Annotated in this window: 79 protein-coding genes, 2 tRNA genes and 17 pseudogenes (1 of these 98 running past the window's edge); 17 read left to right on the top strand and 81 right to left on the bottom strand. The window is 46.1% G+C overall.

Features of this window, described 5'->3' with window-relative positions:
* From rpsB to rplM, 3 genes are all read right to left on the bottom strand, one after another.
* A protein-coding gene (gene rpsB, locus JCM12259_RS00510; RefSeq protein WP_025065001.1) for a 30S ribosomal protein S2 crosses the window boundary here: on the bottom strand, window positions 1–498 show its 5' portion. Its footprint begins 336 nt before the window's first position; only the first 498 of its 834 coding nucleotides appear in the window; it begins with the start codon at window positions 496–498; its stop codon lies beyond the left edge, outside the window.
* 220 nt (window positions 499–718) lie between these two features.
* Window positions 719–1,105 carry a 30S ribosomal protein S9 gene (gene rpsI, locus JCM12259_RS00505; protein ID WP_025065000.1) on the bottom strand — a complete coding sequence of 129 codons (387 nt, stop codon included), beginning with the start codon at window positions 1,103–1,105 and terminating at the stop codon, window positions 719–721.
* A gap of 10 nt (window positions 1,106–1,115) precedes the next feature.
* The gene (gene rplM, locus JCM12259_RS00500; RefSeq protein WP_025064999.1) at window positions 1,116–1,577 is read right to left on the bottom strand and encodes a 50S ribosomal protein L13; all 462 of its coding nucleotides are present in this window, start codon (window positions 1,575–1,577) and stop codon (window positions 1,116–1,118) included.
* A gap of 608 nt (window positions 1,578–2,185) precedes the next feature.
* Between rplM and JCM12259_RS12990 the strand changes: the two are divergent.
* Together JCM12259_RS12990 and JCM12259_RS00485 are read left to right on the top strand one after the other, a co-directional pair.
* Window positions 2,186–4,702, top strand: a pseudogene (locus JCM12259_RS12990) (ribonucleoside-diphosphate reductase subunit alpha).
* Window positions 4,703–4,730: 28 nt separating this feature from the next.
* Window positions 4,731–5,777 carry a ribonucleotide-diphosphate reductase subunit beta gene (locus JCM12259_RS00485; RefSeq protein WP_021584108.1) on the top strand — a complete coding sequence of 349 codons (1,047 nt, stop codon included), beginning with the start codon at window positions 4,731–4,733 and terminating at the stop codon, window positions 5,775–5,777.
* Between the two features lie 2 nt (window positions 5,778–5,779).
* On the opposite strand, the gene JCM12259_RS00480 is transcribed toward JCM12259_RS00485, so the two are convergent.
* From JCM12259_RS00480 to JCM12259_RS12960, 19 genes and pseudogenes are all read right to left on the bottom strand, one after another.
* Window positions 5,780–6,643, bottom strand: coding sequence for an alpha-1,2-fucosyltransferase (locus JCM12259_RS00480; RefSeq protein WP_024991473.1), 864 nt, complete (start codon window positions 6,641–6,643; stop codon window positions 5,780–5,782).
* 4 nt (window positions 6,644–6,647) lie between these two features.
* Window positions 6,648–7,421 carry a hypothetical protein gene (locus JCM12259_RS12985; RefSeq protein WP_309546386.1) on the bottom strand — a complete coding sequence of 258 codons (774 nt, stop codon included), beginning with the start codon at window positions 7,419–7,421 and terminating at the stop codon, window positions 6,648–6,650.
* A 107-nt stretch (window positions 7,422–7,528) separates the two neighbouring features.
* The gene (locus JCM12259_RS00470) at window positions 7,529–8,584 is read right to left on the bottom strand and encodes an NAD-dependent epimerase/dehydratase family protein (protein WP_025064998.1); all 1,056 of its coding nucleotides are present in this window, start codon (window positions 8,582–8,584) and stop codon (window positions 7,529–7,531) included.
* Between the two features lies 1 nt (window position 8,585).
* Entirely contained in the window at window positions 8,586–9,305 is a 720-nt protein-coding gene (locus tag JCM12259_RS00465) for an IspD/TarI family cytidylyltransferase (RefSeq protein WP_025064997.1), read from the bottom strand.
* 19 nt (window positions 9,306–9,324) lie between these two features.
* Window positions 9,325–10,157: pseudogene (locus JCM12259_RS12980) on the bottom strand (LicD family protein).
* Between the two features lie 149 nt (window positions 10,158–10,306).
* The gene (locus JCM12259_RS00455; RefSeq protein ID WP_024991468.1) at window positions 10,307–11,854 is read right to left on the bottom strand and encodes a YifB family Mg chelatase-like AAA ATPase; all 1,548 of its coding nucleotides are present in this window, start codon (window positions 11,852–11,854) and stop codon (window positions 10,307–10,309) included.
* Window positions 11,855–11,964: 110 nt separating this feature from the next.
* On the bottom strand, window positions 11,965–12,450 hold the full coding sequence (locus JCM12259_RS17565) for a thioredoxin-like domain-containing protein (RefSeq protein WP_309546385.1): 486 nt from the start codon (window positions 12,448–12,450) through the stop codon (window positions 11,965–11,967).
* An 8-nt stretch (window positions 12,451–12,458) separates the two neighbouring features.
* Window positions 12,459–12,965 (bottom strand): DUF4369 domain-containing protein, encoded by a 507-nt coding sequence (locus JCM12259_RS17560; RefSeq protein WP_309546384.1) that lies wholly within the window; start codon window positions 12,963–12,965, stop codon window positions 12,459–12,461.
* Window positions 12,958–14,639, bottom strand: a pseudogene (locus JCM12259_RS12970) (tetratricopeptide repeat protein). Before JCM12259_RS12970 ends, JCM12259_RS17560 begins: the two are co-directional and overlap by 8 nt.
* A gap of 22 nt (window positions 14,640–14,661) precedes the next feature.
* Window positions 14,662–14,746 (bottom strand) — tRNA-Leu (locus tag JCM12259_RS00440).
* Between the two features lie 21 nt (window positions 14,747–14,767).
* Window positions 14,768–14,840 (bottom strand) — tRNA-Gly (locus tag JCM12259_RS00435).
* A gap of 353 nt (window positions 14,841–15,193) precedes the next feature.
* Window positions 15,194–15,760 carry a hypothetical protein gene (locus tag JCM12259_RS00430; protein WP_025064996.1) on the bottom strand — a complete coding sequence of 189 codons (567 nt, stop codon included), beginning with the start codon at window positions 15,758–15,760 and terminating at the stop codon, window positions 15,194–15,196.
* On the bottom strand, window positions 15,761–16,177 hold the full coding sequence (locus JCM12259_RS00425) for a hypothetical protein (RefSeq protein ID WP_025064995.1): 417 nt from the start codon (window positions 16,175–16,177) through the stop codon (window positions 15,761–15,763).
* Window positions 16,178–16,309: 132 nt separating this feature from the next.
* Window positions 16,310–16,942 carry an orotate phosphoribosyltransferase gene (gene pyrE, locus JCM12259_RS00420; protein WP_025064994.1) on the bottom strand — a complete coding sequence of 211 codons (633 nt, stop codon included), beginning with the start codon at window positions 16,940–16,942 and terminating at the stop codon, window positions 16,310–16,312.
* A gap of 367 nt (window positions 16,943–17,309) precedes the next feature.
* A complete protein-coding gene (locus JCM12259_RS00415; RefSeq protein WP_025064993.1) occupies window positions 17,310–18,029 on the bottom strand; it encodes a ComF family protein in 720 nt (239 codons plus the stop codon).
* The gene (locus tag JCM12259_RS00410) at window positions 18,022–18,489 is read right to left on the bottom strand and encodes a regulatory protein RecX (protein WP_025064992.1); all 468 of its coding nucleotides are present in this window, start codon (window positions 18,487–18,489) and stop codon (window positions 18,022–18,024) included. Before JCM12259_RS00410 ends, JCM12259_RS00415 begins: the two co-directional genes overlap by 8 nt.
* Before the next feature lie 8 nt (window positions 18,490–18,497).
* The gene (prmC, locus tag JCM12259_RS12965; RefSeq protein WP_234396496.1) at window positions 18,498–19,250 is read right to left on the bottom strand and encodes a peptide chain release factor N(5)-glutamine methyltransferase; all 753 of its coding nucleotides are present in this window, start codon (window positions 19,248–19,250) and stop codon (window positions 18,498–18,500) included.
* A 212-nt stretch (window positions 19,251–19,462) separates the two neighbouring features.
* The gene (locus JCM12259_RS00400; protein WP_025064991.1) at window positions 19,463–20,368 is read right to left on the bottom strand and encodes a ComEA family DNA-binding protein; all 906 of its coding nucleotides are present in this window, start codon (window positions 20,366–20,368) and stop codon (window positions 19,463–19,465) included.
* 250 nt (window positions 20,369–20,618) lie between these two features.
* Window positions 20,619–22,500 (bottom strand): annotated as a pseudogene (locus JCM12259_RS12960) (heavy metal translocating P-type ATPase).
* Window positions 22,501–22,796: 296 nt separating this feature from the next.
* Between JCM12259_RS12960 and lipA the strand changes: the two are divergent.
* The gene (gene lipA / locus JCM12259_RS00385) at window positions 22,797–23,699 is read left to right on the top strand and encodes a lipoyl synthase (RefSeq protein ID WP_025064990.1); all 903 of its coding nucleotides are present in this window, start codon (window positions 22,797–22,799) and stop codon (window positions 23,697–23,699) included.
* Window positions 23,700–23,739: 40 nt separating this feature from the next.
* Here the strand turns inward: lipA and serB are convergent, their stop codons facing one another.
* The 29 genes and pseudogenes from serB to glsA form a co-directional block, all read right to left on the bottom strand.
* Window positions 23,740–24,984, bottom strand: coding sequence for a phosphoserine phosphatase SerB (gene serB, locus JCM12259_RS00380; protein ID WP_025064989.1), 1,245 nt, complete (start codon window positions 24,982–24,984; stop codon window positions 23,740–23,742).
* Window positions 24,985–25,211: 227 nt separating this feature from the next.
* Window positions 25,212–26,570 (bottom strand): MMPL family transporter, encoded by a 1,359-nt coding sequence (locus tag JCM12259_RS16995; RefSeq protein ID WP_234396492.1) that lies wholly within the window; start codon window positions 26,568–26,570, stop codon window positions 25,212–25,214.
* Window positions 26,567–27,622, bottom strand: a complete 1,056-nt coding sequence (locus tag JCM12259_RS16990; RefSeq protein WP_234396491.1) for an MMPL family transporter — start codon at window positions 27,620–27,622, stop codon at window positions 26,567–26,569. Before JCM12259_RS16990 ends, JCM12259_RS16995 begins: the two co-directional genes overlap by 4 nt.
* A gap of 8 nt (window positions 27,623–27,630) precedes the next feature.
* Window positions 27,631–28,770 (bottom strand): 1-acyl-sn-glycerol-3-phosphate acyltransferase, encoded by a 1,140-nt coding sequence (locus JCM12259_RS00370; protein WP_025064988.1) that lies wholly within the window; start codon window positions 28,768–28,770, stop codon window positions 27,631–27,633.
* Window positions 28,767–30,080, bottom strand: a complete 1,314-nt coding sequence (gene flxY, locus JCM12259_RS00365; RefSeq protein WP_025064987.1) for a flexirubin biosynthesis putative acyl-CoA ligase FlxY — start codon at window positions 30,078–30,080, stop codon at window positions 28,767–28,769. Before flxY ends, JCM12259_RS00370 begins: the two co-directional genes overlap by 4 nt.
* A 134-nt stretch (window positions 30,081–30,214) precedes the next feature.
* Window positions 30,215–30,397 (bottom strand): DUF8506 family protein, encoded by a 183-nt coding sequence (locus tag JCM12259_RS12950; protein WP_036888325.1) that lies wholly within the window; start codon window positions 30,395–30,397, stop codon window positions 30,215–30,217.
* Between the two features lie 352 nt (window positions 30,398–30,749).
* Entirely contained in the window at window positions 30,750–31,622 is an 873-nt protein-coding gene (locus JCM12259_RS00355; protein WP_234396490.1) for an alpha/beta hydrolase, read from the bottom strand.
* 110 nt (window positions 31,623–31,732) lie between these two features.
* Window positions 31,733–33,222: pseudogene (locus tag JCM12259_RS12945) on the bottom strand (phytoene desaturase family protein).
* Complete coding sequence (locus JCM12259_RS00345; protein ID WP_025064984.1) at window positions 33,219–34,715, bottom strand: phytoene desaturase family protein; 1,497 nt, start codon at window positions 34,713–34,715, stop codon at window positions 33,219–33,221. Before JCM12259_RS00345 ends, JCM12259_RS12945 begins: the two are co-directional and overlap by 4 nt.
* Window positions 34,716–34,722: 7 nt before the next feature.
* A complete protein-coding gene (locus tag JCM12259_RS00340; RefSeq protein ID WP_025064983.1) occupies window positions 34,723–36,168 on the bottom strand; it encodes a glycosyltransferase in 1,446 nt (481 codons plus the stop codon).
* A complete protein-coding gene (locus tag JCM12259_RS00335; RefSeq protein ID WP_025064982.1) occupies window positions 36,161–36,532 on the bottom strand; it encodes an ApeI family dehydratase in 372 nt (123 codons plus the stop codon). The genes JCM12259_RS00340 and JCM12259_RS00335 overlap by 8 nt, the downstream gene beginning before the upstream one ends.
* Window positions 36,516–36,938, bottom strand: a complete 423-nt coding sequence (locus JCM12259_RS00330) for a hypothetical protein (protein ID WP_025064981.1) — start codon at window positions 36,936–36,938, stop codon at window positions 36,516–36,518. The genes JCM12259_RS00335 and JCM12259_RS00330 overlap by 17 nt, the downstream gene beginning before the upstream one ends.
* Window positions 36,919–37,551 (bottom strand): flexirubin biosynthesis/transport protein LolA2, encoded by a 633-nt coding sequence (gene lolA2, locus JCM12259_RS00325; RefSeq protein ID WP_025064980.1) that lies wholly within the window; start codon window positions 37,549–37,551, stop codon window positions 36,919–36,921. The genes JCM12259_RS00330 and lolA2 overlap by 20 nt, the downstream gene beginning before the upstream one ends.
* Before the next feature lie 49 nt (window positions 37,552–37,600).
* Complete coding sequence (locus JCM12259_RS00320) at window positions 37,601–37,963, bottom strand: EamA family transporter (protein WP_024992062.1); 363 nt, start codon at window positions 37,961–37,963, stop codon at window positions 37,601–37,603.
* Entirely contained in the window at window positions 37,942–38,415 is a 474-nt protein-coding gene (locus JCM12259_RS17680; RefSeq protein ID WP_234396495.1) for a beta-ketoacyl synthase chain length factor, read from the bottom strand. The genes JCM12259_RS00320 and JCM12259_RS17680 overlap by 22 nt, the downstream gene beginning before the upstream one ends.
* Before the next feature lie 294 nt (window positions 38,416–38,709).
* Window positions 38,710–39,683 (bottom strand): annotated as a pseudogene (locus tag JCM12259_RS16980) (beta-ketoacyl-[acyl-carrier-protein] synthase family protein); the annotation flags it as partial.
* Entirely contained in the window at window positions 39,680–39,937 is a 258-nt protein-coding gene (locus tag JCM12259_RS00310; protein ID WP_025064979.1) for a phosphopantetheine-binding protein, read from the bottom strand. The pseudogene JCM12259_RS16980 and the gene JCM12259_RS00310, both read right to left, overlap by 4 nt.
* Window positions 39,938–40,055: 118 nt before the next feature.
* Window positions 40,056–41,798: a beta-ketoacyl synthase N-terminal-like domain-containing protein gene (locus tag JCM12259_RS00305; RefSeq protein ID WP_025064978.1), complete on the bottom strand. Its 1,743-nt coding sequence runs from the start codon at window positions 41,796–41,798 to the stop codon at window positions 40,056–40,058.
* Window positions 41,795–42,231 (bottom strand): annotated as a pseudogene (locus JCM12259_RS12935) (acyl-CoA thioesterase). The gene JCM12259_RS00305 and the pseudogene JCM12259_RS12935 overlap by 4 nt, the downstream one beginning before the upstream one ends.
* Window positions 42,232–42,249: 18 nt before the next feature.
* Window positions 42,250–42,699 (bottom strand): hotdog family protein, encoded by a 450-nt coding sequence (locus tag JCM12259_RS00295; protein ID WP_024992066.1) that lies wholly within the window; start codon window positions 42,697–42,699, stop codon window positions 42,250–42,252.
* Window positions 42,700–42,704: 5 nt separating this feature from the next.
* A complete protein-coding gene (locus JCM12259_RS00290) occupies window positions 42,705–43,601 on the bottom strand; it encodes a lysophospholipid acyltransferase family protein (protein WP_025064977.1) in 897 nt (298 codons plus the stop codon).
* A complete protein-coding gene (locus JCM12259_RS00285; protein ID WP_021583943.1) occupies window positions 43,601–43,846 on the bottom strand; it encodes an acyl carrier protein in 246 nt (81 codons plus the stop codon). The genes JCM12259_RS00290 and JCM12259_RS00285 overlap by 1 nt, the downstream gene beginning before the upstream one ends.
* Before the next feature lie 10 nt (window positions 43,847–43,856).
* A complete protein-coding gene (locus JCM12259_RS00280; RefSeq protein ID WP_025064976.1) occupies window positions 43,857–44,951 on the bottom strand; it encodes a FlxJ family methyltransferase in 1,095 nt (364 codons plus the stop codon).
* A gap of 47 nt (window positions 44,952–44,998) precedes the next feature.
* Window positions 44,999–45,574 (bottom strand): hypothetical protein, encoded by a 576-nt coding sequence (locus JCM12259_RS00275; RefSeq protein WP_025064975.1) that lies wholly within the window; start codon window positions 45,572–45,574, stop codon window positions 44,999–45,001.
* Window positions 45,571–46,800, bottom strand: coding sequence for a beta-ketoacyl-[acyl-carrier-protein] synthase family protein (locus JCM12259_RS00270; protein ID WP_025064974.1), 1,230 nt, complete (start codon window positions 46,798–46,800; stop codon window positions 45,571–45,573). Before JCM12259_RS00270 ends, JCM12259_RS00275 begins: the two co-directional genes overlap by 4 nt.
* Before the next feature lie 2 nt (window positions 46,801–46,802).
* A complete protein-coding gene (gene flxB / locus JCM12259_RS00265) occupies window positions 46,803–47,528 on the bottom strand; it encodes a flexirubin biosynthesis SDR family reductase FlxB (RefSeq protein ID WP_025064973.1) in 726 nt (241 codons plus the stop codon).
* Window positions 47,525–49,038 (bottom strand): annotated as a pseudogene (gene flxA, locus JCM12259_RS12930) (flexirubin biosynthesis tyrosine ammonia-lyase FlxA). The gene flxB and the pseudogene flxA overlap by 4 nt, the downstream one beginning before the upstream one ends.
* 496 nt (window positions 49,039–49,534) lie before the next feature.
* Window positions 49,535–50,527, bottom strand: a complete 993-nt coding sequence (gene glsB / locus JCM12259_RS00255) for a glycine N(alpha)-acyltransferase GlsB (protein WP_025064972.1) — start codon at window positions 50,525–50,527, stop codon at window positions 49,535–49,537.
* Window position 50,528: 1 nt separating this feature from the next.
* A pseudogene (gene glsA, locus JCM12259_RS12925) lies at window positions 50,529–51,357 on the bottom strand (lyso-glycine lipid O-acyltransferase GlsA).
* Window positions 51,358–51,529: 172 nt separating this feature from the next.
* Between glsA and JCM12259_RS12920 the strand changes: the two are divergent.
* Both JCM12259_RS12920 and JCM12259_RS17555 read left to right on the top strand, forming a co-directional pair.
* Window positions 51,530–52,867, top strand: a complete 1,338-nt coding sequence (locus JCM12259_RS12920; RefSeq protein ID WP_309546383.1) for a hypothetical protein — start codon at window positions 51,530–51,532, stop codon at window positions 52,865–52,867.
* The gene (locus tag JCM12259_RS17555) at window positions 52,858–53,511 is read left to right on the top strand and encodes a hypothetical protein (RefSeq protein ID WP_309546382.1); all 654 of its coding nucleotides are present in this window, start codon (window positions 52,858–52,860) and stop codon (window positions 53,509–53,511) included. The genes JCM12259_RS12920 and JCM12259_RS17555 overlap by 10 nt, the downstream gene beginning before the upstream one ends.
* A 496-nt stretch (window positions 53,512–54,007) precedes the next feature.
* On the opposite strand, the gene JCM12259_RS15660 is transcribed toward JCM12259_RS17555, so the two are convergent.
* The 8 genes from JCM12259_RS15660 to JCM12259_RS00200 all read right to left on the bottom strand — a co-directional run bounded on the left by JCM12259_RS15660 (window position 54,008) and on the right by JCM12259_RS00200 (window position 68,652).
* Entirely contained in the window at window positions 54,008–54,631 is a 624-nt protein-coding gene (locus JCM12259_RS15660; protein ID WP_025064970.1) for a BACON domain-containing protein, read from the bottom strand.
* Window positions 54,632–55,981: a DUF4302 domain-containing protein gene (locus JCM12259_RS00230; RefSeq protein ID WP_025064969.1), complete on the bottom strand. Its 1,350-nt coding sequence runs from the start codon at window positions 55,979–55,981 to the stop codon at window positions 54,632–54,634. It abuts the gene before it with no gap.
* Window positions 55,982–56,000: 19 nt separating this feature from the next.
* Entirely contained in the window at window positions 56,001–56,906 is a 906-nt protein-coding gene (locus JCM12259_RS00225; RefSeq protein ID WP_025064968.1) for a zinc-binding metallopeptidase, read from the bottom strand.
* Window positions 56,907–56,936: 30 nt separating this feature from the next.
* Entirely contained in the window at window positions 56,937–58,532 is a 1,596-nt protein-coding gene (locus tag JCM12259_RS00220; RefSeq protein WP_025064967.1) for a RagB/SusD family nutrient uptake outer membrane protein, read from the bottom strand.
* Window positions 58,533–58,552: 20 nt separating this feature from the next.
* The gene (locus JCM12259_RS00215; RefSeq protein ID WP_025064966.1) at window positions 58,553–61,867 is read right to left on the bottom strand and encodes a SusC/RagA family TonB-linked outer membrane protein; all 3,315 of its coding nucleotides are present in this window, start codon (window positions 61,865–61,867) and stop codon (window positions 58,553–58,555) included.
* Window positions 61,868–62,220: 353 nt separating this feature from the next.
* Complete coding sequence (locus JCM12259_RS00210) at window positions 62,221–62,691, bottom strand: low molecular weight protein-tyrosine-phosphatase (protein WP_025064965.1); 471 nt, start codon at window positions 62,689–62,691, stop codon at window positions 62,221–62,223.
* A 7-nt stretch (window positions 62,692–62,698) separates the two neighbouring features.
* Complete coding sequence (locus tag JCM12259_RS00205) at window positions 62,699–66,676, bottom strand: hybrid sensor histidine kinase/response regulator transcription factor (RefSeq protein ID WP_025064964.1); 3,978 nt, start codon at window positions 66,674–66,676, stop codon at window positions 62,699–62,701.
* A 1,049-nt stretch (window positions 66,677–67,725) separates the two neighbouring features.
* Complete coding sequence (locus JCM12259_RS00200) at window positions 67,726–68,652, bottom strand: hydrogen peroxide-inducible genes activator (RefSeq protein ID WP_025064963.1); 927 nt, start codon at window positions 68,650–68,652, stop codon at window positions 67,726–67,728.
* A gap of 248 nt (window positions 68,653–68,900) precedes the next feature.
* Between JCM12259_RS00200 and JCM12259_RS12910 the strand changes: the two are divergent.
* From JCM12259_RS12910 to ahpF, 3 genes and pseudogenes are all read left to right on the top strand, one after another.
* Window positions 68,901–69,484, top strand: a pseudogene (locus JCM12259_RS12910) (superoxide dismutase).
* 165 nt (window positions 69,485–69,649) lie between these two features.
* The gene (gene ahpC, locus JCM12259_RS00185) at window positions 69,650–70,216 is read left to right on the top strand and encodes an alkyl hydroperoxide reductase subunit C (protein WP_025064962.1); all 567 of its coding nucleotides are present in this window, start codon (window positions 69,650–69,652) and stop codon (window positions 70,214–70,216) included.
* Between the two features lie 150 nt (window positions 70,217–70,366).
* A complete protein-coding gene (ahpF, locus tag JCM12259_RS00180) occupies window positions 70,367–71,932 on the top strand; it encodes an alkyl hydroperoxide reductase subunit F (RefSeq protein WP_025064961.1) in 1,566 nt (521 codons plus the stop codon).
* A 174-nt stretch (window positions 71,933–72,106) separates the two neighbouring features.
* Here the strand turns inward: ahpF and JCM12259_RS00175 are convergent, their stop codons facing one another.
* The 10 genes and pseudogenes from JCM12259_RS00175 to JCM12259_RS00130 all read right to left on the bottom strand — a co-directional run bounded on the left by JCM12259_RS00175 (window position 72,107) and on the right by JCM12259_RS00130 (window position 85,361).
* Window positions 72,107–72,454, bottom strand: a complete 348-nt coding sequence (locus tag JCM12259_RS00175) for a hypothetical protein (RefSeq protein WP_148299523.1) — start codon at window positions 72,452–72,454, stop codon at window positions 72,107–72,109.
* A gap of 168 nt (window positions 72,455–72,622) precedes the next feature.
* A complete protein-coding gene (locus JCM12259_RS16360) occupies window positions 72,623–72,808 on the bottom strand; it encodes a hypothetical protein (protein WP_148299522.1) in 186 nt (61 codons plus the stop codon).
* Between the two features lie 358 nt (window positions 72,809–73,166).
* Entirely contained in the window at window positions 73,167–73,676 is a 510-nt protein-coding gene (locus JCM12259_RS00165; RefSeq protein WP_148299521.1) for a hypothetical protein, read from the bottom strand.
* Window positions 73,669–74,031, bottom strand: a complete 363-nt coding sequence (locus JCM12259_RS00160) for a hypothetical protein (protein WP_025064957.1) — start codon at window positions 74,029–74,031, stop codon at window positions 73,669–73,671. The genes JCM12259_RS00165 and JCM12259_RS00160 overlap by 8 nt, the downstream gene beginning before the upstream one ends.
* Before the next feature lie 52 nt (window positions 74,032–74,083).
* Window positions 74,084–75,394 (bottom strand): hypothetical protein, encoded by a 1,311-nt coding sequence (locus JCM12259_RS00155; RefSeq protein ID WP_025064956.1) that lies wholly within the window; start codon window positions 75,392–75,394, stop codon window positions 74,084–74,086.
* A 333-nt stretch (window positions 75,395–75,727) separates the two neighbouring features.
* Window positions 75,728–76,959 (bottom strand): annotated as a pseudogene (locus tag JCM12259_RS12905) (glycoside hydrolase family 88 protein).
* A 5-nt stretch (window positions 76,960–76,964) separates the two neighbouring features.
* On the bottom strand, window positions 76,965–78,899 hold the full coding sequence (locus JCM12259_RS00145; RefSeq protein WP_148299520.1) for a heparinase II/III family protein: 1,935 nt from the start codon (window positions 78,897–78,899) through the stop codon (window positions 76,965–76,967).
* Between the two features lie 48 nt (window positions 78,900–78,947).
* Window positions 78,948–80,651, bottom strand: coding sequence for a RagB/SusD family nutrient uptake outer membrane protein (locus tag JCM12259_RS00140; RefSeq protein ID WP_025064954.1), 1,704 nt, complete (start codon window positions 80,649–80,651; stop codon window positions 78,948–78,950).
* 14 nt (window positions 80,652–80,665) lie between these two features.
* Complete coding sequence (locus JCM12259_RS00135) at window positions 80,666–83,842, bottom strand: SusC/RagA family TonB-linked outer membrane protein (protein ID WP_025064953.1); 3,177 nt, start codon at window positions 83,840–83,842, stop codon at window positions 80,666–80,668.
* 31 nt (window positions 83,843–83,873) lie between these two features.
* Window positions 83,874–85,361, bottom strand: coding sequence for a sulfatase family protein (locus JCM12259_RS00130; RefSeq protein WP_234396494.1), 1,488 nt, complete (start codon window positions 85,359–85,361; stop codon window positions 83,874–83,876).
* Between the two features lie 298 nt (window positions 85,362–85,659).
* Between JCM12259_RS00130 and miaB the strand changes: the two are divergent.
* Both miaB and JCM12259_RS00115 read left to right on the top strand, forming a co-directional pair.
* A pseudogene (gene miaB / locus JCM12259_RS12900) lies at window positions 85,660–86,972 on the top strand (tRNA (N6-isopentenyl adenosine(37)-C2)-methylthiotransferase MiaB).
* 55 nt (window positions 86,973–87,027) lie between these two features.
* The gene (locus JCM12259_RS00115; protein ID WP_025064951.1) at window positions 87,028–87,696 is read left to right on the top strand and encodes a lipocalin-like domain-containing protein; all 669 of its coding nucleotides are present in this window, start codon (window positions 87,028–87,030) and stop codon (window positions 87,694–87,696) included.
* 141 nt (window positions 87,697–87,837) lie between these two features.
* Here the strand turns inward: JCM12259_RS00115 and JCM12259_RS15655 are convergent, their stop codons facing one another.
* The 7 genes and pseudogenes from JCM12259_RS15655 to JCM12259_RS12885 form a co-directional block, all read right to left on the bottom strand.
* Window positions 87,838–88,857 (bottom strand): glycosyltransferase, encoded by a 1,020-nt coding sequence (locus JCM12259_RS15655; RefSeq protein WP_025064950.1) that lies wholly within the window; start codon window positions 88,855–88,857, stop codon window positions 87,838–87,840.
* Complete coding sequence (locus JCM12259_RS00105) at window positions 88,854–89,822, bottom strand: acyltransferase family protein (RefSeq protein WP_051559015.1); 969 nt, start codon at window positions 89,820–89,822, stop codon at window positions 88,854–88,856. The genes JCM12259_RS15655 and JCM12259_RS00105 overlap by 4 nt, the downstream gene beginning before the upstream one ends.
* A 15-nt stretch (window positions 89,823–89,837) precedes the next feature.
* Complete coding sequence (gene porZ / locus JCM12259_RS00100; RefSeq protein ID WP_036888297.1) at window positions 89,838–91,856, bottom strand: type IX secretion system anionic LPS delivery protein PorZ; 2,019 nt, start codon at window positions 91,854–91,856, stop codon at window positions 89,838–89,840.
* A complete protein-coding gene (locus tag JCM12259_RS00095; RefSeq protein WP_025064947.1) occupies window positions 91,835–92,461 on the bottom strand; it encodes a non-canonical purine NTP diphosphatase in 627 nt (208 codons plus the stop codon). Before JCM12259_RS00095 ends, porZ begins: the two co-directional genes overlap by 22 nt.
* A complete protein-coding gene (locus tag JCM12259_RS00090) occupies window positions 92,458–93,438 on the bottom strand; it encodes a YitT family protein (protein ID WP_025064946.1) in 981 nt (326 codons plus the stop codon). The genes JCM12259_RS00095 and JCM12259_RS00090 overlap by 4 nt, the downstream gene beginning before the upstream one ends.
* 77 nt (window positions 93,439–93,515) lie before the next feature.
* Window positions 93,516–96,397: pseudogene (gene leuS / locus JCM12259_RS12890) on the bottom strand (leucine--tRNA ligase).
* Window positions 96,398–96,960: 563 nt separating this feature from the next.
* Window positions 96,961–98,627, bottom strand: a pseudogene (locus JCM12259_RS12885) (formate--tetrahydrofolate ligase).
* Window positions 98,628–99,111: 484 nt separating this feature from the next.
* On the opposite strand from JCM12259_RS12885, the gene JCM12259_RS00070 reads away from it, so the two are divergent.
* The 3 genes from JCM12259_RS00070 to JCM12259_RS00060 are packed head-to-tail and all read left to right on the top strand — an operon-like array spanning window position 99,112 to window position 102,849.
* Window positions 99,112–100,026 carry a calycin-like domain-containing protein gene (locus JCM12259_RS00070; RefSeq protein WP_025064945.1) on the top strand — a complete coding sequence of 305 codons (915 nt, stop codon included), beginning with the start codon at window positions 99,112–99,114 and terminating at the stop codon, window positions 100,024–100,026.
* Between the two features lie 20 nt (window positions 100,027–100,046).
* On the top strand, window positions 100,047–100,706 hold the full coding sequence (locus tag JCM12259_RS00065) for an HmuY family protein (protein WP_025064944.1): 660 nt from the start codon (window positions 100,047–100,049) through the stop codon (window positions 100,704–100,706).
* A gap of 4 nt (window positions 100,707–100,710) precedes the next feature.
* The gene (locus JCM12259_RS00060) at window positions 100,711–102,849 is read left to right on the top strand and encodes a TonB-dependent receptor (protein WP_025064943.1); all 2,139 of its coding nucleotides are present in this window, start codon (window positions 100,711–100,713) and stop codon (window positions 102,847–102,849) included.
* A gap of 236 nt (window positions 102,850–103,085) precedes the next feature.
* Here the strand turns inward: JCM12259_RS00060 and JCM12259_RS12880 are convergent.
* The 4 genes and pseudogenes from JCM12259_RS12880 to ychF form a co-directional block, all read right to left on the bottom strand.
* Window positions 103,086–105,508: pseudogene (locus tag JCM12259_RS12880) on the bottom strand (glycoside hydrolase family 2 TIM barrel-domain containing protein).
* Between the two features lie 65 nt (window positions 105,509–105,573).
* On the bottom strand, window positions 105,574–106,422 hold the full coding sequence (gene lgt, locus JCM12259_RS00050) for a prolipoprotein diacylglyceryl transferase (RefSeq protein ID WP_025064942.1): 849 nt from the start codon (window positions 106,420–106,422) through the stop codon (window positions 105,574–105,576).
* 113 nt (window positions 106,423–106,535) lie between these two features.
* Window positions 106,536–106,922: a four helix bundle protein gene (locus JCM12259_RS00045; RefSeq protein ID WP_024991412.1), complete on the bottom strand. Its 387-nt coding sequence runs from the start codon at window positions 106,920–106,922 to the stop codon at window positions 106,536–106,538.
* 60 nt (window positions 106,923–106,982) lie between these two features.
* Window positions 106,983–108,082 (bottom strand): annotated as a pseudogene (gene ychF, locus JCM12259_RS12875) (redox-regulated ATPase YchF).
* Between the two features lie 208 nt (window positions 108,083–108,290).
* On the opposite strand from ychF, the gene JCM12259_RS00030 reads away from it, so the two are divergent.
* Window positions 108,291–109,223: an acyltransferase family protein gene (locus tag JCM12259_RS00030; protein ID WP_025064940.1), complete on the top strand. Its 933-nt coding sequence runs from the start codon at window positions 108,291–108,293 to the stop codon at window positions 109,221–109,223.
* Window positions 109,224–109,681: 458 nt separating this feature from the next.
* Here the strand turns inward: JCM12259_RS00030 and polA are convergent.
* Window positions 109,682–112,443: pseudogene (polA, locus tag JCM12259_RS12870) on the bottom strand (DNA polymerase I).
* 89 nt (window positions 112,444–112,532) lie between these two features.
* Here polA and JCM12259_RS00015 point away from each other — a divergent pair.
* The 3 genes from JCM12259_RS00015 to JCM12259_RS15955 form a co-directional block, all read left to right on the top strand.
* Complete coding sequence (locus JCM12259_RS00015) at window positions 112,533–113,510, top strand: polyprenyl synthetase family protein (RefSeq protein ID WP_025064938.1); 978 nt, start codon at window positions 112,533–112,535, stop codon at window positions 113,508–113,510.
* 432 nt (window positions 113,511–113,942) lie between these two features.
* Entirely contained in the window at window positions 113,943–115,172 is a 1,230-nt protein-coding gene (locus tag JCM12259_RS00010) for a site-specific integrase (protein ID WP_025064937.1), read from the top strand.
* Window positions 115,173–115,184: 12 nt separating this feature from the next.
* The coding region (locus tag JCM12259_RS15955; RefSeq protein WP_234396493.1) for an Arm DNA-binding domain-containing protein at window positions 115,185–115,343 on the top strand (159 nt) is incomplete at its 3' end.

Here is a 115,343-nt window from a genome sequence, read left to right as displayed (position 1 = left end):
TACATCAACCACGAAGAGTGCGGCGGGCAGACGGGTAAGGTCTGCAATCGAGCCGAGATTCTTCTCCAACTTGGCCCGTTGACGGTTAATCTGCAAGATTTCACGCTTTGAAAGGTTGGCGAAAGTGCCGTCATTCATCAGTTTGTCGATGTTCGTCATTTTCTTAACTGCTTTCCGAATAGTCGGGAAATTGGTGAGCATACCGCCCGGCCAACGCTCGATTACGTACGGCATATTGATGCTTGCAGCTCTCTCTGCAACCACTTCCTTAGCTTGTTTTTTAGTAGCGACGAACAGAATCTTCTTTCCTGATTTGGCGATTTGTTTCAAAGCGTCGGCTGCTTCATCGATTTTGGCAACTGTCTTGTGTAGATCGATGATATGGATACCGTTTCTTTCCATAAAGATATACGGTGCCATAGCCGGGTTCCATTTACGACTGAGGTGGCCAAAATGGCTTCCTGCCTGTAATAATTGGTCAAAATTAGTTCTTGACATTTTGTTTTCTTTCTTTTGATTGTTTACTTTCTGTTGAATTCTTTTGTTAGAACCAGCCGCCGAGTAGTACTCCGATCGAGTGTCTTGACGGTTTAGATGCTAAACGAATTGTCTGTTTTTGAGTTGAGACGTTAATGAGTTTATAGGTCGATTCACTATTTCTGACAAGATATCTGTCACAAACTTAGAAATGATAAACTTAAAAACGAATACTCTCAAATTAACGCTTGCTGAACTGGAAGCGTTTGCGTGCCTTTGGACGACCCGGTTTCTTACGCTCAACAGCACGTGAATCGCGTGTGAGGAATCCTTCGTCTTTCAGCGCTTTCTTGTCGTCGGCATTGATTTTAACCAATGCACGGGCAATGGCAAGGCGCAAAGCCTGGCTCTGTCCGGTGAAACCGCCGCCGTCAAGGTTTGCTTTGATATCGTATTTCTCGGTAACATCGAGCAGCTGCAGCGGTTGTTTAACAACAAATTGCAGGATAGCTGACGGGAAATATACCGTTAAATCTTTTTTATTGATCGTGATCTTACCGGTTCCCTCAGTGAGGTACACACGAGCAACGGAGCTCTTACGGCGACCGATAGCATTAATCATTTCCATCTTTTCCTAATTATTTATACTGGTTAATATCAATTGCCGTGGGCTTTTGAGCAGCCTTATCGTGCTCAGCTCCATTGTAAACGTACAGGTTTTTCAATATTTTGCGGCCGAGAATACCCTTCGGAAGCATTCCCTTTACGGCGTGGCGGATGATCTTTTCAGCACCATTGGGGCGCTTACGAAGCTCTGCGGGTGTGCTAAAACGCTGTCCGCCGGGATAACCGGTATAACGAGTGTAAACCTTATCTGTCTCTTTCTTGCCCGAGAAAACAACCTTCTCGGCATTGATTAAGATGACATTGTCTCCACAATCCACGTGTGGTGTGAAGCTGGGTTTGTACTTTCCGCGAAGCAATTTGGCTACTTTGGAGCACAACCGACCCACAACCTGGTCGCTGGCATCGACTACCACCCACTCCTTTTTAGCTGTTTCCTTGTTCACGGAAATAGTTTTGTAACTTAAAGTGTCCATTTCTTCTTTTCAATTTTACTACTAAAAAACATTTCATTCGTTGGCTCCGGACGATTCACTAACCGTCGCGCTCGGCCAAAAGCACGACTATTAACACGCCCGAAAGTGGGGACTCTAAGTTCATCCCCGAAATAATCGGACTGCAAAGTTACATATTTTATAAGAGAAACGCTAGTCGGGCAAAAAACGAGATGCTATAAATTACGAATTATTAACTATTTCCTCCATTTCAATCAACCATTAATCGCGCTGCAACTAACGGTTAATCAGCATGCAATTAGCGATTAGTTGCAGCGCGATTAACAGTTAGTTGAAAACTTGATAACCGATCATTAGGAATTGATCGTGAATAGCTCGGTCTGCATTTGCCTATCAGCCGAACAAGCATTTTCGCCTCTTTCAAAGGAGCGGAGACCGATATTTGCCCATGCTTGATCATTGATTGAACTGCGTGTAAAAGCGAAGCGGAATGTCATCTTGTAAAAATTACAAAATCATGACTGTCTTCCCACCAAATTCATTACCTTTGCAACAGATTTCGGTCAACAGTTGTTGGCCGCGGGTTTTGCATAGAAACGCATAACACATTATTATATATATACATCTCAATGGAAATAACCAAGCGGACGGGCGCGGTCGAATCGTACGACAAAGAGAAAATTGCTGTGGCCATCAGAAAGAGCTTTGCCGGTACGGGTAAAGCCGTCGACGACACCAAAATCTACGAAATGGTGACCACAGTCGAGGCTATCATCAATGCCGATCAGGATAAACGGAATGTAGAGAGCATTCAGGACGAAGTGGAACAATGCCTGATGGAGAACAGCTTTTATAACGAAGCCAAAAGCTACATCTTGTTCCGCGCACGCCGAACGGAGCAACGCCGGGCACTCAACGGCATTGCTGCCGAGATCGGAGACGAGCAGATCGTACCCGTATTGAAGCTATTGCCACCGACTTTCAAGGTAACGAATACAATATTTTAGCGTTACACGAGAAGTTTATCGGCTTCAACAAAGCCGGGATGAGCCACGGAGACAAACTCGCGGCACTGATTAAAGCAGCCGTGGAAATGACGACACAAGAGGCGCCTCATTGGGAGTTTATTGCTGCCCGACTGCTTTCGTTTGGACACGAAAGGGAAGTGCACGCATTTGAAAAGGCCGAAGGGATTTACGGTTTATATGAGAAGCTGCGCTATCTGACAAACGAACGGCTCTACGGGAGTTACATTCTCGATGCTTACTCGCAGGAAGAAATCGACGAAGCAGCCGCATTTCTCGTTCCCCAACGCAATCACTTGCTCAACTATTCGGGTTTAGATCTGCTCGTCAAACGGTATCTGATACGCTCATATACGCACAAACCCATTGAAACCGTACAAGAAATGTATCTCGGAATCGCCCTGCATTTGGCAATGAACGAGTCGAACAACCGGATGAAATGGGTACAGAAGTTCTACGATATGCTGAGCAGACTCGAGGTAACGATGGCTACTCCCACGCTGGCCAATGCCCGCAAACCTTTTCATCAGCTGTCGAGTTGCTTCATAGATACTGTTCCTGACAGTCTCGAAGGCATCTATCGGAGTATCGATAACTTCTCGCAAGTGAGCAAATTCGGCGGCGGAATGGGGCTGTATTTCGGTAAAGTGCGTGCCGCCGGCGGTAAAATCCGCGGTTTTAAAGGTGCGGCAGGAGGCGTAATCAGATGGATGAAGTTGGTCAATGACACTGCCGTGGCCGTCGATCAGCTTGGTATGCGACAGGGAGCCGTAGCCGTTTATCTCGATGTTTGGCACAAAGATCTGCCCGAATTTCTGCAATTGCGCACCAATAACGGCGACGATCGAATGAAAGCACACGATATTTTTCCCGCCGTCTGCTATCCCGACCTGTTTTGGAAGATGGCCGAAGAGAATCTCGATCAGCCTTGGTCGATGTTCTGCCCCAATGAAATTATGTCGGTGAAAGGTTATTGTTTAGAAGACTTTTACGGCGAAGAATGGGAGCAAAAGTACTTGGAATGTGTGGCCGATAGGCGTCTTTCACGGCGCGTAATGACCGTGAAAGACATCGTACGATTGGTTCTTCGGTCGGCCGTCGAGACCGGAACGCCGTTCACTTTCAATCGAGACATCGTGAACCGGGCCAATCCCAATGCGCATCGGGGCATCATCTACTGCTCTAATCTGTGTACGGAGATTGCACAGAATATGGCGCCTATCGAGGAGATTTCCAATGAGATACATACGAAAGAGGGCGAAACGGTAGTCGTAAAAACCGTTCGTCCGGGCGATTTTGTGGTCTGCAACTTAGCCAGTCTGTCGTTGGGTCATCTTCCGTTAGAAGATGACGAGAAATTAAAAGACTCCGTTTCGACTGTCGTCCGGGCACTCGATAATGTCATTGACCTCAACTTTTATCCCGTTCCTTATGCTCAGATTACCAACCAGCGCTATCGAAGCATCGGTCTCGGGGTAAGCGGTTATCACCACGCTTTGGCTCTTCGGGGTATCAAATGGGAGAGCGAGCAACACATATCATTCGTAGACGATGTGTTCGAACGTATCAATCGCGCCGCCATCGAGGCCAGTTCGGATCTCGCCAAAGAGAAAGGCGCCTATCAATATTTCGTCGGCAGCGACTGGCAAACAGGCCGTTATTTTGTAAAACGCGGCTACACGTCGGACGACTGGCAGCGACTGGCAGCCAAAGTCAGTCAACAGGGAATGCGAAATGCCTACCTTCTGGCCGTGGCTCCTACGAGCAGCACGAGTATTATAGCCGGAACCACAGCCGGAATAGACCCCGTTATGAAGCGATTCTTCCTTGAAGAGAAGAAAGGAGCAATGCTTCCACGCGTTGCTCCAGGACTTTCCGACCACACATACTGCTTATAAGGGCGCTTATCTCGTCGATCAACGATGGAGTATGCGTGCCGCGGGAGTCCGCCAACGGCATATCGACCAGGCACAGAGTGTCAACCTTTATATCACCAACGACTACACGATGCGCCAAGTACTTGATCTCTACCTGTCAGCGTGGCACAGCGGCGTGAAGACCGTGTATTATGTACGCAGTAAGTCATTAGAAGTGGAGGAATGCGAAAGCTGTGCTTCATAAATCGGTAATGTAAAAATGAGAATTGAAAATGAATAATCAACTGAAAAGAAATGCCCTTTTCAATCCTGAGGGCGATACGGATCTGCGGCTGCGCAGAATGATCGGAGGCAACACAACCAATCTGAACGATTTTAATAATATGCGTTACCAGTGGGCAAGCGACTGGTATCGGCAGGCGATGAACAACTTTTGGATTCCCGAAGAGATTAATCTCACGCAGGACACAAAGGATTATCCACGACTCGATAAGGCCGAACGAACTGCTTACGACAAGATTCTGAGCTTCTTGGTGTTCCTCGATTCGCTACAATCCAATAATCTCCCGACCCTGAGTGAATACATAACGGCTAACGAAGTGAACCTTTGTCTGCATATTCAAGCCTTTCAAGAGTGTGTACACAGCCAAAGTTACAGCTATATGTTAGACTCGATTTGCAGCCCGGAAGAGCGCAACGACATCCTCTATCAGTGGAAAACAGACGAGCATCTGCTGCGTCGTAACACCTTTATCGGCAACTGTTACAATGAGTTTCAGGAGCATCGAGACAAGTATTCGCTGATGAAGACTTGCATTGCAAACTTCATTCTTGAAGGGATTTACTTTTACAGCGGTTTTATGTTCTTCTATAATCTGAGCCGAAACGGCAAGATGTCGGGCTCGGCCCAGGAGATCCGGTACATCAATCGGGATGAAAACACGCATCTATGGCTATTCCGTAACATCATTCAAGAGCTGAAAAAGGAAGAGCCGGAAATGTTTACACCCGAGAAAGTGAGGGTTTATGAAGAGATGATGCGCGAAGGAGTGGCACAGGAAATAGCGTGGGGCCAATACGTAATCGGTGATGATGTGCAGGGACTCAACGGCCGGATGGTCAACGATTATATTCGATATTTAGGCAATCTGCGCTGGCACAGCCTCGGATTCGGCTATCTTTTTGAAGACAATATCAAAGAACCCGAGCATATGAAATGGGTCTCTCAATACTCAAATGCAAATATGGTGAAGACCGATTTTTTTGAAGCCAAAAGCACGGCGTATGCCAAAAGCACGGCATTGGAGGATGATTTATAAAACTATTCGATGCAGATCCAATTACGAGGATAGAAATCCCGCGTCTCAACTCCATTGAGATGATAGCGTGGGTGGACAACAATCTTTGAGGGATTGTCGTTCAACCACGCTCCCCACCAGCTGAAAGTGCTATTGGCTATGATATTATATCTGCATTGCGTCATCATCAACAAGTCACACCAAGCATCTTCACCGTGGTTCAAATCGATAATATGAAAATTGGGATCGGCGCCGAATTGCTCACGGGCATACGTCGGATCGTCTGAGAAGACGAAGTATTCGGGGCTCTCGATTTGGCTTTCCAAATAGGCGATGGCGTGCTCATAATAAGCCTCTGTGCATACACCCTGAAACTCACTGAGCCCCAGATAGTCGCCACGACGAAGGTGGAGTGACACACTCTGACAGCTTTTGATTCGGTCGATCACCGCCAACACCGCAGCGTCTTGTATCTCCGGAAACCGAAATCGACGTTTCACCGCATCGGCAACAGCTGTAAAATTCAGTTCTGAATGCCATCCCCCGCGATAGAAAACGATACCTTTTTGATGGGTGAAATGCCGCATGTCGAAGTCGCGCGAGAGCGGTTCGACAATCATTTTCACGCCTAACAATCGGAGCGTAGGCCGCAAAAGGCGTCGCAACCAACGATGATTGGAGAAATGTGCTTTATCTAATGCCCGATAAAGTAGAACCAAGACGGCATTGTGACGATATGGAATGTCGAAGAGTTTGTCTAATGAATATTGTGTCCGCGGCCCCAAAACACAATAAACTGTGTGGTTATTGCGCTGCCGTTTAGCCAAATAAAAGGCATATTGCGACATCTGATTGCCCAGTCCGTTGAAGATTAGTACGATGTCCATAGCCTTATTTTCTGAGTTGTTGAAACCGCTTTTGACACCTCACCTTATAATTATAGTGCAGCAAATGCTTCTGAATCTTACGCCAATTATACGCTACCACGAATCGGATTACATCCCATCGGCGTGGCTTTCCGTCATCATAAATTGAGCGGGGAATATCTACAAAATAGAGATCCACAACCGTATCGAAAGCCGAAAACGCGTTGTGCACACGCTCAAAGAGCCACACTTCGGAGTAGAAACGATTCTGTCGGATAACCGATGGATTGAATTCGGGCAGCTGACGAACATACGAAGAGCGTGCCCACCAGAAGCTCCCGGAGTACATTCGATAATCTTTCGGAGGCCAACGATAGCAACCATACGTGTCAAAACCATTGCAAAGAGCATTCACTGCTACGTTCCACTTAAAGAAAATAAAGTGTTCCAACATCTCGCGCCACGACCAAATCTTGTGCACGAACGACTGAAATGCACGGTCGTTGGCCGTTACCGACTGATAGGTTATGCCTTTGGAGTGAAAATAATAGACCAAACATTCCTCGCGTTTGCACAACGATTGGATGAACTCCAACGCCGGATACTCATACCGTTTGGGATCGCTTGTACACGCGATCACTTCCACCCGCTCGCCAGTAAGCATCTTTTGCAATGCAACTAAGTCTTTTTCATCCTGCGAAATACAGCTAATGAAGAGGCGATTAGTGCTCTTTAAGAGTCCGCTTTGCCGCAAACGTTCGATTTGCTGAGCCGCTAACGCCTGCCAACCAGTGTCCATCAAGATGTGATAAACGCCGTAAATGGGCGGATGCTCACGTGGAATCTGCTCCCAAGGGGTGAGATCTCGCCGCTCGAAAACACCGGAAGACGGAATCGTAAATACGTCTAAGAATCGAAATCATCACGGTCTTCTTTTAACGATTCGATCAATCGCGAGAACATCTCTCTCAGTTCATAGTGTGGTTGCCAACCGATGGATCGGATCTTAGTTGTGTCGAGTCGCAGTTTGGTTGTGGGCGAATAACCCAGTCCTTCTTGCAAATTTAGCACCACTTTCCGCGTCGGACGGAATACGCGAAGCACCTCTTCGGCCATTGCACGGATAGAGATATAGGTGCGTTCGTTGGCTATATTATACGCTTCGCCGTCTTTTCCACACAGCAAAATATACAGTATCCCGCTCACAGCATCCATCGTATAACAATAGCTTCTGCACAACTCGCCACGCGTATGCAGCACAATGTTTTCGTTGTTGATGATGCTTCGAGCGAAATGTGCAAATACCCGACCATCTGTTTGATGCACACCCGCGCCGAAAGTTTGTGCCAATCGAGTCGTTTTCACGGGTGTTTCGTATTCCGAAAAATAGGCATAGCACAAGCATTCGGCAGCTCTTTTGCCCATCGGATAGCTGCTTCGGGCATCCATCGGATTGAGATAGCCCTGCATTTGTTCATCAATTGCGCGTGAATCGTCGTCGATCGTGCCGTAAACTTCCAATGTCGAGACATAAACCAATGATTGCAAGCGATGCTGTCGGGCGTATTCGAGCACCGATTTCGTGCTGTCTACCACCGTCGTAAGCGTCTCTGCAGGGTGTTCTATAAAGTCTTTTGAAGCCGTGGGAGCAGCCAGATGAATCAGGAAATCGGCCTCTTTGCCGGGCAGGAAAGGCTCACCCGACGCGAAGTCGTGCACGATTACGCGATGAGCAGCCGTTTCTTCACCAAACATCCTATATGCTTTAGTCCGACTCCGGACCACACTCACCACCTGCAAAGCTAACGAATATTGCTCGTTCAGTGCCAAAAGACATCGCACCAGGCACGAACCCAACAGACCGGTAGCCCCTGTGATGACAATGCGTCGGCCTCGCAGATGTTCCCAAAGGGCAAAATCTGCGGCGAAACGAGCAATGTCTTCCTGTAAGATTCTATTCATATCAAAGTCCGAATATCTGTTGATCCTCGTGCACTTTCACCATAGCGCGCAACACAAAGAAGTCTGTCGGCGTGGTAATCTTGATGTTTTCCATCGGTCCGATGATGGTTTCGAGTTTGTAACCATAATGACTCATCATCGTACAAGAGTCTATAAAGTCGTGTCGCTGATCGGCAATCGCACGGCGATGAGCTGTTAGAATGTCTGCAAGACGAAAGCTTTGCGGGGCTCGGGCAATGAAAGAATCAGCACGCGAAGGAATCTCCAACAAACCGTCCGACTGCTTCACGATAAGCGATTCGGTAGCAGGTACGCACGTGATACACGTTCCACACGCCGCCACCTTATTAATATTGTCGGTGATCGTGACTTCATTGATTAGCGGACGAACGCCGTCGTGGATCAGCACCGTAGCCTCCCGGCCCTGCGCATAAGCCTCAGCTGCACACAGACCATTATAGATCGAGTCTTGCCCCGACGGTCCTCCGGGCACGATTTTAACCACTTTCGTAATCTCGAACTTGCGTAACATCTTCTCCAAAAACGGTATCCAGCTCTCGATACAGGCCACAACGATGGCATCGATAGCGGGATGATTGTCGAAGATTTCAAGTGTATAAATGATGATTGGTTTACCATTCAAGTCGAGAAACTGTTTCGGACGCGACTTCGTATGCATCCTTAAACCCGATCCTCCAGCAAAAATCACGGCGATGTTCATAGTCTTTTTCTTTTCCATTTCAATCTAAGAAGACGATATCTATTTTGTGTCGATCGCGCCGGTCACGCGGAGGCAGCTCCCAAAAATTGCCGTATGCAATGCGGCAAAGCCTTCGGGATCGGCCGGCCCTTCAAAAACGTGCCCCTCGAAAACGATGTCCCGATGCGGAATCATCATCCGTTTGGGATTCTGTTCATAAAACCACGCACCGTAAGAGTGCATATATAGCTCCGGATTTCCAAACAAACGACCTACTCGTCTGAACGCAGGAAACACGAGATAATGCAACAGATTATACCCGATCTGCGCCAGATGGGGATGCACACCGGCACAACGCAGGTTGAGATTGACTGAAAGTTTGGCTGCCAAATGCTGCAACCACGGAATCATATAACCCTCATAGGGGAAGATGTCAATATGCAGTCCGCGGTATTTTTGCGCCTCATGGGTGCGCCGGTCGCAGCTGTCAGCATTGTCGTGACTGCGGTTTTCGCTCTTCAAGTCGCGCAAACAAGCCCACTCTTTATAAAATCCGGGGTCGGTCTTATTGGTTTGCAACACATACTGCGGGTGCGGATGGGCAATCAGGTAGCGGCAGAGCTTCTTATAATCAGTATAACTTACGACGACGTCTATATCGTCATCCCACGGTATAAAACCGCCGTGGCGCAAGGCACCAAGTACATTTCCACCGTCGATTCGGCACGCCACACCAATTTGTTTGCTCACGTCCTGCAAATAAATCAGCATATCGAGCAGCCGCATTTGCGCTCTGCGGAGCACCGATCCATCAGGATTGTAGTCCCGACGGAGACTTTCCTGCGTCTCTCCTGTGTTGAATCGTTCCATCATTACCTGTCGTTCTCACATCTATTGACTACATTTCACAAGATGAAAATAGCCCTTAGACACGATTTGCAATATGCAAATATAGTGTAATTTATCAAATTATCTACCCTTATATGCCGTTTTTCATACATCCGCGAGCAATCTTTCTCCGTTTATCCTTGCCTTTCCGCCCAGTCGCCTCGGTCGAGATTGCGATAGCTGATAGCCTCGGCGAAATGCTCGGGCGTAACTTTTTCGCTACCAGCAAGGTCCGCAATAGTACGCGCTACCTTTAAAATGCGGTTGTAAGCACGGGCAGAAAGGCTGAGCTTTTCCATTGCCGTACGCAGCAATTGAACACCATCGGCATCGGGTTCGGCAAACTGATGAATCATCCTTTCAGTCATTTGGGCATTGCAGTGGATGCCATTGAATGGCTTAAAACGTACAGCCTGTACCTCGCGAGCCTTGATTACACGTTCGCGAATGGCCGCACCGGATTCTCCCGGAGCTGCCTGTGAGATGTCATTAAAAGGCACCGGCGTGATCTCTACTTGTATATCAATGCGGTCGAGCAATGGACCGCTGATCTTGTTCATATACCGTTGGATCTGTCCCGGCGTGCAAACACAATGGTGAGTGGGGTCGCCGTAATAGCCGCAAGGGCACGGATTCATACTCGCTACAAACATAAAGGAGCACGGATATTCCGCTGTGTATTTGGCACGGGATATCGTTATCTTCCGATCTTCAAGCGGTTGGCGTAATACTTCGAGCGTACTCTTGTTGAATTCGGGTAGTTCATCAGCAAAGAGTACGCCGTTATGAGCCAACGAAATCTCGCCGGGCTGCGGTGTAGCACCGCCTCCCACAAGGGCCACTTCGGATATTGTGTGGTGCGGAGAACGAAAAGGACGTTGAGAAATAAGAGACATTCCCTTACCCAATTTACCTGCAACGCTGTGGATCTGGGTCGTTTCGAGACTCTCGGCAAGTGTAAGCGGCGGAAGAATAGAAGGAAGTCGCTTAGCCATCATCGACTTTCCAGAACCCGGAGGACCGATCATAATCAGGTTATGACCGCCCGCAGCAGCCACTTCAAGGGCTCGTTTCACATTGTCTTGGCCTCGGACATCGGCGAAATCGAGGTCGAACGCATACTGATGTTCATAAAACTCTTTGCGAGTATCGATTTTTACGGGATTGAACGACCGTCGATCGGTCAGAAAATCAATAACATCGGTCATCGACTCCATACCATATACATCAAGATTGTTGACCACTGCCGCCTCGCGCACATTCTCTTTGGGCACGATCAAGCCCTTGAAATGTTCGGCGCGAGCCCGTATAGCAATAGGCAAAGCACCTTTGACGGGTTGCAACTTACCGTCGAGTCCCAACTCACCCACCATCATATACTCGCCGAGATGTGCAGATTCAAAACTCGCATTGGCCGCAAGGATGGCCACAGCAAGCGGCAAATCAAAGCTACTTCCTTCTTTCCGGAGATCTGCCGGAGCCATATTCACAGTGATATCTGCTACCGGAAAGCGGTAGCCATTGTTCTGCATAGCAGCTGCAATACGATCGCGACCTTCGCGAACAGCCTCGTCTCCTAATCCAGTAAAGTGATAAAGCACCCCTTTTACGAGACTAACTTCAATGGTAACAGTAGTTACTTCAAGCCCATTGACGGCTGCACAAAACGTTTTTACAAGCATTTAGATATATTGAGAATGAAAAATGAGGAATTGACTATGGCGTGATTGAAAATCAAAAATGATACTTTATGACTTCTTTCACCCGCCTGTTGACTTTCAATCGTCAACTGTCAATTGAGCAATTTGTCCACACGCTCTTCGAGTCCTTTGGCATCTAAGCCGCGCGCTATGATGCGACCGCGCTGCAACACGATGTTGTCGGGAACGGAGAAAAGGCCCAACTGTTTCAAAACCGGCGTTTGCAACATCTGTCCATCACAGATTGTGGGCCACGAAATAGAGTCTTGACGGAGTGCATCACGGCAATCTTTACGACTGGCATCAACGCAAATACTCACGATTTTAAGGCGTCCATGCGACTTGGTTTGCAATTTTTTCAAGGCCCGCTGAATGTCTATGCTTTCATAGCTCCATGTTGCCCACACGCTGATAACGCTTACTTGGGCTGCAAGTAATGCTTTTTTATCGATCGACTCACCGTTAATTGCATAGCCAAAAGACGTTAATCGCAAACCGTTTGATGACAGTTGAGCCAACGGCTTGATATTCAAATACATACGATTAAGCTCTCCGTTGTCTGTCTGGTGCTTCATCATCTGTTCGATCAAGCAAAAGCCCGCTTGTAATCCGGCATGGGAGCAGTGATAAAATATTTGCGAACGAGATAGACACTGACAACAGATTCGGGATGATCTTCCACGAATTGGGCTGCGCATTTGGCTATTTCGGGGGGAGATGCACTAACAATTTGCTCGCGAAACCGATTCATCAATTCGTTGTCTTTCGTCCCGTCGACGGTCAACTCTTTCAAATGCGAGGCGTCGGCTTTGATTTCCACCGACTTACCTGGCTGTGCAAAAACCGGCTGTTCGGAGAAATTCGGGAACACAAGAACTAATGTAGCTGCCTTCTCGCACGGTATCTCATAAGCAAATCGACCGCCGGTTACCTTGATGGTATCTATTCCGTCGAGGCCACCATTGGTACTATAAACGTAAAACTCACCTTGGTTGAGGTTGAGCAGACGACCTTCGATCTTGAAATGATCGCTATCGGTCCCGCAGGAAACCACCACCAAGGTGAGTAATACAAGCGAAATGAGTTTACTCATTATTCTTTACAGCGGAAAATTCGAGGTCGTTTGCCGCGTAATCGGTCAGTGAAGGATCTTTCTGAAGCGCTTCTTTGAGGTATGACTGAGCTGCATAGTTGTTGCCTTGACGTGCACTGACAATGGCATGGAGGTAACTTGTCATTGCGTCGGGATTCTTCACATTGCCCAACGTGGCCTTAGCGTGGCATAATCCTTATTGAGAAGCTGCGCCAAAACAGCACTATTGCTGTTGGAAGTACCGAAATTCTCCTGCGCCTGAGCAAAGTTTCCTTTGGCGATATTCAGATTGCCGAGAACCTCTCCGAAGCCATTCGCCTCCACAGCATTGGCCAAATAATTCTCGGCCTGCTGCACTTCGCCATGCTTCAAAGCGATCAAAGCGAGATTGGCATTAGGTTCTGCGGCCTGCGGATTCTGTCTCAAAGCCTGCTCAATGTATCTTTTAGCTGTGGCTTCATCGCCTTCGTTGAAAGCGAGAACAGCGAGATTGTTGTAAGCGCGATAATCTTTGTCATAATAAGCAACAGTCCGCTTATAGATCTCTTGCTTCTTGGCGGGACTGTCTTCGAGACTTGCGGCATAGAGCATTTCCTCTACACTCAACTTGGCGGGGTCTGAAACATATTGTGCTTTGATCTGTTCGTCACTGCGACCCACAATTTCATAATTGATAATTAGGCGCGAACGGCGCAACTCCGGCAGTATACCGTCAGCCAATTCACGAAATCCCTCACTCATGTTACGGATCTGTTGCTCGCGTTCTTGCGGATCTTTATACATCGAAAGCACGCGAAGAATCACGTCTTTATCTTGAATGCTGGAAGCCTGAACAAGTTTCTGGAAACCATCCCAGTCCTGAGCGGTATAGTGCGCATCAATAGGTGTGCTGACTTTAGTTTGCTTCAGCTGTTGCTTCACATATCCTTCAGAAACGCCTTGACGCTTATTCGCAAGCTTATCGTTGAGCTTGAAGCCACCGTCGGGTGATGCATAAGCCTGCACTTCGACGTTTTTAAGATTCAAACGCTCACGATCTGCGTTGATTTTCTTCAACATCCACACAAACTCCTGCACCGAATTGTTTTGCAACTCACTCTTGCGCAGGTTTGCCTGATTGATAAGGAACCGCACATTAGCTTCTTGTCGGCGTGCTTTGATGCGTTGGAAAGAATCGAGTGCTAAGCAACCGCCGGCATTCATCAATGTTCTGCGATAGAGTTCTGCGGTTGTGATCACGCCCGTTGCCACTTTTACGGCCGGAATATTGATCTTTTTCTTACCGATATGCGCATCGAATGTGAGATACATATCGCTCTTTTGCATATCCGAAGTGAATGGGAATGTGGTCCTCATCGTATAATGTCCGCCCATTCGATAGGATATTGTCTGGTTGTTTCCGTAGACTTTCTCACCCTGGAATGTGGCTGTTGTGCCTTTTTTCGACAGTCCTCTGCCATAGCGGAGTTCAGGAATGACGGTCACAGTGGCCTTCTTCTTCATGTATTTTTCAGGAAAACTGCCGTTGATTGTGGCAGGAATCTGACCGCCTTGCGCCTCGAGTGGATTAGGAGTTACGGTGAAGTTGTCGGCAGACAAGGCTCCCAACTTCGAACAAGAAGTGAATGCCCAAATTGAAATTACCGATAAAAAGAGAAGTGATTTCTTTTGCATAGAGTTTAGATAGTTTATGAAGTGCCGCGAGCGGGACTCGAACCCGCACAGCCATTACTGGCCAAGGATTTTAAGTCCCTCGTGTCTACCAATTCCACCATTGCGGCATCGGAAATCAATGGATGTTGAGCGGAAAACGGGACTCGAACCCGCGACCCCGACCTTGGCAAGGTCGTGCTCTACCAACTGAGCTATTTCCGCAAGCATTCAGCAATGCAAAGATAGAGCTAATTCTGTGAATGGCAAAAGTATTTAGGACAATTTAATATATGAGTGTTATTTTATCGCTCTTCGAGAGAGCAACGGGTGGAATGCGGCTAAGCGTCGGTTAACGCGCAATATATTCACCATTCATGATACATCATAGATCATTCGCCATGCGATTCATGGTTAACGGGCGTGCAACTAATGCTTAGTTGTCGTGTGCTAAACCGTTAATCAGAACGCCAAAAGATGTTGGTTGCAAACGGATCAATAAACATTTGATTTTCATGTATTTATTCATCGATACGACGTTAAGATCATATCGATGGATAAACTCAAAAAACGACTGCTCAATGCACGGCAAGCTGTCCGAAAACACCGGTTGTTTGCGCCCGATAACGCGTCAACTTCTTGCCGGCATCGCCTTTAACGACAACACCGTCGGCATTGAGATTGTATTCGCGGTGGCACACGCCGCACCGTGCCAGACCGACACTTGTCATCGTGAGCGGCTTACTTCGCACCGGAACAGCATTGGGATCAAAACAGTTGGGACACTCTTTGTCGTAAGCATAAAATTCGGCGGGGATGTCTAAATTGCTGAATCCAACGATGATTCCGTTGTTATAGCCCAGTTGGATCGGTCGTTTCAGATCCTTGGCATTGGCTATGACACTGCTTTCGAGTCCTTGATTATTCTCGAACAACAGTTGAACAGCCCCCGATTTCATGCTTTGCGCGATGAGACAAAACACGCCCGGCACATTCGGATTCATCGCGCTGGCCAGCGTTTGATCCTGATGCGTGGCGTTGTCGAACACGAAAAGGGCTACACCGGTTATGTATTCGCTATGGGCATTGCGGCAAGCCGACAAGGCTAAAAGCATCCAACCGAGCAAAAGACCGTATCTTTTCACCTATTTATATTTGATATTTTGCAGCACATCGGCAATCTTTTCGATGCCCTCTTGCAACGGTTTCTTGACCATTCCTTTGATAAACGGATTGAGATCAGCCTTGATCGTGAGTTTCATTTTGCACGAAACATCAGTCACGGGCAGCAATTGTATCCAGAAATTAAAGGGCACCGGCGACTGTTCTGTCTCAAATTTGATACATGTCGGAGCCTCGCGCTCAACGATGCAGAGCTTGATTTTCCCCACAGGTGCCACATTAATCGAAATCGAATCCTTGTCAAACGCTAAGTCTTTGACCTTATCTTCGGGAATGCGATCAGCCACTTTGCCCAAATTTTCCAGGTTACTCAGACTGTCATACACTATTTGTTGAGCGTAAGGAATCGTCCTCACGCCACTTTCAAATTTACTATCCATCCTGTTGGTAAGTTTAAAAATTAATGAGTTTTTGAGTCTGCAAGTTGATCAGTCGCTCCATTTACGATCTTCACCAATTGTCGATCACAACAGCAGAATCCTATAAACGCATCAGCTCACAAATACATTGCCTTATTCACTCCAATGCTCCGGATCCTTGCGCCACTCATGAAGCACCTCCACATCACTATCGCTAATGTAGCCGGTCTTCAACGCTTCGGCCACCACATGCTCATAGTCGGTCAGCGTGATCAACTTAACCTTCGCATCCTTAAAGGTTTTCTGGGCCACGGGTAACCCGTAAGTGTAAGCTGCCACCATGCCAATCACCTCGCAAGCATCATTCCGAATGGCCTCAACCGCCTTCAAAGAACTGCCTCCGGTGGATATAAGATCCTCGACAACCACCACTTTCATGTTCGATTTCAACTCTCCTTCAATGAGATTTTCGAGTCCATGATCTTTGGGTTTGTTGCGCACATAGACAAAGGGCAGATGCAGGGCGTCGGCCACGAGTGCCCCTTGAGCAATGGCTCCGGTGGCAACGCCCGCAATGGCTTCAACCTCGGGAAAATGTTCCAAGATAGCATGCACAAGCTCATTCTTAACATAAGTGCGCAGTTCGGGATACGAAAGCGTCTTCCGATTGTCGCAATAAAACGGCGATTTCCATCCCGAAGCCCACATAAAAGGATTGTTGGGCTGCAACTTGATGGCATTGATTCTCAATAGTCTTGCAGCAAAAGCGCTCTTTAATGTGTCCATTTCGTTACTCGATATTTAAAATTCATCGTGCAAAGTTAGTGTTATTTATTCAGAAAGAGGTGTGTTGTGTGTTGAAAATATATTCGAATGGCCGTGCAATGAAGCCTCTTTTGGCACTCAACGGAGGCTTAATTGACGGCCCAAAGAGCTTTTGTTGACTCGCAAAAGAGCATTCGTTGAAATACGAAAGTTGCTCCTTGTTCGCATGGCCTTTCAATAAGCGAAACGAAACTCATCTCATAGCTGCTGCGCACTCCATAGATATATCAAGCCTCAAATTGCTTTTATTTAGCTTTCAATCCCCCAATTTAAGGAGCGAAGGAAAATAATAAATCGGACGAAAAATTACATAAAAACGCGAGAGAAATCAATCTTTCGCTATGTTTTCAATATCAAGCTTAGCAAATCCCCATACAAGTATGCTGATCTTTGCCGCTCCCGCCTTGACCAACTGTTGTGCATAAGCAGTGATGGTGGCTCCTGTGGTGACCACATCATCAATGATCAGCACGTGACGGGCTTGCACTCGTCGAGCATCTGACAGTTCGAAAGCGTCCGCCACATTGTCCGTGCGTTGCCAACGATCCTTATTGGTCTGGCTTTCCGTAAATGTTTTGCGCCGCACAGCACGGTTTTCGATGGGGATTCCAGTCACTTCGCTAATGCCGCGCGCAAGTTCTTCACTTTGATTATAACCGCGAATCCTGTGTCGCTTGCGTGTTAACGGCACAGGCAACAACACATCGATGCCATCGAAAAAATTGCTCCTCACAAGTTCGTGAGCCATCAATCGCCCTGCCATTACGCCCCATTCGCTCTTTCCGTGATATTTAAGACCATATATAATATAGCTGGTGGGACCGCCACGATGATAAAACGTGAAAGCGAAACACCGTTCCACAGGGATCAATCCCCAAAAACAACGCGCCAATTCATTATCATACGGATCGCGATCATAACCTGTTCGCGGAAGATGAAGATTGCATTGACTGCACAATAATTCCTCTCCGATGCTGAGTCTACGCCCACACATCGCACAGGATTGTGGTGAAATGAGATTCAACAAACGGTCCCAAAAACTAATCATAATCCTCTATTTCTGCCCCATCGATGCACTGACGAATAATGTTCCACTCAAAACCGCGACTCAATGCGAACTTCATCAATTTCTGATTACGTTCATATTCATTTGCAGCTTTGATCGATTTGCGTTTCGATCGAATGAGTGGACGCAGCACATCGATATATTCCTCGTCGTCGATTTCATCTAAAATCGGGCCCGACACGGCTTTGTCAATGCGTTTTTGATAAAGAGCCTGTTCCACTTTACGTCTTCCCCAGCCGTTGAATCGAATCTTATCACGGACAAACAAACGGCAAAATCGCTCGTCATCCACATATTTTCCCTTGATGAGATACGCCATCACACGAGCCTGCACATCATCATCAACACCCCATCTACGCATCTTTTCGAGCATCTCTCCTGTGCAATGCTCCGCCTTGGCACACTCGGCAGTGAGGCGAGTCAACACTTGTTGCTCTGTCATTTCTTTGTTCATAATTGAGCTTTCATCATTCGTTGATCGTAACCGAAATGTCGATCAACTTCTATTTCACGGAATCCAAAACTGCGAATCATCGTTTTCAACGCATCAACAAACAGTGGATTGATTTCAAAATAGAGTCGACCTCCGGGTTTCAAGGCATCGGCAGCATAACAAGTAATAGCTGTATAGAAACGGAGAGGGTCGTTGTCAGGAACAAACAGTGCTTTGTGAGGTTCGAATTGGAGCACGTTGGGCCGCATATCTCGCTTCTCTCGTTCGCAGATATAGGGCGGATTGGCCACGATTATATCATATTTCTCTGTGGCAGGAATGGGATTCAACGCATCCATCTGAAACAAACGGATATCTTGTTGTAATCGTTCGGCATTGCGCCGGGCCACTTTCAACGCTGCACTTGACAAATCATAGGCATCGACCGACAATTGCGGACATCGTTTCTTCAACGTAATCGCGATGCAACCACTACCCGTACAGCAATCAAGCAATCGTCCTTCTCCATGCCATTCTTCAACAATCCACCGACAAAGGGCCTCTGTTTCGGGTCTCGGAATGAGTACATCGGGCGTCACTTCATATATATCGCCATCGAAATAAGCCTGTCCCAGTACATATTGCACTGGTTCGTTACGTTCCAATCGCAGCATCATCTGTTTCAATTTGACTCGCTCTTCCTCGTTCATTTCGTCCAATTTGCCGCACACGACATCCGTCATTGTGATTCCAAAGCCCATTTCGAGCATCAGCAACACAATCTCCTTGCTTCTCGTTCGCCGTAAATCGGTTTAAGTCGGTAGTAGAGTCGTTGGTAAGTTGAAGACATCTGAGACTTTTATCTATTGTTGATAAGAGAAATAATGACATCTGTTTACGTCGTATGCAAAGATAAACAAATCTTTTGAAAACGAGGAGTGAAAGGGCGAAAAGACGGGAATTTCCATCTAAACACCTGCATTCAAAACTCCACATAAGGCTCCAATCGTTTGAGATCAGCGGAAGAAAATTCGGGCGAAAGACGTAAATCGGCCAACGAATGAAGCCTGCCTTTCAGGCGACGGTAATCGATAATCGCACGAGCTTGATAAAAATTGAGATAGGGATGACGCTTGAGTTGATTGAGTGTCATGCTATTGAGATTGAGTTTTTGGAGTTGGTCGTCGGGAATGATGAAATATTTCAGTGCCTCTTCGGGGAAATCTTCAATCTCGGTGAGCTGTCGGATTGAGTGAAAACCACCTAAACGAGCACGATAATTCACGATTTGTCGGGCGAAATAACTGCCAATTCCGGGCACTTTCTTCAACTGAACGGTGTCGGCTTCGTTGATGGAAAGGCGCTCAGTGGGCCGCAATTTGACAGGATGTTTGATGGTGTCGCGTTCGAAAACACGGGCTGTTTTCTTTTCTTCGAACAATTCGGAGGCTGGTCGATAAGCCTCGCCGATACGGATGTAAGGTGCCAATGCTCGATATTGTCCGCGTGTGAGACCGTATAATCGAGCAAAATCCTCGGGACGACGATACACGCCTCCGCGAGCACGATACTTATAAATGGATCGCACTTGCCATGGACGGAGTCCGAGACGGAGCAACTGCATGCTGTCCGCTGTATTGGGATCGAATGGGAAAAGCGTTGTTTGAAGTGCATTTTCTTCGGCATATCGATATGTCTTTGAATAAGACACACGCGACGAGAAGGGTGTGCCTTGACGATCGAGTGAGTCTTTTCTCTCTGCCATCACATCGTTTTCGCCACCTCGGATGCCGAAAATCAACAGCGTGATGCCCACGATTGCTATGAGGACGACGATGAGCACCGAGCGATCCGACTTGGGAAGATAAAACAATTCTTTTAAAAGCATAGGCTGTTATATGATAGATCATGATAGGGATATGCACATGTCGCATGTCTTTTTCATGCTTGTCGGCATGATGCAAAGTTACAAAACTTATTCTGATTTTGATAAAACACCCCACAAAGAATTCATCATGCACAATGCGTCATGCATCATTCGTCGTGCAACTCACCGTTAATCGCACGCTAACTCACCATTAGTTACACGCTGAATAAGCATTAATCGTCGTGCGACTAACAGTGAGTTGCGGAACGCATCAACCTTTTATACGGAGCGTTCGCATCGCATTGAATACGGCTAAGACCGTCACCCCAACATCAGCAAACACCGCCATCCACATCGTTGCGATGCCGAAACCGGCCAGAATGAGCACAAGCACTTTCACTGAAATGGCAAACCACGCATTCTGCATGGCTATACTGATCGTCTTGCGAGAGATGGAAATGGTTTTGGAAACCTTCGAAGGACAATCGTCCATCAACACAACATCGGCCGCTTCGATGGCTGCATCTGAACCGAGTCCACCCATTGCCATGCCTACATCAGCACGAGCCAACACAGGAGCATCGTTTATTCCGTCGCCGACGAAGAGCAGACTGCCGCCGGATTTCTTCTCACGCATCAATCGCTCGATGTGACTCACTTTGTCGGCAGACAACAGTCCGGTCTGCACTTCATCGAGTCCGAGTCGCATCGCCACGTCTTCGCCCACCTCTTTGCGGTCACCGGTAAGCATCACAGTCTTTCGCACACCCATCGTTTTGAGTGAATCGATGGCTTCGCGGGCATCATCCTTGATTTCATCAGCAATAACAATGTGCCCCATATACGTGCCATTCACCGCTAAATGAATGATTGTGCCGACCAACTCACATGGTTGCCAGCGGGCACCAATGCTTTCCATCATCTTCGAATTGCCTAAGTACACAGTCTTTCCATTCACTTCGGCACGGATTCCATGCCCAGCAATCTCCTCAACATGCTCCACTGTGCAGCCGTCTGCTTCATTAGGATAAGCGTCCCGCAATGATTGCGCGATCGGATGTGTGGAGAATCGTTCCACGTGGGCAGCCAAATGGAGCAACTGTTGTTGGCTGATCGACTCGGGATGTATGGCGTTTACCTTGAACACTCCACGTGTGAGCGTACCCGTTTTATCGAAAACCACAGTGTCGGCCTTAGCTAATGTATCCATAAAATTGGCTCCCTTGATGAGTATTCCTTGCCGAGATGCACCACCGATTCCACCAAAGAAGGTCAGCGGGATAGATAAAACCAAAGCGCAAGGACAAGATACCACCAAGAAGGTTAACGCACGATTCAACACAAAGGGAAGTTACCTCCGAAATCACCCGACAGCATGGCGGCAATATCGCCAATGCAATTGCGATGTAAACGACAATCGGCGTATAGATTTTAGCAAATCGAGTGATGAAGTTTTCACTCTTCGACTTGTTCTCACCTGCATTTTCCACCAAGTCGATAATCTTGGAAACAGTGGACTCACCGAAGCTTTTCTCGACCCGAACCTTAATTAGTCCGCTGACATTTACGCATCCGGAGATCACCCGATCACCACTATTGACAGTGCGGGGAACGCTCTCCCCGGTGAGCGCCACGGTGTTCAAACTCGACGAACCTTCAACGATCACGCCGTCCATCGGCACTTTTTCGCCCGGACGTATCACGATAACCTCACCCACTGTGATGGTTTCGGGATTGACCGTTTTCGTCGTTCCGCCTCGCTCCACATGTGCAATATCCGGACGAATATCCATCAGTTCGGTGATCGAACGCCGACTCCTGTCCTCAGCATAGTCCTCAAACAACTCGCCCACTTGAAAGAAAAGCATCACGAAGACAGCTTCGGTAAATTCGGGTTCCATATTCGGCAAGAAGCCGATCAACATGGCACCGATCGTAGCAATACTCATAAGCAGATCTTCGTTGAACGGTTCTCGTTCCACGATTCCTTCCCAAGCCTCGTCTAAAACATCGTAACCCACGAGCAGATAAGGCACCGAATAGACTATCAGCAATTGCCACATGGACAACGCCGCAGTCTTTTCCACCACGACGGCCACAATGAGCAAGAGCGCTGAAAGGATAATCCTTATTAACTTTTTATTCTTGATCATGATTCCTATTATTGATTTAATGACACAAAGTTAGGCTTTTTCTCATGCAACTCGATTGCAAAGAAGATTTGTAATGCAGCAAAGGTGAAAAAGAGAAAAGAGAAAAAGGGCTTGTCATTAACGCTTAGTTACACATCAACTAACGCTTAGTTACAGCCTAATTAACATTTAATCGGCGTGCAACTAACAGTTAATCGCACACAGCATGATGAAACGAGAATGCTCAATCATTCATGAGGAATTCAAATTTTAATCGTATCTTTGCACGCAAACCAACATGCTTAGATGTGACAACAATGGAAAACAAGACGATAGGGAAACGGCCGACACTACGAAAACCACGCTGGCTTTACACCACGATTGAGAGTGGAGAGAAGTATGGTTTTGTAGAAGAAACATTGGAAACAAATCATCTCCACACAATATGTAGCAGTGGAAAATGTCCTAATAAAGGGCATTGCTGGAAAATGGGAACAGCCACTTTCATGATTCTTGGTGATAGATGTACGCGCGCTTGCAGGTTTTGCGCCACACAAACAGGGCATCCACTCCCCCCGGATCCTCATGAACCGGTGAAGATTGCATGCAGTATCAAAGCGATGAAGTTGCGTCATTGCGTCATCACTTCGGTCGATCGAGACGATCTTCCAGATAAAGGAGCTGCCCATTGGGCCCAAACCATTCGTGAAGTGAGACTTGCCAATCCCGACGTGATCATCGAAATACTCATCCCCGACTATCGAGGTGCGAACCTACACACCGTTCTCAACGAGCAACCCGACATCGTGGGACATAATTTAGAGACTGTAGAAAGACTCACACCGGGTGTTCGCAGCAGAGCCACTTACCGCAACAGCCTGGGTGTTTTGCAAGAGATTGCCCAACGGGGCACCATCACCAAGACCGGTATCATGGTGGGATTAGGCGAGCGTCAGGGCGAAGTTGTCACACTGTTGCGCGATGCTTATGATGTGGGTTGCCGTATGATCACCATCGGACAATATCTCCAACCGAGCGAAAAACAACTCGATGTACAAGAGTATGTGCATCCCGACATCTTCGCTTTTTATAAAAAAGAAGCATTACAGATGGGTTTCGACAATGTCGAAAGCGGTCCATTGGTGCGCTCATCTTATATGGCGGAACAGTCGTTTATCAGTATGCTGATCCACAAAAAGAAGAAAGCGCAAATCATTTGACCACGATCGGATCAAGAGATTGCGGCATTACAGTTCGGCATCAGAGCTTTCCCTGCTCACCCAAATAACTGTCTTTGAATCCCAAGAAATACAAGATGCCATCGAGTCCGATGGTGTTCAGACTTTGATCTGCATTGGCCACGACCCGCGGTTTGGCATGAAAAGCAATGCCAAGACCCGCTTCCGAGATCATCGGAAGATCGTTGGCACCATCTCCCACAGCAATGGTTTGCGCGAGATTCACTTTCTCCACCTGTGCCAAAAGCCGCAGAAGTTCGGCTTTGCGATGGCCATCGACAATCTCTCCAACATAATTTCCTGTCAGTTTTCCATCTTCATCGATTTCCAATTCATTTGCATAGACATAGTCGATACCATATCTTCGTTGCAAGAACTCGCCAAAATAAGTGAATCCTCCGCTCAAAATAGCGATCTTGTAACCGCATCTTTTGAGCACAGACATCAATCGATCAGTGCCTTCCGTGATTGGAAGATGCTCTGCAATGTCCTGCATCACACCCACATCAAGACCTTTCAACAAAGCCACTCGCTCTTTGAAACTCTCCTTGAAATCGATTTCGCCACGCATAGCACGCGCTGTGATGGCAGCCACTTGCTCTCCCACACCGGCTCGTTTGGCCAATTCGTCGATACATTCGGTCTGTATCAGCGTAGAGTCCATATCAAAACAGATGAGCCGACGCATGCGTCTATACATGTTATCTTTCTGGAATGAGAAGTCGATTCCCAATGAAGTGGACAACTTCATCAGCTCCGATTGAAATTCGGAAGGATCGTTCGGTGTGCCGCGGAGTGAAAATTCGATGCATGCCCGCATGTTTCGCTCGGGACGTTTGATACTCATTCGTCCCGTAAGTCGCAATATTGAGTCGATATTCAACCCTTGTTCAGCAATCACTTTGGTCGCGGCCGCAATTTGTTTGGCCGACAAACTGCGCCCGATAAGGGTCAGAATATATCTGTTTTTGCCCTGTTGGTTCACCCAAGTTTCATAATTATCGTCGCTGATCGGCGAAAATCCGATGTTTACCCCGAGTTCACTGGTCTTGAAAAGCAGTTCTTTCATCACATCACCCGACTGTTTGTCGTTGATCCGAATGAGTACACCGAGCGACAACGAACTGTGAATATCGGCCTGACCGAGGTCTAACACCTGTGCATCATGATGTGCAAGGATTTCCATGATCGATGCGGTGAGTCCCGGCCGATCCTGACCAGTGATATTAATCAATATCTGTTCTTCTCTGTTAGCTTTCTTTTCCATACATGTATTACTTTTATACGCGAAGTTAATGGATTTATATAAGATGCCCAAAAGATCCCCGATAATTTGCAGCTAATTCATCCTGTGTCATCAACTTAATATCGCACTTCGTTTCATCCTGCATCATAAGCTATGCTGTTAACCGTTAGTTGCACGCCGATTAAGCCTTAATCGCACGCCAACTAACGCTTCATTGCACGCCAATTGAGCGTTAGTTATAACGCTTTTCATCCTTTCCTTTTTTCACTCTTTCCCTTTTTCATCCTCTCACTCTTCCGCACATACCATCCGAAAACGATGGGAGGAAGCACGTAAGTCATAGCAACCACCGACGCCATACCCACTATCGTGATCTCGCCTAATGAATGAAGAGCCGGGTGTCGAGCCACAATCAGCGTGCCCATACCGATAAACATGACCGCAGCCGACAGCATGATGCTGCGCTTGTAAGAGGCGAGAATACGGCGATGGTGTGTGCGTTCGTAGATCAAACCTTCTGTAATGAAAATGCTGTAATCGTCGCCTTGACCGAAAATAAACGTGGCCAGGATGATATTTACAAGATTGAAACGGATTCCCAAAAGGTGCATTGTGCCGAGAATCCATAGCCACGACACAGCCATCGGCATGAAAGCGATGAGCGCATGAACGAATTTTCCAAACGAAAGCCATAAGAATACGAATACGATCAACCCACAAGCCCAACCGATATAATTGAAGTTGTCGGACAGCGAAGTGGCTATCGCATTGTTCATTGATTGCACGTCGAAAGCCCATCTTCCGTCATTGCGTTGTGAATAAGCTGTAATGATGCTATCTGAAACTGCATTCGGCACATTCATCACGCATACAGCAGTATGTCCAATGATGCGCGTACCAATACCATTGGCCGTGAGCGGTGCGAAGAAATCGATGTTTTGAGGATGGAAAGGTCTGTTTAGAAGCGTATCGAAATCAGCAAAAGCCTCTGTTGAAAAACCGTATTGAGTGGCCGTTCGAGGCAGCGTTTCATAGAGTGCAATATGGTTTCGGTGCACGAAATTATGCCATCGGTCAATCCGTCGCTGCTGTTCGCGTCGGCTGGTAACGAACGCATCGGGAGCGTCTTGCTCGCTTCGCATCAACGCCTGATCAACAGTTGCCCCATCAGAGACAACGTATAGCTGTGTTTCGCCAGGTGTTTCGTTACGCATTTTACTGAGATGGGCCAACAACTCACGCTGTTCGGGTTTGAGATAGTTGATCTTTTGCATATTCGTATCAAACGAAGTGAAAAGACTGAAATAGCCCAACACGAGTGTGATAATGATGAGCAAGCCGACGACCCATTTGTTGCGAGGATAAGTTGGGATGTATTCTGCGGTCTCGTTCGTCTCTTCCTGCAGCTGGCCGACCACTTTTTGCACTGCGTTTTGCTTGCAAAGGTGGGGCAAAAAGACCATAACGAAGAGGATTGTGCCCATTAACATCAACGCAGCAAATATGCCTAAGTCGCGCAAAGCGGTAGAATCGAGCGGTATCAAGGCGCAAAACGCTCCCACAGTAGTGATGTTTCCGATGACCAAAGGCTCGGCAATGTCTTTCAAAACGGCGCGAGGCGAAGGCTGATGGGATAGATGCGCGACAAAATGTAACGGATAATTGACAGCAATGCCGATGATAATCGAGCGATGCCGAGCACGATTACCGACACGTGTTGGTGCAAAACCGACATCCCTGCCATAGCAATGAGCCAACCGAAAGCCAACGAAACCACGATGAATAACATCTTGCGGAGACTGCGTAATGCGTAAAAGAGCAGCGAAAGGATAAGAACGGCGGCGATACTCACAGCCCAAAGACTGTCGGTTTTGATTTGCTGCGCATTCTGAACGGCGATAACGGGTGCGCCGGTCACTTGTATCTGCACACCCGGAACGGCTTTTTCGACAGCTGATGCAGCATCATTCACCCGACCGATCAACGCATTGTTTTTGCTCGTTTCGCTCGAACCGTAAGGTGAATCAATCATAACAATGGCACGTTTGCTATCGGGCGTGAAGATGAAACTGTCATTGAGCGCATAGCGAATGCTGCTATTGGCAGTTTGAAGTCGAGTTATCAAGGGTGTGAACAGTCCCAAAGGGTCGCGCTGAATGTTGTTACTTACAAGGCTACCAGCAGGAAACAGCAGTTGTTCTTGTGCTCGTTTCAGGGCCGAAGCAATGCTGTCGGGTGCCAGTTGGCGTTCCATTCGCTTATAATCGGTAGCTGTCAGGAAGAGTGGTGCATTGCGATAAACGAACGAAGCGATGCCCATCAGCTTGTCATAATCCACTTGTGATGTTGTTTTCCAATGTTCCCGGACTGTTCGTTGGCCGAATAATTCGACCGCAGGAATGATTTTTTCGGGATCGATTTGCGATGAATCGCGCAACTGGAAGACAACGAAGATGCGGTCGGCCGCATTGATTTGCTGATAAATCGACATCGATTTCTGATATGCCTCATCATTAGGCAGAAAGTCACTGATGTCTTCATTAAAACGAAGACGCAGCGTGAGCAATATCGATCCAACGACAATCGCGGCCAAAAGCACATAACAGAGCCATCGGTTTCGATGCAGATAGTCGTACAAACGCAGTACAAAGGTCGTCATCTTCCTACTTATTTGAGTGTTCGTTGGGAGATAACGGGGTTGGCATAAATGCCCAGAAAGATTTCGCGCAATGCCGAGTCAGACAGCGAATTCATTCTATCGACAAACAACGAACGCTCTTTTGCAGTGCAAAAAGCCGTTGGTCGCGATGCAATATGCATCAAATCGTAAGCCAAGTAATTGTTAGTCATCAGCCGATAATGACTGATGATACGACGATCGATGAGTTTTGCCACATGATTCACGATTTCGTGCGAAGAAAGCCCACGATAAACGAGGAGTTCATCGGCCGTCAATGGTTCGCAGACTTCAATATGCACGCGCCCTTTCGGCTGTAAAATGCCTGTCAGAATACTGTCGATGTCTTCGCCGGGACGCTTTACATACTTCGCGGTTCGCGCCTGATGGAGTTCCCGAACTTTAAGAATATCGCAGGGTTCCCATTCATAACTCACGGCCACGGGCACGATATGAAGTTCCGAAAGCGTTTGAATCTTATCGCGTCCGCCCGCCATTGAAAACATATTGATCAGTCCTTGATCGGTCGCATCAATGCCGTTCTTAGTGCGGCCGTTGCGTTGTGCGATCCAAACAGACGACTTCTTGTGCGTCAAAACATAGTGAATATATTGCGATAAATGCAGTGAACTACGATAAAATTCACGTGCATTTCCACCACGTTCCACACGAAACATCTTATTGCTTTTACCTATATCGATGAGCAATGGATGGCACATCAGATTGGCGCCGAACGTGATTTCGCAGGTCGGGAAGCCCGCGTTGACCAACGCATATTGCAAAAGCGATGCGTCGAGAACGATGTCGCGATGGTTGCTTACGAATATATAAGGCTGCGACGGAGACAAATGTTGCAAACCGTTGCAGGTAAATTGCGTTACCGAATGCTTGATTACCTGTACGTTGAAATCGTACATCACCTTGTGTTGAAACTCATCCGACGTTTTAATTTCACGCAACATCGACCGAATTTCATCCACAGGCGTGTCGGGAAAGATAAACGCTGCCAACTTCGGCAATAGTTTGCTATTGGCAATCCGGTGCATCGCTGCGGGTATTTCCGCGTCGTTATAGGGCCGGATATCATCGAAAAAGCCGGGCGAATAATGGTTTTCTGCGGTGTGTGTCATTGTTTTTTGCGTTCGTCGATGAATTTAATGGGCTTACGACTTTTGGCCGGAAAGTTGATTTTTTGCACTTCTTCGGCCGGCAATATCTCAATAATGGGGGCCACACGAATGCGTGAACGGAAGTGATCTCTCAAATCTTTGATGACGTTTTCGGTCGATTTGCCAATCGATTCAGCCTTTAATCCAACACGAATAATGACTTCGTCGGTACCGGCCGCCGACTCTCGCACGATGACCACATAGTTCTCTATGTAAGAAGTATTGTCAAGTACGTCGTTGATAGCGGGCGGATAGAGCGTGGTTCCTTTGAGTTTGATGAGGTTGTTTTTACGACCCACGAGCGGAGTAAGCCGATATGCCCACCTGCCGCACTCGCATTTGTCCACACGTTTGGCTGCAATGTCACCTGTTCTGAATCTTAACAGCGGCATTGCTTGCACGCTGAGCGTGGTCACGACGACCTCACCCGTTTCGCCATCAGCCACCGGACGGTCGTCGTTGCCAATGATTTCGACAATGATTAACTCGGGATGGACATGTCCGCCACAACCAAACGCACACTCGGAAAACGTTGCACCCATCTCAGTACTTGAATAAGTGGCGAAGAGTTGTACCTCGGGCCACTTCTCTTGAATACGTCTGCCAAGCAGATTGAGTGTGAAATCCTGTTCACGAAGTCCCTCGCCGATACCGATAATGCGCCTGATGGAGGAGTGTCGGTAATCGATTCCGTGTTCTTCTGCATATTCGATGAGCCGCAAAATAAATGAAGGCACGCACATAATGGTGTCCGGATGGATGCGCATTACGGTGTCCCATTGCAGTTCGGGAATGCCGTTGCCCACGCGAATAACGCCTACGCCCAACTTGCGTAGCCCGAGAAAGTAAGCCATTCCGGCCATAAACCGCTTGTCGAGTGTGGTCATCAGTTGCACGATATTGCCCTTTTTGAGTCCCGCACATTCAAAAGACTTGGCCTCATTGAAGGCCAATCTATCCAGGTCTTGATCCGTACAGCCGAATGTTACGGGGTCGCCCAAGGTGCCGGAAGTGGTAATATAGTCGATGATTTCATTCTTCGCGACACACAAAAAGTCGTCATTGAAGAGCTGTAAGTCGCGTTTTTCGGTGAAGGGGAGACGTGTTAAGTCTTCAAGATACCGCACCTTTGCGATGTCGATACCGTGCTGATCGAACATCCGTTGGTAGTATTTTGAATGTGTGTTGAGGTACGCCAACTGTTTATGAAGCAGCTTTTCTTGAAAGCATTTGATGGCTTCGGGCGATTGAAATTCGATGTCTTGTGACATGCTCTGTTGTTGTTGTTTTACTACATCTATATTCATTGCTTTTCAATGAAGCGTTAAACGCGCAGCATTTAATACTTAACCGTCATGCGATTAACGGTTAATTGCAATGCCGTTTTTATCTCATTGCTTTGCTATCAATTACGCAAATGTTCGGCAAGTGGATCTTTTGCCGGAATGTCTACAATCTGTCCGTTCTCATTCCTCATCACAACAGACTCGCTATGAAGGGCTTTCTCTTCCAACAGCTGCCGTTCGGCGCTCTTCAATCCTTCATCAAGTTTTTTGAGAAATGATTCTATTTCCTTATCCGCTCTCATCTCTTCCGTTTTTGATTTTCTTCTTTTTCTATTCGGTTCAACCAGCTTACGCACTCCTCCTTACAACTTTACTCCTTCCTCTTTTGCAAAAGTAATACATTGTTTTTACATTCACAAATCGGGTGAATTATTTTTATCACAACGTAACTCCCTCCTACTGATATGCGATATTGATTCTTTTTACTCCCGTGTAAAACTAAATTTACACGGGTCTAAATTTGAATTTACTCCCGTGTAAAATTGAATTTATACGGGTATAAAATTGAGTTTGCTCAACACGATAATATTTTTCACACCCGGAAAGAATGTTTTTCGTCGTGTAACTCACCGTCAGTTGGCGGGCAATGAAGCGTTAGTTGGGGGGCGATAAACGGTTAATCGCATGGCCAAAAGATATTTCTCGCAACCAGGATAGAAACAGATCTTTCCACTGCCGACATTCTGCCGTGCCGCGTTTAAGGCTTGCACCGAAGCCGTGTCCGCCTGTTTTGAAACGAATATAACGGTGAGTGACGTTGCGAATAGTGAGTGCAGAATCTAATAAAATGCTATTTGCGGGATGCACGATAGCGTCATCGGCACAATTGGCAATGAACACCGGTGGACAATCCGACGGCACATGGCGCTCTAAGGAGAGTGAGTCGCGCATTTGTCTATTGCTCTTTCCCCACTCACCGAGCAGCCCTTTGCGCGACCGTTTGTGCACGAATCGCTTGTCAGAGAGTGTAACCACAGGATAAAGAGCGGCTACAAAGTTGGGCCGTAACGACACGTTGGCGTGTATTCCGAGTAGAGTCAGGAAGTTGGTTGCGGCAAATTCGGCCGCCGCCATTGCCAGATGTCCCCCCGCCGAGAAGCCCATCACGCCCACACTGTCGGTTGCTATATTCCACGTTTGCGCCCTTTCGCGCACCAATTGGATGGCACGCTGAATGTCGCAGAGCATATCCGGATGTCTCACTCCTCTGAAAAGGAGGCGCGAATGGGTGATAAACGGAATGATGCCCACCGTCCGATAGTTCAACACAAAGGCCGCAATGCCCTGTGATTGCAACCAAAGTGCCACGTCGCTGCCCTCTGCCTGTCGGTCGAGCCAATGATAACTGCCGCCCGGACAGATGATAACCGCAGCGTGTTTACCGTTTGTTGTCGGGAGATAAGGTGTGAGCGTGACGTTTGGTGCATATTCGCACGTTCCTTCCCAAATGTGGATTTGGGCGCGCATGACGGGCGATGATAGGATCAAAACCGATAAGATAAAGGCTCTTAACATCAATTCAATAACGCGACGGATGTATGGATAATTACTGAAAATAAAAGACTCACCGGCTGATCTCACATTTTTCGGATAATCTGATTCACCCCCACGATTGCCTCGGCAGTGTTAATCGCCGAGAGAGGAACGCCGCAAATGCCGTGAAGTCCGACATTCTGGCCCGTCAATAAAAGGTTGCTTACCTTGGTGAATATCGGTACTTGCGAGCGCAGAATGTTTTCGCTGTCTTTCGCATAACCATACAACGAGCCGTGTTTGGTGCGGAAATAGTCGCGAATAGTGAGTGGTGTGGCCGTGTAAATACGTTTGATAGCGCGCCGAAAGTCGGGATAACGCAACTCCATCAGCTGGATAACATCTTCTTGTCGGGCCTTTTTCCACGCCTCGTAGTCGGTTCCTCGTCGCCCCGTCAACGTGTTTTCCCATTGTGCCACAGCCTCATACGGCATAATACTGTTGATGATCATATGCGTGGCAAACGGTCCTTGATGGGCCGAAGTGGGCGTTATGTACATCAGTCCGGCAGGCCATTGCCCCTCGATATACTCGCCGAGGCGCCAGATATGACGGTAATCGCGCTCGTAATAACACGTGTGATTGATGTAGGGAAATGCTCCTTCGTGCAGCTCAATGAATAAGTTGAAGGTGGAATAAGTATTCGGAAGGCTCTCCAAACGATTGCGATAAGCACGTGGAAAAGCGCTCTCGTCGATGATGCGAAATAGCTCCGAGGGATGAATAGCAGCTATATAGCGATCGGCCTGATATTCGTTACCGTTGCGCGTCACAACCTTTTTTACCTCTCTCTCGCATACTTCAATATGTTCTACGGATGCATTGGCAACAACACGACCACCTGCTTGCTCGATAACTGCCTGTAAAGCCAGAGCCATTTGCAGGCTCCCGCCCTCGAAACGCGATGGCCCCTCGATGTAGAGAACGTTGATCAGTGCGTGGATATAAGCAGGTGTGTGTCCCTCAATACCGCCATACATCGGATTCATATACGCCAGAAGGTCGCGCAGTTTTGGTCGGTGACATAGTGGGCAATGAACTTATCGACTGGCCAGAGAAACTGTTCGCTGTGCGAAACGATGCCTTCCGAGGTGAGTCGAAGATGAAATATGTCGATCTCATCAGTGAGTTTATAGAGCGCTTCGACATAATTGTGCAACTGTTCGCGCTGCTTAGGGAAGTAGACTGCAAGACTTTCAGCAAATGCTTGTCTACCAGATGCAATGCGATAAGTAGCGTTGTCTTCGCCGTAAGTAATCTCATCCATACACCACTCGTCCACATCGCGCAACCGAAGACGGTCGATGATGCCGAGATACGTGCAGAGTCGGTGCAGGGTTCCACCCTTTCGGAATCCTCCGAGTATGTGCATTCCGGTCTCGAACTCGATGTTTCCGCGTCTGAAAGTCTGCAAACCGCCGCCGATAACGGCATTTTTCTCCAAGACGATAACGCGCAATCCCTCTTTGGCTAACAACGCTCCGGTTGTCAGTCCGCCCAAACCGCCACCTATTATGATAATATCTGCATTCATTCTTTTATCTGTTGATAAATGGTTTCGGCCGTAAGCAGCTCGCTGCAAGTGACAATTGTGCCTACAAGTACGCCCAACATTCCGTGCGAATTGATGTTCTGCCCGGTGAGCAAAAGGTTCGGAATCTTCGTCTTATGCTGTACGTGGCAGGCCGCTCCCTTGTTAATGTCTTTGGCAACACCGTACATCGAGCCTGCTTCCGTACCTGTATAGTCGAGGTAAGTGAGTGGAGTGGATGTCCAATAAGCCGCTATCGCCGCCCTCAAACCGGGACACTGGCGATCCGCCTCATCAATAAGACGCTCGGCTTTAGCCTGTTTAAAGGCTTCGTAATCGGCTCCGCGATGTCCCACTTGGGTGCCTTTCCAACGTTCTACTTCATCGAATCGCATATAACTCAACAGTTCGCCGCACTCGGCAAAACGCGGAATCGCACCGTCGGTCACGGTCGGACACAGATGCATATACAAGAATCCACGAGGCCAATCATCGTCGGTGTATTGCTCACAAGCCCACGGCGATAGACCGCGATAGCCATAATAATTGTGATTTAAATAAGGCATTGCATCCGGTTTGAATTTCATATAGACAGTGAAAACACCCGTAGTATTAGGCAACTGACGTATACGCGCCCTGTAAGCAGGTCGTATTAGTAGCGTATTCGGCAGCATTTCAATCAATCGAGAGGGATGAACGGAGGCTAAAATGAGGTCGGCTGCATAATGGCTTTCGTCTTCTGTGACCACACCCGTAGCTTTTTCGCTATCGCAAAGAATGCGGGTGACTTTCTTTCGGGTCATCACATCGCCGCCGTAACGCCGCAAAGTGTTGGTCAACGAATGTACAATGGCATCGCTTCCGCCGGGTATTCGGAAGGCACTTTGATTGTAAAAGTCGGTAATAAAGGCGTGAGTGGCAAAGGGAGTCTTACCTTTTTCGGCAGCGTAGAGCGGCAAATTTCCCACGAGAACATTGCGAAGTATTGGGTCGGTAATGATCGAATCGACGACGTTGTCGATACTCCGTATCTGGTATTCGGTATTGATGGCAGCATTGCTGTCGGCTTGTCGCAATGAGTGCAATGATGAAGCCTGTGCTATTTCTTCAATTAAATCGTAGTATTTAACAATGTGATCGGTTTCGTGCGGGAATCTTTCGGATAATTGTTCGATGAAAGGCCCCCGACCGTTAGCCAACCGAAAGCATTCACCCGACAGTGAAATAACGTCGTAACCGTGCTTGTCGAGCCTGCTCAAAGGTATATTATCCATTTCAAGATAGTGCATCAGACGGTGCAAAGTCTGCCCTCTTTCGGCACTTCCGATGAAATGCATCCCTGTCTCGAACTTCACTCCGTCTCGCCGGAAACATTGAAGACAACCGCCGATTTGTGTTCCTTGTTCGAGAATCGTTACCTGATAGCCGTTCCGAGCGAGGATAACGCCACACGAAAGACCGCCTAATCCACTGCCAATAATAATGCAACGCTTCATTGAAACATCATTCATTTTGAGTCCATTCGATATATTTCCGACGGAAAGTCTTGGCTATTTCCATCGGGGTTGAGCCGTACTCAGAGCCGGTTATATGTATTCGGGGCTTGATTTCGACCGTAATCTCGCCGGGAGTGATGTGCTTTGCCCGTTTGTTGAGCACCACTCCGGTACCGTGAAGTACGACAGGCACAATGTCGAGAGCGAACTTTTGTGCTAAGTAAAACGCTCCTTGCGAGAACCGATGCACGTCTAAATCGGCCGAACGGGTGCCTTCTGGGAAGATCATTATCGAATAACCGCGCTCGGAAAGACGCCGAAGCAGCCGCTCGTTCGTATCGAAATCGTGTGTTACGGGTAGATATTCGGCGTAGCGAATGGCCAAACCGTAGAGCGGATTGCGCCAAACCCAACGTTTGGTCATGATGACTAAGCGAGGTGTGAGCATCATAATGCACAGCAAATCGAGGTGACTCTGGTGGTTGCTGATGATGACTGCGGGGCGGAGAAAGTCTTCTCCACTTTCGTTGAGGACGCGTGTCGTAACGCCGGGAACGTGTTTCAGCAACCAACGCGATACTTTTTGGATATACGAATGATAGCGAAGTCGCTGGTGTTCGGTTACCCGATGCGAGTTGAAGAAGATGAAAAGGGCCAGCTGAACGAACAACATCACGATGAAAAGAAGCAACAACATACCCATGGTGAGCACCGTTCGGATGAGTCGTTTGGGCCAAGCGTACACGAGAGCAATGCCGCACAGCACGGTATTCAATACAGAGATGCGGGCGAAGTCATAGTAAGATCGGAAGTGACTGACGCGCTCTGACTGTGGTGGATAATACACTTGAACGGGAATACTGCGGATGCCGACGTTGTGCCAAGCGGCAAACACCAGCAGCTCTAACTCGGCTTCGTAACGCGAAGTGATGCCATTCAGCCAGCGAAGCTGCCTGAGCGGATAAGCGCGGAAGCCTGTTTGCGTGTCGTCTAACCGTATACCGGTCTGCAAACGAAACCAAAAATTGCTGAATTTATTGGCAAATCGGCTCTCGGCATTCATATTCCGGCCTGTGGTTTCATTGAAAAGGGATGGGTCGAAACGGTTACCGACGATAAGATAGCCCGTATATCGGCGGATGGCTGCAATGAATTTGGGGATATCTGATGCGTAATGCTGTCCGTCACTGTCGATAGTAATGGCATAATCGAAGCCTTGTCGGCGTGCTTCCTCAAATCCTTTGCAGAGCGCCCTACCCTTCCCAGCATTATGCGGAAGCGTGATCACGGTGATGGGTAACGTGCAGTCGGCAAGCAGTTGAGCCGTAGCGTCGGTCGAACCATCGTCAACCACGATAATATCGGCCACATATCGGTTCACATCCCGTATCACTTTCATCAGCGTCTGAGCGTTGTTGAAAGTGGGCATTATTACACACACGCGTTCATTCATATACTATGGAGAATCTGGCAAATACTTTTTCATCGTCTGAAAGAGTGCCTTTCGCGATGTAACTAACCGTTTCTTGTCGTGCAATTTGATATGAAATAGAAAGCGAAACGACCGAAACATCGTCCGGACTCAATCGATTCAGAAACTTACAGTTCTTTATCTGTCTCAAAAGCAACGGTTTCCCGATACGTTTCTCCATCAATTCCGTCAACATTTCGATCATACATACCCCTGGCGTTATGGGTTGATTGGGGAAGTGGGCACGGTATATCACGTGCTCGCTGTTAAGTTTCAGTCGGGCTACAGCACCGCTTTCGCACTCTTCGTAAGTCTCGATACGGTAGAAATCATTCGCTAATCGCATTGTGTTCTTGTTCTAAGGGTTTGAAGATATAGTCGATCCCGTATTTCAGATTAGTGTATTCGCATGACCCGTGGGCGATGAGTTGCGGAATGATTTTCCGCAGATCGCGACGCAAAATGCGACGGATGTACCACTTATCGAGCATCGGCATTATATCGATTAGGCGTACCTTGTGTTTCCGTTCGTTGTAAATGAAATTGAAAGCTTTCACTCCGAACTCGTTGATAACGGCTCCTTTGACCATCCGATTGCTATCGATAGCCATTATACAGATGCCCGAAAGTGCTGCTTTTTTCATTCCGATCTGCACCGAAAGCTGCAAAGTGTCTTGCCGGGAAGCCGCTGTCGAGAGACTGACCAACAAGCAGATGCTCAGTAAGAGACACTTAATCAATCTTGTATTCATTGCCGTTGACAGATGCATTTTTAATTGGGTCGAGCAGTTCTATCACTGTATTGTCGCCGCCTTTCTCTATCATCTCAATGCGAATGGCCACCATCCGCTTGGTGTCGAACGTGATGAGGAGTTGTGAAAACAGCTGTTTCAGTTCCTTTTTAACCGGTGTGAGACATGCAATCCAGCTTGTTCCGCTCGTTGACATCTGCGTTTTGAAGTTCTGATGATCTGTTAAACACTTGCCGGTAACGCTACTCATCATTATGGATGTTATCTGTTTGAACACCTTGTTTTTGTTCGCGTCGATGACATCGGTACGTTTACTGTTCTTCATTAGTACCTTGTTGCCGTTCATAATGAATATATACTGATAAGGACTTGTATATTCCCAGCGCAGTTGCGAGGGCTGACTGTAACACATCCGGCCCTTGGATATCATCTTGTTTTTCAGTATTCGTAACGTCTTTGTCTGTCGGAAGGTGCATTGCAACGTCTTCATCGCCTGTGCGGCTTTATTTACTTGCTCCGTCATCTGTCGTGCCTGCGCTTCATTGACAGGTGTCTGCGCAGTTGCACTCACAGTGAGAAACTGTATGAAGACTATCAAAAGAACTTGTTTCATACTGTTTGAGTTTCTGAGTTTATCAGTTTTTAAGTTTGTGAATTATGCTTTAATAGCCTTTTTGAACAACTAATACTACTCCGATGATTATCAATCCAAGTCCGATCCAACGTGTAACGGGTACGTGTTCGTGGAATATCAGTACGGCGGCAAGCATCCCCATCACGTAGCTGAGACTAATCATCGGGTAGGCCATACTTAATGGATAGTGCTTGATAATGTACATCCAAAGGAGCGATGACACACCGAAACAAAGTCCGCAGAGGGCAAACCACACATTGGTGAACGTGCGCGCGAAAAACTGCCAAGACCAACTGAACGTGCCGATCTGCTGTAATGAGATCTTCAACGTTACTTGACCCAAGGCCAACAATGCTGATTGCAGTAAGGCTAATGGCAATAATCCCCACATAATTCACAAATTTTCGCGTCGTCAAGAACGACTGATTGGCCGTCGTTATCACCACTCAGGAAGATGCATAAGCTTGTTTCGTCTTGCTCGTCATATAGACCTACAAGTGCATTATGGCATTCTCCCAATTCGATTTGCAGTTGGGCATCGAGCAACGCACTGTGCAACGACTCCCGTCCGTGAGAAAACGTATTGTTATAACCGTGCGAATGCGTGTAGATTGCAATGAGGCTACCGATCGTATTGTGTGTAGACTGCATAAAATGAGTGGGTTTCAGCAATTCTTCTCCGCGTTCCTTGATCTCTTTCAAGAAGCAAACTGTGTCGTGAACACAACCCATCGCCGTGCCCGTAACAATGGCATCTGGACTTGATATACCCACTCTCTGCAAGGTGACAAGTGCTGTCAGTAAGGCGCGTTTCAGTAAACTGCTCAATCGACGGGCCACCATCGGCGGAATCTTAGGCATTGTTTCGGGGGCAATATCTTGATACTTTACCACCGTTTTCACGTAAACAGGGCGGCGATCGGCCATTTGAGGTATCGTTTTCGCGTGCTCATAATCGGAGAGAATGAGTGAAGTATCGTTGCCACCGAACCCGAACGAGTTGCAGAGAACGTGCTGTAAGCGTCGGTTGCGGATGGTTTTCGTCACGGGTATAATGCCGTCCGGCATCGGCGTTTGCCAATGGAGTGTAGGCGGGATGAACTTGTTCTGAATGGCCAAAAGGCAAATTACCGCTTCGATAGCCCCTGAAGCACTCGTGGTGTGACCCGTCATCGATTGGTAGACGATATGGGTGGCGTTGCGTTTGCAAATATCCGTTGCAACGCCCGACACTCGCTGGCATCGTTGTTAGGCGTTCCCGTGCCGTGAACATTGATGTAATCAATGTCCGATGGGGTCAAACTGGCCCTTTCGAGCGCCTTTGTCATAGCCCGAAAGGCTCCCTCGCCTTCATCCGATGAGGCCGTTTGATGGAATGCGTCGCACGCATTGCCCCAACCTGAGAGTACTGCCAAGGGCTTTACACCGCGTCGGTGGGCGCTCGCTTCGGTCTCCATCACGAGGAAAGCAGCGCCTTCGCCCAAGTTGAGACCGGCCCGATCGGCATCGAACGGACGACAAGGCGCCTTGTCGAGAATCATCAACGTGCGGAAGCCATTGAAGTGGAAGCGCGACAAACATTCGCTGCCGCCGACCACAACACGTTCGAATCGGCCGCTACGCAACAAGTTGGCGCCCACCAAAATGCTGTTGGCAGCTGACGAACAAGCTGTGCTGCACGTCGTAACCAAGCCCCAATCGCCGAAATAGGAGGCCATATCTTGCGTAGTCTTTCCACAGTCTCCGATGGCCGATTCGTCCTGACCGGCAACGTAACTAAGCTCTGTTAGATCCATACTTCCGACTGTCGTGCCGGAGATCAAAGCCGTAGTTGCTAAATGATTAACCGTTAATGACGCTGCGTTTAACGCTTCTTTGAGTGCCAATATACCGTTAATCGTCGTGCGACCAACAGTTAGTTGCGATGCGTTTAACCGTTGTTTGATTTCCGCATTGCTCATTTGCACTTCGCCGACAGGATATTCGCGGTGCTCGGTAGCTAAAAATCGCACGCCACGAATGCCTTCCCGACCTTCGAGTAGGGCCTGGCAAACCTCTGTCTGATTGTTGCCGATGGCTGAAACGATGCCGGCGCCGGTGATAACGATCATTGTTCGCTGTGGGTTTTTATGTAATCGGTCATCGAATTGATGGAAGTGAAGATGGCTTTTCCTTCTTTCGGGTTGTCGAGTCGTATGCCATACTCTTTCTCCATCAATACAATCAGCTCGAGTGCATCGATTGAATCGAGGCCTAAACCTTCACCGAAGAGCGGTGCTTCATCGTCGATGTCGGCAGGAGTCATCTCTTCTAACGACAGCGCTTCAATGATTTGCGCCTTTAAAGTGTCTTTTAATGTGTCCATATTTTATTTGTTTATAGTTGACGAGTGAACGAGTTGACAAGTTGACGAGAGGCTTCCGCCTTGTTAACTTGTTTACTTTGTCTACTCATTTACTTCTCCTTGCCTCCTTGTTTACTCGTTAACTTATCTCCTTATTTACTGTATATAATCCGAGCGAAGCCTCGAAATTGTCGTCATTATCATATTGAATCCACCCACCGATGATTTTATCTGTCTCGGCGTCATCGAATGTCGACGTAATGATTCGGTGGAAAAGCGTCTTGTTGAAAGCACTAAGTGCATAGTAAGCAGTCTCTCCGTGAATCTTGTGTCGAATGGCAATTTCGCCCGTTACGATGTTGGGCAGGGTGTAAACGAACACGGCCGGACTGGGGAAAAATTGCTGTTGGTCTTGTATCGTACGTTGATAGCGCTTGTCAGTAGCCAGACATCCGGTGTTGCCTACGAGTACGATAGCGCTGTTGGAGATGTCGATCGCAGGGTCGATCGTGGTGAGTAGGAGCTCAGTAGCGATGAATCCCAACTTGCTTAATCCGTCCATCTTGTGGAATTTGGGGTAATCGCCGATGTAGGTCTTATATAAATAGGTGAGACGAGTGGCTCCTTCGGGTACGTTCGGTATTGGTTTGTGGTCGCGGACGATATGGGTCGCACTGAGATAAACGGTGTGCGAGATGTGGCCTCGCATACTTTTAACCGGTTCCTGTATGCGTTTCGCCGGTCCGTTGGTCCATCTTACGGCGGCATTGCAACCTCCGAAGCCCGAGAGGAGCTTGATAAACTGGTGCTGATTGGTAGCTTCAAGGTTGTGAACGATGTTTACCGGGTGTGTCACTCCTAATTGTCGGAACCCTCGCGTAGGCAGAATGACACCCTCTTCGACGGCTTTCATTGAAAGGATCGTCTCTAAAACGCCGGCCGCTCCCAATGTATGTCCGTAGTAACCTTTCATTGCATTGACTGGAACTGATGTGAGACGGGCGCGCGAAAGGGCGATAGCTTCCATCTCATCGTTATATGGCGTGGCCGTGCCGTGCACATTGACGAAGGCGAGTTGTGCCTTGTTGCGTGGTAAGACATACTTCAACGCCCGGTAACTGCCCTCTCCTGTGCGTGAAGGACCGGATATATGGTTGGCATCATTACGAACAGCTGCGCTTTGGATGACCCAACTTTGCGGTCTCGTTCGTTTTGTTCCGCAGGCTTGCAGGACGATGGTTGCAGCGGCTTCGCCTAAGTTTAGCCCGCGCCTTTCGCTGTCGAAAGGTCGGCATTCGGCGTCGGACAGCGCCTTGAACGACTGAAATCCCGACACGATAAACTTGGAAAGGATATCGCATCCGCATATAACGGCACGATGATAATAGCCACGTTCCAAGAGTCTTTTGGCTATAACCTGAGCCGAGACACCCGAAATGCAGGCGTTGGAAACGACTACTGCGGGGACGTGAAAGCCGAAAAAGCTGTTGATTTGTTGTGCAGCCGCACAGATAGAAGCCCGTTCGCGAGGGATGTTCGACTGCTGATCGGGATCGAGGAGTTCGACATTGGCCTTGGTGGTAGATAAAATCAAGACCGTCTTTGCATTGATAACGCTGAATGAGAGACGGTCGATGGCCTCGCGAATAGACAAGATGGCGAGTTTCTCAAACCGTGTATAAGCGTCGCCGTCAGGGCTGATGGCGGCGAAACGGGCCTCAATGGCTCCGTCGTCGAACATCGAACCGACAAACGATTCTGGCAATCCCCACAGGCTGTCATATCGTTTCAAGCGTGTATCTCCACGCTTTACGTGCTCGAAATTCTCATTGGTCGTCCAGCCGAGAGGCGAAGTGATATTATCGCTAATACATTCAATCATTGTTGTTTGCTGTTATTGAATACGTCCCAACGGGTTTGCCATGCGGCGTAAAAGTCGGGACGATACCACATCAGGCGGTATTGCTTGTCCATAAACGCCTGCACGCTACGGCCTTTTGCATCAACTCGTCATCGGCTGAACTATGAATCTCGTAGTCAAAGACTATTTTTGCTGCCTCGGTAGGGCGATAAATAATATCTACGCGACACTTCATTCCGTAGCGAATAGGCCTGAGATATTGGAAAGAAAGGTCGACAAGTGGAGCGAAACAGCCGTTATCGGCGATGGTCATATACGCTAATCCGAATTTTGCTCCGAATGCTTCGCGGGCGTCTTCAAAGTAAAGCGCGTACGAACCGTGCCACACTACGTTCATCGAATCAACCTCGCTGAAACGTATTTCAAACTCTTTGGATGCTGTCAATGTTGCCATTTGCAATGCGTTTACGGGTCAGATGGTTTGTTCGGCGAGTGCAATTTTGATCTGTGTCGTGGCAATTCGCTCACCATCTACTTGTATCTCGGCCGACGCCAAGGTCATTCCCATTACGCTTTCTTCGACATCGACGGTGGTGATGAGCGTTTCACCGACACGCGGTTCGCGAGAAATCACGAGATTGCGCACGGCTCCGATGTAGCCGATCTGCACTGAATGGCGAAGAATATACTTGTTGATGAAACCCAGACGAGCGGCACATGACTGTGCGATATTCTCGATCAGGCCTGCTGCTTTGAACACACCTGCTTCGCAAAACAGATTGTCTTCCGGAACGGTGAAACTGCAAACTGTGCGCGTCTCATCGTAATGCAACAAGCGATCGATCATCACAAAGGGCGGTTGTTGCGGCAACAGCGTGTGTATGTCAATGCTCTTGAAAGGCGGAAAATGATTCGGTTGCATCTGATTCATTTATTTTTAGCATTGGGATCAGCCCAAAAGTCAAAGAAGTTAAACCACTGCGTAGGATACGCCCGCACGGTTTTCTCTACCCAAGCGGCGTATTGCTGTGCGATATTTTCGATCAATTCGCGCTTGGAGACGTCCTTTTCGGGCATCGAAAGACGATGAACGAAAACGTGATAACGACTGATAGACTCCTTCATAACAAAGATGGCGAGGGCCGGAACATTGCGTTGGGCGATTGTTGCAAACGGTCCCATCGGGAATTTGGCCGTCTGTCCGAAGAACATACACGGCACCGTGCGCTCTGACCCGTGGCATCTGTCGGCCGGCATACTTACTATTTCGCCGTCGCGCAACGCCCGATTGATGGCGAATAGATGACTCATATCTGGGCGAATGGGAATCATCCGGATGTTGGTTCGGCCGAACTGGAGCGTGCGATTGGTCATAACAGTCTCTGTTTCGCCAGCAAAGACAAGGGCATTAATCGGCTTTTGCTCGGAGACAAGGCTGTAACCGGCCATCTCGTAATTACCCGTATGGGCACTGAGCATCATAAACGAATCTGGCTGTGCGGCCAACTTGGCAAACGACTCATAATCGTCGACGTCTATCCGGAATCTTTTGCCGGCGTAAGTAGCAAACCGATCGATCATCACTTGCCCGAAACGGAAGAAGTTCTGATATGTCATTGCAAACGCACAGAATCTTCCGCAGCCGATACGATGCCTGAAAAAGTTATACGATGAACGGAATCCGCGTCCAAAAATCATATAGAACGGCACGACAACCGCTACTCCCGCGTAATAGATGCGGAGGTTAAGAAACCGGAAACAGTTGATGAGTTGCTGCTGCATCCACCTGTTGCCGTCGGTCGATCCTTGCCATTCTTGCTGCATCAGGCGTTCACTTTGCGCTCGATATAATCACAGAAGTCTTTAAGGGTGACAACTCCCGACATCTCCTCGGGCTTGATTTTGAAGCCGAAGTTGTTCTCGACGATCACCACGATGTCTACAAAATCCAAACTGTCGATGCCGAGATCGTCTTTCAGTTTGCCCTCGGGCTTGATCTTTTCTTCATCGATTTCGAGATCCTCAATCAAAAAATTACGTACCTTTTCTTCTATTTCTGCACGTGTCATAATATTTGTTTTATTTTAATGTAACATCTAATATTGTATGTCCTTGGCCCAATCCGTCGTGGACTTCGGCTACTCGGAGACCCGCATCAGCAATCAATCGGATCATATCATCGCTGTGATACATTTTCGAGTTGCCGTTGGCCATCACCGTGAAATAAACGCTTGTCATCGTGAGACACAGTGAGGCAGGTTCGAAACGCTGTCGATCCCAGAACGTTTCCATAATCAACAGATGCGTGTTGGCTGTCATTGCCTGTGCTGCACGACGCAGGATACTACTGATTTCGGCCTCGGAAAAGCAGTCGAGAAACTGACTCATCCAGATGATATCCCACTGGCCGCGGGGCAATTCGCTATCCTCATCGAGCAGATTGGTGGCAAAACCGGTGATGCGATCGGCTCCGGCACACTCTGAAACATTGTTCTTCATCATCTCGATTTGCCCGGGTAGGTCGACGATTGTCACCTGCACGTCGGTATCGAAGCCCACACAGCGCAGCGCGAAACGTCCCGTATTACCGCCGACATCCATCAAACGCTTGGGCTTTCGAGTGAAAACGATGGGCAAGGCTTCGTCGAACGAGTGATCACTGTAAAAATGATCGAAGCTGAACCAGCTCTCTTGCACTTGCTTAGGCAAATGAGACAGCCCTTCGTAAATCGTCGACCATTGGCCCAAAGTCTTCAAACCGGCAGGCTTACTCCGGCGAAGCGCCTCCTCTAAATAGAACATTCCGCGGTAGTTGACATCGTGATTGAAGTTGAGATTGACGCGTGTGGCAGGGTCGGTGAGTAAAAACCAGCCCGTCTTCGACAATGTGAAGCGGTCGGTTTCAGCGTCTACGAGAATTGTTCCTGCACTCAGTGAGGCATCCGTAAGTATCTTCACGGCGTATTCTGACAACTTCGTATGCTTCGAAATGTCGCTCACGGTGAGTCCGTCACGATTATCGCGCAGCAGATCGAGTATGCCCAACTTCACCATTAGGCGTGAAACTTGAAACACAATAGGTCCCCACGCGATGAGTTCAGCCTTCCGTTGCGCTTCACGCGCTGACAGATGCTCTCGCGTATAGGCGTCGGCGATGGGAGGAAATAGATTCATTGGTGTTGCCGTTTAGGAATAATGTCTGTTCAACCGGTATGAGTCGATTACTCGCGATTAAATACATCGTCGTTTGATTCACGTTTCACCTTCTTGGCAGAAAGGAACTTTGCGAAATCTTTTCCATTCTTTTCACCGGCATCTCCGATAAGATTCTTGAAGGTTCCGAATGTTCCTCCCTTAGGCGAATCCCATTGCACGACGGCAATTTTATGGCCGCCTTTATCAGTAAAGGTATATTCTGCCGATGCCTTTCCATTGCGATCCAATCTGCTATAATCCACAGTCAACTTATAATCGGCTTTTTTCGATGTGAATACCGGTAGGTTTTTGCGATTCGCTATCTTGTTATAGCCTTCGATGAAGCGATAAAGAAGCTCGGGTGCAAGACTGCGATTCCATTCGTCTTTGAAGTCTTTGTAGTTGCGATTACTGAATTCTCGTTGTTCTTTTTCCATAAACTCAGCATAGGGAAGTCCCTGCACGACGGCGTTCTTGTACTCGAACACGACTTGAATGGCTTTTATCTGTGTTAAGTTTTTCAGCGAACCGTCGATCAATCGTTGTGCATTAGCACAAAGCGTGGCTGTGAAAGCCAATGCTAATAATATCACCTTCTTCATATCTTTATTGTATTTTGAATAACCAAAGCGCTGTTCGTGCCGCCGAATCCGAATGAGTTGGAGAGCACGGTATGCAGTTCTGTCTCTACGGTTTGCGGTGCAATGTGTAACGGTGCGGAGTATTCGTCGGGATTTTCAAAATTGATGTTGGGTGCAACGAAGCTGTTTTGCATCATCAGAATGCTGTAAACGATCTCGCTGGCACCTGCCATCCAGCACTCGTGACCGGTCATACTCTTAGTCGAAGATATCCAAGCACGACGTCCGGAGAACAGTCTTGCAAGAGCTTTTGCCTCAAACATATCGCCCTGCGGCGTCGAAGTGGCGTGTGCGTTGATGTAATCTACATCGTCGGGTGTGATTCCTGCGTCGGTCATTGCACGTTGCATCGCCAGTACACTACCGTCGTCCGAGGGCTGAGAGATGCCCCCTCCGTTACTCGAAAAGCCGTAACCGGTTACTTCGCAGAGTATTTCGGCACCGCGTGCAACAGCGTGTTCGTAGTCTTCAAGTACCAAAGCGGCAGCTCCTCCACTCGGAATCAGCCCGTCGCGATCGCGATCGAAAGGCCGAGATGCCTTTTCTGGCTCGTCCATTCGTTTGGAGAAAGCATTCAAAGCATCGAAAGTGGCCATCGAATAGCAATTAACCTCTTGCGCGCCACCGCATAAAACCATTTCTTGCAGGCCCTGGCGGATCATCATATAACCGAGCCCAATGGAGTGACTGCCGCTTGCGCAGGCTGCACTTATGGTAAAGTTGACGCCGCGGAGATGGAAAATGGTGCTGAGATTCATCGTAACTGTCGAGTTCATCGATTGAAAAATATAACCGCTTCCGAGCAATGCCGAGTCGTGTTTGGCATCCATTATACGGGCGGCTTCAATCACCGGCGTAGACGAAGAGTCGTTGCCGAAGATACAACCGATTTCATTTTGCAGCATATAAGCATCGTCGATGCCGGCCATTCTGAATGCTTCGCGACTCGCCATAAAGGCATATTCGCCTTCTTCGGGCAGTCCTGTGCGCACGCGTCGGTTGAGAAGACCTTTTAGTTTGGGCCGTTCTACGAGGCCGGTCAGCCCCGATTGATAGCCGTATGTCAATCGGTCGCGATCCAATCCGATGCCACTGCGCCCCGCTTTGAGGCTTTCCGTTACTTCGTCGATATTCTTTCCGAGGCATCCCCATAGTCCGATGCCTGTGATCACTACTCTTTTCACCATTATCAATACATTCCTCCGTTAATGCCGATAACTTGTCCTGTGATATAAGCCGCCTCTTCTCCGGCGAGGAAAGCGACCAAAGCTGCCACTTCTTCGGGTTTACCGAAACGGCCGACAGGCACGAGTCGTTTAAGTTCCGACTCGTTCAGGTCTTTCGTCATATCGCTTTCTACAAAGCCGGGAGCTACTGCGTTGACTGTGATTTTACGCGGAGCAACCTCTTGCGCCAATGCTTTCGTTGCACCGATAAGCGCTGATTTCGAGGCCGAATAGTTCACCTGGCCAGGTAATCCTTTCAATCCCGAGAGCGACGAGATGTTGACGATGCGCCCATCACGCTTTGTCATCATCCGCTTTAATAGTCGGCGCGTGGTGTAGAAGAATCCGTTGAGCGTTGTGTCGAGCACTTTTTGCCACTCGTCATTCTGCATAAAAATCATTAAGTTATCGCGACGGATGCCTGCATTGTTCACCAATACGCCGATGAAATCATCAGGATGGGCATCTTCCCACGCATTAATGGCCTGCTCGATTTCCTCCGGTTGCGACACGTCGAAGCGTAAAAGCTCGGCTTGTCCGCCCGCTTTCTCTATCTCGGCCTTTGTTTCCGTGGCTGCCGTTTCATTCTGAACATAGTTGATTACAACGGGAATGCCAGCCTGTGACAATCGAATGGCGACGGCCCGACCGATTCCTCGGCTTCCGCCTGTTACCAAAGCATATTTCATTTTTTCAAGTATTCTATTACGTTTGCTATTTCTTCGTAGAACGGTGTGTCCTCAACAAACTTGGGACAAATATCTCTTACCTTATTATATATAGCTCTTGTAGCGGGTGCTAAATCGTCGGTAATGGCCAGACAATCCGTCGCCTGTGCCAACGCAATCATCTGAATGGCCATCACTTGATAAGCATTTTCGATCACTTCTTTGCATAATAGCGCGGTGTTCGTGCCCATACTTACGATGTCCTGATTGTCGTTGTTGTTGGGAATAGAGTGTACATAGTTGGGCATTGCCAGTGTCTGACACTCTGCCGTGGTAGAAGTGGCCGTGAATTGGCAGGCCTGCATTCCGTAGTTCAGTCCTAACTTACCGAGGTTTAAGAACGGAGCAGGATGCCGTTAATGCGGTCGTGGAAGAGATAATTTAGTTGCCGCTCGGTCGTCATAGCAAGTCTTACCACGGCAATCTTCACTTTATCCTCTTCCAACGATATGTAATCGCCGTGGAAATTGCCGCCGTGATAAACGTTGTTCGTATCGGGATCGATGACGGGATTATCACAGGCAGAGTTCAACTCTTCGTCGATGACCTGATGGGCAGCAGTCAACGTGTCGTAAACAGGGCCAAGAATCTGCGGCGTACACCGTAAAGAGTAGTACGCCTGTACCTTATCGCGGAACACTTTCTCCGTATGTCGGCCCTGCGCATACAGTTCGTGTTCGCGCTTTACGAGTCGTTTGCTGCCCTGTGCAACGGCTCTCATCCGTTCGGCCATTGCTTGCTGACCGGTGTGCCGACGACAAACGTTGAGCCGTTCGCTCATCCAGTCGTCGTAAGAAGCCGCTATTTCGTTCATCCAAACGGCTGAAATCACGCACCAATCCAATAGCTTTTCGGCATAGATTTGATTGACAATACTGATTCCGGTCATCACGCTTGTGCCGTTGACAGCCGACAAACCTTCACGGATATAAATCTGAATAGGCTTGATATCATTCTCTTTCAGCACCTCTGCCGTAGGTCTCCACGTACCCCGGTAATGCACTTTCCCCTCTCCGATCAACGTCAGTGCGATGTGGGCCAATTGTACAAGATCGCCGCTCGCACCTACACTTCCGTGGCGGGGAATGAATGGATAAATGCCCGCATTAATCATTTTGACCAGCGTTTCCACCACACTCGGGTGAATTCCGGAATGTGCTTGGACGAAAGTTCCTACTCGGGCGATCATCGATGCCTTGACATATACATCCTCAAGCGGCTCTCCTGCGCCCGTGGCGTGACTGCGAATGATGTTGTATTGCAGATCTTTCAGGTCTTGATTGTCCACTCGCCATTGTGCCATTGGCCCAAATCCGGTATTGATTCCGTAGATAATCCGATCCTCGGCAAATGTTTTCAGAAAATCGTAACAGTGCCGGATATTTTGATAAATACCATCATTGATGGTCACCTCTTCACCTTCAAAAAGGTTTCTATACACCGAATTGACAGTAAACACACGTTCTTTCATATTCTTCTGAACATCTTCCGGGGCTTGGCTTCATTGCTTTCCATGTTTCAACCAGTCTGCTATCCCCTGTTATTTTATCATCTGCAAAGGTAGAAATTAATTTTCAGAAAGCCAACATCGATAATTAACTATTGACCATTGACATTTGATAATTATTGTCAATACCCCAAGTTAAAAGAGCTGTCATCAATTGAGAATTATTGTATTGTATTTCAACCAGAAGCACATGAAATCCATACGGTTCGCCATTCCAAAAAGAACGCTCATTTCTCAACGCTCAATTCTCAATTGATTAACCGTTAATCGGCACGTAACTCATGGTTAATTGCAGTGCGATCAACCATGAATGAAAACACAGCCTCACGCTTTTGTGAAAGCGTATAACTATATTTTAGCGTGAATTCGTTGCAAAATCTTTTCTAAGCGTAGGCCTATTGGCGATCGTTTTTATTTCCCATTAAAAAGTAAGGAAATGTGTTTTGAAGACGATTTTAGCTTACGGCTTCTCTTTGAAGATCACATTGTTGGCGCCGCTGGTGATCTTCAAGGCTTCGGGATGCTCTTCGATGAAACTGTCGATGTGGCGAATGCGCTTCTCTTCCAATATCTCATCGACAGCGATCAAGATGCCGGTCTCTTCTACTTCACCGAATCCGTAGTTGATGGCAGTGCCAAACAGCTTCATTGTTGGGCTGAGATTCATATACGCATTGACCAAAGGCGGGATGTTATAACCTAATTGTCGAATCTCGTGATTAAGTATCTTATAGTCTTCCCGAAAGTCATCTTTGCAGAAAAGAGCCTCTAATTCCTTGATGTCTGTCTCTATTTTGAGCGGTTTCATTGGTACAATGAGATTGTCTTTGTCGTCGAAATGCTTTTTAAGAAAATAGAGAATCATATCTCGTCCACGGCGAATGTAAGACGGATACATCGTCATTTTGCCGAAAAAATACCTCAAATGAGGATTGAGAACGGTTAAAGCACCGAGTCCATCCCATAGGTTATCGAGGGCGAAAATACTCTTGGTGTTGACCCGAACGTTCTGATATTCGAGCGAAACAAACGACCGTCCCAACTCGACTGTGTACGGAAGGTAATCGCGGATGAACTTATCCGAGAAACGAAACATATGACTTGTGGCCAGTTTGGGTTGTCCTTCATCGTCCAATTCGCAGTCAGTGCCATTGAGATAACGATATCCTCCGATGATCTCTTGTGCCTCGGGGTTCCACACAATGAGCTGTTTGTAACAGTTCTTACACGTGTCAAACTCATCGAGATCAAGTGATTTGCCCGTTCCTCCACCTGCTGCGCGGAAGGCAATTTCACGTAATCGGCCGATCTCTCGCAACACATTGGGTGCCGTGTGAGCCGTGATGACATAAATTTCGTTATGACTTTTATTCGTCATCCGGAGCTGCTTGTCGGAGGTCAGTTCCTCTCTGAGCAGCTGTTTGTCGACCGGTTGGATAATATCTTCTTCCATTTTATTCGAGTTCATATACTTTGTCTTCCACGATGTTAGCCCATTCCATTGGTGTTTTTGTATTGTCAAAGGTTTTCCAAGAGATGGGTTTGCCTATCGAAACACGGAAAGTCTTGTGCATGTTTTTATACATTTCATCGACTAAAAACAGCATTGCGATATTGAATTTGACGCGAAGTGCCTTGCAGATATTGGCCAAGCGATAGAAAAAAGGCGAGTTCTGACCACCGAAATGTATCGGAACAATATCGCGATGTGTCTCTATGCTTTTGGTGATGAATGTCTTTCGCCACGGCAAGTCGTGAATTCGACCACCTTGTTTACGGCTGCACAGCTGCGGGAAACATCAAAATGTGGTTCTCACTGTGGAATCCCGCCTCGACCATAGCAGGAAAACTGCGGCTCTGTAAGCCCGTCTTGTTGATGGGTATGCATAAAGGAGCCAGCCCGGGCAAGTTCATCAACAGATCATTAACCAGATATCGGAAGCGACCGTCATACTGTCGGCCGATGATTGAGCCCAAAGCTACACCGTCGATACCACCAAGAGGATGATTGGAAACAAACGTATAGAGTCTGCCATCAGCTTTATCGGGAAGATTTTCACGGCCGTTGACTTCGAGTGTCATATCGAGATAGCGCACACAAGCATCGAGCCACTCCACGCCTTGCTTCTCACGGTTTTCCCAAAGGAAGTCATTCACCTCGTTCTGATGCACGATCCGTTTGAGCCAAGACACCAACACGCTGGGCACAAACTTGGCTTTGCCCCCCATTTTGTCTTTTAGAATGTCGTCGATGTCTATGGTTTTCTCTATCTGTCTACCCATTTGGGAAAGAGTATTAATGCATTGCAAAAATACAATAACTTTTCATTATACAATTGTTTTTTGCTTGAAAAACGTCTCTTTTTCCACTTTTCGAGATCAACAAAGCCGTGGTTTAGAAAAATAAATGTATATTTGCCATGACTATCAAAACATTTGAAAGCTTATGAAAAGGATGGTTTTATTTTTCGTTTCCACATTTTTTGTTTTGTATTCTGCTGCGCAACAACCGCAGGATTGGGTGAAGTTTTACGACCAACTGGGCGACATCGACGACGTGGAATCGTCTGCCTGGGAATCCACTTACGACATTCTGTGCGATTTGGCAACACATCCCATCGCGCTGAACACGGCCACCCGACAGGATTTGGAGCAAATTCCGTTTCTCACCGACGCACAAATCGAAGAACTGTGCATGTATGTTTATCAATACGGAGGGATGAAATCGTGGGGCGAACTGGCGCTTATCGAGTCGCTGGACGAACCTCGTCGCCGGTTGCTTCCTTATTTCCTGACGCTCGATTCGGGCAAAGACAAAACCTTTCCCAGTCTCCGTAACATCGCGAAATACGGCCACAGTGAAGTTGTAACCGCGCTACGCATACCTTGTTACACGCGTAAAGGCGACCGAAAAGGCTATTTAGGCTATCCCTATAAACATTGGTTGAGATACACATTCAGTTACGGTCAATACGTGAAAGCTGGTCTGACGGCTTCGCAAGATGCTGGGGAACCATTCTTCTCAGGGCGTAATCGATATGGGTACGATTATTATTCGCCTTATTTGATGCTCCGAAACATGGGGCGACTCAAAGCATTTGCCGTGGGCAGATACCGCCTGCGCTTCGGGATGGGACTCGTCATGAACAACGATTTCGGCTTCGGCAAGGCTGCGTCGATCGCTTTATTGGGGCGTACTTCTACTTCCATCCGCGCCCATTCATCGCGTTCTGAAGCCAATTACATGCAAGGAGCTGCTGCCACAATTGGTCTTTGGAAAGGTCTTGAACTAACAGGCTTTGCCTCATTACGCAAGATCGACGCCACACTCAGCCGCGACAGCACATCCATTGTCACGTTGCTGCACACGGGATATCATCGCACACCGAGCGAGATGGCACGCAAACACAATGCCGAAGAGCAGTCAATCGGCGGAAATATCCGTTATTCCGGCGGTGGGTTTCACATCGGAGCGACGGGCGTTTTTATGCAGTTCAGCAAACCGTTGACCCCGAAGACCGAGCAGCTTTATCGTCGGTATGCTCCTGCCGGACGTCATTTTTGGAACGCAGGAATCGATTATGGCTACACAAGTAGGCGTCTCAACATCAACGGCGAGACTGCAACGGGCGACTGTCGGCACTTGCCACACTCAACAGCATCAGTTATCAGCTCACCGGTTCGCTCACGTTGCTTGCCATTCAGCGGTTTTATGCTTATCGTTATGCCGCGATCCATGCCGAAAGTTTCAGTGACGGCGGCGATATTTGCAACGAAAGCGGCATGTATTTAGGGGCTGACTGGCGACCAACTCGATCGTTTTCGCTCTCCGTTTACACCGATTATGCTTATTCACCGTGGGCAAAATATCGCATATCTCACCCCTCCCATTCATGGGACAATGCACTGTCGGCCATTTATACGCACCGTTCCATCACGTTTCTTGCACGTTACCGACTGCGCCGCAGACAACGAGACAACGCCGATAAAACTACAATCATCACGCGAACAGAGCAGCGCGGACGATTCGCCGTGGCTTATGACGGCGGTCGTTGGAACTCGAAAACACAGGCAGACATTGCTTGTTGTCGGGCCGAAACAAACAGTTTGGGTTGGATGTTGACACAAAACATCGGCTATTCGCATCGTTTTCTGACTGCGGATGCAAGTTTCGGCTACTTCCATACAGATAATTACGACTGTCGTCTCTATGTTTACGAGCGTGGACTGCTATACACTTTCACGTTTCCTGCATTCTTCGGCCACGGCATCCGATATGCATTTCGGGTGCGAACAGATATCACTCCGCATTTATTCGTCATTGCCAAAATCGGCACCACCAATTATTTCGATCGCACCCACATCTCCACTGCCTTGCAACAGATCAATCACAGTGCGCAGACCGACATCGATCTGCAAGTGCGTTGGCGGTTTTAATAATTGGGAATTGACAATTGAGAAATGAGAACTCATTAATGATTTTCAAACAAAAGGATGAAATCAAATTGAGAATTAGCAATTGACTATTAATCATTGAGAATCATAAATTCGTTGATTGAGCCTCAAGCAAAAAACAAAAGAACACATAAAATCAACATGTCTCACGCCAAAAAAATGATTAATTATCACTTATCCATTCTCAATTGGAGTGAGAGCATATTTCATCAAGCGTTAGTTGGCGTGCAACTAATGCTTGATTGCATGCTGTTTAAGTATCAATTACAGCGTGATTAACAATTAATTGAATCCCTCTCCAACTCCCATTCTGGAGAGAGAAAGCTCAGGAACTAAAAAACGGGTATCGGAATCACTCCGAAACCCGCTTATTGTAAATGAAAAAAGTATTTATTGGCACGCTTGCCTTTCGTTAATTAATACCAAAATAAAAAACTATTTCACCTCCATTGAGGCATGATGAAAGTTTATTTCTCGATTATTGCACTGTCGCAGTGCTGCCTTTTTGCGAAACACTCGCTTCTAGTTTATCGCCGCGAGGCCCCGAAGTAAACGTAACTTTACCTCGGCGCAGAGCCGTTTCGACGTTGGTAGTAACAGTAATAGTGGCCACTCCGTTTGCCGCTGATGCTTGTAGCCAGGCTCCATCGGTTGTTGCAGTGATGGGATAGCCTGCTGGCGAAATCAGCGGAAAGGTGAGCACGGTGTCTTTACTATTTACCGTGTACCTCGATTTGCCACGAGAATAAAGATCGGGCAGGCCCAATTGTTGCACGGTTACCTGCTGCGTGTCGTCGGCCGACCAAATGGTGAGCTGTGCAGCACGCCCGGTGAGCGCCATATTTTGTGTCACTTTAACCACAACGGCATTCCCTTCGATCGTGGCTGTGCACCAATCGCTAGTGCTCTCCACCTTAGTGATTCCCTGGGCAGCTGTTACTTTGACACGCCCAGTGCCTGGTGCATCTGTGAAATTTACCGATGCATTGTCGATCATGATAGTTTTCGTGATCTTCCCAGTGCCCACTAATTTATCATCGCTGCACGCTCCCGCCACAAACAACGCCATGGCGAGGAGCCAAATATTAACTATCTTCTCCATTTACTTCTTCTTTTTGAGTGTTTTCAAATCTTGAATAAATGCACTGTTGCCCATCAACAGATACGGCATAAATTCTACTTTATCAGCCGAATCTACGAGTTTGCCTTTCGAATTGCACACATACAGTATGAAACCGCTAACGGTGTAGCCACCGCTGGTTTTCCATACGCCATTATCAACGAAGTGATAAGCCTTCTCGCTTTCGTTCCATTGTAGATAGAGTCCGATGTTTGAGTTCATCCATATCATGCCAGCAACGGTATCCCAAGGCACCAATCGAATGGTACGGCGATTAGGAATTCTCGTCAATGTTTGGTAAGTAAGTAGCAGCCTGTCGTGCTCTTGGTCGTAAGATAAGTTGATATCATAATCGTCGTTCAGACCTTTTAGCGAATAATAAGTATAATCGTCGCCGGGTTCCAGCTGTACTTCGGTAGTAACCTCTTTCTTAACTTGGTCGCCATTGCTATCCATCACATAGGCGGTCATCGTCAAATCGTAGGTTCCTTCATAAGCGTAAAAGCGCTTATACCATCCTGGCAGGTCGGCCTGGAGCGTGGTTACATTTCCCTTGGTGTCCTTAGCCTGGTAGGTAGAGGTTTTTTGGTCGAATTCGAGTTCGGTCAACTCTACTCCTCCGATATTGATAGGCTCGTAGAGGCGTACCCCCTTATCGGTGAAAGCAAGCGTCTCTTTGTATTGCTTATCGCCGACGGTGACGGTGATTTTTCGGCTCGAGGGGCTTATTTCTCCTTTTACATCGATACCATTGAGCTTGCCATTGAAAGCATATTTCATCGTAATGCCGTATGCCTCTGCAAATTTATTTACCCGATCTAGATAGTCGGCAGCGGGCTCGTTGAGCTTTCGCAGATACATCACATTCTTTGTGCGATAGCCGTGCACACGAACCAGGTCGTCGCCGATGCTATCTACTACAAATTCGAAATCGCCTCGATAAGCCTGATAGCTTTGTGCAGACGGATTCGAAAATAGATGCATCAAATCGTTGTAAGTATCGAAAGTGATGGCTGGCCCATTTTCTGCTGTTATCCGATAATAGGATGTTGCCGTTTGGTCGGGGCGCAAAATGCTGCGTACTTCGGCCTGTCCTTTCTCAAATTTTACAGTGAATGCATATCCACCATATGGTTGCCCCTGGGCCGGATAGATCTCGAACAGCCAACCGTTAGTGGCACTTTCCAGCGTCGTTTTGGCTCGGCTCATATAGTCTTGCAGTCGAATGGCTGGTGCTTTATCGAAAGTGTCTTCCTGATCTTTCAAACACGACGATACGGTAAATCCCATCATCAAACATGCAAGGATGGTTAATATACTCTTTCTTTTCATTGTTTTGATCGATTAAAAATTATAACGAAATATCCGAAGGATCCACTTTGCCGTTTACAATGTCGGCTTCGCGGCGCAAGAAGATATCGCGCAGATTGTCGATATTGATACCCCACGAGTCGCGCATATAGTTACGCACAATATCGAGTTTGGCAATAATGGCACTCTTTTGCTTTTTGACTTCGGCAATATTCATCCATCTGTCCCACTGATCGGGCGTGTTGGTAACGTAGATCGAAAACATCTCGGCAAAATCTTCAATATCTGAATGCTGCGAATAAGCTGAAATAAAGCCATGCTCGAGACAATAATTGGCGTTAGAATAAGGCGAATTACTCCAGCTGTCGGCCACATAACCGTTACCGGTAATCAGTTTGAAGTTGGCCGAATAAGGCTTTGTCTGATTGAGGATATGCGTAAACTCGTGGTAAACCGTTTTGAGATAGTATTTATTAATGCTCTCTGCATCTTGCATATACCGCTCGATGAAGTTGGTTCCGGCTAGCAGAATCTTCTTTCCTCCTTCTGCCGTACCGAGTATATAAGTGCCGTTATTTTTATATTCCCAATTGCCTGTGAGGTAAATCAGCTTGGGGAAGTTGGCCCGAGTGAAGTCGATTCCGGCGGCTTCATCGAACGCTTCGAGGCACGAATACTTCACAATATTGGCCAACTTAACAGCCATTTCGTATTTGGCAGGCACGGTATAGTAGTGCATATCCGACTCGATGTCTTCATATCGATATTTAAATTGAATATTATACGTGCCCACATAGTTACGTTCGAGCCATTGGTCGAGCGGCGTGGGAGATTGACTATCGGTGATAATAACCGATTCCGAGGAGAGTTTTTCTTCTGAACAACTCACCGAAAGCAGCATACACGCACCGAGTAGACAAGTAAATATGAATAAATTCTTCTTCATTTTCGTATGGAATTTGTCGTTAAACATTCGTTATTTTGTTCTCGGATTGAGCGGCAATCCACCATCGTGAACTTCGGTTGGGATTTGGATAGCACGGCGCGGATCATCAGTTGTAATACTATCAGTTTTTTCTTCGGGTACACCACTTGTATTAATGCGACGGCGAATAATCTCAATGCCATAGCGTTTTATATCAAACCAGCGCAAACCTAAGTGTAAAGTCTCAATGCGTTTGAAGCTAAGCAGACATTGCAACATACACTCTTGCGTGCTACCTTCTGCATCGATGGTGAACTTCGGATGCAAATGTTTCTTAATGGTAGACGCCATTTTGGTCTTATCATCGTAACTATAAGCGAGCGGTTTATAGAATGAGACAATCGAAGCAGGTGTCAACACCCGCGAGGTATTGAGTATATTTTGCATCCAAAGAGTAAGATCAGCAGCCGCGTTATCATACTGTTTGAGCATGATATACGCTTCGGCACGATTAAGCAGACATTCATCAGCCGTTATTACAGGAAAAATCGAAGTACGATAACCCGTATGCGCTACGACATCCGTCTCTTGGAAGAGGTATGGAATACGCCAAGGAATATCGTAAGAGACATTCGATCCAACAGTATATATAAACGGACCGTGATCGTAGTAACTCGCACTGCCCCAGATGTTGGGCGCCTTAAAGGTTTCGTTATTATCTAAATACGGCCCGTGCGTGTACTTTTTATAGTAACGGTAATTATTGAACGCAAGCCCGGCATCGCTTGCTGCAGCCAGCAATAACAGGTTACAATTGTTTTGAGCATTAGTATATTTGAGCGAGTAAGCCTCTCGATCACGCTGCATGTTTTCGTAACTCTTCCAATCACGAAGCATTGTTTGGGGTGCATTTCCTAAACAAGCATTGGCGCATTCGATGGCTTTGGCCCACTCTTCATGGAACAAATAATAACGCGTTGCAAATGCATAGGCTGCCTTTCGATTGAAATGGAATTTGAGAACTTTCAAATGTGAGTCACCAACGAGCGGCAAACCCTCTTCGATGTCTTTACCCATCTTCTCATAAACAGCGGCTACCGTCTCTCTATCATGCACTTGTCCGATACGCGAGTCGGTGTCATACATATATGGAACACCCATATCCTTGCTACTCGTTTGCGAGTTATAATTCATGCAAAACAGGTTTACGAGCAGGAAATGAGCATATGCTCGCGCGATGAGTGCTTCGCCTTTGCACTCCCGAAGTTCAGTAGTTGTGGCTCCACCGAGATCTTCTATGCCTTTGAGTGCGGTATTGGCGTTGGCAATGGCAGAGTAACATTCGCGCCAAAGACGTGTTGGTGAATCATTAGGCGACGTTTCTGTAACATCTTCCCAACGATAAACTTCGTCAAGAAAACGATCTGAATAGTTGTTGGTATATTCATCGGCATTGTCCGACATGATCTCCGTCACCATTACATAACTCTTTCCTGGGTAGGCCGAAACAAGTATTGAGGACACCTTTTCGGGTGAATCGATCGTGGTACGGTTATCCGGATTGACATCGAGGAAGTCGTTGCATCCGCTCAAAAGCACGCCGGCCATCAAGATGCCAATACTTGTCAGTATTCTATTCTTATTCATATTGGTTGCTCCTTTCTTAATTAAAGTCCTACGTGTAACGTAAATGTAAACTGCTTAGCCATTGGAACGGCTACACCACCGGTATTAAAGAACTCAGGATCTTGCCCATTTAGCTTCTTATCTGCATAAACTAAAAATAGGTTGGTACCTTGTAATTTGACCGAGAGTGTACCCAAACCGAGATTTTGAACGAGCTTTTTGGGGAAATTATACGCCAATGAAACTTCTTTCAAACGAATGAAATCGCCCTTGGCTATACGCTCCGTAGAGTAGTTGTAAGCACTATATGCGAGGTTCAGTTGCGATGTTTCGAAATATTGCCGATATGTAGCGATGCCTGGAATATTTGTTTTTCGCTCGTCGCCAGGGTTTCTCCATCGGTTACGAAACTCTTTTGGCATAGCCGTCAAGTCAGAATAATAGCTTTTGAAACATGGATCCAGACGCACGACATTACCAAATGAATAGGTAAAGAACACATTGAGCGTTATACCTTTATATGTAAATATGTTGCCGAAACTACCTGTATTGGTTGGATCGGTTGGTCCTTCATACTTCAAAAACTTCAAACGCTCGGGATCGGTAGTTTGAAAATAGATACCAGTTGTGGTGATATTGCCATCTTCATCGTAGAAAGTGGGAAGTCCGTAACTGTTCACGCCGGCAAAAGGAATAGAGAACAACGCACGCGCAGGATAACCTTCACGGGCTAATCCCACACCACTAACGAGTCGTGCAAGACGTGTTCGGCTGTTGAGTTTGGTTATTTCGTTGTGCACATATGAGTAAATGAAGTTTGTTGTCCACGTAAAGTCTTTCGTTTTAATGTTTGTTGTAGACAGACTTAACTCCAAACCATTACTCTTCATTGATGCAACGTTACCATATTTCGTGATGAATCCGTCAGTACCATCGGTCTGCGTGGCTCCCACCAAATCATAGTTGTTACGTTTATACCAGTCTACTGAGAGATTGATTCGATTCTTTAAGAAACCCAAGTCGACACCTACGTTCAGCTCATGTTTCTTTTCATAGGTCAAATCCGGGTTCGCTGCATCGGTTCGTTCGAGTCCGGTTTCACTATTACCAGTGATATAACGCCATGGTGTTACGCTCTCGATAACAGCCAAAGCATTGGTAACAGGAGGCCGATCGGCCGTTAAAGAATATGACAATTTGAATGTGAAGTGTGACAAAATATTACCCACCTTTTTGTTAAACCACGCTTCCTCGTGGGCGTTCCAAGCACCCGATACATTCCAGGTAGGCAACCAACGCGACTGGCGCGAAAGTCCCAGACCATTTGTTCCTTCGTAACGGAGTGTTCCGTTGATCGTATAACGACCTTTCCAAGAGTATGTAGCATTACCAAAGAAAGCCGCACTGCGGGTCTGGGTATTGCCTAATGTGAAGTAGGTTGCACCTGCTTCCTGCTCTTTTTTAAACATTAAGTAACTCCAGTTAGCCACTTCACCCATATCATATTGCATACCATAGCCACGGAACCACGTGTTATGTCGGTTGTAAGAGTTGGTTTCCATGCCGACATATGTATTAATAATATGGTCTCGATTGAACACATCATTATAAGAAGCAGATGCCCGGAAATCCCAACCAAACATTCTGTTATCGGTGCGATTGAATATACCACCATAAGGCATCACCGTTATCGGTAGGGCAAAAATGTTATCGGGATCTTTGTAAAGATACGGGTTATCATCACGAATCACCGAAGTCTGCATGGCGCGATATGCCAAAGCTTGGTTTGATTTATCATTGATATTATGCTCGCGAGATGTTCCGGCAAACTTCACGGCACCCAAAACACTGAGACTCACCTTTGTAATCGGCTTGTAAGTGAGCTTTGCCTGCGCGCGGAAGTCAAATACATTGAGATCCATGTAATTGTTATTAAGTTCGTCCAAGATGTTGAATGGCGCGTAGTTACGAGTGTATGACGTGTGGGCATCCAATGTTCGCGACGTATTCACAGCGTAAGAGTACGGGTTAATATCAAAATCACGACTCACTTCGCCCGATACTGCGTTAAGTGTTGAGTTTAAAGTACCCGGCGCTTCTTGCTTACGGTATGAGCCATTACCGATAAAATTCACCGACAGTTTACGTGAAATATTGTATGATGTATTTAAATTCAGCGTGTAACGTTGCACTTTGCTTCGTTTCGACCACCCCGGATCAAACATCGCACTCAATGAAGCGTAGAGCTGAGCTTTATCCGTTCCGGCTGAAACACTTACTGAGTGGTTATGCATAATGGTGTTAGAAAACAGTTCATCAAACCAATTTGTGTTGCGATATTCAGCCTCGCGCAGATATTCTGCGCGTGCTTTCGGAGTGTTGGCAAGTGCAAACTGACCTGTATTGAAGTTATATTCGCTCAACATTTGATACATTTTACCATAGACACCGGAATTAGCAGCATTGGCAGTTTCGGCATATTTCAGCCAGCCTTTTTGTTCCATTTCGCGGTAAATATCCATTTGATCCTGCGAATTCATCAAATTCAGCTGTCTATAATTCGGTATCAGGCGCATCGTATATTCACCAGTGTAGCTGATATGAGTCTGTCCGGCCTTTCCTTTTTTTGTCGTAATGACAATCACACCAGCCATTGCGCGAGCACCATAGATTGATGTTGCCGAACCGTCTTTCAATATTTGGAAACTCTCGATATCATCGGCATTGAGACCGGCAATAGCCGATGATATTAGCGTTGAAGCATCTCCGGAAGACAAAGCATCTGCATCCACATTGACAACATCCTCCATGATCACGCCATCTACGACCCACAACGGTTTTGAACTACCATAAATAGAGGTAGCACCACGCACTCGAATCTTCGGCGCCGTACCGAAAGTGCCCGACACATTTTGCACACTCACACCGGCAGCGCGACCTTCCAGCGAGCGACTTATGTCCGGCATACCTGCAATTTTGGCATTGTTGGCATCAATCTTTGTCGTTGCACCCGTGAAGAGTCTCTTGTCTGTGGTGGTCATTCCAGTGACTACCACCTCTTGCAAAACCTGATTTGGCACGAGTTTCACGACCATTCCGTTTTTGGCTTTCACCGTTTGTGTTCCCATTCCGACGTAACTGATGACAATCATTTTGCCCTCGGCAACATCCAACGAGAAGCGACCATTGACATCAGTCATCGTTCCCGTCTTATTACCTTGAATGACAACAGAAGCTCCGATGATCGGTTCACCATCTTCGCCAGATATGACAGTTCCGGTGATTTTGTTTTGAGCAAAGGCCATTCCCATACAAAGGAAAATTGCGGCCAAAACCATACTAAGTCTTTTTTCCATATGCACTCTTTTTTGGTTTAATAAAGTTTTCACTGTCTTTCTCAATGTGCCAAAAGTACAAAAAATTTTGATTCATTGCAAGAAGATGGCAAAAAATTATCTACTTTTCGTTGAAAAATCTTTCTAAAACTCATTTTTTTACCATTCAAAAGAGTAAAAATAAATGGATTAACAGGTCAATTTCACTTGAAAATAGACAATTAGAAGTTCATAGTTAATAAATCATTAATGATGAAACGATCAACTATCAATTGGTAATTGTCACTATCAACTATCCTCATTAACAATTAATTGGCATGCAACTAACGGTTAGTCACACGCCAATTAACGCTTAGTTGTCTTGCAATTAACAATTAATTGTCAAGTCTATTGAGCAATCCTTGACACGCATCTTCAATCAAATCCAAAGCATAATCGAAGTCTTCGGGACCACCATAATAAGGATCAGGCACCACGGAAGCATTGGGATGATGCTGCAAATAATCAGTGAGCATCCGCACTTTAACTTGATCGGCAGGTGTTGGAGCCATCGCCGACACTGCACGAAAATTATCATGATCCATCACGAGAATGTAATCAAAGTGCGAAAAATCGTTTTTGGAAAACTGACGAGCTCGTGAATCAAACTTATAACCACGTTGAGCACCATGGTTCCGCATTCTGTTGTCGGGTAATTGACCCACATGCCAACCACCAATTCCAGCCGAATCGATTTCGAATTCATCATCTCTTCCGGCGTGATGCACCAGTTCACGCATCACACCTTCGGCTGCCGGACTGCGACAAATATTGCCTAAACAAATAAAAAGAATTCTTTTTTTCATTTCATCTTTATTCTTCTTCCGTTCCCACTTCAACATCTTTTTTGTTTCTGTAAACAGAAGGTTGTTGTTTGTAAACGTCTTTGAAACACTTGCAAAAATAGCGGGGACTCGAAAATCCATTCTTATCGCTGATCTCTGCAATACTGAGTTCGAGTCGGTTGCGAAGCATATCGGCAGCCTTTCTCAACCTCATATTGAGGATAAAACTCTTTGGTGTCTGTCCCGTCAATGTCTTCCATTTAGTAAAAAGGGCCGTTCTCGACATACCAATTTCCCTTGCAAAGATGTCGACATTAAAGTCAGAATCATTGTAATAACGGTCTATAATCTTCATGGCACGATCCAACAAGTCTTTATCCAACGGGTTGGAAGCCAACAATTCAGCATGCGTATGAGGATGCTGACTAAACTTTCGTTGGAGCAATCGACGCGTGTTAATGAGATTGTTGCAGCGCGACACAAGAATATCGCTATTAAATGGTTTGGTGATATAATCGTCAGCACCTATTTTGAGTCCCTCAACCGTATTTTCGATAGAGGTTCTTGCCGTAAGCAAAACGATCGGAATATGACAGATTGAGAAGTCTTGTTTGATCGCTTTACATAGCTTTGTGCCAGGCATATTGGGCATCACGATGTCGCTTACCACCAAATCCGGCATCTCATTATGAATAATTTCCAATGCCTCACGACCATCGACAGAAGTCAAAATGTGATAATACGGACTGAAAATATGAACAAGCAGTTGACGAATATCATCATGATCCTCAACAATAAGGATCGTAGCATCCAGTGATTCGGATGAATCATCAGACTCTTCTACTTGTTCTTCCACCTTATTTTCATAAGAGTTGGACATCACTTTGGGTTCTTCACTCTCTATTTCTTCATTACTAAACACGTTTTCATTTAATGGCAATTTCACCATGAATGTCGTTTGCTCTCCCACTTGCGAATCGACAGAGATTTCTCCATGATGCAATTCAACAATACTCTTGGCTAAATGCAAGCCAATACCTGTTCCGATGTCTGACAAACTCTCAAAATCTCGTATCTGATAATAAATAGTGAAAACCTTGTCAAGCTCTTGTTTAGGAATACCATTACCCGTATTTGTTACTGAAATCAATGCATTCGTTTGATCATGGGTCACAGTGAGGGTAATGGTTCCGCCTTGCGGCGTATGTTTAATAGCATTGGAAAGAAGATTGTTTACTACTTTTTGCATTTGTTTTTGGTCGAACAACACCATTAATGAGCCTTCCTGCCTAAATGATAAATTGATTTCCTTATTGGCAGTAAACTCTTTGAATAGCAGATAAATCTCTTGAACAAAAGCAACTAAGTCTTGTCGATAAACATGAATATGCATATGACCAAGCTCTTGTTTTTTGAAATCGAGTAGTTCTGAAATCAACTCTTTCAGTTGCTTGCTATTTTTATAAATGCCTAATACCTTATTATATATAGGGGCAGAAAATGTTTTAGAACTCAATAAAGCCTCTGATAAACCGATGATAATGGTTAATGGCGTGCGAATCTCATGTGAGACGTTGGTAAAGAAACGTATTTTTGCCCGATTACTTTCCTCTATATCCTTGACATGTTGCTGTTCATATTCCAGCGATTCGGTCAAACGGATACGATTCCGATAGTTGGATACCAGCCACCAAACACCGACCGAAGTTAAAAGTATATAACAGAGATATGCCCACCAAGATAAATACCAAGGCGGAAGAATGCGAATGATGAGTCTTGATACAGGTATATCTGATCGCTCAGAACAGAGTTCCAGTGTGTATTTACCTGCTTGCAAACCTGTGAAAATTAAGTTTTTCTGTCCTCTTTGAATAGGAATCCACTCCTTAGATGATCCTATCAATCGATATTTCAACAAATCTCCGTTGGCTTTGATATAATTGGTCGTGGAATATTCGATGCTAAACACCGACACCGTATGTGGTAAAATGATTTGCTTGGTATATGATAAATCGCGCGTTAAGATACCTGTTGAATCGCCGGGAAATACTTCCTTATTATTGACAAAGAGTCTACTGAATCCTAATTTATACGGTTTCGTGCGTTTATGTAAATCTTTTTCATTAAACGAAACCATTCCTTGTACGCCACCGATAAACACTTCCTGATTACGCGTTACATAAAGTGCATTCTCGTTGATTGTGGCCAATGGAAATCCGTTATCATGATCATAGTTCCGAAAATGCTGCGTATTGATATTGAAAATAGAGAATCCCCGATTGGTAATTAACAACAAATGATTAGCATCGAGTGATGAAGTGTGCGCGGTATAAACGCAATCACTTAACAAACCTTCATTCCTTCCGTAATTCTTAAATCCATCAATTGTTTCATCATAGAGGTCGATACCACCATAGGCTGTTGATAACCAAATACGTCCCCGACTATCTTTCATAATGTTATTGATGTAATTGCAGCTGAGACTTCCCTCTTCTTTGCAAAACAAAAAATGCGTGTATTTCCCCGACTGAATGTCGTATCGAAACACACCTTTACCGTCTGTGGCTATCCATAAACGATGTTGCCTATCCAAACAAATACTGGGAACAGCACCGAGTTGCTCCTTGACCAATATCTGTTTGAATGTGCCTTTCTCCGGATTCATGATCGCCACGCCGTCTTGTGTAGCCACAATGAGTTCGCGTCCGTCAGCTATGATGTCTCGAACAATGTCCGACGGCAGACTTTCATGATCTCCATTTCTATGTCGATAATAAACAGACCTTCCCGACTTAACATCTATCCTATCCAAACCACCTAGATGAGTACCTACCCAAATGGTGTTGCGCAATGCATCAAAATAAATTGCTTTCAGATTGTTTTGTGATATAACATTTCCCGGATAGAGATACCATGTAAATTGTTTGGTACGTGAATTATACATATTCAAGCCTCCGCCTTCGGTGCAAATCCACAAATTCCCTGCATCATCTTCGGTCATTCTGCCCACAACAGGATTACTTAATCCCGTTTGTTCACTATTAGTGGCCCGATAATGGGTAAATATTTCATATGCCGGATTAAAATAGTTGACACCACCGAAATAAGTTCCCAGCCACAAAGTACCTTGTTGATCCTTGATGATACTCCATATGCTCGAATCCGTCAGACCATCAGGCAAATTCATCGCCGTAAACAAACGAAAAACATTTCTGTATTGGTCATATTCCATCAGACCATGAAAGGTGCCAATCCACATCTTTCCCTCATTGTCTTCTTGGAATGCTCGCACAAAATCGGAGATCAAACCTTGTTCTTGCCGGATATTTTTGATTTGTCCGTTGGCATCAATCGTCCAAAAACCGTGATGCCAACTACCTATCCATTTAGTATGCCGACTGTCTTCATAAATAGTTGTGATATTTCCTTCACGTATGGGATGTGACAGTGTTTTACCTGCATAACAAAACACACCACTCGTTTGCGTACCGATCCAAAGCCGATGCTTGGCATCTGTCATAAGGCTGGTAATCTGTGTGTTGATAGGCAATTTCAGATGAAATACAAATTTTTTGCTCTGTGCGGAATATGTAAGAATTGTGTTTCCAACACTTATATACAAACGATTTTGATAACAGATGCTCCCCACTCTACCGTATTTGAGTGTCGTAAAACGGTGTGTCGGAATATCAAGTTCTGCTACTCCTTCCGAACAAAGTAGATAAATTTTACCTTTTCCATTGCCCGTGAGTCGCAACACGTTGTTACAGAACAAACTCTTGCCATCTCGCGGACTGTGTCGATACACTTGTATTGAATTGCCGTTATAACAATTCAATCCCACACGGGTAGCAATCCAAATCTTTCCATTCTCATCCACATAGAGACTATTGACCGAAATCTGCGATAATCCGTTTTCTGGCAACAGGTGATTAAACACAATATTCTGCGCCTGTAATGCAATAACGATTATCCAAAGAGTAAAGGTCAATAAGATTTTATTCATACCATGTAACACCATTTAAAACGTGAACAAAGATAATAAAAAAATAATAGACAGCCATTTTGCCATTATTATTATTTTCTTTTTCTATTTTTTAAAAGAAGAAAGAATGTTTGAGATGATATGCTGTGGATAAGTGGATAACTTGATTAAATTTTGTTTGGATATTTCGTTATACACACATAGAAATTATTTTCCACAGTTTATTCTTTTGATAATTTATTGATTAATAAAGCGATCAGTGTTTTATCCACAATTTCTCACTATTCGAGTGAAGTTGAAAAGTGGATAAATATTTTGTCATTGAGCAGGTGGAAAATTGAGTGAAATGACTTTTAAAACTGCGAAGATTTCCACATTTCGCGGTGATTCATCTTGGGTGTATGGATAATCAACAAATTTTCCACACATTTTTCCACAGAGTTATCAACATTTTTGACAACAATATGAGTAGTTGATTGTCATGAATAGTTTTATTGTTGATATGTTACTGTGAATCAGTCAGATATATCACAGATTCCAATGAACAGTTAGTTATCGTGCAATTCACGCTTAATTGTATGGTATTTAAGTATGAATTACAAGTTAATTCATGCTTAAATTGAAAGCTGATAGGTAATAATGATAGCTTTAAATTTTGTAATTGTATTAATGAACTATCTTTAATAAAAAAATGATGAATATTTATTTGGAATTAATATAATATTTAATTTTAGTTAAAAGCGTAACTTTCCATGCAAGAAGTTGTATTGATTACAGTTAAAACGAATAACTCTGCGGAATTAATCTAACTTACAATAGATGTAAAAGAAATGGATAATAGATAATGTTTAGTGTGTTGATAGCTGTCATTTGTTTTGTCAGAACAGGACAGCTGTGATGAAGATTGTTATTAAGGATAATAAGAGGTTACATTTAATATTAATAACAAAATCCTCGAATTGACTGTCGTGGGACACTTGATTCGAGGTTCTTACTTCTATTGATTGATGAGTTAATGCGTAAACAAATTGATTAATAGAGTTTTAATCAATACATTGATTAAAACATTATTACACTTTAATTTGCGCCGTTCTCAATTGAAGCATTTCCTTAGGAACAGCATTTCGGATTTCTTCTGTAAGCAAATCGCGAATCGTTTGGCGGATGAAGCTCTTGCCGGTGAGCATCACAATCTCGCGTGTGGGTATCGGAATGGCAAACGGACGGACAAGTTCCATTTGGTGATTATTGAATTGATAGGTGGCGAGTTCGGGAATAAAGGTAACGCCTTTGCCGCTTTCCACGATGCGCATAAAGGTTTCGATGCTGCCGAGAGAATAGGCTTTCTTGCTCTTATTGGCAGCTTTAAGATGACAGAACTTTACGAGTTGATCGCGGAAACAGTGTCCTTCATCGAGCAACCATAGATATTCTTCGGTGAGATCGCTTGTTTTGATGGTTTTGTTTTTAAATAAATTATCTTCTCGAGCCACGTAAGCGAAGAACTGTTCAAAGAAGAGCGGCGTGACGTTAAAGTCGTCCATATCATCTAATTGAGCTAAAATACCGGCGTCGATGTCATCGTGTCGCAAGGCACGTTTGATGTCTTCGGTCTTCATTTCGGCAACACGGATGTCCATTTCAGGATATTTTCGCATCAGTTGTGGTAAGAAACGAGGAATCAGATAAGGTGCAATCGTAGGCAGAATACCCACTCTGAACGTTCCCATCAACGAGTGTTTTTCTTCTTCTACGGTCTCTTTTATCTTGCGAGCACGCAGTAGTGTGCGCCACGCTTGCTCCACAACGAGTCGTCCAATAGGTGTAACGGTAATGGGATTGGTCTTTCGATCGAAGATCTTTACACTCAATTCGTCTTCCAATTTCTGCACCATCGAACTCAGGGTAGGCTGCGTTACATTACAGTTTTCGGCTGCTTTGGCAAAGTGTTTGTGGCGATACACGGCCACAATGTATTCCAATTGTTGTAGTGTCATATATATAAGGTTGTTCGCAAAGATAAGTATAAAATGCGAGATGAACAATGCTTACTTGCGTTTTTTCAGCTTGTTGTGTTTTTGTTACGATCGTGTGGAATGTTGATAAACAGGGATTCAAAGTGTCGTTTATAGATAATCTCAATGAGATGATAGGTTTTATCTGTTTGAAACAACGTGAGATCATCATACCTTTGCATCAGAATAAGAATTAAAACGATATATTATTAACTAAATTACTATTGTTTATGACGATACAAATGCCACAACTTCCGTATGCACCTAACGCATTGGAACCGATTATTAGCGAGCAAACCATCAATTTTCATTATGGTAAACACTTACAGAATTATGTCAATACGCTCAATAATTTGATTAAAGGTACTGAGTTAGAAGGCAAATCTGTGGAGGAGATTGTTAAGATTGCACCCGAAGGTCCGGTGTTCAATAACGCAGGACAAGTATTGAATCATACGCTTTATTTCACTCAATTCAAGTCTCCTGTCAGTGAAAACGTACCGCAAGGAAAGATTGCCGAAGCTATCAATGCATTTTTCGGAGACTTTGAAACATTTAAAAAAGAGTTTACACAAGCTGCTGTTTCGTTGTTCGGTTCAGGTTGGGCATGGCTCTCTCAGGACCAAAATGGTAAGTTGGTCATTACCAAAGAGGCTAACGGTAGTAATCCTTTGCACAGTGGCTCAATCCTTTGATGTGCATAGATGTGTGGGAACACGCTTACTATCTTGATTACCAGAATCGCCGTCCGGATCATATCGCAGCCGTATGGGATATTATCGACTGGGAGGTTGTGGGTAAGCGAATGCAGTAAATGACTCTCCCCTACCCTCTTCTTATTTGAAAAGGTGTAAGGATTCACTATTCATGGAATTTTCAATTTAAATTAAACAATTTATATTCATCCTCTCACTAACAACTCAATAGATTCTCCCTCCCTTTTGGGAGGAGTGGAGAGAGGTTTTAAAACTTAATCATTATGTCATCAATTATCAATTCACAAGCACCTGAGTTTAATGTAAATGCCTTTCAGAACGGCGAATTTAAGAAAGTATCTAACGAAGATATTAAGGGTAAATGGGCTCTGTTCTTCTTCTATCCGGCTGATTTTACCTTCGTATGTCCTACCGAATTGGTAGATCTTGCAGGTAAATACGACGAGCTGAAAGCAATGGGTGTGGAGGTATTTTCAGTAAGTTGCGACACTCACTTCGTACATAAAGCTTGGCACGATGCCTCTGACAGCATTAAGAAAATCAATTACACGATGCTCGCCGATCCGTTGGCTGTGTTGGCAAAAGGCTTCGGTGTGTATAAGGAAGATGAAGGATTGGCTTACCGAGGAACATTCCTCGTTGACCCGGAAGGCCTTATCAAGCTCTGTGAAATACAGGATAACAGTATCGGACGCAATGCAGACGAACTCGTCCGCAAGGTAAAAGCAGCTCAATTCGTAGCTTCTCACCCCGGTGAAGTTTGTCCCGCAAAGTGGAACGAGGGTGCAGAGACACTGAAACCAAGTATTGATTTGGTAGGGAAAATCTAAGAATGAATCCCTTTAAAACCCTCCCTCATAAGGAGGGTTTTATTTTTTTGAGTTTTATTGAAGTTTAAAAAAGAGTATTGATACGAATCAATCAAAATATAAATCCATAGAAATTACTTTCCCTCTGAGGGAAGAATGAGGAGGAACTCAATGTTAGATACCAATATTTTAAGTCAAGTTCGCGACCTGTTTCAGGGCTTGCAATCAAACTATACATTAGCTGCCGTCATCGGTTCTGATAATGACAAGGCAGTGGAAATGCGCGAATTTCTCAATGATTTCGCATCGACGTCCGACCGACTCACGGTTACTTTCGTCGAAGATGAATTTCATCAGTTGGCCTTTTCGTTATTGAAAGACGGACAAGAGATAGGTATTCGCTTCCGTGGAATCCCTAACGGGCACGAGTTTACATCGCTTTTGTTAGCTGTACTCAATGCAGACGGACAGGGAAAGAATCTTCCCGATGAGGCCATTAGTTGTCGGATAGCAGCTATTCAGGATGAGATAAAGTTTGAAACGTATGTTTCACTCACCTGCACGAATTGTCCTGATGTTGTGCAAGCACTCAATGTGATGGCGCTTCTCAATCCTTCGATCAGCAATGAAATGATTGACGGAGCTTTGTTTCAAGACGAAGTGAGTCGGCGGAACATACAAGGCGTACCCTCGGTGTTTGTTAACGGCGAACCGTTTCATACGGGTCGCGGTGATTTAGGTGAGCTTTTGCAGAAATTAGAAGACCGAATGGGCAGTTCGGAAACTGCTATCGGCGAACCGATCGAACGTACTTATGATGTCATTGTACTCGGAGGAGGACCTGCCGGAGCATCGGCCGCTATTTATTCGGCTCGCAAAGGTCTGCGCGTCGGTATCATTGCAGAACGCATCGGAGGTCAGGTGAAAGACACGGTAGGTATTGAAAATCTCATCTCCGTGCCTCAAACGACAGGTGCACAATTAGCTGCCAATCTCAAAGAACATATCGGTCGTTATGAAATCGATGTCTTTGAAAATCGAAAAATAGACCGTGTAGCGCTGCAAGGAACGCAGAAACGTGTATTCGTTCGTGGCGGCGAGGAATTTGTTTCACCCGCAGTCATCCTTGCGACAGGTGCCGGTTGGCGTCGGTTGAATGTCGAAGATGAAGCTCGTTATATCGGTCATGGTGTGCATTTCTGTCCCCATTGCGACGGTCCTTTTTATCGGAATAAAGATGTGGCAGTCATTGGGGGCGGTAATTCGGGTATCGAAGCAGCTATCGATTTGGCCGGAATCTGTCGGAATGTCACCGTGTTGGAGTTTGCCGATAAGCTCGGTGCCGACACTGTTTTGCAGGAGAAAGCCCGCAGTCTGAGTAATGTAGAGATCTTCGTTTCATCGCAGACGACTGCCGTACTGGGTGATGGAGAAAAGTTGACAGCCCTTTGTGTGAAGGATCGTAACACCGATGCAGAGCGTGAAATCAAACTGGATGGCGTGTTTGTACAGATAGGATTGAGTCCCAACAGCGACTTATTCAATGGGCAATTGGAACTGACTGCTCATCGGGAAGTAAAGATCGACGAGACCAACCGCACATCATTGCCAGGTGTCTATGCTGCCGGCGATGTGTCGAGTGTTCCTTACAAGCAGATTATCATTGCTATGGGCGGAGGTGCCAAGGCTGCTCTCTCTGCTTTTGAAGACCGCATCCGCGGCGTTATAGCCTCTTAACTCAGGAGGTATGAGAATGTGACAGAAATCCATTTGGATTAAAACGGAATCACATGTATATTTGTTTCTATACGTATAGAAGTGGTTTCGTCATATCTGTCACATTCTGTTTTGCAAACTAATTCGTTACTTCCACCTACCTTTCTTATTCTTGTATCTGAATGTCCTTATTATCTAATAAATTCTTGTCTTTTTAAACGAGATATCCTTGACGATCATATCTTTGGTTCGCTCTTGAATAGCTTGCATCCAAGTAGTATCATTGGGAAGATTATTCCAAAACTTTCTATCGTCGATCCATATATTCAAAGTTATTCTTACGACATAGACTTCTTGTTTATCATCCATTTCTTTTAGGGTCTTATTGTATAGGATGACACCTTTCATATATTCTTTTCCGTCGGGTTGGCTCCACGGCCCTTCGGACATCGTAGACATGTGTCTGATATGGAAGCAGCTGTGTGCTATCTTAGCATATAGCTTAGATACTGGTTCACCTATATAAGACTTTTTCGTACTCACAATATCATGTAAGAACTCTTCTACACACTTATCATTATTTCTAAGTGTAGTCGCTTTATCTATTCTTGCATAAAGCGATACTACACTTACGAGCAAGATTCCTAAGATAAATAATACTTTCCTCATATAATATTTATCTTCCATCTATTTCGATCTAATAAGTCATGGTTATTCTGTCTCACTGTATATCTGTGTCTTTTCAAACGAGATATCCTTGACGATCATATCTTTGGTTCGCTCTTGAATAGCTTGCATCCAAGTAGTATCATTGGGAAGATTATTCCAAAACTTTCTATCGTCGATCCATATACCTAAATCTATATATACGACATAGACTTCTTGTCTATCATGCATTTCTTTCAGAGTCTTATTGTATAAGATGACACCTGTCATATATTCTTTTCCATCTGGTTGACTCCATGGCCCTTCGGACATCGTAGACATATGTCTGATATGGAAGCAGCTGTGTGCTATCTTAGCATATAGTTTAGATAATGGTTCACCTATATAAGACTTTTTCGTACTCACAATATCATGTAAGAACTCTTCTACACACTTATCATTGTTTCTAAGTGTAGTCGCTTTATCTATTCTTGCATAAAGCGATACTACACTTACGAGCAAGATTCCCAAGATCAGTGTTACTTTCCTCATATAATACTATTTTATTTCATGACTTCCATTCCATCCGGTCTATTCTAATAAGTCATGATTATTCTGTCTCACTGTATATCTGTGTCTTTTTAAATGAAATATCTTCAACGATCATATCTTTGGTTTTTTCTTGAATAGCTTTCATCCAAGATGCGTTGTTAGGAAGACTATTCCAGAATTTTCTATCGTCGATCCATATATGCAATGCTATTCTTACGACATAGACTTCTTGTTTATCATGATGCATTTCTTTCAGAGTCTTATTGTATAGGATGACCCCCGTCATATATTCTTTTCCGTCGGGTTGGCTCCACGGCCCTTCGGACATCGTAGACATATGCTTAATTCTAAAACAACTATTTTTAAGCCTATCATATATATGAGATAGAGGCTGATGAATATAGTATGCCCTACTTTCACTACCTCTACTTATTTCAAGTAAAAGTTCTTGGATACACTTATCTTGATCAGAAGCACGAGTTTCTGATTTTTCTATTTGACTCCAAAGGGGGATTACATTTATAAGTAAGAGCCCACAAATTAGTATTAGCTTTTTCATATTATTCACATTTTACTGGTTTATCATTTTTACCTATCCCATAGGTGGTTATATTATTTTTCGCTTTTTTCTTATATTTGGTAATACCAATTCCTCCACCAAAGTGTTTTATGACAAGAGCTAATCTAGCTATCATCACATCATTATAAGAGAAACCTTCATATAGGGAGTTATTGCTTTCTAAATAGTTTTCGCATTTTCCATCTATTTTGAAGTTGTTATTTGGAGCTATTTCATCTTTTATAGAATCAAACAGTTTAGCTGCTTTTTCTCGATCTGTGATAGTCAGTCCATAAAAGGTCGAGTCTTTATCAGCATAGATTAAATACCCCTTAAAGTTGCGACGTGTTGTATCAGTAGCCATCTCACAAACTTCTTTTAAATCGAGTGGTGACGGAGGCGTTTGATTTCCATGATTATGAACAGTAAAAATAGTACTTGGTTGAGTGCTGACAGTGCCTTTGTTGCAGATGCATTGTTTGAATCTTAGATATTCTCTTTTCTCCATAGTCATAGAGTCCTACCGCAACAGCGTATTCAATAGAATTGTTACGATGTACGGAATCTGTAAATTCAGAGAACTCAATATAACGATAATTAGTTCCTTTAAGTTCCTTGGCTGAATCTAATATCTTCATAAAAGAATCTATCTCTGTCTTTAAATCTTCACTTTCTTGTATAGAATTACAGTCTTTTTCAAATTCATCATACGCTGTTTTTCCACTTGGATCTTTATCATTAGAATTATCTGTTTCTACGCTTCCTGTAGCACCACTATGCCCACCAGGAATAACTATATAACCTCCATGCTCTGAATAATTTGAGAGTTGAGCAATAGAAAAAGTATATTGTACGGTTAAATGAAAGTCTCTGTTAAAAGCTTTCATCTTTAGGTTTCGAATGAAAGTTTCGACAAATCCTAATATTGAATTGTAAGAGCCTAAATCATTTTCAAGTGGAATGAGAATAGAAGCGCGCCTAATACCAGTTACATAGAATCTGCACGTGTTTGGTTCTCTATTCATACTTCTAATGATATCTCTTGCCCATTCCATAATAGTTTCTGTTGACACTCCATAGATAATACCTGGAGAGTAACCGAAATAGTCTGCCATAAAAAAGAGTTCAAGATCTATACATTCAAATGGATAGGTTCTTGTCATTGGAGCATTGTTTATGTCTACCGCAATAGCTGAATCTTTCAGAAATTCGTAATCCAATAGGTGCTTTTCTGTTTTCAGCCCATTTTTGGCAAGATGGGCGAATTCGTGTGAATAGAGAAAACGTTGGGTGATAGGTATTTCATTATTCAAAATATCTGCATCAACCAATTTGGGTGAATGTAGAGCGTCTTTGAGGATTACAGAGTCATCCTCCCTCATTTCATATTCGACGGGGTAATATATTGCCCCGCTAATGACTTGGGATGAAGGATCTTGAAAGGGAATGAAATAAACCATTCCATATTCAGTGCTATAACTCAATTTGACGGAATTGTACAGAGGTTTCTTTCCTGCCAAAAGGCGATGATAAGCCGCTAACTGTTCAGGCTGATTGTTGATAGTTTGAATAAATTTAGCAGCATCTTTGTTTGTCTTGCCTTCCGAGATAGAGATCATTCCGCCATCTTCTATTTGGGTACATCCATAAAAGAGGCATACCGGTAATAGAATACCCATCTTCGCGAGGGTAAGCCATTTGTCAATCCATTTTCTTTTTGTTTCCATACGCACGATTTTGTTGAATTTAAAGATATTGTTTAGGTGTATTGTCCCATTTCCTCACACTGCACTCGTTATCCGGTTAGTGTTTGCAAATATAACGAATGATGTGATTCGTTGTTTAATTTTAATGTTAATAATTTAAAATATGCGTCTGAAATGTTTCCATGTGTATTGGGATAGATGTGTGATCAAGGAGGGGATGGCATGCAGGAGGAAAGTGTTTTCGATGGCTGTAATGATAAGTATGCGACAAGTCAGATAGTCTATTCTGAGAAGTATACGAGTAGTGGGGCAGCGCTATACGAGTGCTGCCCCACAGGTATACGACTTCTCAGCTTACCGGTTCTGACATGTTTTTTGGAAGTATAATTCCAGTTGTGCCTTGCGCACCAAGGCTTCCAAGTAATAGTAGTCGGCGTAATTGAGCGGCTTATCGAGTTCGTTGTTATGTGGAATACTGCCCACGGAGTGCATCAAGATGAAGTTGCCGTTGTGTCCCGGTCGGGCTGTGTATCTGTCTGATGCCAGGTTGCGGATGATCTTATCGGCATAAGTCTTGTAGTCTCCGGCGTTTTTGAGATCGATCGTACAGAGTTCATATAATGCCGATGCAATGACTGCTGCGCTGGATACGTCGCGCAACTCGTTAGGGATCTTAGGCGCACTCATGTCCCAATAAGGAATGCAGTCGGCTGGCATGGCAGGATGATTTTTCATCATCCGGAAAGTCTTGATGGCCTGGTTGAGGTAACGCGGATAACCCGTGAAGCGGTAACACATCGTATATCCGTAAATGGCCCATGCCTGTCCGCGACTCCAAATAGACTCATCGGCATAGCTTGGGCTGTTTGGCGATGGCGCACGTGGCCATCGGTCAGGTTATAGTCCACCACATGATAGCAACTGCCATCAGGGCGGAACTGGTTCTGCAACGTTTTGTCGGCATGACTGACAGCAGCATTGAAGAAGACAGAGTCGCCCGAGAGACGCGTGGCGTTGAACAGCATTTCGAGATTCATCATGTTATCGATGATCACCGGACACTCCCAGCCTCGGCGCGACTGCCATCCGCGATCGACATTCCACGACTGAATAATGCCGGCAGCAGGACGGAAGCGAGAGAGCAACGAGCGCGCCGCCGTGACGATCACATTTTTATCGGCAGGGTTGCCGGTCAGTCGCAGACTGTTGCCGAAGCTGCTATCGATGATAAATCCCACGTCATGATGGCTTGTGAGATGCTGTGCTTGCTTGATGGATTGGGTGAAAGCATTTGCCTTGCGTGCCCAAAAGTTGTCGCCGGTCAGCTCATACATGTACCATAGTGATCCAGGGAAAAAGCCACTACGCCAGTCTTCATAGTCGCAGTAGAACACCTTGTTGTCCTTTGTCAGCGTGACAGGATTGAGTAGCTTACCGCTTCGGTCGATCGTTGTCAGTTCGTTGCTGAGTTGTGTCTTGGCGTTGTCGATGATTTGCTTGATGAGATGCAAGTCTCCGTTGTCTGAGTTGGGCCAGGCCGTTGCCAGAAACGACAGGAAAAACAAGATCAGAATGTTTCTTCTCATAATCTTTATTTGGTCTTTTTAGTGATGACATAATTGTAGATGCCCTTTGGTGTCATTGTTCGGGCGGTGAGCGTCAGGCGATAAATCTCATTATCCCACACGTTGGACAGGCGCGGATCGGTGAGGCTCACGGTCTCAATGCTGGGTTCGAAGGTGGCGGCATCATATTGCAGCACGGCCGTGATGCCTTTCACGCGGATGGTTACAAGGCCTTTATGGCTGATGTCCACCTGTCCCCAGGTGAGGAAATTGATCTTGTTGGGCACCCGGGTCTCTTTCAGCACGAAATCGTCTGAGACGAGCAGTTTGTCCTTCTTCAATTGATATGAGCGGGTCCATCGTTGCACCGCGGCTTCGGCAGGATAGGCCCCTGCTATGTCGGCCGAGAACGATCGGCTTTTGGCATCGGCTTTCACGTTGCGCGCCTTGTATTGCGCCCCGAACTGCTCGGCTACGCCGTTGATCATCGGCAGATTGTGATAGTCGCTCTGCATCGTCCAGATCTTGTAGCGGTCTTTGCTGAATGTCTGGCGGGTATAGGTGCCCACGCCGGCATCGATCATCACCGGCACATTGTCGAAGGCCAGGATAAAGGTGCCCACATCGTTGTGGTTGTGACTCTCGTTGTTGAATCCGCCCTTGGCCGCCAGAAAGGCATTGCCGCTGCGCATATAGCAAAACTCGGTCTGCGGGTACCAGGTGAAGTCGGGGAATCGGAACTGCCCGGCTTCTTGTTTGAGGAGAGGTTGGAATCGGAGCGTTTCCAGTCCGATATAGAGATCCATCCAGCTTCCGGGTAGTTTAGCGGGATTGGCTTTCTCGCGCATGGCTGCCATCGCTTTCATCGTAGGGCTGTTCACCGCCACGCCGTAACGATAGATGAGCGACGTGTTGACTTCGCCGGCACGCGCCGAAGCGTCGGCGAAGTTCACCACCCATTCGTCGCCGATGTATGAGCGGGCGATATACTCGCCCATACGCCGGATCTGCTCATTGCCGAAGAGATTGATTCGGCCGCCCGTGATGAGGGATAGCGCCGAGAGATAATCGTAGAGCTTACCCGAAGCATGGCCCCAATAAGATGGGCCTTCTTCGCAAGCACCATCACTCTTGACATAGTTGAGGAACTGGTCGACCGACTTCATCGACTTGTAGATGGCCCGTGCCAGTGTGTCGGGATTGTCCTCCAACAGCATGAAGCATAGCAGGGCATTGGCGTTGCACCAGGGATTCCAGTTGTTTACCACCACACCCTCTTTATAGTTGGTGGCCATCCACCAGAAGTCGTTACGTTGCAGATAAGGATCAAGTTCGCGGCGTTGCAGCTCGTGGCGCAGACGCAGGGCGATCATCGGATCAATACGGTCGAATTGATCTTTCAGGAAGTAGTAAGTCCATGACAACATTTGGGCCATGCCGCCTTGGTGCAGCTCGAGAATATCTTCGCGGAAGTCGGGCATGGCACGATGCGTCTTCTGGTAGGCCGCCAGATGAGCCGACTCAGCCCACGATGTCATCTCGCTGAAAAACAATATACCGTTCATCAGGTCGTCGATGAATCGGCCCTTACCCTCGGCCAGCTCACCCATGAGTAGCACGCTGAACACCCGGCTGTTTTGTTTACCGGGATTCTGCATGGCATTGCGACTGCCCGAGCGCTCGTATTCCAGATAGTCTGACGCCCGCACCACGGTCCAGTGATAGTCCAGATAGCGTTCGGCGTCGCGTATGATGGTTTCCTTGTTGATCCCGGTGAGCCGATCCCATCCGGCGCGATCGGTATAGGCGGGGTAAGGCACCCATTGACGGTTCATTACGAGCGACTGCCGCACCTGTGCCTCGGTGGCGGCCTTCTCCAATAGGTTGCGTTTCTCGTAGGCCAGTGACGGCAGTGCTATCGCAATGAGCAAGACGATTGGTAGTATTATTTTCTTGATCATCTTTTGTTCTTTTATCGGAATCGGATGTTTGTCACCACCTCTGTGGACTTACCAATCGGGGTTCTGTGTCAGTTTATCGTTCTTCTCAATTTCGTCTGCCGGAATGGGCCAGAGATAATCGCGCGCTGTGACGGCACGAGTATAGCGAAATTTGCCGGTAATATCTTTCTCCTTCCGCTTGTCGAGAGTTTCGAGCAAGTGCCAGCGTTTCATATCGCTGAAACTATGGCCCTCGCCGGCCAGTTCCACAGCACGTTCGTGGCGGATGCGTGCGAAGACTTGATCTTTGGTTGTGGCTTGCAGATAGCTGGGGCCACTGTTGATCCCTGGCATCTGTACGCTCTTGCGGGCACGCACCTCATTGATCAATGCCACAGCTCCGCTGATGTCGCCCAATTCATTCAGGCATTCGGCCTGCATCAGTAGGACGTCGGCATAACGAATGAGCGGGAAGTTGATGGGCGTGTGGAGACGGTTATTGAGAGCACCTGCCATGTTACCTTCGGGAACGAACTTGCGCCAGAGATAGTTCTCATAGTTGCCGTTGACGCGCACGTAACCATTACCGCTGACGATCGATGGGGCGATGACGAATTCGCACTCCTCTTGTGCATTGGCATACCAACCAGTGTAGTGGGTATAAGGCAACAAGACGGAAGCATTCATGCGCGGATCGCGCTGCTCGTACATTTCCAGAAGTTTACCTTTGGCAGCGGGATAGGTCTTTACTTTTCCTTTTTCCATCGTTGCGCGGAATGTCTTTACCTTGATCTTGTCATCGGTTTTGATGCCTGGGAACCAGTCGTCCCAGTCAAAAGGTCGGCCGTCTTTATATTCATAGGTATCTACGAAGTGGGACGACACCATGACATTGTTCCAGCAACTGCCGTAGGATTCGCGCGCTCCCATGTAGAGACACATGGGCATGCCGTTGTCGGTGCCTGTACCTCCCATATTCTGGATGGCGAAGATCATCTCGTCACTCTCGTCGCCGCCTGGCTTGAAGAGGTCGGCATAATTGTCGTAGAGTGCAAACTTTCCGCTGGCAATTACTTCGCGGAAGCAATCGGCAGCTTTCTGGTAATCTTTGTGATAGAGATAGACCTTGCCTTTGAGCGCCAGGGCCGCATATTTGGTGGCACGACCGTAATCGTTTTTGGGCCACTTCTCGGGTAAGGTGGCGATGGCGGCGTCAAGATCTTTCACGACGAAATCATGCACCTCATCGGCCGTGTTACGCGGATTGAGCATGTGGTCATAACGATCTCTGATCACTACACTCTCGTCGTAGATAGGTACACCGCCCCAAAAATCTAAGAGCGTGAAGTAATAGAGGGCGCGCATGAATTTAGCTTCGCCTTTGTATTGTGTCTTCTGGGCATCGGTCATGTCGCATTGGTCCACGTTTTGGAGCACGCCGTTGGCACGAGCTATGCCCTCGTAGAGATGCTTCCACTTGCTCAATACCTTGCCATTCTTCACGTCGTAGTTGCCGCGCTGAAATACTTGATAAGAGGGATGGTCATAACCCATTGCAATGCCGCCAAGTCCGTCCATGGCAAACTGTAGCCCGAAGATATCATCGGCCTTCATGGTGCTATATACCGCCATCATCGCCTCTTTGGCATGCTCTTCTGTTTTGTAGAATTCTTTGGAGCTTAGTTGATCGGCCGGCATACGGTCGAGGTCGTAACATCCTGTGAGTGCTAAGGTCGCTGCGACCGTAATGGCCATGATATATTTCTTTTTCATGATTTGATACTTGATTAAAATGATACATTGATACCCATAACTGCTTGCTTCATCGAGGGATAAGCCATGCCGCTCACCTCGGGGTCAAAGCCTTTGTAGGAAGTGAAAGTGAAGAAGTTCTCTAAACTGCCATACACTCGCACGCGGCTAATGCCCATGTGATTGGTGAGATACTTAGGCAGTGTGTAACCTAATTGAATGTTGCGAATCTTCACGAAGCTCTTATTTTCAAGATAGAAATCGCTTTGCTTGGTATTGATTTCGTCTTGGTATTCAAGTAGGCGAGGATAGGTGGCGTCTGTGCGTCCTTCATACCAGCGACCGTCGGCCACTTTCTTATTGATTTGATAACCGTAGCGCACAGTGGGTGTGTTATAAGCATCATGCTTCCAATATACTTTCGCTCCGAATGCACCTTGCAGTAGTACGGATATGTCAAAACCTTTCCAAGCAGCATTCAGATTGAAGCCCATGAGGTACTTTGGGTTGGGACCGTCGCTCACGATCTCTTTGTCGTTGTTGTCGATGATGCCGTCACCATTGACGTCTTTGTAGAGGAGGTCTCCTTTTTTGGGTGTGCCGAACGCTGCAAACGGATTCACCTTTTTGCCGTCAGCTCCTATGGGTGCATTGTCGATCATCTGTTGTACGAGTTGCATATCCTCGTCGGTCTGTAAGAGCCGATCCACGCGCAGCAGATATTGTGAGTTGATGCTATGTCCTTCCCATATCAGGTTAGCACCGCTCACGGCCATACCATCTTTGCCGGTTCCTTTGAATTTATTTACCTTGTTGGTCACATACGTGAAGTTGCCGCTGATGCCGTAAGAGAAATCGCCTACATGGTCTTGCCAACCCAGGGTAAACTCCACACCTCTGTTGGTAACGGTGGCGCTGTTGACTTTTGGAATCGATGTAGTGCCGTGGACGCCAGGTGCCGGCAGATTGATAAGGATGTCGGTGGTGCGCTTATTGAAATAATCAAAGGTACCGGTGAATCGATTCTTGAAGAATCCAAAGTCGAATCCCACATCAAAAACCTTGGTCGTTTCCCATGTCAGCAGTGGATTGGCAAGTGCAGCCTGCGCCATACCTGTTGCGATGGTATTACCCAGCACATAGTTGAATTTACCCTTATTGCTGGTGTAGAGCGATTGTGAGTCGTAATTGCCCACAGCGTTATTACCCAGCGAACCGTAAGACATGCGCAGTTTGAGGTTGCTCAGTTTGTTTCCGAAAACACCCTCCATAAATTTCTCTTGGTCTATACGCCATGCCGCAGATGCCGAAGGGAAATATCCCCAGCGCTTGTTGGATTGAAAGCGTGAAGAGCCGTCGGCACGCAGGTTGAATTCGAAGAGATATTTATCCTGCCAGTTTAGATTCAATCGGCTGAAATAAGAATGCATTGCCCATTCGGTCCGGTTACCGTTGGCAGTGGCCTGGCCGGTAGCACCATCGAGAGAGTTCATGCTTAGGTCGATCAAATCTTGTTTTGTTACACCAAATGTCTTGTATCTGTACAGTTCTTGGCTGGCACCTAACATCAGGTTGAATGTAAGTTGATTTTTCAGCAGTTTATTCTCATACCGCAGCACAGCGTCGTTGAAGTAGCGCTCTGTCTTACTATTGTAATTATAAAAAGTTTGTTTCGTTTTGGTTGTGTAAGTAGCTTGCTCGGTCAAGAAATTCCATCCTTCAAGCAACACCGGCTTACGAGTTACTTCCTGATCCAGTAATTCATACGAATAACTCAATGCCAGCGAAAGTCCATTCAATGGCTTTAATGTAGCTAAGAAACGCGGATGGAAGTTGTTCTTTCTATTCTCGCCAGACCATTTATAGGCGCGAATCAGCGGGTTATTGGCCGAACTCTGCGCGGCATCTTCTTCGTTGTTGATGGCGCCGAATCGTCCGTCGGGTGCTTGGAACAACATTCCCGGTGTGGTGGCTGACGCATAAGTGAAGACATTATCAATCTCATGATTGCCAGGTTGCATGTCGGCCACATAACCACTGAGTTGCATTCCGATGTTCAACCATTTGCTAACGTCGGCATCCATATTCAAGCGGCCATTGTATTTTGTGAATCCGGCATTGTGCATCACACCCGGATTATTGAGATAACCGAATGAACCATAGAATCGAATGCGATCCGATCCGCCCGAAGCAGACACGACATGATTGGTGGAAACAGAGTTCTTAAACGTCTCGTCGATCCAATTGGTGTTCGGATATTTTAAAGGATTTTGTCCGGCATCGTTTCTCCAAGTGTCGATAGAGTTCTGACTGAAGGGAGCTTTCTTACCACTATTAAGATAACCTTCGTTGATCAGCTCCATGTAAGTGGCATAATCAGACACCGGTGTGAGTGTCTTCCGGATGGACTCAAACGAGACATAGCCATTGTAATTTACTTGAATCTTACCCTTTTTACCACTTTTGGTGGTAATTAAGATAACACCATTGGCAGCACGCGACCCATAGATGGCTGATGAAGCTGCATCTTTGAGCACGGAGATCGACTCGATGTCTTGTGGATTCACCGTATTGATACCGGCTTCCGAACCGTCGATGATGATAAGCGGAGTAGAAGAGTTGAGGGTTCCTTGTCCGCGAACGAGGATCGATGCATTGTCATTGCCTGGCTGATTATGGTTGGATGTTACCGATACACCGGCAGCCAAACCGGCCAAAGCTTGTGATACATTGGTGATGGGACGGCTCTCGGCCAATTTTGACACGTTGATGGACGAGACAGAACCTGTCATATTCACCTTTTTCTGTGTTCCGTAACCCACTACGACAACTTCGTTTAGGGCCTGATGGTCTTCACGCATCATGATGGAAATGGTTTTACGACCATTCACTTTCACTTCTTGCATCGAATAACCGATGCTCGAAATACTTAAAATGGCATCAGGTGATGACACTTTGATCGTAAAACGTCCGTTCAAATCGGATACGGTTCCATTAGAGGTACCTTTTTCCATGATACTCGCTCCTACCATCGGACCCAATGCGTCGCTAACATTTCCAGTCACAGTAAAAGCATTTTGTACGGGGGAAGTGAGTAAAGCATGTTTGCTTTTCACTTCACCGGGAGAGGCATAAGCCATCAGTGTAACCAAAGAGATGGTTGTTCCCAAGAGTAACTTCTTCCAAAGTGCACTGCTTTTATTATTCTTCATAAAGTAAAATATTAAGTTAGTCATAAGTATATTAATAGGGAATTATATTTGACAGAATCCGTTTCGTGTACCATGGATCATTGATTTCTTTAAGTATCTTCCCCATTTGGGCACACAACCGACTCATAATGTCAGGATGTTCTTCCGGTTTCAGTCGGTGCATTTGATATGGATCGTGTCTGTCATCAAATAGTAAAACGTCCTTTATTTGATGTTTTTTATTGATATAAATAGCCAGCGTGTAGTCGGCTGTCTTGATTCCGCGAGCCGACGGGAAATAAGAGATGATCTTACCCGCAGCATCTTTCTCACCATTCACATTCTGAATATACAGCGCGCCATCAGGTTTCTTTATACGAGCATTCGCATGGAAGAACAGTGCCGAATAATCTTTTCCTTGCACTTCGGATGGAATACGCTTGCCAAGACCTACCATTCCTAAGATGGTCGGCATAATATCGGGCGACGACAACAGCAGATCATCCACGCGAGGTGTCATCTTTCCGGGATAGCGCACGATGAACGGTACATTCATCGACTCAGCATAAGGCGAGTTCTTGGGGTCTTCGGTGTTTTGACTACACATCGTTTCGCCATGATCTGATGAGAATATAACGATCGTATTCTTATCTAATCCAGCCTCTTTAAGGGCTGCTAAAATCTGTCCGAAAGCTCGGTCAACTCCTGAAACAGATGCAAAGTAATAGCGAACAGCCACGGCTTTTTCCAGATCTTTGGCGGCATTGGGACGAATAAGCAAACTGTCGAGCGGCTTATCTCGATAGAGTGCATAGTCTTCTTCCATGCAGTCGTCCAGCGATCGATACGGACTGTGAGGTGGATTCATTCCTATCATTAGGAAGAAAGGCTTACGAGGATCGCGCACGTGATCTTTATTGCGGATATAATCGATGGCCTTTTGAGCTTCATGTAGCGGCGACCACTCGTGCGGTTCGTGCTTGATGCCGTCGGTATCCCAGTAATGCGGGTTCTTGTGAGTATCGAATGTGCCGTAAGAATACCAATAGTTGAATCCGTGGCGTTGCTCTTTCGGTGTATAGGCATCCCATGCTGGATTGCGATCTTCTACATAATGCCCGGGACGTTGTGGGTCGTTGGGTGTAGGATGGTGTGCATGCAGCTTGCCGATATATCCGCAATCATACCCCGCTTGGCTCATCACGTCGCTGATGCACGTGGCATCGTCGCGCAACGAACTGTTCGGTCGATTGGAATTGCAGTTCAGTGTGATACCGCTTTGATGCGGATACATTCCCGTTAGCAGCGATCCGCGATGCGGACTACTCAACGGACAGTTGCTCATAGCTGATGAAAGAACCACCGATTCACGAGCAAACCGATCGAGATTTGGTGTTACCACGGGATCGCCTTTTGTGCGGAGTTTATCCCGAAAGCCCTCTTGGCTCCAAAAACCCAGTGCAAAGTTGCGAAACTGGTCGGGGAAAACATAGATGACATTAGGCCGCTGTTGCATTTGTGGCTTTGCTTTTTGGGCCATTCCCGATTGCGGAATAACGACCAGACTGCTCATCAGAAGATTAAATGTTTTCATCTTTGCGATGTGTCATTTAAGTTTAAGGGTGATTATTATTGATTTCGTAGATGTGATGCAAAAGTATAAACGGGCGCTCTATTTCGCAGCAGATATCGTACAAAAAAGGTACAAAATCGTTCAAAACATGCGTTTTTCCGCTTCATTCCGATACCTTCGGAAAAGTGAAGAAAACCTATCATGATTGATGCTTAACCGTATCTGTTCGATTTTTATTTGTAACTTTGCATGCAAATAACGGTAAATGAAGAAATTATATATTGAGACTTACGGTTGCCAAATGAATGTGGCCGATAGCGAGGTGGTCGCTTCCGTGATGCAAATGGCTGGTTATGAACTGTGCGAAAACGAGTCAGAAGCCGACGCGATATTTATGAACACGTGTAGTGTTAGAGAGAATGCAGAGAACAAAATATATAATCGACTCGACACATTGCATGCCGAACAGAAAAAAGGTAGGCATGTCATCTTGGGTGTATTGGGTTGTATGGCCGAGCGAGTGAGAGACGATCTCATTGCGAATCACCATGCACAGCTTGTGGCCGGCCCCGACTCATATCTCAATTTGCCTGATATGATCGCGCAGGTAGAGACTGGCAACAAGGCCATTGATATTGAATTATCGAAGACAGAAACTTATCGAGATGTTGTTCCGCAGCGGATCAGTTTGGCAAAGATTGGTGGTTTCGTAAGTATTATGCGCGGTTGCGATAACTTTTGTCATTATTGCATCGTGCCTTACACCCGTGGTCGTGAGCGTTCTCGTGATGTTTCGAGTATCCTGAAAGAAGTAACGATTTGCAGCAGCAAGGTTATAAAGAGGTAACTTTGTTAGGACAGAATGTCAATAGTTATCGCACCCAAAAACAGGGAGGAGTTTCTTTCCCCGAACTTCTACGTTTGGTGGCTGCCGAAGTGCCTAATATGCGGGTGCGATTCACCACTTCGCATCCCAAGGATATGAGTGATGAGACGCTCAAAGTGATTGCAGAGATGTCCAATGTATGCAAGCATATCCACCTACCTGTGCAAAGCGGAAGCGATAAAATACTCAAACTGATGAATAGGAAATATACCGTTGAATGGTATATGAATCGTGTGCGGGCCATCCGAGAGCTGATTCCCGATTGCGGATTGTCCACTGACATCTTCGTGGGTTACCATGATGAAACCGAAGAAGATCATCAACGCTCGCTCGAATTGATGCGTACTGTGGGTTACGACAGTGCGTTCATGTTCAAGTATAGCGAACGTCCCGGAACCTATGCAGCCAAACATCTGCCCGACAATGTGCCCGAAGAGGTGAAGATCCGACGGCTCAACGAACTCATCAAGTTGCAGACTGAGATGTCGGCAGCTGCTAACAAGCGTGACGAAGGCAAGATTTTTGAAGTCTTGGTAGAGGGTCCCAGCAAGCGCAGTCGCGAACAATTATGCGGCCGGACAGAGCAAAACAAGATGGTGGTCTTTGATAAAGGCAACCATCATATTGGTGAATTTGTCAGCATTCGCATCACAGGCAGCACCTCAGCCACGCTTTTCGGCGAGGCGATTTGACGTTTTCCACAAGCGGGAAAACCACGATTGAAACAGGATAATAAACTCAATAAGTATGAAAAAAATCATTTTGCGCAGCACACTTGTATGTGCGTTGTGTGCGGCAAGTATCGAAATGCAGGCACAAATCAATTTGGATAACGTCTTGAATCAGGTCAAAAGTGCTGCTGCTTCGGTGTCGTCGGCTACATCTGACGTTACCACTACCTCGGCATTAACTACTGTTTTTGCTGGTAATAAAGCGGCAACGAAAGACAAAGTCATCGGCACTTGGACTTATCAAGAGCCTGCCATCGTCTTCAAAAGTCATAATTTCTTGAAGAATGCAGGCGGTAAAGTGGCTTCGAATATCATTGAGAAGCATTTGCAAAGCAAGTTAGACGCTTATGGATTCAAGCGCGGCGAAATGAAGATGACATTCGACAAAGACGGCCATTTCACGCAATCACTTCAAGGACAGGCGCTCAAAGGCACCTATACCATCAGCGGGAGCAATATCGTTTTGAAGTATGGTGGGCAGGTTAGTCAGGTTGTCGGCACGACACAAATTGATGGAAAGAATCTGCTCATCGTGATGGATGCGAGCAAACTGTTGTCGTATATGAAAGTCGTTGGCAGTTTGTCGGGCAATGCTTCATTGAAAACCGCTTCGTCACTCATTGGTAGTATGGACGGAATGTTATGCGGATTGCGGTTGAACAAGCTATCCAGTGGAAATCAATGAAAGAACTGATGAGTTGACTCATCTATTTCCTTGTCAACTCATTTATACTTAACAAGCTTCTGATTAACGGTCTTTGGCACGCTCATTAACGGTTTTTGAGCGTGCCAAAGACCGTTAATCGTAAGGGACTGGGAATTTATTTTACGAGCGTATCAACTTTTTCAGCATCTTGTAAAACAGAAAAGCAAAGGATGGATAGTGCTTTTTTCCTTGACCGAAAAACCGGATTGGCGCTCCCATTCTGACCAATTTGTATCGCCAATCACCCTTTACACCCCACGTTTTTCGCAATTTTTTCACTTCATCAAACAGCTCTTTACGTTGCAAACGGAATGCGTGCATTGCGAGTGCAAATATCCGATAATTGAAGTAATGATTGATTTCAGGAGCTTGGAGATTGTATTTGCGGATGAGATAATAGCTCAATCGGGTAACACCTGTAACGAAACGGAATTGACGCTCATCGTCTTCGGCATTTGAAACAGAAGTTTTTCCCGTACTATAATATAAGGTAACATCGGGAAGATAGGCAATTTTTCCCGCGTATGCCATAATGAATGAAAGTTGCAAATCTTCGCATTTGAAGGCTTGATTACGGAAAAGCATCGGGTCTTCGGCATAGGCTTGCAGGAAAGTTTGCTTGCGATAAAGGGCGGTGCAGAGGTGAATAACGGGCAAACTTACTTGTATTGCGATTGGAACCAACAGTCTCCGACCGTCTGTAATGCTGTTTTCAGCGGAAAGAATAGGGTGGGGAAGAACGCTCTTCGATGGTTCGTCATAGTATCGCCAAGCGGTATGTACGAGTGTGATTGATGGATTTTCTTCTAATAATCTCACCTCTTTTTCGAGCTTCAAAGGGTCTACCCAAAAGTCGTCTCCTGCACAATCGGCAACGAACTGGCCGTTACACGCGAGTAGTGTATCATAATAATTGTCGATAACTCCTTTGTTTCGGTCGTTTCGGTGATAGTGAATGATGTCGGGAAAACGGGTTGCATAACGTTCGCAAACAATTTGAGTAGCGTCTGTTGAACAGTCGTCGCCGATACAAATTTCTATCGGCAGGTGGCATTTCTGCATCAAAATGGAGTCTAAGGCTCGACCGATCGTTTGCTCTTGGTTGTAAGTTACAACAACGACGGATATACAATTGTTCATCTTCGGCATTGTTTTAGGAAGTTGAATAATTGGTAGATCATCCACGTCAGAGCGCTGCTTGTGATGTAAACCGCAGCAAAGAGCAGTACGACGAATAAATAATGCGTGTCGTATTCGATACCGATATATTTCGTAAAACGGCTTAACAGCAAAGGAACTCCACCACAAAGGAAGTAATAAACAAGGCTATGTGCGCCTGTCCACTCAATCAGTCGATTCGTGGGTAGTCGCTGAATAAGCATCATTGTTAATGTAATGGTAGTGAAAATATCGATGAGAAAGAGTGCGTAATTCGTAATATGGATAGGCCAGATCAACAAAGCCACATTCCATTTATATTCAAGTATTTTTATAATCAGTAATAAAATAATCAGTAGGTATGTGTATGATGACTTGTGAAAATGGTTGAAACGTGATTCGTTTTGGTGATAGACGTAGCCTGCACAAAGGAAAAGAAGAGCTTGAAAGGCATTGTCTAATTGCCAAAAAAGTGGTTGATGGTGTGTGGATAAAGGGATGGATGTAAGGAAAGCGATAATGGACAGGAGAATAATCCACTGTGTTTTGCCTCGTGATACACACAGAATCAACATAAAAATCAGTTCGCTCACAATGAGTGCAGCCACAAACCAAGAGGCGTTTCCGGTGAGGATACTTGTCAAGAGATGGTTAATAGAGGTATTATCGGCGTGCGCCCACATTTTGGGTAAGGCCATTATAGCGGTGAAGAAGAAGTAAGGCAGGATGAGACGAAGTATTATTGATCGGAGTTTTCGACGCCAATTGAAACCGTTTTGACTATAAAAAAGATAGCCGGAGATAAAGAAAAAGAGGGTGAGTGCATTGATAACGTAGAGCGAATAAGAGATGATATTGCGACCGGTAGCATAGAGTTCGGTATGGTCTAACAATATTGCGAGGATGCAAATGCCGCGTAAGAGGTCGATCCAACGTATTCGCTCCATTTTAATCAGCTATTTTCAGTTGACGATAACGATCTTACATACAGTGCCTTTTTTACTTTCTTGCGTAGCTGTTTGCACCATATAGACACCGCTCGAAACGCGTTTGCCGCTGCGATCAGTACCATTCCATTGATAGATTCCGCCATTGCTGCGACCTTGATTGACAAGTATTCCGCTCGCAGTAACGATTTTTATGTCGGCATCGTACGTTAAACCGGTAATCGTTATGGGACCATTGTAGTCAGGATGAACGGGGTTTGGATAAGCATAAACACTGTTTTTGGTCATCGTTTCGGCCGGTTCGGTGGCATCACTCAAGTAAGAGCAGAGTCCGTTTTCTGTTCCGAAGTATACTTCTCCGCTGTTTCCATCAATGGCAATAGACTCAATATTGTTTGAGAGTAATGGACTGTTGTCGGCCGTAAAGTGATGAATCTGGGTGAGATGGTTGCTACTTATCAGGTAAACTCCATCTCCTTGGGTACCGAACCATTTACGATTCGCACCGTCGACAGCCACACATGTAATGTCGATTCCGTTGAGAAGATAATCTGCATAATCGGTTCCGTCGTTGCGGGGAACTTTTATTTGTGTGAATACAGGCTTCGTGTTGTTTATTTGGTCGCGCTTCAACAGCAGCGGACCGACATCTGTTCCCATCCAAATATGGTGTTCTTTGTCTTCTGCAAGACACCTGGCGTAATGAACATTGACAGTGGTTCCATCTTGATTCGTAAAACTTTTGAAAGACAGCAGACGGTCGGTCGAAGTGTTATAACAGAAAAGCGAGGGTGTACGATGATAATCGTTGGCGAACCAAAGCAGACCTTCGGTATCGAAAATCATCGATTTCATATTCTCCAAAGACTTCTTTTCATCATACATCAAAGCCGGATTATGATGCGAAAGCCATTTTCCTGCGGTGTTATATTCTACTAACGAGGTAGAGGGACTAATGCTATTGAGCGCCCAAAGATTGCCTTTTGTATCGAATTTGATACTTTGAACGATGACGTAATCTTTGTCTTTGGGGTTCGGAACAGTTGAAGCTGTCTTCAAAACGGGCACATTATTGTTATAGTTTTGTACGAATTTACCATCGTAAAACTCATAAACTCCCGTTCTACCAGATACAAATATGCGTTTATTATCACGCGGATCGATATCTATTCCACTGTTATCCACAAATTGATAACCTGTCAGTCGACTGATGTTTTCATCTTGATAGATATGCCAATTGCCATTATCAAGCACCTGAACAGTGCCCGGACGCATCATATCGTCGGTAGAAGTGAAGCCTCCTCCGACAGTATATAAGCGGCCGTTATACCACCGCATAAATCCGAAATGATTGTATTTCGGACCGCCGGGATTGACATTTTGAATCACTTTCAGCAATTTTTCGTCAATCGTTTTAGAGCGAGGTACGTGTTCACCCACGCGTTTCCATTGGCTTTTATCATATAAGTTAGCCGTGAGTAATGCCGACCAAAGTCCGTGAGAAGATGAAGATGCATAGAGACGGGCATCTTTGATGTAGGCATAATCTACTCGGAAGCCAAGACGATAAGTATCGCTGATCTCACCTGTCTTCATATTCAGCTTCACGATTCCGAATCCGTTGCAAAGATAAGCACTGTTACCGGCAACGTAAATGCTATTGACTGTTTTGTCGGTTGTCATCGATTTATTGCGATAATCGGGTATATTTATCACATCACCGTTATCGGAAAGCAGATCGATATTGTTGTTTTCATACAGGATGAGTAGCCTTTTCGCAGGCGCACACCATGCTATCTGTGAAACCAAACAGTCGCTTAGCCCGCTCGCTTTATCATAGGTGGTGACGCTCTTATCAGTAGGGGTGTAACAAAAGACGCTTTTTGAGGCGACAACAAACATCTTTTCGCCCGCTGATTCGATGCTTTTCACATCGCGATAAGACATGTATGACTTCCACTGCGTAGATTGGGCAGAAGTTGATAGTGCATAAAGCACGCAGAATGAGAGTGTTAGGAGTTTCTGGGAGAACATGTTCCGAACGATGGATTGAGCTGCTGCAAATAGTCGGCCAACTGTTTAACGGCGCGTGCCCGATGTGAAATTTGATTCTTGATATTCATTCCCAATTGAGCAAATGATAGTTGATAACCAGTGGGAACGAATAAAGGATCGTAACCGAAGCCTGCTGTTCCTTGCTTTGTCAGCGCTATATGGCCTTCTATTTTTCCTTCAAATGTATGAGAAATAAGTTGATTTGATGTTTTAAGTAATAACGCAATAACTGTGCGAAACTGTGCTTTTCGGTTGTTGTTATTACCTAATTCACGAAGAAGTTTGCGCATATTAGCCTCACTGTCGTGGTCGGTTATGTCGTCATAGCGAGCACTTCGCACGCCGGGAGCACCTCCGAGTGCTTCTACTTCAAGGCCGGTATCGTCGGCAAAACAACTTAATCCATATTTATTATACACGTAACGAGCTTTGATCAGAGCATTTTCCTCTAACGTATTACCTGTTTCCGGGATATCTTCTGTACATCCAATATCGTGCAAAGAAACGATTTCAAACTCACTGCCGAGGATATTTCGGATCTCGGATAACTTGTTTTGGTTATTTGTTGCGAATACAATCTTCATTCTTTTTGTAATTTTTCTTCTTCCATTTGAAGTGGAGTAGGAGAGAGAGTATTATTTTTCGGCACTTTGACTTTCATCTCATCAAATCCTTCTCCATATACACCGATCACTTCACTTTGACTTACCAAGGCATTGGGATCGAGCATTTTGATGATTCGAAAGATAAAAGTACTCTCGTTCTTTTTAGCTAAAATGCACAAGACTTTCATATCTTGTCCCGTGTACCAGCCGTGACCATCAAGCACAGTAACGCCTCGATCGAGCTGAGTAGCGATTGATTGCGCAATGTCTTGATACTTTTTAGAGAATATAAAGAACTGAACCGACTGCCGCATACGGCTCATATAGGTGTCGAGCATATAGTTTTCGATAACCATTGTACAGAATCCGAAGACTACTTTATGCGTTCTTTCGATGATGGTTCCGAACTGAGGGAAGAAGAAACAACTACCGATGATGATGAAATCGACGAATATCAGCACCTGACCTATTGAAAAGTTGTGGTACTTATTGACGGCAGCTGCAATGATATCTGTGCCTCCCGTACTTCCGTTGTTATGAAAGACGATGCCCAAAGATGTGCCGGTGAAACAGCATCCGATGATGAGCGACATAAAGTCTTGTCCTTCGCCGAGAATCTTTACGGGGTTACCGGCTGCGTCGACAGGTACTGCCGCCTGTGCAACTTTCAGTATAAAGTAAAGTGCTATGATAGCATAGATGGTCTTCATAAGGAACTTTAAGCCCAGCGATTTAAATGCAACGATGAGCAATAGAACATTGATGATGATATAAGTGTTCTCTACCCGGAAGCCCGTTGCATAGAAAATAATGGCCGACATACCTGTAACACCACCTGCAACGATCTCGTATGGCAGGAGGAAAAAGGCCCAAGAAAAGGCATAAATGATAATTCCTAAGGTAATAAAGATATAATCTTTGGTCTCATTCCATATCCTTTGATGGTCAATAGTCATAACTTTGATGTTTTAATTGGATTTATCTAAGCTCCTAAGTTTAGGAGGTTGGAGATCTATACAATGATTGATTTCATTTATTTTTGCGGCTTAAGCACCACGTTTACAATGCGTTTCGGTACGACAATCACCTTTACCACGGCATTGCCTTCTATGTATTTGCGCGATTTCTCATCGTTAATGACAGCCTGTTTGATGCTTTCTTCGTCGACATCAGTGGCAAATTGCATTTGGAATCGTGCTTTTCCGTTGAACGAAATGGTAAGTTGCATCTGGCTTTCTACCAAATATTGTTCATCGTAAACGGGCCAATGGGCATCGCAAACACTGTCGGTGTGCCCAAGAGCAGCCCATAACTCCTCTGCGATATGCGGTGCAAAGGGTGCAATCAATACGATAACGTCGGATAAAAGACTGCGATTGCGACACTTGCTTTGCGCTAATTCGTTGACACAAATCATAAAAGCAGAGATTGATGTATTGTAAGAGAAGTTCTCAATGTCTTGTGTTACCTTCTTGATCAACTTGTGAACAGATTTCAATTGCTCTGCCGTCGCTCGCCGTCAGTGGGCAGAAAGGCACCCGAACGATCGTAGAAGAGTGCCCAAAGTTTCTTTAAGAAACGATGACAACCGTCTATTCCGTTGGTGTCCCACGGTTTGCTTTGTTCTACCGGACCTAAAAACATCTCGTAAAGGCGCAATGTATCGGCGCCGTATTGATTGACAATGGTATCGGGATTGACCACATTGAACATCGATTTAGACATCTTTTCGATGGCCCATCCGCACAAATAGCGTCCTTCTTCGAGAATAAACTCAGCGTCTTTAAATTCCGGTCGCCAATTCCGGAACGCCTCGATGTCAAGCACATCATTGTGAACGATGTTTACATCTACGTGAATCGGTGTTACGTCATACTTGTCTTTTAATCCCGAAGACACGAAAATCGGTTTCTCGTTAGGTGTTGATGAAATAACGCGATACACGAAATTGGATCGTCCTTGAATCATTCCTTGGTTGACAAGTTTATGGAATGGTTCGTCCATACAGCTTACTCCGCAGTCGAAAAGGAACTTATTCCAGAACCGAGAATAAATTAAATGACCCGTAGCGTGCTCTGTTCCGCCCACGTAAAGATCTACATTCCGCCAGTATTCATCGGCTTCTCGGCCCACAAGTGCGTGTTGATTGTGCGGGTCCATATATCTAAGGTAATAGGCAGAACTACCTGCAAAGCCCGGCATTGTATTGAGTTCGAGTGCGAATATGGTCTTTTCATCTATAAAAGACTTGTCGACAACGGTCTCATTAACTGTGTCCCACGCCCATTTTACGGCATTTCCGAGAGGCGGTTCGCCTGTTGCAGTAGGTTTGTAATCGGTTATTTCGGGTAATTCCAACGGTAGTTTGTCTTCCGGAATCATATAAGGCATTCCGTCTTTATAGTACACCGGGAACGGTTCTCCCCAATAACGTTGTCGCGAAAAGATGGCGTCGCGCAAACGATAGTTGACCTTTACGCGACCCAAACGATGCTCCGTAACATACGCTTTGGTTTTAGCAATTGCCTCTTTTACGGTCAATCCATTTAAAACCAACCCCTTTTCTGGATGTATTTCTCCTATTTCGGAAGAGTTGGGAGAGGCCGGGCTGTTCATTACAATACCTTCTTTGGCATCATAACTCTGTTCACTTATATCGGCACCTTCAATCAATGGGATGATCGGAAGATTGAAATGCTTGGCAAAAGCATAGTCTCTTGAATCGTGAGCAGGCACTGCCATAATCGCGCCTGTGCCGTAACCGGCCAATACATAATCGCTGATCCAAATGGGAATCGGTTTGTTTGTCAAAGGATTTATCGCATAGGACCCGGTGAAAACACCTGTGACACGACGGTCGGAAATGCGTTCTCGCTCTGTGCGTTTCTTCGTTTGAGCCAAGTATTCGTTCACTTCCGCACGTTGTTCTGCCGTTGTTACTGATTGTACATACTCGCTTTCAGGTGCCAAAACAGCGAAAGTGACGCCGAACATCGTGTCGGCACGTGTCGTAAAGATGGTGAAACGTATGTCGCTGTCTTTCACTTTGAACTCCACTTCGGCACCTTCCGACCGACCGATCCAGTTTCGTTGTGTTTCCTTTAACGATTCCGTCCAGTCTATTTGGTCTAATCCGTCGAGCAGTCTTTGTGCATACGCCGACACGCGCAAGCACCATTGACGCATCTTTTTTTGAACAACGGGATAGCCGCCACGCACTGAAAGGCCATCGACTACCTCGTCATTGGCCAGCACTGTACCCAGTTCGGCACACCAATTGACCATTGTTTCGCCCAAATAAGCAATGCGATAGTTCATCAAAACCTGCTGTTGCTCCCGCTCGTTCATCGCATTCCATTCGGCCGCCGATAGTTTCAGTTCTTCGCTTTGAGCTACATTCAACCCTTGGGTACCGTATTCTGAAAGATAAGTCGCGAGCTTTTCAATAGGTAAAGCCTTACCTTCGGCATTGTCATAATAGCTTCCGAACATCTTCTGAAACGCCCATTGCGTCCACTTATAATAACTGGGTTCACAGGTGCGAACCTCTCTTTGCCAGTCGAAAGAGAATCCTATCTTGTCTAATTGTTCACGATAGCGCTTGATGTTAGCAGCTGTCGTGATGGCAGGATGCTGTCCGGTCTGAATCGCATATTGCTCGGCGGGTAGGCCATAGGCATCATATCCCATCGGATTTAATACGTTGAAACCCTGCAACCGCTTGTAACGTGCATAGATATCACTGGCTATATAACCCAGCGGATGACCCACGTGAAGGCCCGCTCCGGATGGATACGGGAACATATTAAGCACATAGAATTTCTCTTTTGCTTTGTTTTCAGTCACTTGATAGGTTTTATCGGCAATCCATTTTTGTTGCCATTTCTTTTCGATTTCGCTGAAATTATATTCCATTTTATCTGTGATTATTTGTCGATTGATGCAGACATAGTGGCTCAATGTCTGCAGTTTGCAAAATTACGAAAAATCTCTGACAAAGTAATGAGCTGTTCCGAAAATCTCGATTTCCCGTCAGTGGTTGATAAAGTAAGGACTTGGCAGAATACGGAAGAGCGTAAACCAAATGAACTGAAACATCAATGTCGGTGCTCCTTCACTATTCTTTTGGGCCAAATGAGGTAATAAAATTTGGCCAAATGAGGTGATTTATATAGCCGATGGTACTCTTTATTTTTCTAAGAGCTTGTAAATATTGTTCTAATTAGCCATGAGTCACTCAACAACTAACGATTAGTCGCACGAAGACTAACCGTTCATTGCAGTGCGATTGACCATTCATTGCAATGAGATTTGCACTTCATTGAATCTCAATGAAATACAAATCTCATATTCGCTATATTCTTTTGGCTTTGTGAGCGAAGCGCAATGAGGAATTTCTTAATGATCAATTGTCAATTGAAGATTGGTTTCCACTCCCCTAATTTAGGGGGCAAGCGAAATTCTCTGTTGGTCAGCGATTACGACAAACCAGTGATTTCGCCGTTCACAATGTCAATACGCTCGGCCTGAGGACTCTTCGGAAGTCCTGGCATACGCATGATTTCACCGGCTATGGCGACCACCATTTCAGCGCCGGCACTTACTACAAAGTCACGAATTGTTATCTCGAAGCCTTTCGGAACACCATACCACTTCGGGTCTTCGGATAACGAATACTGCGTCTTTGCAATGCAAACGGGGAATTTGTGATAGTCGCTGGCTTCGATGTTTTTGAGTTTTCGCATTGCCGCCGGCTTGATAATAACACGATCGGCACCGTAAATCTTCGTCGCAATCTTGGTTACCTTGTCCTGAATACTGTCGTTTTCGTCGTAAACGAAGCGTAAGGGTTTCGACGGATTTTCGTCGATCGTCTTCACAACAAGCTGTGCCAATTTCTCGGCTCCTACTCCGCCATCGGTGAAAGCTGTGTTGATGGCAAAACCGACGCCCATCTTTTCGCAATGAACACGCACCAAATCGAGTTCGGCCTGCGTGTCGGTGCCGAAGCGATTGAGGCACACAATGACTGTCTGACCAAAGCTTTGAAGATTCTCGATGTGCTTATCCAGATTGCCAAAACCTTTTATCAAGCCTTCTTCATTAGGTTTAGCAAGCTCTTTGAGATCGATTCCACCATGCATTTTCAAGGCTTGAATCGTTGCCACAAGCACAGAAAGCTTGGGTTGCAAGCCTGCTCTGCGACACTTGATATCAAAGAATTTCTCTGCACCTAAGTCTGCACCGAAGCCTGCCTCGGTGATAGCGTAATCGCCGAATGTCATTGCTGCCTTGGTGGCTATCACACTGTTGCACCCGTGGGCGATGTTAGCAAAAGGACCGCCGTGGATAAATGCCGCCGTGTTTTCAGTGGTTTGGACGAGATTCGGATTGATACTGTCGCGCAGAATCGTGGTAATAGCGCCCGCCACTCCCATGTCTTTCACGCGGAACGGCTTGCCTTCGAGGGTGGTTCCGAGCAGGATATTCTCAATGCGATGCCGCAAATCGTCTTCGTCTTTGGCCAAACAGAAGATGGCCATAATCTCTGATGCGGGCGTGATATCAAATCCATTTTCGGCCACAACACCGTTGGTTCGGCCTCCAACACCGGTAATAACGTCGCGAAGAGAGCGATCGTTGACGTCGAGAACACGTCTCCAAAAGACTTCTTTCAGTCCGAATCCCTCGTCTTGATGCTGATAAATGTAGTTGTCTAACAATGCCGAGATCATGTTGTTGGCCGAAGTGATGGCGTGGAAGTCGCCCGTGAAGTGGAGATTGATATTCTCCATCGGCAACACTTGTGCATAACCGCCACCGGCCGCACCACCTTTCATTCCGAAACAGGGGCCCATACTGGTTCGCGCAACGCCACAACGGCTTTTTTACCGATGTGATTCAGCCCCAATCCAAGGCCGATACTGACAGTGGTTTTGCCGATTCCGGCTTTCACCGGCGATATAGCGGTGACCAAAATGAGTTTGGATTGCTTCACCTTTTCCTCATTGATGAGGCGGTAAGGCACTTTGGCAATGTACTTCCCGTATGGTTCGAGCGAATCAACGGGGATGTTTACTTTCTCGGCAATTCGTGAAATGGGTTCTAACGAAGTGCTGTGAGCGATTTCAATGTCTGTTTTCATTTAATAGTATGAATTAGGTTTAAGCTGGCTGCAATGTCCTTTCTGGGGGCAGACGGCCGATTATTAGATGTCGCAAAAATACAAATTCACGGGTGATTTGCAAACAATTAAGTCTTAAAAAATGCTATTTCAGAGAAAAAGAATGCCTTGCTGCGAGCGTGGTTTTTGTTTTGTTGCAGTAGACGAGTTGGCAAGTGAGCGAGTAGATGAGTTTGGGTTGATTTTCAACTCATGGTTAATGGCGTTGTAAGTAAGCGTTAGTTGTCGTATAATTAATGCTTATGTGCAGCGCAACTAATGCTTAATCAGAATTTCCCTCAGGCTCTCCCGAAAGATAAAGGAAATGACAATGGATAATGATGAATGATGAACGATGCATGATGAATAAACAAATGAAATCCCCATTTTTGGGTATTGTGTCATCGATGGGGACGCTTTACCTTTGCATCCGATATAGTTAAATATTTTAATTCAATACATCACAATGAAAAAAACGGCTATTTTCAAACAATCAATCGTAGCACTTTTTGCTGCATTAGCTATTGTTGCATGTAGCGATGACAACAATGACACCCCGTCAGAAGGGGCTATTGCCGGAACATATCAAGGTTGGACAAAAGTCACTTTCCCCTATATGCCCACTGGAATGGGCTTGGATGGCGAGTCGGTGCAGATCACGAACAATTCAGACGGCACCGTCAAAGTGGTCTACACATCGAAAGGCGCGTGGGGAACGAGCACGTTCAACACGGCTACGGTGACCCAATCAGGAGATGAATATGTCTTGGTGGGACTCGGAAAGTCGACTATTGAAGGACACAAAGGTGGTAAACCAACCCAGTATGACTGTGCTTTGACGGGCAGCATCAGCAAGGATAAAAAGACCTATAACCTCATTTTCACCATCAATGGTGTGATGGGCGGTACGAAAATCAATTTCAGCAATGGGTCGGCTCCACTCACTTTGCTTGTTGCCAACAGCTATAAAGGCTATACGACAGCATCAAGCAAGATGTTCAAAGATATGATCACCAAGGACGAAACTGTTGCTGTGGCTGCGAGCGAAGATGCTAAGACGCTCACCGTTAGCTTCAAATCGAAGATGTGGGGCACTGCCTCGCTCACGGGTGTGACTGTTTCGGTCAACGGAGAGGAGTATAACTTGAATGGAAAGGGCACAATTCAGATGGCCATGGGCGGTGGAACGCCGAAAGATTATGCCTGTGTTTTCCAAGGAACAGTGAGCAAAGACGGTAAGACTTACAGTCTTTCGTTCACCATGCCGGCTGTGATGGGTGGCACGACAGTTACGCTTAAAAGTGGTGTTGCACCCGAAAAGAAAGCTGCCGAGGCCCGAGCTGCCAAGCAGGCATTGGCTAAATTCTTGGCAGGCGAATAACGATACGACGACAAACAGGGATGAAACGAATCACGTATAACCTGTTGTCATGGATGCTGTTGGGCACGATTGCATGGTCAGTGCAGTCGTGCGACAGCATTTATGACGATCCGTCGAGTGTCGTCAAGCCCGATATGAACAAGCCGAACACTTATTCCTATATTGATGCAACGGCTTACACGGATTGGATTTATTTAGATTTGAAAACGGGAAGACAACTCACTTTGCCTTACAATGACACCAAGTCGATTCCCGCCCAATGGCAATTTGCCTTGCATCGATATGATTGCAAGACCAATGGAGGTCGTGTTTTAGAGACTGAATACACGGATTTCGATGCGTTTAAAGCAGCTGTCGAGGACGGCACTTTTGCCCGACCGGACGATGATCGGTTTGCTCCTGATGAGGCAGACAGCATCATTGTCGATGTGTCTACGATGATGCAAGGTTATCTGACTTATGCAAAGACACTCAAAAACACCGTTCTCGGGCGTTGGCTTCATATCGATATGCGCAGTATGCCGCCCATTTACACACCCTCAAACAAAGTTTATCTGTTGTTGACTCGTGATGGAACGATGGCTGCCGTGCACTTTACGGGTTACGCAAACCCTAATAAATACAACACCAAAGGATATATTTCGTTGGAATATGTCTATCCTTTGACATTCAAGAAATGATGTTATGACCGGAAGATTGCTATTGATCATCATCATCATGATGCAACTATCCGTGGGCGTGCGGGCTGCAATCGTTCGCGGACTCGTTGTGACCGACGGTGAAAAACCTGTGCCTTTTGCCTACGTTTCGATTGAAGGCAGAAGTCAAACTGCGCAAACCGACAAAGACGGACACTTCTCGTTGTCGCTCGCCAATGGTCATTACCGTCTCACAGCAACGTTATTGGGTTATCAGAAAACCACGATCGAAACGACTGTCGAGGGCGAAACGGCCGTTAAAATCACGATGAAGGAAGATTTAATCAACCTTAGCACCGTGACCATTACGGGCACATTGACGCCTAAAACATTAGCCAACACGCCCGTGGTGACGCGTGTTATCACAGCTAACGACATCCGGAAGCTCGATGCAACGAATATTCGTGACGTGTTGGAAGCCGAACTTCCCGGTCTGGAATACTCGTATTCGATGAACCAACAGCCTGTTCTCACGATGCAAGGATTAGGTGGACAGTCGCTGTTATTCCTCATTGACGGAGAGCGTTTGGCCGGAGAGACGCTCGATAACATTGATTTTCGCAGGTTGAACACGGATAATATCGAGCGCATTGAGATCGTCAAAGGAGCTGCTTCGGCGTTATACGGTTCGAATGCAGTGGGTGCTGTGGTCAATATCATTACTAAATCGGCCTCCGATCCGCTTACACTCCATCTGAGTTCACATGTCGGAAGCCGTTATGGAGAGCAGCGACACGGTGGCGAATGGGGCTTGCGCGCAGGGCGATTGGCCAATCTTCTGCATGTGCAAACTGATCGATTAGGCACTTATTATGCTTTTGACAAAGGCCGAAAAGACAGTACGCAGGTCTACGGTAACCATCAATGGAACTTCAAAGACAAACTCTCGTTTCGCATTTCCGATCGATTCGCACTCACGGGAAAGGCCGGTTACTATTTTCATGAGCGCAACTCGTCGGTCGACACTCGTGACCGGGCGCGCGATTTCAGCGGAAGCACACGGTTGACCGGTCGTTTCGACGAGGCGAACGTGCTCGATGTGAGTTATAATTTCGATCGATACGATAAGAGTAACTATTATATCGCTCCCCGAAAAGATATTCTCGACTATAAGAACGTGCAACATTCGCTGCGCGCTTTATACACTCACACGTTTCCAAAGGGGCTTGCCCTCACGCTCGGCGGTGATCTCTTGAACAATTATCTCAGGTCTTATCAGTTCTCGGGAGATGATACTCACACCCAAGTTACGGCCGATCTCTTTGCACAGGCCGATTGGGCGATCGACAAGCATTGGACAATCGTGGGCGGATTGCGTAGTGATTACTTTTCGGGGTATGGTTGGCAACTCACACCGAAGCTGGCAACGATGTACGCATTGGGCCGTTTGAAGCTGCGCGGTTCGTATTCCCGAGGTTTCCGCGCACCGTCGCTCAAAGAGCGATACACAGATTTCAATATGGCGAACATCTTCAAAATCTATGGCAATAAGGACTTGAAAGCCGAAACAAGTCATAGTTTTTCGGCCTCGGGAGAATACGTTCACCGCTGTTATTGCTTCACGTTGACGGGCTATTACAATATTCTTAGCAATGAAATCACCACCATCTGGGATCAAACAAGAGAAAACGGGCGCGGAGCCATGGTTTATCGCAATGTGGACGGTACCGACTTGGCAGGTTTCGATGCCACAGTCATCGCACGATATACCTGCGGTATCGGGGCCAAAATGTCTTATGCGTTCTTCCATGAGTTTCCGCGTGGCGGCCGACTCAACACTTCTGATTCGCGACCGCATACGTTTACTGCGCAGGTGGATTATCGGCGTACATTCCGCAATTATGCGTTCGACATCGTACTCAATGGTCGTTATCTTTCGCGCAACCATTACCACACACTGGCCCGCGATTATGCAACCTACGTTTCGGCCTCGTCGCCAGCTTATTCGCTATGGAAACTCATTCTGCGACAGCGCTTTTACAATGCCATCGACATCACATTGGGCGTGGATAATCTGTTTAATTATCGGCCCGATCGCTATCAATACAATTCTCCTTTCACCACGGGTACGGCGTTTACAGCTACCGTCGGAATTGAATTGGAGCGTATCGCAAAATTGTTTTAACCATTAAACGCCGTGCAACTAACCATGAGTTGCACGGCGTTTAACTGTTAGTTGCACGACGAAAATTTAATTGAATCAGTGAATATAACAGTGCGGCGGGGAGTCCCGCCGCGTCATTTTTCTAATTTTGCACGTTTCGGGACCCCCCGCCGCGTTGTTTTTCTAATTTTATTCGTTTCGGGACTCCCCGCCGCACTGTTTTTCTAATTTTACACGTTTCGGGACCCCCCGCCGCGCTATTTACGGGCTTTTATCCGAATCGGGACTTGCTTGATATTGATGAGTTGCAATATACCTGTGAGATGATGGCGGGCATCTTTTGCTTTGACAGTGATACTGCCTTCGTGCTCCGAACTCTGCACGGTGAGTACTAATTTACCGTGGAAAAGACGCATCTGAGGCGTAGTGAAAGACTCCAAAGAAGTAGCATCGCCATTGCAGACAGCGCGGAATGAACCGGCTCCGGACACCTCGAAGCTGATCAAATCGTCTGCATCGGGACACTCGTTGCCGTCTTCGTCCACCATCGTTACGGTGATATAAGCTAGATCTTCGCCGTTGGGGCTGAGTTGTTTGCAGTCGGTTTCCAAGCGCAATGCAGCTGGTTGGCCGGCCGTTCGGATAATTTTTTCGGCTGCTTTTCGGCCATCAGCATCGTAAGCCACCACTTTCAGTTCGCCCGGTTCGTAGACAACGTTGTTCCAACGCAATCGATAGCGATCTAAGCGTGCCGTGTCGCATTTGGCGATTCGGCCTTGGCTGCGGCCGTTTACAAAGAGTTCGGCCTGCGGATAGTCTGTATAGCAATAGACAGGTGTGTTTTTTCCTTCGCGCCCCGGCCACGTCCAGTGGGGCAGGAGATGCAAAGTGTGCTCGCGTTTATTCCATTGTGCGCGATAGAGATAGTATCGATCTTTGGGCAATCCGGCCAGATCTACGGCGCCGAAATAGCTGCTTCGAGAGGGCCAATACGAATAATAGGGCGTCGGTTCGCCCAAATAGTCGATGCCGGTCCATACGAATTGGCCAATGGTCCACGTGCGGTCGTCTTGCATCCGCATATCATCGTCGGGCAGATTGCTCCATCCGCAGCACTCCACATCATACGAAGAGCACTGTCCATCGGGGTAAGTGGCCATCTTTTTGGTCTCTACGGGGAATTTGTAAACGCCTCGGCTACTTACCGTAGACGTGGTTTCGGTACCCAGGATGAAGCCCTGCGGCTGACGATTGATGAGTTCATCGTAGAGAAATCCACGATAATTGAAACCCGGAACGTCTGTTGCGGCATAGAAACCGCAATCTGTACAAGCTTTGGGATTATCTCCTCCGGCCGTTACCGGACGTGTATTGTCGAGGCTGTGACAGAACTCCGTCATCTCCTTTGCACGTCGGGCGCCTTCCGTTTTCCATTGTTCGGGAATCTCATTGCCGATACTCCACATCACGATCGAGGGATGATTGCGATGGCCTTTGATGAGATTGGTGAGGTCTTTGCGCCACCATTGGGTATAGAAACGGTTGTAATCGTTCTTCACTTTGGGCTCAGCCCAGGCGTCGAAACTCTCTGCCATTACCATCATTCCCATCGAGTCGCACACTTCCATTTGCATTTGCGAGGGCATATTGTGTGAAGTGCGGATGGCATCTACGCCATATCTTTCATCAGACGTATCTGTCGGATGATGGCCGACTTGTTGACGGCGGCGCCGAGTGGACCTAAATCGTGGTGGAGACATACGCCTTGGAACTTCCGCGAGAGGCCGTTGAGGCGGAATCCGTGTGCTCGTGACACATCGATGGTGCGTATACCGACGCGCTGCGAAGTGCGATCAAGATGCTTGTTGCCGTCTTTGACGGTGGTGATAAGTGTGTATAGGGTGGGGGATTCGGGCGACCAAAGTTGCGGGTGAGCCACATCAAGGTTGAAAGAAGCGCGTCCTTGTGCGTCGGGTGATGCCGTTTTTTGCGCTACAACGCGTCCGTCGGCATTCTTGATAGTAACTGTCGTCTTGATATTTTTCGTACTTTTAGCGCCTTTGATTTGCGTGTTTACGGAAACGTTGGCGTTGTTTGCATCGGCCGAAAGCGTGCGGAAGAACGTTTCCCAAGGGTCAATGCGGATGTCGCCGGTGAAGATCAGCCTGACGGGACGATAGAGTCCGGCACCCGGATACCACCGACTGCTTTCCTCGACGTTGTGGAGTCTCACCGTGATTTCATTGTTCTCGCGTCTGAGCAGCTGCGTAATGTCGAGTCGGAAAGCATTATAACCATAGTTCCAACGGCCTGCTTCCTGTCCGTTTACATACACAACGGGTTCGCTCATAGCCCCATCGAAGTAGAGTTCGGCTCGTTTTGCACCTTTGGGAACCGTGAAAACCGTTCGATATCGACCCTCACCGAGCCAGGGAAGAGCCCCCGAACGGCCAGTATGATCGATGGCTTTGTTTTGTCCGTCTTGCGTTATGGCAAGGTGTTGAATATCCCATTTCCTGTCGAACGGGCCGTTGATAGCCCAGTCGTGAGGTACACTGACCTGCTGCCATACCTTTCCGTCGCGTGAGAATTGCCACGTTTTGAGGTTTTGTTCCTGTCTATTCTGCGCCCCGCATACCACGGATGCGGTGAGGAAAAGCGCCAAAAGGCTTTGTTTCATCGTGAGTTTTTATGTTTCTGAGTTTGTGAGTAGGGGAGGGATTGAAGGTTTTCGGTATCCTCATTTCATTTTGCTCCGATCTTTTTCATCCATTTTCCGCCTGTCATACAGGCAATACCAATGATGACAAAGGGGATGCTTAGCAGCTGACCCATATTGAGAAACATTCCCGATTCGAAGTCAACCTGAATGTCTTTGGTATATTCTACGAAGAAGCGGAACGTGAAAATCAATGTCAGACAGAGGCCGAAGAAGAAGCCTGTGCCTACTTTTTGCGGCTTGTGTCGATATAAATACCATCCCACGAAGAAGAAAACGGCATAGGCGATGGCTTCATAAAGTTGGCCGGGATGGCGCGGAACTTTGTCTACTTTCTCGAAGATAAAAGCCCAAGGAACATCTGTAACTTTGCCGATAATCTCTGAATTCATCAGATTTCCGAGGCGAATGAAGCATGCGGTAATGGGCGTTGCGATGGCGATATTATCAAGAACGATCCACAGATTGAGGTGTGTTCTGCGATAATAAAGATAGAGTGCGATTATCAGTCCGATGGTTCCGCCGTGCGAAGCGAGCCCTTCGTAGCCCACATACTTCCACGATCCGTCGGCCATATGGTGCATCGGAACGATCATTTCGACAGCATGCTCCCACGAACTAAGGAAATATTCGGGTTGATAAAACAAGCAATGACCCAATCGGGCACCTGCAAGGATTCCCACAAAGCAATATAAAAGGAGCGGATCGAAGTACTCATCCTTAATCTTCTGCTCTTTATAAAGGCGGCGAACAAGGATGTATGCCAGTGCCAGTCCGATGCCCCAGCACAGCGAATACCATCGAATGCCAAAGCTTCCGATGTGGAATGCAAAGAGATTGGGGTCCCAGATGATGTAGGATAGAAGGTGTTCCATTTTCTATTATGATGATTGATGAATGATGAGCGATGAATGTTTATTTGTTGTTGTGCTGATTGATGAATCACGATGATTTGTTGTTGTCTTAGTAATGGGGGATTATTGGGTATTCATCTTTCCCTGATTCGTGAATCGCCATTACGCAATATTGAGGAGTGGAGACCTGAGAGCTGCTTGCCGATGACTGATAACCGTTCTTCCACTTGCTTGAATTCCTCTTGTGATATATATCCTTCGTCGAGCGATAATTCTATTTCGCAGAGAACTTCGGTCACAGAACCGAATGCAATTTCTATGAAATGAGCTTTCTCTTTGGATGAGAATCTGCCGAATCCTTCTGCAATATTGATAGGGATAGATGTCACTGCCCGTCGCAGTTGGCTGCATAATGCGAAGCGTTCTTCGGCCGGATACTTTCTCAGAAGTTCATAAATGAGCCTTGAAAGTTGCTTGGCGTTACGGTAAACATCTAATCGTCTGAAATAGAAAGGTTCCATATCGTAATGGCATTTAAACTTTCATCCTTCATCAATCATCGTTCATCCCAAGTGTCAGCATCACACATTGAATCTGAAATGCATAATATCACCGTCCTGTACAACGTAGTCTTTGCCTTCGACTCCCAACTTGCCGGCCTCGCGAACGGCTGCTTCCGAACCGTATTGAATATAGTCTTGGTATTTGATTACCTCTGCTCGGATGAATCCTTTTTCAAAATCCGTGTGGATAACACCCGCACATTGCGGAGCCTTCCACCTTTGTGATAAGTCCAAGCCTTAACTTCCATCTCGCCGGCAGTGATGAATGTCTCTAAATTCAGCAGCGAATAAGCCTTTTTGATGAGTCTGTTTACACCGCTTTCTGCCAATCCTAACTCGTCGAGAAACATCTTCTTGTCTTCGTAAGTTTCCAAAGATGCAATGTCTTCTTCGGTCTTTGCGGCAATGATCAGTACCTCGGCACCCTCTGTTTGAGCTGCTTTCTCCACGCGTTTGCTATACGCATTGCCCGTCATTGCAGCTGTTTCGTCTACATTGCAGACGTAAAGCACAGGCTTGGAAGTGAGCAGAAACAAGTCGTGTGCAGCCTTTTCTTCTTCCTGGGAATCGAAAGTTACGGTGCGTGCATTGCGCCCCTCGTCAAGTGCTTTTTTGTAAGCTGTGAGCACATTCACCATCACTTTCGCCTCCTTATTGCCCGCAGCGGCCGTCTTTTGCTCTTTACTCAATCTACTTTCGATCGTTTCAAGATCTTTGAGTTGTAATTCAGTATCTATGATTTCTTTGTCACGGATGGGATCGATCGTGCCGTCTACGTGTGTGATATTATCGTCATCGAAGCACCGGAGGACGTGAATAATGGCATCAGTCTCGCGTATATTGCCGAGAAACTTATTGCCTAAGCCCTCTCCTTTGCTTGCTCCTTTCACCAAACCAGCTATGTCTACGATCTCGCAAGTGGCCGGAACGATGCGCCCCGGATGAACAATCTCGGCCAAACGAGTAAGTCTTTCGTCGGGCACTGTTATCACTCCGACATTCGGTTCGATTGTACAGAACGGGAAATTAGCTGCTTGCGCTTTCGCACTTGATAAACAATTAAACAACGTAGACTTGCCGACATTAGGCAAACCCACGATTCCGCACTTTAAAGACATAATCTTATCTTAAATTGAATAATGGTTGCAAAGGTAGTGGAAAAATCTAATAAAATGTCTATTCGTAATAAGATATTTAGCAACGGGATTCTCCTTGTTTGTTTTTTGACTTGTTTCTTCTGTGTTTTCGGTTTGGTTTTAATCAGTATTTTGACTATTTTTGCCTTGGATTTGATTTCTTTCAGCAAATTCAACTGACTAAAACAAGATGAAGAATTATCGTGAAATCGATTTTGTTCGATGCGTGTTGATCGTATTGGTGGTGCTCGTTCACATCGTCAACTTTGGTAATCACTATCCCGAAATCAAGGCATCCGTACTTGCTTTCTTAATGCCTACGTTCTTGTTCGTAACCGGTTATCTCGTCAATATCGACAAGACACTGCGCCGATTCGGGCTTTATTTATTGCAAATTATTGTTCCTTACGTGATAATGACAGTCGGTTTTTCCGTGCTTTCTTACTATTTGCCAGTGCGTGGTGGCCTTACCCATCTCACGATAGAGGCTGTCTGCGAGAAAGTTTTCATCACTTCCATTGGTCCATATTGGTTCTTTTATGAAATGATAGGTTGCGGTGCGGTTTATTATTTCAGCTTTAAATGCCTGCCGTTTGTGTGCAATCGTATATCAAAATTCGCCGTTTTCGGTTTCATTCTCATCCTTTCCTCGCTTGTTTTGCCTGTGATGACACTGCAAAGTGTGGTCTATTATTTCTTGGGAACGGTGTTGCGACAGTGCGGTTGCGATTTTCAATCCCTCTTTAAACCGTCTTTCTATGCGCTATTTCCGTTTGTTGGCATTATCGTTGGGCTTGGTTGTCAAGATTGGGGGAGTGTGTTGATAATGGCATCTGTAGTTTGTGCGTTGTCGTTTATGAGTTGGATGTATTGCCGTGTACCTGCGAAAGTGTGTCGTTATGCTGTATATATCGGGATGAATACATTACCGATCTATCTCTTTCATCCCGTTTTCACAATATCAGCAAGGTTTTGTCAGCGTCTTTTTACGTGGGATTCGTCTGTTCTGTCATTTACATTTGTCACGCTCATCATTAGTGTTTGCGGTTCGTTGGTATTGGCGTGGCTGTTAGATCGGTCTCATTTCTCTTATCTTTTTGCCCGTTCCCGCTTTCTTAGATAAATTGTGGAGAGAGAGGATTTTCTTGTGATTTAATCTCTACACATCCTTTTTGAAGACTCGGATTTTCCTTAGTTGTTTCATTGTTTTGCAATGCAAATTCATTAAATAACGGCATGCATAAAGGATAGAGGATTGTTTTTCATTCTCCATCAATATCTTTAACTGTTGAAAATTAAGGCCAGTCTCAACATGAGACGGGCGAGTTGGGAGTCTCAGGATATTCCTTTTTGCTTTCAAATACTGTGTATCATTGCCACGTAAAAATATATAGCACCTTTGAGAAAGCCCAAAATGAGGTTGCAAGAAACATCTAATCGCTTCTGAAAAGACGTTACTTGCACTGCAAATAATGCTTTTTCAGGAGCCGATTAGATGCTTTTTTACATCATTGAAAAATGTTTGTGGATGATAGAGAATGGTTTCAGTTGTCAAAAGAAATTTGACAACTGAATTTTACTTTAATGCGCTTCCAACCAGTTCTTGCCCCAACCGCCGTCTGCAATGAGGGGAACGGAGAGGGGATAAGCAGCTTGCATCTCTTCCATCACAATCTTTTCTACCTGCGAATGTTCATCGGGCAGCACACTGAAGTTCAATTCATCGTGCACTTGAAGAATCATTTTAGAGTGGATTCCCTCACGTTTGAAACGCTGGTAGATGCGAACCATCGCCACTTTGATGATGTCTGCTGCACTGCCTTGTATTGGGGCGTTGATGGCATTACGCTCAGCGAAACCGCGAACGGTGGCATTATGACTGTTGATGTCGGGCAGATAGCGACGCCGATGGAAAATAGTCTCGGCATAACCGCACGCTCGGGCCAACTCTTTCGACCGTTCCATATAGTCTCGCACACGCGGATACGTCTCGAAATAACCGTCTATCAACTGTTTAGCTTCTGCCCGATCAATGTCCAAACGCTCTGCAAGTCCGAAGACAGTGATGCCGTAAATGATGCCGAAATTGGCCCGTTTGGCTTTCGTCCGTTGGTCGCGTGTCACGCTATCCATCGTTTCGTGATAGATCTTTGCGGCCGTTGCAGCGTGAATATCATAGCCTTCGCGAAAGGCTTCGAGCATATTTTCGTCCTCGCTCAGATGCGCCATCACGCGCAATTCGATCTGACTGTAATCGGCGGAAAAGAACTCGCAGCCCGCGTCCGGTATGAAACATTTGCGTATTTCTTTGCCATCCTCGCCGCGAACAGGTATGTTTTGCAGGTTGGGGTCACTTGAAGAGAGACGCCCAGTGGCCGTAACTGTTTGGTTAAAAGATGTGTGTATGTGGCCTGTTCGGGGATTGATGAGTTTCGGAAGGGCGTCGACATAAGTGCCGAGGAGCTTTTTCAGCCCGCGGTGATCAAGTATATCGGCCACGATTTCGTGCTTGCCGCGAAGTTGTTGAAGTACTTCTTCGCTCGTGACATACTGTCCAGTCTTTGTTCGTTTGGCCTTTTCGATGATCTTCATTTCACCGAATAGGATATCGCCGACCTGTTTCGGCGAAGCGATGTTGAATGTTTTGCCGGCCAATTCATAAATTCTGAGTTCCAGTTCGTGCATCCGTCGGTTGAGTGTTTCGGATGTTTCGCGCAGCGCCTGAGTGTCTATACACACGCCGTTCATCTCCATTTCGGCCAAGACTGGAACCAAAGGCATCTCTATTTCATAGAAAAGCTCTTCTACACCGAGCTCTTTCAGTTTTGGTTCCAATACGTTTTTCAGTTGCAAAGTGATGTCGGCATCCTCCGCAGCGTATTCATAAACGGCTTCGGGCGACAGCTCGCGCATACTGCGTTGATTCTTTCCGCGGGGCCCGATGAGTTCGTCTATGTGGATGGTTCGATATCGGAGATACACTTCGGCCATATAATCCATATTGTGGCGAAGTTCCGGTTGGATGAGGTAATGCGCTATCATCGTATCGAAAAGCTGACCTTTGAGTGTCACGTTATAATGTTGCAACACCTCTAAATCATACTTAATGTTTTGTCCTACTTTAACAATTGACGGGTCTTCATATAGCGGTTTGAAGATATTAACAATCTTTTGAGCCTCTTCACTGTTGTTTGGAACAGGCACATAAAAGGCTTTTCGTTCTTCGACCGAAAAGCTCAAGCCCACTAATTCGGCGTCAATCGGGTTGGTAGAAGTGGTTTCCGTGTCTAAACTTAATATTTGTTTTGTCCTGAAAAAATCACAAATGCGCTGCATTTCGTGTTGATCTTCAACGAGTTTGTATTCGTGTGGGACTGTTTTTAAGCTCTCAAAACTCTCGTTTTCAGGCTCACCTGCATGCTCGGTCGTGTTTACGCCGAACAGATCCAGCTGTCCGTTAACAGGCGTTTTATTGTTTTTACGTTTATTCAAGATGCGATCTGCGAAGCTCTTAAACTCTAATTCAGTAAACAGTTCGCGCAGTTTTTCATTGTCGGGTTCGGTAAGTTGCAATTCGTCGAGGTTGAGATCGATGGGTACGTCGGTGCGAATCGTGGCGAGGAACTTCGACATTCGAATATCGTCTACGTGTTCTTCTACTTTCGTTTTTATTGCTCCTTTAAGCTGATCTGTATGTTTCAGCAGCTCGTCGACAGTTCCGAACTCGCCGATTAACTTGACAGCCGTTTTCTCTCCGATGCCGGGACATCCCGGAAAGTTGTCTGCCGAGTCGCCCATCAGTGCCAAAAGATCAATTACCTGAGCCGGAGATGCAATGCCGTATTTGGTTTTTACTTCCTCTACTCCCATCGTTTCGTAACCTCCGCCGTGCATAGGGCGAAAGATAAAAACATTGTCTCTCACCAGCTGGCCATAGTCTTTGTCGGGTGTGAGCATATAAGTTTCGATGCCGCTGGCACCTGCTTTCACGGCCAACGTACCGATAACGTCGTCGGCTTCGAAGCTTCTGTTTGCAGAATAGGTATGCGATAGGCCGCCAGAATATCTTTGATGATGGGCACTGAAATCTTGATGTCTTCGGGAGTAGCTTCTCGCTGCGCCTTATAAGCAGGGAATGCCTCGTTGCGAAACGTCAATCCGTGGTCGAAAGCCACGCCGATGTGGGTGGGATTTTCCTTTGTCAACACCTCGTTCAGCGTGTTGCAGAATCCCATTATAGCCGAAGTGTTGAGGCCTTTTGAATTAATTCGCGGGTTGCGAATAAACGCATAGTAAGCTCTGTAAATTAAAGCGTAAGCGTCTAAAAGGAAGAGTTTGTCCATAAATCTTTTGCTTTGACCGTGTAAAAGTAATAAAAAAATACTACAAATCGCCGTAAAAACAGTAATTTTGTGACAAATTTTGATTAACAATGGACTATTTATCACGCATCAAAAAACCGATAACGGCAGAACTCAATAACTTTATTCAACTCTTTGATACGTCGCTTTCGCACAGTGACGGACTGCTTTCGCAAGTGCTCGAACACATTCGTTATCGAGCCGGAAAGCGTATGCGGCCGATGCTGATACTGCTGGTAGCAAAGGCGTTCGGCACTATCAATGATGCCACTCAGAATGCTTCGGTGGGGCTGGAACTACTTCACACGGCCAGTCTGGTGCATGACGATGTGGTGGATGAGAGTGGTGAGCGGCGTGGCCAGGCCTCGGTCAATGCGACATATAATAACAAGGTGGCTGTGCTTGTGGGCGATTACATTCTCTCTACGGCGTTGCTTTATGTGTCGTTCACGCACAGTGAGGTCATCGTTCGCCGTTTGGCAGAGCTGGGGCGCACGCTTTCAAACGGCGAAATATTGCAACTGACGAACATTCAGAGTCAAGAAATCTCCGAAGAGATATATTTCCGAGTGATCGAACAGAAGACAGCGGCTCTCTTTGAAGCCTGTGCTGCCGTTGGTGCTTTATCTGTCGGAGCCAGTGAAAAGAAAGTGGCGGCGGCCGAAAAGTTCGGTAGCGACATCGGGATTATCTTCCAAATTCGCGATGATATATTTGATTATTACGACTCGACGGCCATCGGCAAGCCTACGGGTAACGATATGGCAGAGGGTAAGTTGACGCTTCCTGTCATTTATGCACTGCGTTCTGCGGGCGACGAGACGATGATGTCGCTGGCCCGAAAAGTGAAAACGCGTGAGATAAATACCGATGAAATCGCCCGTTTGGTGGCTTTCACCAAGGCTAATGGAGGTATTGAGTATGCCGAACAGCGGATGAACGAGTATCGAAAATCGGCAATGGCGTTTATCGATACATACGTTTCAGACCTCGGAATCAAGTCGGCACTCACGGCATATGTCGACTTTATCATTGACAGAAACATTTGAAAGGGAGAAGGGGAGATGAAAAGTGAAAGGGTGGAAACGTGAAAAGAGATTATAACTAACCGTTAGTTGTCTTCTAAAAAGCCGTTAATCGGTGTGCAATTAACCGTTAAACGCACTGTAACTAACAGTTAATTGCAGTGTAACTAATCAATGAAAATGAAGAAATATCGAAATTGATGTAAACTAACTGATAATGAGGAGGGAATACATAAATCAGCATAATACTGCTCTGTTTGTAAAGGGTAGAAACATGCAGATTTAGGCAGAAGTTCAGTTACCAGAGTGTTACCCTGTTTTGATGTAGGTAACGATGGTGCAGTATTAGGTAACTGAATTATTTTCGCTCGTGTGGCTGTTGCTTTGGTCGGCAGTTTTCTGCGTAAGTAAGGAACGCTTTAATTCGGGTAACTTTACCCACAAATATTAAAGCGTATGAAAACAGAGAAAATGAAGGTGTTGCTCTACCTTAAAAAGAGCGGTTTGGACAAGTCGGGGAAGGCTCCGATTATGGGACGAATTACCATTGGGCGTTCCATTGCCCAGTTCAGTTGCAAGCTCTCCTGCAATCCCGATTTATGGAATCCCCGTGAGAGCAGGATGGACGGTAAGAGCCGTGAGGCGGTGGAGATTAACGGAAGGTTGGAGAACTTGTTGCTTTCCATTCAATCTACCTATCAGTCGCTAATTGCCAAAGGACAGCCATTTGATGCAACTGATGTAAAGGAACAGTTTCAAGGCTGTGTGCAGGCACGATGTATGCTCATCGAGAGATTGGAAATGCTCATCAAGGAGAAAGAAAGCCATATCGGTATAGACATCAAGAGGGACTCTATGTCCGCCTATCATTCCACTCGAAAACGGTTGCAGGAGTTTATACAGAAGAAGTATCATGTTTCGGATTTGGCTTTTTCGCAGCTGACAGAAAACTTTATCTACGAATTACAAGCATTTTGTCTTGGCGAACTCGGTCATCAGCAAAGCACATTTTTCAGGGTTGCGGCAGATTTGAAGACCGTCTGCAGGTTGGCTTATCGTGAGGGGTTGGCTGATACGCTTCTGTTTGATAAAGTACATATAGAACGAGGAGACAAGAAAGCACCTAAAGCTCTTGACAAAGAAGCATTGGACAAGTTGAAGGCACTCTGCTTTGATGAATTGGAAAAAGAAATGGGAACTGCTCGTGATGTGTTTCTCTTCGCCTGTTATACCGGTGCAGCCTATTGTGATTTGATGGAACTAAGCAAGAAGCATCTTGTTCGTGATGATAATGGTAGCCTTTGGTTAAAGTTCAACCGGCAGAAGACGGGGGGGCTTTGTCGTATCAAGTTATTGCCTGAAGCTGTTCGCTTAATTGAGAAAATGCACAGCGATGAAAGGGAAACACTGCTGCCTTTCATCAAATATCCCACTTATCAGTCCTGTCTTAAAGCCTTGCGACTACGGGCAGGTATTTCTTTTCCCTTTACCTCGCACATGGCAAGACATACCTTTGCTACACTTATCACCTTAGAGCAGGGCGTTCCAATCGAAACGGTGAGTAAGATGCTCGGACATACGAACGTAAGTATGACCGAACGTTATGCGAAGGTTACACCGCAGAAACTCTTTGAGGAGTTTAACCGTTTCCTTTCTTTCACAGAAGATTTACGTTTAACCATTTAACCAAGATTTTTTATGAGAAGTACATTCAAGATATTGTTTTACATCAACAGACAGAAAATAAAGGCAGACGGCAAGACCGCCATTCTCTGCCGTATCACCATAGACGGAAAAAGTACCACCATCACCACAGGTGAGCAGTGCAAATCCTCCGAGTGGAACAGCAGGAAAGGA

This window comes from Hoylesella enoeca JCM 12259, from assembly GCF_000613405.1.
Taxonomy (GTDB): Bacteria; Bacteroidota; Bacteroidia; order Bacteroidales; family Bacteroidaceae; genus Prevotella; species Prevotella enoeca.
The sequence above is the reverse complement of the archived record's forward strand: the minus strand, read 5'-3'. Positions and strand labels throughout refer to the sequence as shown.

Bases quoted from the DNA above. Each gene is read 5' to 3' on its own strand.
- rpsI (WP_025065000.1), bottom strand. From the start codon at position 1,105: ATGGAAATGATTAATGCTATCGGTCGCCGTAAGAGCTCCGTTGCTCGT.
- rplM (WP_025064999.1), bottom strand. From the start codon at position 1,577: ATGGACACTTTAAGTTACAAAACTATTTCCGTGAACAAGGAAACAGCT.
- JCM12259_RS00485 (WP_021584108.1), top strand. From the start codon at position 4,731: ATGAATAATCAACTGAAAAGAAATGCCCTTTTCAATCCTGAGGGCGAT.
- JCM12259_RS00480 (WP_024991473.1), bottom strand. From the start codon at position 6,643: ATGGACATCGTACTAATCTTCAACGGACTGGGCAATCAGATGTCGCAA.
- JCM12259_RS12985 (WP_309546386.1), bottom strand. From the start codon at position 7,421: ATGGACACTGGTTGGCAGGCGTTAGCGGCTCAGCAAATCGAACGTTTG.
- JCM12259_RS00470 (WP_025064998.1), bottom strand. From the start codon at position 8,584: ATGAATAGAATCTTACAGGAAGACATTGCTCGTTTCGCCGCAGATTTT.
- JCM12259_RS00465 (WP_025064997.1), bottom strand. From the start codon at position 9,305: ATGAACATCGCCGTGATTTTTGCTGGAGGATCGGGTTTAAGGATGCAT.
- JCM12259_RS00455 (WP_024991468.1), bottom strand. From the start codon at position 11,854: ATGCTTGTAAAAACGTTTTGTGCAGCCGTCAATGGGCTTGAAGTAACT.
- JCM12259_RS17565 (WP_309546385.1), bottom strand. From the start codon at position 12,450: ATGATGAAGCACCAGACAGACAACGGAGAGCTTAATCGTATGTATTTG.
- JCM12259_RS17560 (WP_309546384.1), bottom strand. From the start codon at position 12,965: ATGAGTAAACTCATTTCGCTTGTATTACTCACCTTGGTGGTGGTTTCC.
- JCM12259_RS00425 (WP_025064995.1), bottom strand. From the start codon at position 16,177: ATGGATAGTAAATTTGAAAGTGGCGTGAGGACGATTCCTTACGCTCAA.
- pyrE (WP_025064994.1), bottom strand. From the start codon at position 16,942: ATGGACACATTAAAGAGCGCTTTTGCTGCAAGACTATTGAGAATCAAT.
- JCM12259_RS00415 (WP_025064993.1), bottom strand. From the start codon at position 18,029: ATGATTAGTTTTTGGGACCGTTTGTTGAATCTCATTTCACCACAATCC.
- JCM12259_RS00410 (WP_025064992.1), bottom strand. From the start codon at position 18,489: ATGACAGAGCAACAAGTGTTGACTCGCCTCACTGCCGAGTGTGCCAAG.
- prmC (WP_234396496.1), bottom strand. From the start codon at position 19,250: ATGCTCGAAATGGGCTTTGGAATCACAATGACGGATGTCGTGTGCGGC.
- JCM12259_RS00400 (WP_025064991.1), bottom strand. From the start codon at position 20,368: ATGCTTTTAAAAGAATTGTTTTATCTTCCCAAGTCGGATCGCTCGGTG.
- lipA (WP_025064990.1), top strand. From the start codon at position 22,797: ATGGAAAACAAGACGATAGGGAAACGGCCGACACTACGAAAACCACGC.
- serB (WP_025064989.1), bottom strand. From the start codon at position 24,984: ATGGAAAAGAAAGCTAACAGAGAAGAACAGATATTGATTAATATCACT.
- JCM12259_RS16990 (WP_234396491.1), bottom strand. From the start codon at position 27,622: ATGACGACCTTTGTACTGCGTTTGTACGACTATCTGCATCGAAACCGA.
- JCM12259_RS00370 (WP_025064988.1), bottom strand. From the start codon at position 28,770: ATGACACACACCGCAGAAAACCATTATTCGCCCGGCTTTTTCGATGAT.
- flxY (WP_025064987.1), bottom strand. From the start codon at position 30,080: ATGTCACAAGACATCGAATTTCAATCGCCCGAAGCCATCAAATGCTTT.
- JCM12259_RS12950 (WP_036888325.1), bottom strand. From the start codon at position 30,397: ATGAGAGCGGATAAGGAAATAGAATCATTTCTCAAAAAACTTGATGAA.
- JCM12259_RS00355 (WP_234396490.1), bottom strand. From the start codon at position 31,622: ATGCGCGCCCAAATCCACATTTGGGAAGGAACGTGCGAATATGCACCA.
- JCM12259_RS00345 (WP_025064984.1), bottom strand. From the start codon at position 34,715: ATGAAGCGTTGCATTATTATTGGCAGTGGATTAGGCGGTCTTTCGTGT.
- JCM12259_RS00340 (WP_025064983.1), bottom strand. From the start codon at position 36,168: ATGAATGAACGCGTGTGTGTAATAATGCCCACTTTCAACAACGCTCAG.
- JCM12259_RS00335 (WP_025064982.1), bottom strand. From the start codon at position 36,532: ATGCGATTAGCGAATGATTTCTACCGTATCGAGACTTACGAAGAGTGC.
- JCM12259_RS00330 (WP_025064981.1), bottom strand. From the start codon at position 36,938: ATGAATACAAGATTGATTAAGTGTCTCTTACTGAGCATCTGCTTGTTG.
- lolA2 (WP_025064980.1), bottom strand. From the start codon at position 37,551: ATGAAACAAGTTCTTTTGATAGTCTTCATACAGTTTCTCACTGTGAGT.
- JCM12259_RS00320 (WP_024992062.1), bottom strand. From the start codon at position 37,963: ATGTGGGGATTATTGCCATTAGCCTTACTGCAATCAGCATTGTTGGCC.
- JCM12259_RS17680 (WP_234396495.1), bottom strand. From the start codon at position 38,415: ATGGTGGCCCGTCGATTGAGCAGTTTACTGAAACGCGCCTTACTGACA.
- JCM12259_RS00310 (WP_025064979.1), bottom strand. From the start codon at position 39,937: ATGGACACATTAAAAGACACTTTAAAGGCGCAAATCATTGAAGCGCTG.
- JCM12259_RS00305 (WP_025064978.1), bottom strand. From the start codon at position 41,798: ATGATTGAATGTATTAGCGATAATATCACTTCGCCTCTCGGCTGGACG.
- JCM12259_RS00295 (WP_024992066.1), bottom strand. From the start codon at position 42,699: ATGCAACCGAATCATTTTCCGCCTTTCAAGAGCATTGACATACACACG.
- JCM12259_RS00290 (WP_025064977.1), bottom strand. From the start codon at position 43,601: ATGCAGCAAGAATGGCAAGGATCGACCGACGGCAACAGGTGGATGCAG.
- JCM12259_RS00285 (WP_021583943.1), bottom strand. From the start codon at position 43,846: ATGACACGTGCAGAAATAGAAGAAAAGGTACGTAATTTTTTGATTGAG.
- JCM12259_RS00280 (WP_025064976.1), bottom strand. From the start codon at position 44,951: ATGAATCTATTTCCTCCCATCGCCGACGCCTATACGCGAGAGCATCTG.
- JCM12259_RS00275 (WP_025064975.1), bottom strand. From the start codon at position 45,574: ATGAAGAAGGTGATATTATTAGCATTGGCTTTCACAGCCACGCTTTGT.
- JCM12259_RS00270 (WP_025064974.1), bottom strand. From the start codon at position 46,800: ATGGTGAAAAGAGTAGTGATCACAGGCATCGGACTATGGGGATGCCTC.
- flxB (WP_025064973.1), bottom strand. From the start codon at position 47,528: ATGAAATATGCTTTGGTAACAGGCGGAAGCCGAGGAATCGGTCGGGCC.
- glsB (WP_025064972.1), bottom strand. From the start codon at position 50,527: ATGGAAGAAGATATTATCCAACCGGTCGACAAACAGCTGCTCAGAGAG.
- JCM12259_RS12920 (WP_309546383.1), top strand. From the start codon at position 51,530: ATGGTTTTATTTTTCGTTTCCACATTTTTTGTTTTGTATTCTGCTGCG.
- JCM12259_RS17555 (WP_309546382.1), top strand. From the start codon at position 52,858: ATGTATTTAGGGGCTGACTGGCGACCAACTCGATCGTTTTCGCTCTCC.
- JCM12259_RS15660 (WP_025064970.1), bottom strand. From the start codon at position 54,631: ATGGAGAAGATAGTTAATATTTGGCTCCTCGCCATGGCGTTGTTTGTG.
- JCM12259_RS00230 (WP_025064969.1), bottom strand. From the start codon at position 55,981: ATGAAAAGAAAGAGTATATTAACCATCCTTGCATGTTTGATGATGGGA.
- JCM12259_RS00225 (WP_025064968.1), bottom strand. From the start codon at position 56,906: ATGAAGAAGAATTTATTCATATTTACTTGTCTACTCGGTGCGTGTATG.
- JCM12259_RS00220 (WP_025064967.1), bottom strand. From the start codon at position 58,532: ATGAATAAGAATAGAATACTGACAAGTATTGGCATCTTGATGGCCGGC.
- JCM12259_RS00215 (WP_025064966.1), bottom strand. From the start codon at position 61,867: ATGGAAAAAAGACTTAGTATGGTTTTGGCCGCAATTTTCCTTTGTATG.
- JCM12259_RS00210 (WP_025064965.1), bottom strand. From the start codon at position 62,691: ATGAAAAAAAGAATTCTTTTTATTTGTTTAGGCAATATTTGTCGCAGT.
- JCM12259_RS00205 (WP_025064964.1), bottom strand. From the start codon at position 66,676: ATGAATAAAATCTTATTGACCTTTACTCTTTGGATAATCGTTATTGCA.
- JCM12259_RS00200 (WP_025064963.1), bottom strand. From the start codon at position 68,652: ATGACACTACAACAATTGGAATACATTGTGGCCGTGTATCGCCACAAA.
- ahpC (WP_025064962.1), top strand. From the start codon at position 69,650: ATGTCATCAATTATCAATTCACAAGCACCTGAGTTTAATGTAAATGCC.
- ahpF (WP_025064961.1), top strand. From the start codon at position 70,367: ATGTTAGATACCAATATTTTAAGTCAAGTTCGCGACCTGTTTCAGGGC.
- JCM12259_RS16360 (WP_148299522.1), bottom strand. From the start codon at position 72,808: ATGCATGATAGACAAGAAGTCTATGTCGTATATATAGATTTAGGTATA.
- JCM12259_RS00160 (WP_025064957.1), bottom strand. From the start codon at position 74,031: ATGGCTACTGATACAACACGTCGCAACTTTAAGGGGTATTTAATCTAT.
- JCM12259_RS00155 (WP_025064956.1), bottom strand. From the start codon at position 75,394: ATGGAAACAAAAAGAAAATGGATTGACAAATGGCTTACCCTCGCGAAG.
- JCM12259_RS00145 (WP_148299520.1), bottom strand. From the start codon at position 78,899: ATGATCAAGAAAATAATACTACCAATCGTCTTGCTCATTGCGATAGCA.
- JCM12259_RS00140 (WP_025064954.1), bottom strand. From the start codon at position 80,651: ATGAAAAAGAAATATATCATGGCCATTACGGTCGCAGCGACCTTAGCA.
- JCM12259_RS00135 (WP_025064953.1), bottom strand. From the start codon at position 83,842: ATGAAGAATAATAAAAGCAGTGCACTTTGGAAGAAGTTACTCTTGGGA.
- JCM12259_RS00130 (WP_234396494.1), bottom strand. From the start codon at position 85,361: ATGGCCCAAAAAGCAAAGCCACAAATGCAACAGCGGCCTAATGTCATC.
- JCM12259_RS00115 (WP_025064951.1), top strand. From the start codon at position 87,028: ATGAAAAAAATCATTTTGCGCAGCACACTTGTATGTGCGTTGTGTGCG.
- JCM12259_RS15655 (WP_025064950.1), bottom strand. From the start codon at position 88,857: ATGAACAATTGTATATCCGTCGTTGTTGTAACTTACAACCAAGAGCAA.
- JCM12259_RS00105 (WP_051559015.1), bottom strand. From the start codon at position 89,822: ATGGAGCGAATACGTTGGATCGACCTCTTACGCGGCATTTGCATCCTC.
- porZ (WP_036888297.1), bottom strand. From the start codon at position 91,856: ATGTTCTCCCAGAAACTCCTAACACTCTCATTCTGCGTGCTTTATGCA.
- JCM12259_RS00095 (WP_025064947.1), bottom strand. From the start codon at position 92,461: ATGAAGATTGTATTCGCAACAAATAACCAAAACAAGTTATCCGAGATC.
- JCM12259_RS00090 (WP_025064946.1), bottom strand. From the start codon at position 93,438: ATGACTATTGACCATCAAAGGATATGGAATGAGACCAAAGATTATATC.
- JCM12259_RS00070 (WP_025064945.1), top strand. From the start codon at position 99,112: ATGAAAAAAACGGCTATTTTCAAACAATCAATCGTAGCACTTTTTGCT.
- JCM12259_RS00065 (WP_025064944.1), top strand. From the start codon at position 100,047: ATGAAACGAATCACGTATAACCTGTTGTCATGGATGCTGTTGGGCACG.
- JCM12259_RS00060 (WP_025064943.1), top strand. From the start codon at position 100,711: ATGACCGGAAGATTGCTATTGATCATCATCATCATGATGCAACTATCC.
- lgt (WP_025064942.1), bottom strand. From the start codon at position 106,422: ATGGAACACCTTCTATCCTACATCATCTGGGACCCCAATCTCTTTGCA.
- JCM12259_RS00045 (WP_024991412.1), bottom strand. From the start codon at position 106,922: ATGGAACCTTTCTATTTCAGACGATTAGATGTTTACCGTAACGCCAAG.
- JCM12259_RS00030 (WP_025064940.1), top strand. From the start codon at position 108,291: ATGAAGAATTATCGTGAAATCGATTTTGTTCGATGCGTGTTGATCGTA.
- JCM12259_RS00015 (WP_025064938.1), top strand. From the start codon at position 112,533: ATGGACTATTTATCACGCATCAAAAAACCGATAACGGCAGAACTCAAT.
- JCM12259_RS00010 (WP_025064937.1), top strand. From the start codon at position 113,943: ATGAAAACAGAGAAAATGAAGGTGTTGCTCTACCTTAAAAAGAGCGGT.